The following is a 115,343-nucleotide window of genomic DNA, read 5'->3' as shown; positions in this document are numbered from 1 at the left end:
ATCTGGCCGTGGCCGATGCCACCAACAACCCGCGTTTTCGCGAGTTTCTCACGTTGATGGGCGAGCATCTCATTCCGCGCTCGGCCTTGCCGGAAAGCGTCGAAAACACCGCACCGGAAAACTACATGGCGCAGATCCAGTCCGAGCACCGCGCCATCATCCAGGCTATATCGGAACGCGATATCGCCGGCGCGCGCGAGGCGATGCGGGCTCATCTCAAGGGCAGTCAGGATCGTTACCGGCGATTGATTCGCGGAACTTAGACGATGTGATAATACGTCTTCATGTTAGAGATAAGACGAGTTAGGATCGAGGCGTCGACTACGCAACTGGAGCGGTACCGCCGAATCTTATGGAGCCCAATGAACTGAAATCCGCGCTGGCCTCGGGCCTGCTGTCCTTTCCGGTCACGCCCTTCGATGCCGAAGGCGAGTTCGCGCCCAAGCCCTACGCCGAGCATATCGGCTGGTTGTCGGGCTTCGATGCGGCCACCCTGTTCGCGGCCGGGGGTACCGGCGAGTTCTTCTCGCTCGCGCCGGAGGAGATTCCGGCGATCGTGCGCGAGGCCAAGGCCGCAGCAGGGAATACCCCGATCGTCTCCGGTTGCGGCTACGGCACGCGCATGGCCGTAGCCATCGCCCGCGAAGCCGAGGCCGCCGGCGCCGACGGTATTCTTTTGTTGCCGCATTACCTGATCGGCGCCAGCCAGGCTGGGCTGATGGCGCATATCGAGGCGGTCTGCAACGCGGTCGATTTTGGCGTGATCGTCTACAACCGGGGCAACTCGATCCTGCAGGCCGATACGCTCGAAGCCCTGTGCGAGCGCTGCCCGAACCTGATTGGCTTCAAGGACGGCTCCGGCCAGATCGGGCTCGTTCGAGAGGTCACCGCACGCCTGGGCGACCGTCTGACCTATCTCGGCGGCATGCCGACCGCGGAATTGTTCGCCGACGCCTATCTCGGCGCGGGGGTGACGACTTATTCCTCGGCCGTGTTCAACTTCGTGCCGGAACTGGCCCAGCGTTTCTATCAGGCGCTGCGTGCCGGCGATCGGGCCCAGACCACGGCGATCCTCAACGATTTCTTCTATCCGTTCGCGGCGATCCGCGATCGCAACGTCGGCTATGCGGTGTCCGCGATCAAGGACGGCGTGCGTCGCGCCGGCTTCGACACCGGCCCGGTACGTCCACCGCTGACCGACCTCACCGCTGAAGAAAGCGACATGCTCGCAGCGCTGGTCCGGAGCCAGGGCTGATGCGCATCGCCGAAGTTCGTACCCACTGTCTGGATCATGAGCTCGCCGAACCGTTCGAGAGTGCCTCCGGCCGCTTCGAGCGGCGCCAGCACTGTTTGGTCGAAGTGGTCTGCGAGGACGGCACCACTGGCTGGGGCGAATGCCTCGGCCCGCCGCGCATCAACGCCGCGGCGGTCGCGACCTACGGCCGACTGCTGGTCGGCCGCGATCCGCTGGCCACCGATGTGCGTTGGCTGGAGCTGTATCACGCGCTGCGCGATCAGGGGCAGCGCGGCGTGACGATGACTGCGTTGTCCGGTATCGATATCGCGCTCTGGGATATCAAGGGCAAGCATTTTGGCGCGCCGGTCTCCACCTTGATGGGCGGGCGATTCCGCGACGCGATCCAGGCCTATGCCACCGGGGGCTTTCGACCGGACGGCCCGGATCGTACCGCGGCTACCGCCAGCGAAATGGCCGGCTATGTCGTGGAAGGCTTCGCGGCGGTCAAGATCAAGATCGGTTTCGGCCACGCCGAGGACCTGGCCACCATCGAGGCCGTGCGCGAGGCGATCGGGCCCGATGTGCGATTGATGATCGACGCCAACCACGGTTACGACGCGCTCGAGGCGATCGAGCTCGGGCGCGCCGCGGCGCGCTTTGATATCGACTGGTTCGAAGAGCCGGTGATCCCCGAGGAGCCGGCCGTCTATGCCCGGGTCCGGGCCGGCCAGCCGTTGGCCCTGGCCGGGGGCGAGACCTGGCACGGCCGCCACGGCATGCGCCAGGCTCTGGAGGCCGGGGCGGTGGATATCCTGCAGCCGGACGTCTGTGGCACCGGCGGCTTCAGCGAAATGCGGCGCATCGTCGACATGGCCGGACTCTACGGCGTGCGTGTCGTGCCCCACGTCTGGGGCAGTGGCATCGCGCTGGCTGCCAGCTTGCATTGTCTGGCGAGCATTCCGTTCGCGCCGCCGCGCCCGACGCCGCGGGCCCCGATGCTGGAATTCGACCGTACGGTGAACCCGATCCGCCAGGCCATACTCGGCACGCCGATCGAGCACGACGGCGGCTGGGTCGACGTGCCGGAGGCGCCCGGGCTCGGCATCAAGGTCGATCGCGAGGCGCTGACCCGCTACGCGCTGGCGGAGCACGGCTGATGGGCGATATTCCGGCCAATACCCGTCAGCTGGACGGCCCGGCGCCGAAGCTCGCCATGCCGAAAGGCGCAACCGACTGTCATATCCATGTGTATCTCGACGGCCATGCGCCGCAGCCGGGCGGACCGCCGATCGCGGAGCTGGCGACGCCGGCGGACTATGCGGTGGTGCAGCGCCGGCTCGGCCTTGAACGGGTGGTGATCACCCAGTCGAACGCCTACCAGTTCGACAATGGCGCGACCATCGCCGGGCTGAAGGCGATGGGCTCGGAGACCGCGCGCGGCGTGGTCGTCGTCGGCCCGGACACCACCGAAGCCGAGCTGGCCGACTACCACGCCCTTGGCGTACGTGGTGCGCGCATCATGAATCTGCCTGGCGGAGCGGTCGGGGTCGACGGCATTCCGAACGTCGAGGCGCGTATCCGGCCCTTCGGCTGGCATCTCATGGTCCAGTTCGACGGCCGCGAGATCGAACGCCATCGGGTGGCGCTGGAGGCCATCGAAACCGACTACATCATCGACCATACCGGCAAGTTCCTGGAACCGGTGGCGGCCGACGATGCCCGCGTGGATACGCTGCTGCGCCTGATCGACCGGGGCAATGCCTGGTTCAAGGTCGCCGGGCTGTACGAGACCAGCCGGGCCGGCGCGCCGGATTTCGCCGATGTGGCGGGCATCGCGCGTCGCGTGATCGCGCACGCGCCCGAACGCGTGATCTGGGGCTCCAACTGGCCGCACGTGGGTGTGGCCCGTGAACACTATCCGGACGACGCGGTCCTGCTCGGCAATCTCGCCGATCTGGCAGACGAGGCGACGTGCCGGCGGATCCTGGTCGATAATCCGGCCGCGCTCTATGGTTTTCCCGAACCGGCTTAAAGCCTATGCCAGCAGGGCGGTACAGGCCGAGCGAATGATGCCGGGCTAACCGCGCTCGGCCACTGCCGCAGCGATCTCGTCCTGAATGGCCGTCGCAGCGGCCGCCGGGTCCGCAGCCTGGCGGATCGGTCGGCCGATCACCAGATAGTCGGCGCCAGCGGCGATTGCCCGGGCGGGCGTCATCACGCGTTTCTGATCGTCGGGCGGGGCGTCGTTGTCGACCGGACGGATGCCGGGGGTGACGGTGATCAGCGTCTCGGGCGCTTCTGCGCGCAGGCGTTCCAGTTCCAGGCCCGAGGATACGATGCCGTCGCAGCCGGCTTCCAGCGCGCGGCGGGCGCGCGACAATACCAGCTCGTCGATGTCGCAGTCGAAGCCCAGATCGGTCATGTCGCCGCGATCCAGGCTGGTCAGGGCGGTCACTGCTAGGATTTTCGCCTTGCCCTTACGGGCAGCGCCGGCGGCTTCCATGATCCCTTGATTGCCGTGGATGGTGATGAAATCCACGTCGCGCGCATCCAGCCGTGCAACCGCGGCGGCGACCGTGGCCGGCACGTCGAACAGTTTCACGTCGACGAACACCTTCTTGCCGCGGGCCTTGAGCCAGTCCACCAGCTCGAAGTAGCCGGGGGACATGGCCAGTTCCAGACCGACCTTGTAGAAGGTGACGGTGTCGCCGAGGGTTTCGACCAGCGTGCGGGCAGCGTCGGTATCCGGGACGTCCAGGGCGAAGATGAGACGGTCGCGACAGTCGGGAATCTCGGTCATGCGGGCGATCCGTTTTGAATGGGGCGACGGAATGGTCGGCGATCAGGCCGGTGGTGGGCGGCCATTATAAGACTTCGATTGATGCCAGCCACGATAGCGGCTCCCGTCACCGGGGTAGGCAGGCGCGCAGGCCAAGCCCTCGTTCGCTCGTCGCACGAGCGGAGCAACAGTCCGGTCGAGATATCTGTCCGCTCATGACCGCAAACGACGCCAATGGCGGACTGGTTTTGTTTCGGGGCGCCGCGTGACCTGTGGCTTCGTTCCTCAAGACATTGATCCGCAGGTTTCGCGGATTACACAGATGGCGGTTAATCGTTGGTGGCGTTGGTTCGCTCCTGGCGCGGCCGGCCCTATGTGCTTCGTTTCCTAACAAATCATTCGCGTCACAAGCTGCGTTCAACCGGAAGCGGGTGGGCACCTCGAATTCACAATGCCGCAAAAGGAGGACCGCCATCTGTGTAATCTGCGAAATCTGCGGATTGCCTTTCTTCGACGAACGAAGCCCGACAAGCACAACGGCGCTACGACGACGAGGCTGGAAGCACGACCCGGTGGCGCGGCAGGCGCCGCCGCTGCGACCAGCCTTGCCACAGGCCGGCGGGCAGGGCGCTGGATAACGAGGAGCCGGCCAGGCGGCGCAGGCCGTGTGTTCTGGATTGGGCGTGGACGCAGGCGCTGGCCCAGAACAGTGACAGCAGGCGGGAGAATTCGGGCTCCGGGTAGCAGTTAGCGCGCTGATTGGCGGCGCGCAACCGTTGCAGCCAGTCTTCGGCCCAGTCGAGATATTCAGCATCGGGGGCATCGCCGGCCTTGTTGAAACGGCGCAAGCGATAATGCCGGATGCGATCGTCCTCGCTGTGCTCGATACACAGCTCATCCAGCTGCCAGGCGAAGATGCGGCAACGGAACCGCCGGTCGCGCGAGACGTTCTCGGCCGTCGCCTGGGCGTCGTGTTGTCGCCGGTCGACCAGCAGATGCGGCAGATTGGCGACGTCGTGATCGCGCGCAACACGGGCCCACAGATCGTAGTCCGAGCCCACGACCAGCGATTCGTCGTGAGGGTATGCGGCGAGGATGTCGCGCCGCGCCATGGCCGTCGAATTCTCGATGCCGGAGCGGAACAGACGCTCGGCGGCGATCAGGCGCGCACGGCGCGGTTTGCGCTTGATACGCGACAGGCGATGGCCGCGATCATCGATCCAGCCGATCCAGGCGCCGACCGCGGCGTGCGATGGATTGCGTTCGAGAAACGCGAATTGACGCGCCAGTCGGTCGGGCCGTGCGATGTCGTCGCTATCCAGAAAGGCCGCATAGCGACCGCGGGCGGCGGCGATGCCCCGGTTGCGCGCATGCGCAATGCCGCCGTTCTCGGATGCTCGAAGCAGGCGGACTCGCGGGTCTTGTATCGCCTCGACGCGGGCGACACTGTCATCGGTGGAGCCGTCGTCCACCACCAGAAGCTCCAGCGACGGCACGCCGGTCTGGGCCAGAATACTGGCCACCGCGGTTTCGATATAGCGTTCGCGGTTGTACACCGGGATGATGACGGAAATTTCGGGCATGACGTTTATGATTCAGCCAGTACACAAGGGCGGGCGAACGCGTCCGATACGCGGATCGGGGACACTGGCGCGCCCGCGGTCTGCCCAGCCGGCCATGATAAGGGCTTCCGATCACGACTTCGAGGACAACGCATGAGTTTTGCCGGTACAGACCCACACATCGTCCTGGTGGCCGGGCCGGTACGCGCGGCTGGACGCGCCGGGCACCACGATTACGTGGCGGGATGCCGGCTGTTCGCAGAGCTGCTTTCACGGGTCCCGGGCGTGACCAGCGAGGTCGTGGAAAACGGCTGGCCAACCGACGAGCAAAGCCTCGAGCAGGCCGCTTCGATCGTGTTTTACGACAACGGCGGCGGCAAGCAGGGTTTTCTTGCAAACGCCGAGCGGCGCGCGCTGATCGAACGACAAGCCGAGCGAGGCTGTGGTCTGGTATTGCTGCATCAGGCGGCCGGTTTCCCGACAGAACTGTGTGCCTGGGGCCAGCGTCATTTCGGCGCGGTCTATGAGGCCGGGGTATCGCGGCGCGGTCATCGGCGCGTACGCCTGCAGGGCGCTGACCATCCGATCGCGCGCGCCTGGCAGTCGCATGCCATCCGCGACGGCTGGCTGGATCACGCAGCGCTGCCGGCCGATCGTGCCGATGATGTCACGCCTTTGTTGTGGCCGGACGACGTACCGACCTCGGATCGCGAGCGGCGCCATGCGCGCATGGTGGCCTGGGCCTATGAGCCGCCGGCCGGCGGGCGTGGTTTCGTGTTCACGGGCGCCGATAATCATCGGCTCTGGCGTGATGACGAGGCCCGCCGTTTCGTGGCCTCGGGCGTGCTGTGGAGCGCCGGCATCGCGGCCCCCGCATCGCGCGAGTGGCACGCGATGTCGGACGCCGACGTGGATGGCCGGCGCAGCCCGCGTCAGTCGCCATTGCCGCGCCTGGCGGGCAAGCTCGGGCGCCGTGTGAGGCGCAGCCTGCGCGGTCAGCGCAAGTGGTGAGGCGCGCCCGGCGGGGCCGCTGGTGCGTTCAGGCCGCCAGCAAAGGCCGGCCGGCCAGACGCTCAAGTATGCGCAGCGATGAACGCTCCGGATCGGCCATGATCTCGTCGGGGACGAAAAACGTCTGATCGAGCGAGTGCTGTCCGGTCATCGCGCCATGCAGCACCAGGTCGGTCAGCGCGATCCAGGCCGATCCGGCGGGGAAATCCACCACCTGCTGCGGCCCGTTGGCCTGATAGTCGCGGTCGCGCTTGACCTGGCCGCGGATATCTTCCATCAGCAGGTCGTAAGCGGTGCGCTGGCCTTTGGTGATGCCCAACCGCGCCATGAGCCGGTCGAGCGTGCCGGCACTGCGCGGGCGGGCGTTGTCGATATAGCGGCGCGCGAACGGTTCGAAGGTTTCGCCGACCCGCCAGACCCGCGGCTGTCGGTCCGGATTGATGTTGCAGAACACCCGCAGCATGCTCTGTCCGCCCGTCGGCCGCCCGTAGCTGGCATCCACGTGCAGGCCTTGGGTGGCGTTGCGCGGGCAGGGGCGGTACGTGGTGCGATCGCGCACGATGCCGTCGCGATAGCCCGGAAACAGCGTGTTGATGAGATCGGTCGACCATTGCGCATAGCGATCGAGCAGGGCGATCAGCTGCGTACGCTGGGGCGCGCGCACCCGGCTGCGTTCCAGCCGGCCGCTGTTCGGGTTGTAGATGATCGTCGGGCGCCCGTTCTGGCTTTTCTTCTCGGCTTTGGTCGGCAGCGTGGCGCTGGCATCCGAGACGAAGGCCAGCTCGTCGGGCGTCAAATCGAAACCGGCCTGCGGCAGATAGACGATGCCGCCGGTTTCGAGCGTGGATAGCGCCCGGTCGCGGAGGGCGGCATCGTCGAGCTTCTGCATGTCGTCGAGCGTCAGCATGTCGGCGATGGCTGCGGAATGGGATGCGGTCGTCATGGGCGTTCTCGGGTTGCGAACCGGCGCGCTATGCGGCGGCCGGGCTGAACAGTTGAGATGTTAGGACGCATTGAAGCATCAGCAGGTTCTAGTATGCCGTGACTTGACGGTCGCTGAAGGCCTGTTTCATGTGATGCGCCAGCAGCGTGCCGAGGCGACTGTCGCCGGCCGGGCTGCGCGTCGTCCGCTGCAGGATGTCGAGATCCGGCGACTTGTTGCCTTCGACCAGGCACGGGCCGTCTTCGAGAATCGCGATATCCCAGCCGATGGCGACCTGGTCGGGAAACAGACGATGGGCCGCCGCGCCGAGCGCGACGACGGCCGGCCAGTGCGGCAGTGTACGGCCGACGACCTGCGCGCCGGTCGTCGGATGCTGTTCAAACCAGCGGCTTTCGGCGGTGAGTCCCATATCCGTGGCCGTGCCCAGCTCGCCGCTGACCAGATCCACCGCCGAGGCGATCCCGCCGGCATGGAAGTTGTCGACCACCACGTCCGGGCTGCGTGGCATGCGGAATACGGCATGCGTGGCTTCCGGGTCTTCGTCCTGATTCAGGCAGGTGACCAGCCGTACCGTGGGCAGGGCGCCGGCGGTCAGGTCCCGGATGTCGGAATGCGGCGCCAGATGGAGCCGTACGACGTATGCCTCGTCCTGCGACAGCGTTCGCAGATGTTCGGTCAGCGCGGCGCGGGTTACGCGGGTCCCGTCACTGGCGAGATAATGATCGGGCCCGTCGCTGAACCAGCGCGAAGCCCCGCGGCCGCCCGCGCCCTTGATGGGCTTGAAGAAGAGGTCGGCCGCAGGCAATTCGATGTCGCCATCGATTTGTCCGTTGCGGGCCACGGCCAGCGTACGCACCACCGACAGGCCATTGGCATGGCAATGAGCGGCAAACGCGGCCTTGTCGCGCAGGCGTTCCGTACTGTCGGTGCAGCCGCGTTGTCGGCGCAGCATGTCGTAGATACCGCTTTTGGTTTCACTGCGGTAAAGATAGTCGCGGGCGCGCTCCCGGATCTCGGGCCGGTAGAATTCGAACATGTAATACCAAGGCGGCGATACGCCGACCCGGCAACCGACTGCCAGTTGCTCCAGCCATTGCCGGACGATCGACTTGCCGGTCTCGCGTCGCACGCGAGAGCCGCAACGCCAACTGTATACCGTGGCGGCGATCAACAGGGCCGGGAGCATGGCGCCGGCGCCGGCGACGAGTACGGCGCATTCGCTGCCGTCACCGTCCTGCCAGCACTGGCGAGCGAACAGTCGATGCACGGTCATGCCGGCGCTGTCGTCCTCCGGCAGCAGAAGCCAAAGCACCGGGGCCCCGCTCAATGCCTTGACGAGCAGGTTGGGCTTGAGGGCCTTCGCAAGCCGGAGTAGCCGGCCCTGATGATCGGTCGAGCGCATGCAAGCCTGTACTTCTGGGGGCAGATGTACGACGCATGCCGAATTCGCCGCGTCGTTTTCCCAGCAGTCTATGCTTCGACTTGTTGCTAAAACGTTCGGTTCCAACGGACGTTTACGACTATAGGATGGTGTATTGCCTCGATTGCAAGTGTCTGTTTGAAGGATAAAAAAGGCCCGCACTCGGCGGGCCTTGGAACAGCGTAACGGACAGTACGGGCTCAGACGTCGAGATAGTCCAGAATGCCCTTGGCGGCTTCGCGCCCTTCGAAGACGGCAGTCACCACGAGATCCGAGCCGCGCACCATGTCGCCGCCGGCGAAGATCTTCGGGTTGCTGGTCTGGTGCTTGAAACGCCCGCGCTCGGGCGCGATCACGCGGCCGCCGTCGTCGCATTCGATTTCGTGCGTGTCGAACCAGTCCTGCGGGTTGGGCCGGAAACCGAAGGCGATGATGACGCGGTCGGCTTCGATCACTTCCTCGGTTCCGGGTACCGGCTCCGGGCGCCGGCGGCCGCGCTCGTCGGGCTCGCCGAGCTGGGTGGTGACCACCTTGATGCCCTCGACGTGGGTGTCGCCCACGATCTCGACCGGCTGGCGGTTGAACAGGAACTGCACGCCTTCTTCCTTGGCGTTTTCGACCTCGCGCGCCGAGCCGGGCATGTTGTCCTCGTCGCGTCGATAGGCACAGATGACTTCCTTGGCGCCCTGGCGGATCGAAGTACGGTTGCAGTCCATCGCGGTATCGCCGCCGCCGAGCACGACCACACGCTGGCCTTTCATGTCGACGAACGGATGTTCGCCCTTCACGCCGATTTCGCGATTGATGTTGCCGACCAGGAACGGCAGGGCCTCGTATACGCCTTTCAGGTCCTCGCCCGGGAAGCCGCCTTTCATGTAGGTATAGGTGCCCATACCCATGAACACGGCATCGTATTCCTCCATCAGTTGTTCGATGGTGACGTCCTTGCCGACCTCGACGCCGAGCCGGAATTCCACGCCCATGCCTTCCATGACTTCGCGGCGGGTCTCGATGACCTCTTTTTCCAGCTTGAAGGGCGGGATGCCGAACGTGAGCAGACCGCCGATGCGCGGATACTTGTCGAACACCACGGCCTTGACGCCGCCGCGCACGAGAATATCGGCCGCGCCCAGACCGGCCGGGCCGGCGCCGATCACGGCGACTTTCTTGTCGGTCCAGACCACGTCCGAGACGTCCGGGCGCCAGCCCTGACGGAAGGCTTCGTCGGTGATGTATTTCTCGACCGAGCCGATGGTGATCGCGCCCAGGCCGTCGTTCATCGTGCAGGCGCCTTCGCACAGCCGATCCTGCGGGCAGATGCGGCCGCAGATTTCGGGCAGCGTGTTCGTGGCGTGCGACAGTTCCGCTGCCTCGAACAGGTTGCCCTCGTTGACCATTTTGAGCCAGTTCGGAATGTAGTTGTGCACCGGGCACTTCCACTCGCAGTACGGGTTGCCGCAGGAGATGCAGCGCCCGGCCTGCTGGGCCGCGGTTTCCTTGTCGAACTGGCCGTAGATCTCGGCGAACTCGTGAATACGCACCGGCACGGCCACCTTGGCCGGATCCTGACGCGGCACGTCGAGAAACTGAAGATTGTTTTTTGCCATCGATGTCCCTTGTCGCGTTGTCGGCAACGGGCCGCAGCAAACCGCCGCGGCCCGGCTTCGCGATATGTCCCCTCTAAGCTGCCCGGGTCAGCGTGTCGAGAATGGTCTCCACGCTCTCGGCCTTGGGCTTGACCAGCCAGAACTGGCCGACGTAGTCGCGGAAATCGTCGAGAATCTCCGTGCCCCAGGCGCTGCCGGTGGCCTCAACATAGGCCTCGATGAGCTGGTACAGATAATGCCGGTGGGCCTCCATGTTCTCCGAGACCACGCGATGAATGTCGATCAGCTCATGGTTGTAGCGATCGACGAATTCGCGTTTCTCGTCCAGCACATAGGCCGCGCCGCCGGTCATGCCGGCGCCGAAGTTCACGCCGGTGCCGCCGAGCACGACCACGCAGCCGCCGGTCATGTATTCGCAGCCGTGATCGCCCACGCCCTCGACCACCGCGGTGGCGCCGGAATTACGCACGCCGAAGCGTTCGCCGGCTTCGCCGGCCGCATATAGCGTGCCGCCGGTGGCCCCGTACAGGCAGGTGTTGCCAATGATCGCGGCGTCGCGGGCCACGAAATCGGAGTTCTCCGGCGGGCGGATGATGATGCGGCCGCCGGCCATGCCCTTGGCGACATAGTCGTTGGCGTCGCCGGTCAGGTGCAGGTGCAGGCCGCCGGCGTTCCAGACGCCGAAGCTCTGGCCGGCCGTGCCGGTGAGCTCCAGCGTAATCGGCGCGTCTTCCATGCCGAGGTTGCCGTGGCGCGCCGCGATCTCGCCCGACACGCGGGCGCCGATGGAGCGATCGCTGTTGCGTACGTCGTATTTGAACGTGCCGCCGGACTTGTTCTCGATGGCGGACAGCGTGTCGGCGACCATGCGCTCGGCCAACTCGCCCTTGTCGAAGGGTTCGTTGTGCGGCGAGACGCAGAACATCGGGTTGGTATCGGCCAGCCCGCCCTTGGACAACAGCGGCTTGAGATCGAGCCCGGACTGCTTGGCGGTCTCGCCGGGCAGAATCTCGAGCAGATCGGTGCGCCCGATTAGATCCTCGAGCTTGCGAACCCCGATCGAGGCCATGATCTCGCGCGTGTCCTGGGCGATGAACCGGAAGAAGTTCTGCACCATTTCCGGAATGCCGATGTAGTAGCGTTCGCGCAGCGTCTGGTTCTGCGTGGCCACGCCCGTCGCGCAGTTGTTGAGATGACACACGCGCAGGTACTTGCAGCCGAGCGCGACCATCGGACCGGTACCGAAACCGAAGGATTCCGCGCCCAGAATCGCGGCCTTGATCACGTCCAGGCCGGTCTTCAGACCGCCGTCGGTCTGCACCCGCACTTTTTCGCGCAGATCGTTGGCGCGCAGGGTCTGATGTGTTTCGGACAGCCCCAGCTCCCACGGCGTGCCGGCATAGCGCACCGAGGTCAGCGGCGAGGCGCCGGTGCCGCCGTCATAGCCGGAGATGGTGATCAGATCGGCATAGGCCTTGGCCACGCCGGCCGCGATCGTGCCCACGCCGGGGCCGGCCACCAGCTTCACCGAAACGAGCGCCTTCGGATTGACCTGTTTCAGATCGAAGATCAGCTGGGCCAGGTCCTCGATCGAATAGATGTCGTGGTGCGGCGGCGGGCTGATCAAGGCCACGCCCGGGCGCGAGTAACGCAGCCGCGCGATCATCTCGTTGACCTTGTGACCCGGCAGCTGGCCGCCTTCGCCGGGCTTGGCGCCCTGGGCGATCTTGATCTGCAGCACTTCGGCGTTGACCAGATAGTGCGGGGTCACGCCGAAGCGGCCGGAGGCCACCTGCTTGATCTTGGACATCTTGTCCGTGCCGAAGCGCGCCGAGTCCTCGCCGCCTTCGCCGGAGTTCGAACGCCCGCCCATGCGGTTCATGCCCTGGGCCAGCGACTCGTGAGCCTCGGGCGACAGGGCACCCAGACTCATACCGGCCGAGTCGAAACGCGGCGTGATGTCCTCGATCGATTCGACCTCGTCGAGATCGATCGGCTCCAGATCCTCACGCAGACCCAGCAGGTCGCGCAGCACGGCGACCGGGCGGCCTTGTACGACGCGGGCATATTCCTGGTACTTGGCGTACTCGCCGGAGGACACCGCCTCGTGCAGCGTGGCGATCACGTCCGGGTTGTAGCAGTGGTATTCCTGCCCGTAGACAAATTTCAGGATGCCGCCCTGGTCGATGGCGATGCGCGGATTCCAGGCATGCCGCGCCAGGTTGGCGGCATCGGCCTGCAGATGGGCGAAGCTCGCCCCGCCGATACGCGACACGGTGCCGGCAAAGCACAGATCCACGACCTCGTCGGCCAGACCGACGATCTCGAACAGCTGGGCCCCACGGTAGCTCGTAACCGTGGAGATGCCCATCTTGGACATGATCTTGTACAGGCCCTTGTTGATGCCCTTGCGATAAGCCGCGCACAGCTCGTCCGCGTCGCGGTCCTTGATCTGGCCGACCTGGAGCAGGTCGTTGAGGCATTCATAGGCCAGATACGGATGAATCGCCGTGGCGCCATAGCCAATCAGACAGGCGAAGTGGTGGGCATCGCGCGCCGAGGCAGTATCGACGACGAGATTGGCGTCGCAGCGCAGATTTTCGCGCGTCAGGCGATGGTGCACCGCGCCGGTGGCCAGCAACGCCTGGATCGGCAGTTGGCCCTGCTCGACGTTACGGTCGGTGAGCACGATGATGGTCTTGCCCGCGCGCACTTCGTTGACCACGCGCTCGCTCAGGGCTTCGATCGCCTCGCGCAGATCGCCGTTGGCCGGGTAGGTCAGATCCAGCATGACGTGGGCATAGTCGTCATCGTCGACCGACAGCAGGCGCCGGAACTTGCCGGTGGACAGCACCGGCGAATCCACCACCAGACGCTTCGCGCGATCCTCGGATTCGTCGAAGACGTTGAGTTCGCGCCCGAAGCAGGTTTCCAGCGACATCACGATGCGTTCGCGCAGCGGATCGATCGGCGGGTTCGTGACCTGGGCGAACTGCTGACGGAAGTAGTCGTAGAGCACGCGATCGACGCGCGACAGTACGGGGAACGGCGTGTCGTCGCCCATGGAGCCGGTGGCTTCCTGGCCGGCCTCGGCCAGCGGGCGCAGCACCTGGTCGCGTTCCTCAAACGTGACATGGAACAGCTTTTCCAGCGACTTCAGACGCGTGCGCTCCATCCACGCTTCTTCACGCGTGTCTGTGAGGCGCGATTCGAGGATGCGCGCGTGCTTCTTGAGCCACTTCTTGTACGGCGCGCGGTTGGCCAGGCGAGCATCGACGTCGCGCGGATGCAGTAACTCGCCGTTTTCGGTATCGATGGCCAGCATGTCGCCGGGCTTCAGCCGGCCCTTGGTGACCACATCCTCGGGGTTGTAGTCCCACACGCCGATTTCGGACGCCAGCGTAATGTGCCGGTCCTTGGTGATCACGTAGCGCGCCGGTCGCAGGCCGTTGCGATCCATGCAGCAGGCGGCATAGCGGCCGTCGGTGAGCACGATGCCGGCCGGGCCGTCCCAGGGCTCCATGTGCATGGAGTTGTATTCATAGAACGCACGCATGTCGGCGGACATGTAATCCACGTTCTGCCAGGCCGGCGGCATCAGCAGCCGCATGGCATAGAAGATATCCATGCCGCCGGCCAGCAGGATCTCGAGCATGTTGTCGAGGCTGCAGGAATCCGAGCCATTCATGGACACCAACGGCAGGATCGATTCCAGATCCGGCAGATCCTTGGACGCGAACTTGGAGGCACGCGCGGTCGACCAGTTGCGGTTGCCAGTGATGGTGTTGATCTCGCCGTTGTGGGCGAGATAGCGGAACGGCTGCGCCAGACGCCACTGCGGCAGTGTGTTGGTCGAGAAGCGCTGATGGAACACGCACAGCGAGGTTTCCAGACGTTCGTCCGCCAGATCCTTGTAGAACACGGTGAGATAGCTCGGCATCACCATGCCCTTGAACGAGAACACGCGGGCCGACAGCGACGGCACGTAGAACGTGTCGTCGTCGCTGAGGGCGTTTTCGGTCCGGCGGCGGGCGATGATCAGCTTGGTCTCGAACACGTCGCGATCCATGTCCGCCGGCGCGTTGACGAAGATCTGCTCGAAGCGCGGCAGCGTTTCGAGCGCCTCGGCGCCGCAGGCGGATTCGGCATCGACGGGCACGTCGCGCCAGCCGGCCACGATCAGACCCGCCGCCTCGAGCTGTTTCTCAAGCTCGGTACGCGCCGCTTTGGCCGTGTCGTCATCAAGGCTGAGGAATACGATGCCGCTGGCGTAGAGCTCGGCCAGTTCGATACCGGCTTCGTCGGCGATTGTCCGCAGAAACGAATCGGGTTTCTTGATCAGCAGGCCGCAGCCATCGCCGGTCTTGCCGTCGGCCGCCACTGCACCGCGATGGGTCAGGCGCTCCAAAGCACCGATCGCCGTGTCGACGAGCCAATGGCTCGGCTTGTCGTCCATATGGGCGATCAGGCCGAAGCCGCAGGCATCCTTCTCGAACTCTGGTGAATAGAGTCCGCCTTCGAATTTGTGCATAGTCCATTCCCTTGGATGGGCTACGGCCCGGTTAGGCCATGCGCACCGTGCGCAGGACCGGCCGGACCCTGAAGTCGTCGCAGCGCACGCCGCAGCCCGTCAGGCAGATTACGCAACTGGGGAAACGCGGTTTCGGCGGCGACGGGCAGCGCCACTCAGTGACGTGCGAGCGGTGGAACCGCTGAATTCAATATAAAAGGCCAGCGAGCGACAATCAATCGCCGGCCGCCTGTCAACCCGTCAGGCTGCCAGATAATGGTGCAGCGTATCGTCAAGCGCGACGCCATAGTCTTCGTAAATCACCGCGTTCCCGATATCCTTGAGCAGCACGAGACGCAGCGCGCCGGCGCTGACTTTCTTGTCACGCCGCATCAGGTCGAAAATGCGCGCGGCGGAGGTCCCGCTCGGCGGGGCGATCGGTAGGCCGGCGGCCGCGAGCACGGCCTCGATGCGCGTAACCTGATCCTCGCTTAGCCATCCGAGTCGCCGCGAGGTATCGGCGGCCATGCACATGCCGGCCGCGACGGCTTCCCCGTGCAGCCACGCGCCATAGCCGAGTTCGGCCTCCAGCGCATGACCGAAGGTATGGCCCAGGTTGAGCAGCGCCCGCTCGCCGGCTTCGCGTTCATCGGCGACCACGACTTCGGCCTTGTTCGCGCAAGAGCGGCGGATGATTTCGATGATCAGGGCCGGATCGCGCGCGTTGATGCCGGCCATATTCGCTTCCAGCCAGTCGAAGAAGCCGGCGTCCCGAATCAGGCCGTACTTGATCACTTCGGCCATGCCGGCCGCGAACTCGCGTGCGGGCAGGGTGGTCAGCACGTCGACGTCGGCCAGCACGCGTTTCGGCTGGTGGAACGCGCCGATCATGTTCTTGCCGAGACGATGGTTCACGCCGGTCTTGCCGCCGACCGAGGAATCGACCTGGGCCAGCAAAGTGGTCGGCACCTGCACGAAATCGATCCCGCGTTGATAGATCGCGGCCGCGAAGCCGGCGAGATCGCCGATCACGCCGCCGCCGAGGGCGACGATCGTGGTGTCGCGGCCGTAGGCGTTGTCCAGCAGATGCTCGGCGATGGTATCGAGTGTGGTCAGGTTCTTGTGCGATTCGCCGTCGGGCAGGATTAGCGTGTCGACGTCGTGGCCGGCATCGCGCAAGGCGGCTTCCACCGGCTCGCGGTAGTGCAGGCCGACCGTGTCGTTGGTGACGATGAGAACCTGCCGGCCGCGGATCGCTCCGTCGTAAGAGGCGGCCTGGCCGATCAGCCCGGGGCCGATGAGAATATCGTAGGCCCGGCTGTCGAGTTCGACGCGCAGGCGACTTTCGGCGGGTAGATCACTCATTGTTCCATCCGGTGTGGGCGCCGGACGATTCGTCGGCGGCTTCAAAGTGTACCGGTTCGACCGTGCGCCGTCGGCGGATCACGACCGTGTTGGCCAGTTTGTCGTGCCAGCCTTGCTTGCGCGAATCGATACCGACCCAGATCAGCCCGAGTCCGAGCGGTAGTGTCGAGACGTAATAACCGAGATAACGCAGCAACGATTGCCCTGGGCGCAGGCGCTCACCGCTTTGTGCGTCGACTACGCGCGCGCCGATAGCCATCTTGCCCGGCGTGGCAGCGCGCGTTAGCCAGAAGATCATGACGACCGCGGCTGGCAATATCCAGTACAGCAGGATATGCAGCGGACCCGGTGGCGCCGGGGTCAAGGCATCGAAGTTGATGCGCCCCGACGGGCTGAACAGCCGCGAGGCCGCCGCGCTGTCGCGCGCGGCCCCGGGGATCAGCGAGAGAAGCGGAAAGATCAGGAACAACAACAGCACGCTGTCGATGACCGAGGCCCAGACCCGAATCCAGAATCCGGCGTAGACCCACGCGCTGCCGTTGTCCGGCCTCGTCATCAGGCCGTGCCAATGGCTTCCAGTTGCTCGACGATCTCACGCGCCAGCTTGCGCGCCTGCTGATCGCCGGTGGTGACCACGATATCGGCTATCGAGCGATACAACGGGTCGCGGATCTCCATGAGCTCGGTGAGCGTGGCCTCAAGGTCGTCGCTGCCGGCCAGAAGAGGGCGGCTGTTGGACTTTCGCGTGCGCGCGAGCTGTTGCTCCAACGACGTCTCCAGGTAGACGACCACGCCACGCGCGGATAGCAGGTCGCGCGTACTCGGATCGAGCACGGCGCCGCCGCCGGTGGCCATGACGGTGTTGGGCTGTTCCGACAACTCGGCGATCATGTCGCGCTCGCGCTTGCGGAAACCTTCTTCACCTTCCATGTCGAAGATGAATGAGATATCCACGCCCGTGCGTTTTTCGACTTCCTGATCGGAGTCGACGAAGGTCATGCCCTTGAGCTCGGCGATACGCCGGCCCACCGTGGTTTTGCCGGCCCCCATGGGGCCGATCAGATAGATGTTCGGGTTTGCTGCCATGTACTCGCTACAAATAGTTTGAATACGAAGCCACGATCACTTCTCTTCATTGGAGTCTGGATCGCAGGTTGTCGCGCATACGCCATCCGTACCGAACGGGCTCCTGACGCCCGGAGGATTGCCATCGTTGCTGGGGCTGACATCGTTTGCGGCAGCGGGCAGAACTGGAAAACACGTTCTGCGCAGTTTCGCTGCCGTGTACGGTCGCAGTGGCGCGAACCCGTACTTTAACCCAACCCCGGAAGTTTTTTGGATAGCTTATATTAAATCCGCTGTCCCATTGCGCCCGGACTGGGTATGCACGGCAAGCGGTCGATCTGGCTTGGAGCAGGCGTTGCGTGAGTGCCGGTGTCCTCGCCTTACGTCAGTATGCCATCCTGATCAAGGGGTTCGCCGGCGTCGTGGGTGCTCGTGGCTGGCGCCATGCCACGCCATCGTTCAGGCCGACGATCGGCTCAAGCCGACCCTAGGGCGTGTTGAGGTTTCGTGCGAGCGCCGCGTTGGCGTCCGCAAATCGTGTCCGGCAAGGCGCGAGTCGCCGCGTCGTGGCGTGCCACGACCCAGACTCGCAACGCCGCAGGGCGCGATTTGCGGCCCAACCCGAAGGGACAAGCGCTGTTTTGCGGCAATCCAGCGTTGTAGCACGCTTATGCAGAGTGACTGCACGGCGCGCACTACGCCTCGTCTTGCCGCAAAACAGCGCTTGGCGCGGACTCGCACGAAACCTCAACACGCCCTAGGTCTTTGTTTGCGAGCGCGAGAAGACCGGCCCGGCTGCGCACGGCGCGCTGCCGATCAATCCACACCCGGCCGGCCGCAACGATCAGCGGCTGCCAACCGCCATATGGTTATCGAGGATCTTGGGGGTGACGAAGATGAGCAACTCCTGCTTGTCGCGTTGCCGCGAGTGTCCTTTGAACAGCGAACCGAGCAGCAGGATCTTGCTGACAAACGGCACGCCGTTGGTCGTATCGCGGTTGGTCTGTTCGAAGATGCCGCCGAGCACCACGGTGTCGCCGTTGTCGACCAGCACCTGGGTGGTCAGGCTGCGGGTATCGATGGAAGGCACCGAGCCGCCTTCGGCTGTGGGGACGTATTTGCCCACGGAATCCTGGGTGACCTTCAGATTCATGATCACTTTCTTGTTCGGCGTGATCTTGGGCGTGACGTTGAGGCTGAGCACGGCCTTCTTGAATTGAACGCTGGTGCCCTGGTTGCTGCCCGTCGTGCCCGACTGATACGGGATTTCCTGGCCCTGTTCGATATTGGCTTCCTGACCGTCAGCCGTAATCACGCGCGGCGAGGAAATGATCTCGCCGTTGTTCTCCGATTCCATCGCCGACAATTCCAGGTTCAGGCTGAACGTATCGGTGATGATGCTGGTGGCCAGCAGGCTTGTGGCATTGGTGGCCGGGAGGCTCACCGAATAGCCGCTATTGTTGGCGTTGTAGGCGCTGCCCAGAGAACCCGAACTCTGGGCGTTGAGCGCATTGTTCAGATGGGAGTTGTCGACGCCCGTCTGCGACACCCCAAGGTTGCGCGTGAAGTCGCGGTTGGCGATCACGATGCGGGATTCGATCAGGACCTGGCGCACGGGAATATCGAGGCGATCGATCAGGCTGCGGATCTGGTCGAGCTTTTCGCGCGTGTCGGTGACCAGCAGACTGTTGGTGCGATCGTCGACCGTGACATGGCCTCGTGGCGAGAGCAGGGATTGGTCATTGCCCGCTCCGCCGGCCGCGACCGGTGTGGCGGCTGCGCCGGATGCGCCACCCGACCCGCCGGGCGTGGCCCGTGACGCGGTATCCGATTGCAGGATATTGGCAATGTCGGAGGCCCGGGCATAGTTGATCTGGATGATCTCGGAATGCAGCGGCGCGAGGTCATTGGTTGCCTCACGCGCGGCGGCCTTGGCCTTTTCGCGATTGGCGATTTCGGTCAGCGGCGCCACCGTGATCACGTTATTGGTACGCGTCATCCCCAGGCCCTTGGCGTTGAGGATGATATCCAGCGCCTGATCCCAGGGCACATCCTGCAGCTGCAGGGCGATCGTGCCGGAAACGCTATCCGATACCACCATGTTTACATTGGCGACATCGGCGATGATCTGGAGCACCGAGCGAATGTCGATGTTCTGGAACGACAACGAGATTTTCTTGCCGTTGTATTGCGGATGCGCTTGATCGCGTTGTTTCTTCTGGGCGTCGGTCAGCGGCTGCAGCTCGATATAGAGGTGGTTGCCGGTCTGATAGGCCAGACGCTGGAACTGGGCGTTCGCGCGCGGGGTGATGACGATCCGGGTGTTGCCGCCGCGCGACATGGCGTCGATCGTGCGCACCGGTGTCGCGAAGTCGGTCACGTCCAGGCGCCGGGCCAGGCGATCCGGCAATGAAATACCGGATAAACGCGCCACGATCTTGTTGTCGTCGCGGCTGACGTCGACCGGCGCATTGCTGCCGTTGAGCGTGATCTCGATACGGCCGGCACCGTCATCGCCGCGACGGAAGTCGATATTGCGGATGGCCGATGCCGGCCCCGAGCTCGACGAAGTGCTGCTCGTACTGCCCGCATTGCTGTAAGTTGCGGCGGGGCGCTCGCTGTCGGTCGACGTATGCCGCGCCCCGCCCAGGCTGACGATCAGTTCGTCGCCGCGCCGCTGGATGTTGTAGTTCACCATCTGGGTGAGTTCGACCACGACCCGAGTCTTGTGATCGGCCGACGCCGCGGTCACCGCCTGCACCGGACCCTCGGCGATCCGCTGGTAGCGTTTATCCAGCGCGAGTGAGGTATTCGGCAGATCAATCGATAGGCGGGCGGGGTTCTCTACGGTGAAAACCGACGGCGAGGGGGCTGGCCCCGAGAGCTTGAAGCGCAGGCTCACGCGATCGCCGCTGCCGGCCGCAGTACTGATGGATTCGAGCGCGAGCCCGTTGGCCGTCTGGGCCAACGCCGCGGCCGGGATCAGCAGGCTCGTGCCGGCGGCCAGCAGGCATAGGGTTGCGGCGAGGGCGCGAATTCGGTCGGTCATTGGCTTCATGGCAGGTCGAAATACCCTGGGTTCATTGCGGCGGCGCCAAAGCGGCGCCTTGCTTGACGTAACCGCCGTTGCCGTCTGGCACGATCTCGGTCAGCGTGACGCCGGCCGGGCTGATGGTGTCGACACGGCCATAATGTCGACCCATGTGGTCGCCGGGTGCGACGCGGTGCACGACCTGATCCGGCGCGGCGATCAAGGCGTAGGTCACGCCGTCGCTGGTGATCGTGCCGACCATCCGCAGGGCGTCCAGCGGATATTGTTCGAGCGGGTCGAGCGGCCGATCGAGATTGGGGCGAACCCCGTTGTCATGGGCCGGACCACTATTGTCCGGCGCCGCGAACGGCGAGCGGCGGCCGTCGGGTTTGTAGGTATAGGGTTCGTACGTGGCGATCTTGGGCATGGGCTCGACCGGCGGTGCCGGTCGAGCCTTGGTGCGGGCCACGAAGGCCTGGAGGTCGTCGGTGTTCGAGCCGCATGCGGCCAGCACGGCGCACAGCCCGATCAGGGGGACCCATCGGGTGCCGCGCCGTATGCGTTGCCGGCCGCTCACGATTTGCCCTTACCCTTGCTTGAGGTTTTGTGATCGCTGCCGCTGTCCTCGCCGAGATAGCGATAGGTGCTCGCCGTGAGACTCATGCGCAGAGGCCCCTTCGCTTGACCGGATGACGAGCCGCTACCGCGTGACTTGTTCACCGGTTCGATATGCACGTTACTGATGGTCACGATCCGGGGCAGCGCGGCCACATCGGATACAAACGTCGCGAAGTGGTGAAAGTCGCCCGTGACGATCAGATCGTTGGGCAGTACCGCATAGAAATCCTTGGTCTGTTCGGGCGCGGGCTTGAACAGCTCCTCGTCGAGCCCGTTGGCCGAGCGCGTCTGCGAAATGTCGCGCAACAGGCTCGGCACTTCCGTTTTACTGGGCAGCTGCGCCAGCAGAGTGCCGAATTCGGCCTGCATGCTGGCCAGCTGGTCGCGATAGGCGCCGAGATTGGAGACCATCGCTTCCTTTATCCGGAACGACTCCTTGAGCTGTTGCTCCTGATGCCGGGCGTCGGCCAGCGCCTCGCGTTTGGGCAGCACGAAATACCAGGCGGCGATCAGCATGATCACGAGGGAGACCACTGAAATGGCGAGCCCGTACGCCCAGGTCGGCCAGCTGCCGATATTGTTCTGGTCGAGGCTGCGCAGTTCGTCGATGTATTCGCGAAGCGGCCTCACGACGCTTGTCCTTTGTCGGCGGCGTCACCGGGCGCGGCGCGCTTTGTCTGTTCGGGCGAGGTGCTATCCACCTTGAGCGTGAAATCCGCCCGGCGCTGGCCGTTGCTGTCGTCGCGCTTGATCACGATCAGGCGCGGGTTGGTGAACCAGGCCGAGTTGTCCAGATTGGTCATGTACTGCGATACGCGCGCGTTGGATTCGGCCACGCCGTTGAGCGTGGTCGTATCGCCGCTTTCGTCCAGCGCGGTGAGATAGACCCCGTCGGGGATGGTGGCGGTGAGCTGGTCGAAGTAATGCACGATGGCCGAGCGCGACTTTTGCAGGGCCCCGATGACCTGCATGCGATTGACCAGGTTTTCGCGAGTCTTTTTCAGTTCGCGGATTTCGCCAAGCTGCTTGTCGGCCGTGGCGATCTGTTGCTGCAGATAGTTATTGCGTGCTTGCTGTGCGCTGATCAGGTGATCGTAGTAGATCACTGGCAGTACGCCGACTACGACGACGGTGGCGACCGCAGCGCCGACCAGTTGGCCGATGAACCGTTTGCGCTTGTACTCGCGTTGCTCGGCTCGCCAGTCGAGCAGATTGATGCGTACGGCCAGGCTTTGCGGCGCGCTCATACCACGCCCCGCAGGGCCAGACCGGCCGCCACCATCAGACTGGGGGCATCGGTATCCACATGATTGCGGCGGGCGGCCGCGCTCGCGAGCATGCCGTCCAGCGGATTACCGAGGCTCACCGGCCAGGGCAGAAGCTGGCGCAACGCTTCGCCGAGACCGGGATACAGGGTCGGGCCGCCCACCAGTACGACGTGGTCGATCGGCTCGTCGCCGCCGGCCGAAGCCGATTGATAGAACGTCAACGCGCGATCGATATGGACCGCCAGGCGATCGGCGAACTCCCGGACGTCGTTCGCAGTCTCCGGGGCGGCGATTTCGCCGGCACGCAAGCGCGCGCGCAGGGTATCGAAGTCCTGTATGTCGTAACGCTCCAGCAGAGCGGCATCGAGCGTCGCGCCACCGAACCGGATTTCGCGGGTGTACAGGCTGCGGCCGTCGCGCTGAATGGTCAGGCGCGTGTTGTCGGCGCCGATATCGAAGACAGCGATACTGTGGCGTTGCGACATGCCTTCGACCTGGTCCGATAGCAGTGCGCAGGCGTTTTGTAGCGCATATTCCTCGACGTCGACGAGTTGGACGCGCATGTGAGCCATTTCGAGCGCGGCCGTACGCATCTCGATGTTGTCGCGTCGACAGGCGACCAGCAGCACACGATTGAACTGGTCATTGTCCGGATCCGGTTCGAGCACCTGGAAGTCTAGATTCACTTCCTCGATCGGATGCGGAATGTGGTGCTCGGCATCGAAATGGATCTGTTGCTCCATCTCGGCATCGTCGAGGCTTGCCGGCATAAGAATGGTCTTGCTGATCACCGACGGTCCCGAAACCGCGATCGCGGCATCCCGGGTGCGGCTACCGCTGCGCTCCAGCGCGCGCAGAATGGCGCGGGCCACCGCCTCGGCATCCAGAATCTGGAAATTTCGGATGGCGCCTTCGGGCATCGCCTCGCTGGCATAGGCCAGCACGCGCAGCTCGTCGCCAGTGCGATCGAGCTCGAGCAGCTTGACCCGCGTGGCGCTGATATCTACCCCTATCAGTCCGCGACGGCGCCGCATTGGATTCGTCAATCTCCCCATGTGCCGCTTTAATTTTGTCGGCCGCGCTGCCGTGGCGTGCGAACCAGGAATACCCCCGCGGCCACTATACCCGAGCCGTCTCGCCTGGCAACGCCATAAACACGATAAAGTCTTGAATCGGCGAAAAATACCGACGAATGGCGTATATTGAGGTGTCGGATTATTTTACGGATTTGGCGTAACGACGGGCCGCTTCGGCTCGCGGCTTCGATAGGTCCGGGGCGGATTCTCGCCGGGAGTGCGAACGACGGGCGGGACGTCAGGCGATGTCCGTGCTCGCACTGGATGCACGCAGGTGCGGGTCACGTCGTGTCCGTTCGTGTGGATCGCCGCGCACGGTTTGGCCTAGATTCCGGCCTCGGTGGTGTGCGGGCAGTCCGCCGTCATCTGCCCCATTGGCGCCGGGGTGCGACAGCCGCCGGCCCCGGCCGGTATGATGCGCAATCCGTTTTGATGAACGACCCTCTTGGGTTGGCGACTCGATGAAGAAAAGATCACGCGGCGTCCGCGTCGTCATAGTTCTGCTGGCCGGGTTGTTGTCGGCCATTACGTTGGCGGTGTGCGTGGTCGCCGGGGTCTATCTGTATTTTGGGCCGCAGTTGCCCGATGCCGGCGATATCGGTCAGACCCAGTTCAACGAGCCGCTACGGGTCTATACCGCCGATCACAAGTTGATCGGCGAGTATGGCACCGAGCGTCGCAAGCCGGTGACCTACGACGAAATCCCGAAGCAGCAGGTCGATGCCTTCGTGGCGGCAGAAGACGATCGGTTCTGGGAACATCCGGGGGTGGATTATCAAGGCCTGATGCGTGCGGTGATTCATCTGGTGACCACCGGGCGCAAGACCCAGGGCGGGTCCACCATCACCATGCAGCTCGCGCGTAATCTGTATCTGTCCGATGCCAAGACGTATACCCGCAAGATCAAGGAGATGATCCTTGCCTTGCGGCTGGAGTCGAAGCTGACCAAGAAACAGATCATGGAGCTGTATCTCAACAAGATCTATCTCGGTGAGCGGGCCTACGGCATCGGCGCGGCGGCGCAAGTGTATTACAACAAGCCGCTCGACAAGCTCGATCTCGCGCAACGGGCGATGCTGGCCGGGCTGCCGAAGGCGCCGTCGGCTTTCAATCCGATTGTCAACCCGACGCGCGCCAAGCAGCGTCGCGATTATGTCCTGCGCCGCATGCATGCGCTGGGCTTCATTGATGACGCCGCCTGGAAGCAGGCTCGAAACGCGCCCATTACCGCGGGCGAAGGCAGCGACCAGAAAAATCCGGCGCGCTACGAGGCGCGCTATATCGCCGAGATGGTGCGTCAGGACATGGTCGCGCGCTATGGCGACAAGGCCTATACCGGCGGCTACAGCGTGGTCACTACGATCCGCAGCAAGCGCCAGCGCGAAGCGGATCACGCCTTGCGCAAGGATCTGCTGGCCTACGACGCACGTCATGGCTGGCACGGCCCGGAGAAGACGCTCGATTCGTCGACCATGAAAGATTCGAAGGCGGTGCAGGACGCGCTGGACGATATGACCACCCGCGGCGGGCTGGTGCCGGCCGTGGTGTTGTCGACCGACGGCCAGACGGTTCATTTGCAGACCGGCCAGTACGGCAAGGTTTCGATTGGCGCCAGTCAGATCCCTTGGCTGCATGGCAACAAGGCCGCCAGCTCATTGGTGAGCAGGGGCGACGTCGTGCGTCTGGCCTATACCGGCGCCAAGGATAAGGACAAGCAGTGGACGCTGGCCGAGATCCCGAAGGTTCAGGGGGCGCTGGTGGCGATGGACCCGCATACCGGCGGCATCGAGGCGCTGGTGGGTGGTTTCGATTTCGGCTTGTCGAAGTTCAATCGCGCGGTACAGGCCCGCCGTCAGCCCGGCTCGTCGTTCAAACCGTTTCTCTATTCCGCGGCGCTGGCCAACGGGTTTACCGCGGCGACGATCGTCAACGACGCGCCGGTCGTGTATCAGGGCTCGGGCCTGGATGATTCATGGCGCCCCCAGAATTATTCGGGGACGATTCACGGTCCGACGCGGCTGCGCGAGGGGCTGGTGCATTCCCTCAACCTCGTGTCGATTCGCGTACTGCGCCGCGTGGGGATCGGAACGGCGATCGATTACATCAGCAAGTTCGGCCTGCCGGCCAACCAGATGCCGCACAACCTGTCGCTGGCCCTGGGTAGTGCGACCTTCTCGCCGTTGCAGATGGCCACGGCCTATTCCGTGTTGGCCAATGAGGGCTACCAGGTCAAGCCGTATTACATCAGCAAGATCACGAACGGGCGCGGGAAGGTCGTGTTCCAGGCCAAGCCCAAAGTGGCCTGTGATGAGGTCAGCAACTGTCCTGCGCTCACCGATACGTCCGGCGCCGACGATACCTCTCGGCTGGCGCCGCACGTGATCAAGTCGGACAACGCGTATATCGTGGGTGACATGATGCGGGACGTGATCAAGCACGGCACCGGCCGCGGCGCGCTCAAGCTCGGCCGCAACGATCTGTCCGGCAAGACCGGGACCACCAATCATCAGATCGATGCCTGGTTCTCGGGCTTCAACGCCAATCTGGTGACCGTGACCTGGGTCGGCTTCGACAAGCTCAAGCCGATGGGCCACGCCGAGACCGGCGCGCATGCCGCGTTGCCGATGTGGACCGACTTCATGGGCGCGGCGTTGTCTGGCCAGCCGGAAGCGATTCCGCCCAAGCCCGATGATATCGAGACGGTGCAGATCAATCCCCAGACCGGTCAGCGCGCCCTCAATGGTGGCGGCATCCCCGAGATCTTCCGCAAAGGTCACGCGCCGACCGTGGAGCAAGCCCGCCATTCGGGTAAACACGACTCGAGCAACGAAGTTCAGCAGTTGTTCTGATGAAGGGCGGCAGCGTTATGTTGCCGCTCGCAAGCCAATCGGAGCCGATCATGGCCAGCGCCCGCAAGCAAGTCGCACAGCGTCAGCAACTGGCACAGGTCGCTGCACGCCTGATGGCCGAGCAGGGCATCCGGGATTTTCGGGTAGCCAAGCAAAAGGCGGCGCATCAGATGGGTATCGATGTGCGCCAGTCGATTCTGCCGAAGAACAGCGAGATCGAGGCCGCGCTGGCCGAGCACCAACGCCTGTTCTCGGCCGAGGATCAGCCGGCCGAACTGGCCGATATGCGCCAAGCCGCGCTGTCGGCCATGCGCCTGCTCGCCGATTTCAAGCCACGTCTGGTGGGCGATGTGTTGTCCGGTCTGGCCAACGCGCATTCCGATATTCAGCTGCATGTGTTCGCAGAACAATCGGAGAGCTTCGATCTGTTCCTGGAAGGACGCGGCATCCCGTTCGAGATCGTCGAACGACGCTATCGATTTCCCACCGGCTATCGCTTCTATCCGGCTTTTCGATTCGTGGCCGGCGAACATCGCTTCGAGGCGACACTGTTTTCCGATACCGAAATCCGCGAGGCCCCGCGTAGCCTGGTCGACGGTGCGCCCATGGAACGAGCCAATCTCAATCGCGTGGTCGAGTTGATCGAGCAGGCCGAGTTCGAGGATCGGCTGGCCAGTCTCTGATCGCCTGAGACCGGCCCGGAACGAGATCCAACGTCGCCTCGCCCAGGTGACGCCGAGTCACGCTGAGCGTATGGGCCGCCGGCTGGGCGCTGCTATCCCGCTTGCCATGGTGACGGCCTCCGGGCGCGCCCGATGTTGGCCGCCTGCCCGGCCTGAGATTGCCGCGATGCTGAGTCATTTCAGCCGGATGGGCCGATCCGATACACGCTGATCGATCGTTCGAATCGACCACACGCAGGCGCTTTGCCGTTTCTGTGTTCGGGCGCGGTGCTCTGAGTACGGTGCTAAGAGCCTATCCCAATAGGACAGCGGGGTCTGCGCTGGTCTGAGAGTGTGCCCGGCTAGGCGCGGCCGACGCCGCGTGGTCATGCCACGTCAGGAGGCCGCAACACCGCCGGGTGCGCGCTCAGCCCATCCCTTCGGGGCGCCCGCTCGGGCCCCAGGGCGGTGTCAGGGACTCCTTGTGTAGCGCCACCACACCGCGTCGCCCCTTCCTCCCCCTGCGGCCCGAGCGGGCGCCGCAGCCTACGCCGTCCTATTGGAATAGGCTCTAAGTCGATTCCAAGGTGCTGGGCTTTGACCTCGTGCAAGCCGGCTGCGCCGGCTCTTTCATACGGGATCCGCATGCGGGCTCCCCGTGCTTCGCAAAAGTGCATGCAATTTAACGGCGCCCCAATTCGGCGCGAGATGCGCATTATTCGCGGTTTTTAAGGCGTCATCACGGCCATCCGGCGTGTGGCACGCGATGTGCATGCAATCCAGCACGATTGAATTTGCGCTGCTTGCTCATGTCGTCATCGCATTCGGAAGAAGATCCGTTGCCGACTCGGTCCCTGCGAACCGGGCAGGCCGTCGAGCATATGGTGGCGGTATTGTCCGAGGAGATCGTATCCGGGCAATGGCCGCCGGGCAGTCGATTGCCAGCGCAGCAAATTGCGCAGCGGTTTTCCGTGTCGCGAACCCCGGTTCGGGAAGCGTTGAGTCAGCTCTGTGCCATGGGTCTGGCCGAAAGCCGGCCGCATCGCGGCGTGATTACCGCGCAGGTGTCGCAGGCCGATCTGCTCGCCATGTTCGAGGCGATGGCGGAACTGGAAGCCGCCTGCGCGCGGCTGAGCGCCCAGCGCATGACGCTCGCCGAACGGCATCAGCTGAGTGCCATGCATGAAGGCTCGCGCGATCTGCGGGCTTCGACCCGATCGAGCGAATACGCCGTCTTCAACGATGCCTTTCACTCGCTCATCTATCAGGGCTCGAAAAGCGATTATCTGATCGAGTTGACGCTATCGACCCGCGCCCGGCTGGCGCCTTTTCGTCATACCCAGTTCCGGGTGGCGCGCCGGCCGGAGCACTCCTTTGCCGAGCACAGCGAGATCGTCGCGGCGATCTCGGCGGGCGACGCCGAGCGCGCCGCGCAGGCGGTGCGCCAGCACGTTCTGTCGGTTGCCCATGTGTCGAGCGATTACGTGGCCGCCCGCTCCCGCACCGGAGAGTCGCCGTGCCCCGAATGAGTCGCCACCGATCCGTTGTCCGATCCCGCATTCCTTTTTCGAAGCGGCCCCGACTGACTTTCTTTGTTAGGAGCACATCATGAGAAAACTGTTCAGACACATGCTGATCGTCCTGACCCTCGGTGTCGGTCTGCAGGTCGCGGCGCCGGCGATGGCCAAGGGCCCGATCACCATCGGGATCAGCGACTGGCCGGGCTGGGTGGCTTGGTACATCGCTGAGGAAAAAGGCTATTTCAAGAAGTACGGCGCCAACGTAAAGCTGGTCTGGTTCCCGTCGTATATCGATTCGGTCCAGGCGCTGGCCGCCGATAAGCTGGATGCCAACAGCCAGGCGTTGATCGACACGCTCGCGCCGATCGAGAAGGGCGCCCCGCTCAAGGTCGTATTGGTGACCGACAACTCGGCCGGCAATGACGCGTTCATGGCCCAGCCAGGCATCAAAAGCCTCAAGCAACTCAAAGGCAAGACCATCGCCTTCGAGCGTTACTCGATCGAGAACTATCTGGCCTATACCGCGTTCAAGCGGCAAGGGCTCGATATCGACGACAGCAACATCGTGAGCATGACCACCGGCAGCGCGGCCTCGGCGCTGATGGCCGGGCGGGTCGCGGCCGCTGGGGTCTGGAACCCGTGGATCAACCGCATCGAGCAGCGCGGCAAGGGCCATGCGTTGTTCACCAGTGCGTCGGCGCCCGGTCTTATTCCGGACCTGCTAGTGGCACAGCAGAAATCGCTCGAAGCCAATCCCGAGCAATACAAGGCTATCGCCAAGGCCTGGTTTGCGGTGGTCCGGTTCATCAAGGCCCATCCGCAAGAAGCGGCCGCGATCATGGCGCCGCATGTGGATCTGAAGCCCAAGGAATACGAGTTGTCGCTCAAGGGCACGCGTTTCTTTGGCGAAAAACTCAATCAGAAAGCCATGCATGAAAGCGACGCCCCGGAGTCGCTCTATACCAGCACGCGGGATACCGCGGCCTTTTTGAAAAAGTCCGGCAAGCTGGCCAAAGAGCCTGATCCGGCATCGTTCATCAACGCGAGCGTGGTCAATCAGGCCATCGCCTCGCAGGACTGAATGTCATGAAGAGCCAGGCGATCGCACAGGGGCCGGCCGCGCACGCGGGCCCCGATACACCTCGCGCACGGGATCGGGCCGTGAAATCGGCCACGGCGCGGCCGGCGGTTCGTCGTCGCCCGCTGTTGCGGCTGCAGCAGTCGATCCCGCGCAAGGTCTACGTCACGCTGTCGATACTCGGTTTCGTACTGCCGCTGGTGGCATGGGAACTGCTGTCACGCAGCGGCCTGATCGACACCATGTTCCTGCCGACGCCGGGCGACGTCATCGAGCAGGGCTGGACCTGGGCCCACAGTTCGCTCGCGCAGGATACTTGGGCCAGCATCGTGCGCGTGGTGAGCGGCTTCGTCCTGGCGGCCTGTCTTGGCGTGCCGCTGGGCGTGTTCATCGGCTCGTTCAAGGCCGTGGAAGGGTTCTTCCAGCCGATCAACGATTTCGTGCGTTACATGCCGGCGGCCGCGTTTATCCCGCTGATGATTCTGTGGGTCGGCATCGGCGAAGGCTCAAAGATCGCCATCATCTTCATCGGTGTCTTCTTCCAGATCATCGTCATGGTGGCGGACGTGGTCCGGCAGGTGCCCGGCAGCTGGCTGGAAGCCTCCTACACGCTGGGCGCGACCCGGGGCGAAGCCCTGCGACTGGTGATCTGGCGCGGCAGTCTGCCGCCGCTGATCAACATCCTGCGCGTGAACATGGGCTGGGCCTGGACCTATCTGGTGGTCGCCGAGATGGTGGCCGCGAACAAGGGGCTCGGCTACGCGATCCTGCAGGCCCAGCGCTTTATGAACACCTCCACGATCTTTGCCGGGATTCTGATCATCGGCGTGATCGGGTTGCTGTTCGATCTGTTCTTCCGCCAGCTGCATCGGCGGCTGTTCCCCTGGCTGCACTGAACGCGCCCTGTCCGAAGGAAGCCGAGATGAGCGATCAAATCCTGCATATCGAGTCTGTGGAAAAACGTTATCCCGACGGTCGCGGCGGACAGCAGACCGTGCTCGACAATGTCTCGCTGCGCGTCGAGCCGGGCGAATTCGTTACCGTGATCGGGGCGTCCGGCTGCGGCAAATCGACCCTGCTGCGCCTGGTCGCCGGCCTCGAGCATGCCCAGGGCGGCGTCATCCGTCTCGGCGATCGAGTGGTCGATCAGCCGGGGGCCGATCGCGGCATGGTGTTTCAGCACTACACGCTGTTTCCCTGGCTCACGGTCAAGCAGAACGTGATGTTCTCGCTGGAACTCGGCGCCAACATGCGGGCGATCGAAACCGAAAGCGAGCTTTCGGGGTTGGTGGATCGCGCTTATGCGCTGATCGAGATGATGGGCCTGGAAGATCGCCGCGATCATTACCCCAACCAACTCTCCGGCGGCATGCAGCAACGCGTGGCGATCGCGCGTGCGCTGTTGTCGCGCCCGCGGGTGCTGCTCATGGACGAGCCGTTCGGCGCCCTCGATGCCCAGACACGCGAAGTCATGCACGACCTGATCCTGCAGCTGTTCGCCGTGGAGCCGACCACCGTGATGTTCGTTACCCACGACGTAGAGGAGGCCGCCTATCTCGGCGATCGGGTGGTGGTACTGGCGCCGCATCCGGGACGGATCGACGGCATCCATCACATGGCCTGGGGCCGCGAGCGCGAGCCGGCGCTCAAGCTCGACCCCGAGTTCACGAAGGTCAAGGGGCAGCTGACCGAGCGGATTCGCGAGACCTCGGGCATGGAAGCCGATCACAAGTTGATCGAACGCATGACCGCGCTCGGGCGCCGTATGCAAGGCAACGCCGCCCGCTGATTCGTGGTGCGTACCTGTTTCGCCTGTCCTGTTGTGTCTATCCGGTCGTTCAGAGCGGCCCTGTCTTGAGAACCTGGAGATTGACCATGAAAGAGAACTCATCGCGCCGTGTTCGTCGTGGCCTCACCGCCATGCTCATGCTGGCCGCCGTGTCACTGGCCGGCCCGGCGCTGGCCGCCAAACCGCTCAAGCTCGCCGTGGTGAACTGGATCGGCTATGGGCCGCTCTATGTCGCCGACGCGAAAGGCTATTTCAAGGCCGAGGGCGTGCCGGTGCATATGGTGACCTTCAGCGATAATGCGACCATGCCCTCGGCGCTGGCGGGCGGGGCCATTGACGGCGCGGCGTTGACCTACGACCAGGTGATCAATGCCGACGCGAAAGGCCGCAAGCTGCAGGTCGTGATGCCGATCGACTACTCGGACGGCGCCGATGCCATCGTCGCGACCCAGTCGATCACCCAGGTCAAACAGATCAAGGGCCAGAAGGTCGCCTTCAATCCGCTGTCGCCGTCGGCTTTTCTGCTCGACTACGCGCTCGAACAGAACGGTTTGAAGCCGAGCGATATCCAGCCGGTGTCGATGACGCCCGACGATGTGCCCAGCGCCATGCTCGGCGGCTCGATCAAGGTCGGTGTCACCTACGAGCCCAGCGTGTCGCGTATCGTCGACCACGGGAAGGGCTTCCACGTGCTGTATTCCTCGCATCAAGCCCCGGGCCTGATCACCGACGTGCTGGTGTTCAAGAAAAGCTACATCGCGGCGCATCGCGACCAGGTCAAGGCCGTGATCCAGGCTTACCTGAAGGGCCTGGATTTCATGCAGTCGCATCCGCAGGAAGCGGCCGCCATCATCGGCAAGCAGCTGCGGATCGATACCGATCAGGTCGCCGTCCAGCTCAAGGGCGTGAAGAACCTGCCGCTGGATCAGATGTCGACGACCTTCGCCCCGGGATCCAGCAGCCAGTCGTTCTATGTCAGCGGCAAGGTCATCAGCCAGGTGCTGGTGCGCAAGAAGCAGATCGAGTCGGCGCCCAAGATCGCCGACACGATCGATCCGAGCATCGTGCAATCGCTGGCCCACTGATCGGTCGGTCGCCGAATCGCCATGAGTCGAGCACTACTCGTTATCGATATGCAGCGCGATTTCTGCGAGGCCGGCGGCTATGCGGCCGCCTGCGGGCTGGATATCGCGCTGCTGAGACAACCGATCGAGCCGATCGCCCGATTGATCGCGGCAGCGCGTGAGCGCGGGATCGCCGTGATCTATACCCGGGAAGGCCACCGCCCGGATCTGGCGGACTGTCATCCGGCCAAGCGGGCGCGCAGCGCGGCGTGTGGCGCCGGTATCGGCGCGCGCGGCGCTCTCGGTCGTTTTCTCGTGCGCGGCGAACCGGGGCATGAGGTCGTGCCCGAACTGGCCCCGGCCGCGGGCGATCGGGTCGTCGATAAACCCGGCTACGGCGCGTTCTATCAGACCGATCTTGAACTGCTCCTGCGGGTCCGGGCCACGACGCATCTTTATGTGACCGGCGTGACCACGGATATCTGCGTGCACTCGACGCTGCGCGAGGCGGTCGATCGCGGTTACGAGTGCGTGACCGTCGCCAATGCCTGTGCCGCGGCCGATGCGTCTATTCATGCCGCCGCACTCGGCCTGATCGAGGGCCCGGAGGGGCCGATTCTCGGCCGGGTACGCGATACCGCGACGGTACTGGCCGAGTGGGGCGATAGCCAGCCATCCGCCGCTTTGAACAACGCCAATCAAGGAGCCCTGAGCTGATGACAATCCACGCCATCGACTACGAGACCCACCTGCCGGGTGGCCAGCACTGGTCGCTGCGACTGCGCCGCGGGGCCACGATGCGGCTGACCGCCGCCGAGGCCGGCGCCAACGTCGGGCTGCTGATGTACAACCCGGAAAACCTGCTCGAGCGGCTGAACCTGCCGGATACGCTCAAGTGCCAGCACACCTTCAAGCTGACCCGAGGTCACTGCCTGTATTCCGATATGGGCCGGATCTTTGCCTCGATCATCGAAGACGATCTGGGCTGGCACGACAGCGTCGGCGGTAATCTGAATGCCGGACATATGATCGCCAAGGGCTGGCAGCCGGTCAGCTTTCAGCAGGCGCTCAACGACCGCACCCAGACCGGCCACGACAGTTTCCTGATCGAGCTGGCCAAATATGGCCTTGGCGCCCGCGATCTGGCGGCCAATCTGAACCTGTTTTCCAAGGTCGTGGCCGACGACGCCGGACGGCTGAGTTATGTGCCCGATCATTGTCCGGCCGGGGCCTCGGTCACCCTGCGTTTCGAGATGGATACGCTGGTGGCCCTGCATACCTGCCCGCATCCGCTCGACCCCAGCGCCGACTATCCCAAGCGCGGCGTGGATATCGCGCTGGGCACCGCGCCCCCGCCGGACGAAAACGATGTCTGTTGGGCGCACTGCGCTGAGAACGCGCGCGGCTTTGCCAACAATCGCCTGTATCACCTCGGCGCGCCGCGCTAGACACGAATCCAGGAGTTCATCATGACCATCGCGAGTGCCCGGCGTGTCGAAAACGCCGTTACCCGCCATCTGATCGATGCCGGGGACCACTACATCGGCCCGGTCAAAGCCGGCCAGACAATTCGTATCGTCGATGTCGACGGCAACGAAGCCGCCGATACGCTGTTCTTCAATGCCCACGATCCGGCCGAGCGCTATAGCTGCATGGACACGCTTCGTGAGCAGGGCCAAGTCTATCTGACCACCGGCAGCGAGCTGCGCTCGAATCTCAATAACGTGATGCTGACCATCACCGCCGATACGGTCGGCCGCCACGACACCCTCGGCGGGGCCTGTGCCAGCGAGTCCAATACGGTGCGCTACGACCTGGAAAAGCGGCACATGCACTCCTGCCGTGACAACTGGATGCTGGCGATCGCCAACCATCCGGAATACGGCATCGACAAACGGGATATCGCGCACAACATCAACTTCTTCATGAACGTGCCGGTCACCGCCGACGGCGAGCTTTACTTCGACGACGGTATTTCCGGGTCCGGCAAGTATGTGGAAATGGTCGCCGCCATGGATGTGGTCGTGCTGATTTCGAACTGCCCGCAGCTCAATAACCCCTGTAGTGGTTTCAATCCGACGCCGCTGGAAGTGCTGGTCTGGGATTGATCTGAATATCGATCGATTAGTCCGCCAATGAACGCGAGTTAAACGCAAATAGGGACCCTGGTTTATCCGCCGATTTCGCAGAACCTAAATCTGCGTCATCTGCGAAATCCGCGGAGGACTGTCTTGTGCTTGTTCGCGTTTATTGGCGGGCCATTAAAAACAGCCATGGGACGACTCATGGCGTTGCGAGTTCCCGCGGGACGACCCGCGCCTAGCGAAATCGAGCCATGTTCAACAAAGTTCTCATCGCCAACCGCGGCGCGATTGCCACGCGTATCCAGCGCAGCCTGCACGCGGCCGGTATCGGATCGATCGCGGTCTATGCCGAGGCGGATCGCGATGCGCCGTTCGTGCAAACGGCCGACGAGGCCTACCCGCTCGGCGAGGGCAGCGCCGCTGACACCTATCTCGATCGCGACAAACTGCTCGATATTGCGGCCTCGGCTGGCGCCGGGGCGATTCATCCGGGGTATGGATTTCTCTCGGAAAACGAAGAATTCATCACCGCCTGTGAAGATGCCGGCCTGGTCTTTCTCGGCCCCACTGCCAAGCAGGTGCGTGCCTTCGGGCTGAAGCACGAGGCGCGTCGTCTAGCCGAGGCCGCCGGCGTGCCGCTGGTGCCGGGCTCGGGGCTGCTCGACGATGTCGAAACCGCCAAGCACGAAGCCGCGCGGATCGGTTACCCGGTGATGCTCAAATCCACCGCGGGTGGGGGTGGTATCGGCATGCAGGTCTGCGAGAACGAGGCGGAGCTCGGACGGGCTTTTGATTCGGTACGCGGACTCGGCCAACGTAACTTTGGCGATGCCGGGGTGTTTCTGGAAGCGTATATCGCCCGGGCGCGGCATCTGGAAGTCCAGATCTTCGGCGACGGGGCCGGCACGGTCGTTGCCCTCGGTGAGCGCGACTGCTCCACCCAGCGTCGTAATCAGAAGGTGATCGAGGAGTGCCCGGCGCCGGCGCTTGCCGAGCCGGTACGCCGCGATCTGCTGGCCACGGCCGTCGCCCTTGGCGAGTCCGTGCAATATCGCAGTGCCGGCACGGTCGAGTTCATCTACGACGCCGCCCGCGAAGCCTTCTATTTCCTCGAGGTGAATACTCGGCTGCAGGTCGAGCACGGCGTGACCGAGGCGGTCTGGGGCGTCGATATCGTCGACTGGATGCTGCGGCTCGGTGCCGGCGAGGCGCTCGATCTGGCCGAGATGACGCGGGATCTGGCGCCGACCGGACATGCGATCCAGGCCCGGCTCTATGCCGAGGATCCGCACCACGATTTCCGCCCCAGCGCCGGTCTGCTGACCCAAGTGGCGTTCCCCGAGGCGCGGGATCTGCGTATCGATCATTCGATCGAGGCCGGTCTCGAAGTCTCGCCGCTGTTCGACCCGATGCTGGCCAAGGTGATCGTACATAGCGCCGATCGCGAGAGCGCGCGGGCGCGGCTGGCCGAGGTGTTGAACGCCAGCCGGGTCTACGGCATCGAAACCAATCTGAGCTGGCTGGCCCATGTGCTGCGCGATACGCGCTTTGCCGCAGCGGATATCCATACCCGCTGGCTGGGCGCTCTCGACTGGGCGCCGCCGACTTTTGAAGTGCTCGACGCCGGCCCGTTGACCACGATTCAGGACCTGCCGGGCCGGCTCGGCCATTGGGATGTGGGCGTGCCGCCCTCCGGCCCGTTCGACGATTTCTCGTTTGCGCTCGGCAACCGACTGCTGGGCAACGCGCCCGATGCCGCCGGTCTGGAAATCACGCTGGCCGGTCCGACCCTCCGCTTCAACCGAGCGACCCAGATCGTGCTCGCGGGCGCGCCGATCGAGGCGCGCCTGGACGATGCCGGGATCGAGCCCTGGCAGGTGATCGACGTGCCGGCCGGCGGCACGCTTGTGCTCGGGCGCGTTCAGGGCGGGGCGCGCTGCAACCTGCTCGTCGCCGGTGGCATTGACTGCCCGCGCTATCTCGGCTCCCGGTCCACCTTCACCCTCGGTCAGTTCGGCGGCCATGCCGGGCGTGCTCTGCGCACTGGCGATACCTTGCCGTTGGCGGCGGTCGAGCCGGTGCCGGTCCGCAGCCTGGCCCCCGAACTGCGCCCGACTTTCGGCGAGACCCGCGAAGGCAAGCGGCACTGGGAGATCGCCGTGCTGTACGGCCCGCACGGCGCGCCGGATTTCTTCACCGAAGCCGATATCGACACCGTCTTCAGCCACGACTGGGAAGTGCACTTCAATTCCAGCCGCACCGGTATCCGCCTGATCGGTCCGCGCCCCGAGTGGGCCCGCGAGACCGGCGGCGAGGCCGGCCTGCATCCGTCGAATATCCACGACAATGCCTATGCCTTCGGCACCATCGATTTCACCGGCGACATGCCGGTCATCCTGGGGCCGGACGGGCCCTCGCTCGGTGGGTTTGTCTGTCCGGCCACGACCGTGCGCGCCGAGCGCTGGAAGCTCGGTCAGCTGGCTGCGGGCGATACGGTACGGTTCGTGCCGGTTTCCCAGGCGACCGCGCGAGCGCTAGAGGCCCGCCAACGAAGTCTGATCGAAACGCTCGCCGTGGTGCCCGAGCCCGAACGGCCGATCGAGCGCGGGGCGCCGATATTGCGCGAACTCGACGCCGAGACTGCCGGCGAAAAACTGGTCTATCGGCAGGCGGGCGACGATTTCCTGTTGATCGAATTCGGCGAGATGACGCTGGATATCGCGCTGCGCTTTCGGGCCCATGCCTGGATGCTCTGGCTGCGCGAGCATCCGATCGACGGCATGGCTGAACTCACCCCGGGCATTCGCTCGCTGCAGATCCACTACGATCCGAACCGGTTGACGCTGGCGGCGTTGCTCGCCCATCTTGAGGCCGCCGAGCGCGAGTTGCGCGAGGTCGAGGATCTGGAAGTCGAATCACGGCTGGTGCATCTGCCGTTGTCCTGGGACGATCCGGCCTGCCACGAAGCGATCGAGAAATACCAGCGCAGCGTGCGCCCGGATGCACCCTGGTGCCCCAGCAATCTGGATTTCATTCGGCGTATCAACGGCCTGGACAGCGAAGCCGAGATCCGCGAGATCCTGTTCAATGCCCGCTATCTGGTCATGGGGCTGGGCGATGTCTATCTGGGCGCGCCGGTCGCGACCCCGCTGGATCCGCGCCAGCGCCTGGTGACCACAAAATACAATCCGGCCCGCACCTGGACCGCCGAGAATTCGGTGGGTATCGGCGGCGCCTATCTCTGTGTGTACGGTATGGAAGGCCCGGGCGGCTATCAGTTCGTCGGCCGGACGCTGCAGATGTGGAACCGCTATCGCGAGACCCGGCATTTCACCCAGCCCTGGCTGCTGCGGTTTTTTGATCAGCTGTCTTTCTACGAGGTCACGCACGACGAGCTGATGGCGATCCGGGCCGAATTCCTGCATGGCCGCTTCGATCTGCAAACCGAAACCGTGCGCTTCTCGCTGGCCGAGTACGAGCGCAATCTGGCCGGCAGCGAAGACGCGATCGCGGCCTTTCAGGAAAAACGCGAGGCCGCGTTTGCCGAGGAGATGGCACGTTGGCGCGCCAACGGGCAGTTCACTTTCGAAGACCACGTGCCCGAAACCAGCGAAACCGCCGAGCTGGGAGCCGATGAAGCCGCCATCGATAGCCCGGTGGCCGGCAGTCTGTGGAAACTCAAGGTCGCGGTCGGCGACGAGGTCGCCGAGGGCCAGGTCGTGGCCCTGGTCGAGTCCATGAAAATGGAAGTCGAGATCGTGGCTCGCGGGCCCGGCCGCATCGCGCGCCTGCCCATCGCGGAAGGCGGGGCGGTCACCGCCGGCCAGCCCGTCGTGATTGTCGACGCCAACACGGAGGCCTCGGTATGAGCGGCCGCGATCTGACCCGATTTACGCTGCACGCTGCCTATCGCAGCGGCGAGCTGACGCCTCGCGCCCTGGTGGCCAAGCTGCTGGCCGAGGCCGCCGCACGCGGCTCCGATCCGACCTGGATTCGGCGCCTGACCGTCGACGAGCTCGAACCCTATCTGGCCGCGCTCGACGGCGAATCGCCGGAGACCTTGCCGCTCTATGGTTTGCCGTTCGCGATCAAGGACAACATCGACCTGGCCGGTATTCCGACCACGGCGGGCTGCCCGGCATTCGCCTATGTGCCCACGCAGCATGCCTTCGTCGTCGAACAGCTGATCGCGGCCGGGGCGATTCCGCTCGGCAAGACCAACCTGGATCAGTTCGCCACCGGCCTGGTTGGCGAACGCGCGCCGGCCGAGTACGGCGTGCCGGGCAATGCCTTCGATCCCGATTACATCCCCGGCGGCTCCAGCAGCGGCTCTGCGGTGGCCACGGCGGCCGGCCAGGTCAGCTTCGCGCTCGGCACCGACACGGCGGGCTCCGGTCGCGTGCCGGCTTGTTTCAACAATCTGTTCGGTCTCAAGCCGACCGTCGGCTTGTTGAGCAATCGCGGCGTGGTCCCGGCCTGTCGCAGCATCGATACGATCAGCCTGTTTGCGCTGACGGCCGACGATGCCCAAGCGATTCTCGATGTCGCGGCGGTCTTCGACGGGGACTGTGCCGAGGCACGCGCGCATGATTTCGCGATCGCAGGCCAGCGCTATGGCCGGCCGCCGGCGCATTTTCGTTTCGGGGTGCCGCCGCGCAATCAATGGCAGACCGATGCCGCCTACAGCCGTTGCATGGAGACCGCGATCGGCGAGCTGCGCGCGCTCGGCGGCGAACCGGTCGAGATCGATTGCACGCCGATGCTGGAGGCGGCCCGGCTGCTTTACGGCGGTCCGTGGGTCGCCGAGCGCTATCACGCCGTGCGATCGCTGATCGAGCGCTCGCCGGACGCGCTGCATCCGGTTACCCGCCAGGTGATCGAAGCGGGGCGGGCGCCGAGCGCGCTGGATGCCTTCGATGCCGGTTATCGCCTGTCCGAGCACAAGCGCGCGGCCGATCGTCTGCTGGCCGAGGTCGACGTAATGCTGGCGCCGACGACGGTCGCGCATCCGAGCAAGGCGGCGGTGGCGGCCGAGCCGGTCGCGGTCAATACGCGGCTCGGCACCTGGACTAATTTCATGAATCTGCTCGACTACAGTGCGCTGGCCGTGCCGATCGCGATCGGCGAAAACGGGCGCCCGGGCGGGGTAACGCTGTTCGGCCCGGCGTTTGCCGATCTGTCGTTGCTGAGCCTGGCGCGCGCGCTCGAGGCACGGCTGGATCTGCCGCTCGGGGCAACCGGGCGACCGCGCCCGGCGTTGCCGGCGCTGCCGCCGGCCGGCGACGGGACCCTGGAGATCGCCGTCTGCGGTGCGCATCTAGACGGTCTGGCCTTGAACCATCAGCTGGTCGAACGCGGCGGCCGGCGCACGGCGGTGACCGAAACGGCGCCTCGATATCGATTGTTCGCGCTTACCGCCGATCAACCACCGCGCCCGGCGCTGATCGAGGACGCCGAGGCAGGGCAGGCGATCGCGGTCGAATTGTGGCGGCTGCCCATGGCGAGCATCGGCAGTTTCCTCGCGGGTATTCCAGCGCCCCTCGGTCTGGGCCGGGTCACGCTGGCCGACGATCGCTCGGTGACCGGTTTCATCTGTGCCGCCGGGGCCCTGGATTCCCAGGCCGAGGTCATCGAAATCAGCGCCTTTGGCGGCTGGCGGGCCTGGCTGGCATCGACCACCGAACAGGAGATCTGTTGATGAATCCCGGACAACCGGCCGACTTCGCAAGTGTGCCGACCATCGATATGGCCGGCCTGTTCAGCGGCGACCCGGCGGCTCGCGCCGAGGTCGCGGACGCACTGGCACGTGCGGCCCGCGAGGTCGGTTTTTTCCAGATTGTCGGGCATGGCATCGGCGAGGCGCGCCGCGCGGCTTTGCTGAGCCAGGCCCAGCGGTTCTTTGCCCTCGATCACGACCGCAAGATGGATTACTACATCGGCCGCTCGACCCATCATCGTGGCTATGTACCCCCGGGCGAAGAATCGCCGGATCCGAATAAACCGGATCGCAAGGAAGCCTTTGATCTTGCCTTCGAAATGTCCTGGGCCGAGGCCGCAGGCACGCCCATGCTCGGTCCTAATGTTTGGCCGGATCTGGAGGGCTTCCGCGAGGCAGTCTATGGCTATTACGAAGACGCGTTCGCGGTCGGCCGCGCGCTCATGGAAGCGTTCGCGGTCGCGCTCGATCTGCCGGCCGATCAATTTTCCAGGCATGTGACCCAACCGCCGAGCCAGCTCCGGCTGATCCATTACCCCTACGATGCCGAGGCCGAAGACGCTCAGGGCATTGGCGCGCATACCGACTATGAGTGCTTCACCCTGCTGCTGCCGACCGCGGCCGGGCTGGAGGTGATGAACGGCGCTGGCGAATGGATCAGCGTGCCGTATCGCGAGGGGGCGCTCGTGGTGAATATTGGCGACATGCTCCAGATCTGGACCAACGGCGAGTTCGTGGCCACGTCGCACCGGGTACGCAAGGTGCCGGAAGAGCGCTATAGCTTTCCGTTGTTCTTTGCTTGCGACTATCACACCGAGGTCGCGCCGCTACCGCATCTGGTCGCGCGGGATGGTGCAGCGAACTATGAGCCGCTGCAGGCCGGCGAACATCTCTACGCCCAGACCATCCAGACCTTCAATTATCTGCAGGCGCGCCTGGCGCGTGGCGAGATCGCCCTGCCGGCCGGGGCCCGCGGTACGGCGACCTTCGGCCAGCACGCCCGTCACGGCGACGCCTCGTGAGCGAGGTACCGGCGCGCTATCGCGGCTTGTGGCGGCGCCGACTGTATGTCGAGCCGGCGGCCGGTCCGTCCGTGGTCGAAGATACGACCACCGAAGTGTACTGGCTACAGACGGGCCTCTGGCATGCCGACTTGCGCATTCCGGTCGATATGCCCGATTTCACTGGTGTGGGGAGCCTCGCCGACTGCGATCGTATGCAGTTGATCTGGATCGCCGGGCTGACGGCTTTCGCCGGGCGTACGATCGTCGAGGGCCGCTTCTGTACCTGGCATCGATTGGTGGATATGGCGCCGGGACTGGATAAGGACATCGGCGCGATGCGGTTTCTCTCCGACCGTCTGCTCGAAGAACAGCATCCGGACGGCCGTTATCTCGAGCGCTGGGAGAAGGTCGCGTCCGGTGATGCGACCGGTGAGGTGGCGCGGATCGACGAGGTCGGTCTGCCGGTCTGGTTGCAGCAGGGCACGCATGCGTTTCGTATCGTCCCCCGGCCGTCGCTGGAGGCCGACCACGAGTTGCTGGAAGCGCCCGAAACATTGGCCGGCGCCGCGCTCGCCCGGCGTGCGGCGACCGAGGTCAGCTATCTGTGCCGCGACGCCGACGGATGGCGCGTCGCGCGTTCGACCCATCCTTGGCGAATCGGCGACCTCTGCGAAGTACCGGACGCCCGGTAAGAAAAGCTCCCAGCGGCCGTGGAGCCTTTGAAAATACAAGACTGGCGGATCGGGTTTTTCCCGAATCAATAACCTGGAGGGCCAACGGATGAGCGGCGCATTACGCATCAGGCCATTGCTGACGGCTACGCATCGTTATGAAAAGACCGTGTCCACGCGCGGCCGTGGTCACGGGGTCTATATCGAGGCGCCGATCCTGGCGTATCTGATCGAAACGCGCAATGGCCGCATCCTGTTCGATGTCGGCTGCGACTACCACAAGATCGCCACGCCGGAACTGCGTGCCCGTTATTTGGAACCGATGCGCCCGACCTTCGACGTGCCGGAGATGTCCCAGACGCAGCGCATCCCCGAATATCTGCAACGGCTCGGCCTGACCGTGGACGATATCGATCTGGTATTTCTCAGTCATCTGCACTTCGACCATGCCGGCGGGCTATGCGATGTTCCCGGCTGCGAGGTACATATTCATCGCGACGAGGTCGAAGCGGCCGATACCGGCGAGGTCAGCGGCATCTTTGACGATGAAATCGCCGAGCGCGACAACTGGCGTATCCAGCCGGCGGCATACTCGCCGGCCCCCGGCATCCAGGCGATCGAGACGCCGGGCCATACCGCCGGTCATATGTCGTTGTTCATCGAGCTGCCCAAGGGGCCGCCGGTGATTCTATGCGGAGATGCCGCGGATCTGATGGAAAATCTGGACGACGAGATCGCCCCGGGTTACTGCTGGCAGGATCGCGAAACCCAAGCGGTGGACAGCATTCGACGGCTCAAGCAATTGGCAGCGCAAGAAGGCGCCGAGCTCTGGCCTAATCACGACTTCGATTTCTATCGCACGCTGCCGGCCTTTCCGGGTTTTCGGGAATGAGCCGATGGCGATGTTCGGCCAGCGCTAAGCGCTGATGTTTTAAGCCTATATGCTAGATGACGAATACCGGCGGGCCGTGGTATCAAGAAATTGCAGACTTGATGGTTCGCCGAGGGATCCGATGCAGAACTTCGACACCATTCTTCTGGCCTATGACGGCAGCGAACAGGGGCGTATCGCCTTGCGACGCTCGTTGCCACTTCTGGGGGCAGGCGAGGTGCGCACACATTTGCTGGCGGTGGTGCCGCTGACCGGTGCAGTAGCCGCCGCGGAAGGCTTTTATACCGAGAGCATGTACGAGTCGGAGCGTGAGCGGGTGGAGAAGATCCTCGCCGAGGGCGTGGACATGCTCAAGGCCAAGGGGATCGATGCCCAGGGCTATGTCCGCGTCGGCGAGCCGGCGCACCAGATCGCCAAGCTCGCCGGCGAGCTGGAGGTGGATCTAGTGATCGTCGGCCACCAGCGCCGCGGTGTTCTGGCGCGTTGGTGGCAGGGCTCGGTGGGCGCTTCGTTGCTTGATCGTCTGGATTGCAGTTTGCTGATCGCCCAGGACCCGTCGATCGAGACGTAAAACGGCCCGCGGCGGTCTTGTCCGCCGCGGCGATCGAGTGCGGCCTGCGCTTGCGCTACTTGGGGACGTACGATAGCCAGTCGTAACCGTCGTCGCCATAGGCGATGAACCAGTCGTTGAGCAGGCTGTCGGTTTCGTTGTAGCGCAGCGGGCGGCCTCGGGCATCGGTGACGTAACCGCCCGCGGCCTTGAGCACGGCGTGGCCGGCTGCGGTGTCCCATTCGCTGGTCGGGCCGAGCCGCGGATAGAAGTCGGCTTCGCCCTCGGCGATGATGCAGAACTTCAGCGACGAGCCCATGCTGACGGGTTCGTAGTCGTCCATCTTCGACAGCAGCTGTTCGATGGCATCCGAACGATGGGAGCGCGATACCAGCACACGGGGCTTCTCGGTTCGAGCCGGGCTGACCTGTATGGCTTCGATCTCGCCGTCGCCCTCGCGCCGGAAAGCGCCGACTCCATGCGCGCCGAACCAGAGCCGGTCGAGCGCCGGGGCATAGACCACGCCGAGCACAGGCCGGCCATCCTCGATCAGTGCGATGTTGATCGTGAACTGATCGTTACGGTTGACGAATTCCTTGGTGCCGTCCAACGGGTCGATCAACCAGTATTCGCGCCATTCCGAGCGCGTGTCGTAGTCGATGTCGGCGCCTTCCTCGGATAGCTGCGGCGTATCCGGTGTGAGCGCCGACAGCCCGGCGGCAATCGAGCGATGCGCCGCGAGATCGGCCTGGGTCAGCGGGCTATCGTCGTCCTTGGTCGCGACGTCGAAATCGCTGCGGTAGATCGGCAGCGTCTTCGCGCCGGCCTCGACGGCGATGCGGCAGACAGCATCGAGCAGTTCGCGGTTGATCTCCATGATCCTAGGCCGTGGCGTTCGCAGTAAAACATCGCATCATACCGGCCTTGCGGGTGCGCACAAGCCGGGCGCAATCGATCATCGGTTGCCCGATGACCGGCGATTGCCGCCACCGCTGCGCCGACGCCGGTTCGGGCCGCCACGCGGCTTGCGCTTGCGGGGCGCGGCCGGGGTGAAGTCGTGTACGAATTCATCCTCGGTCGGCATCTCGGCATCGATCTTGTGCTCGATGTAGTCCTCGATATCGGGCAGCGAGTACACGTATTCCTCGCAGGCGAACGAAATCGCCTGGCCGGTGTTGCCGGCCCGGGCCGTGCGGCCGATACGGTGCACGTAGTCCTGAGCGTCCTGCGGCAGATCGAAGTTGATCACGTGCGACACGTCCGGAATATGCAGCCCGCGCGCGGCGACGTCGGTGGCCACCATGATCGGCAGCTCGCCGCTCTTGAATTCCTCCAGCAGACGCAGTCGTTTCTTCTGGGCCACGTCGCCGGACAGGGTGGCGGCGTTGAAGCCGTTGGCGACCAGCGTGTCCTGAATGCGTTCGGCCATGCGTTTGGTGTTGATGAAGATCAGCGTCCGGCCGTCGCCGATTCGGCGCAGGGTCCCGATCAACAGGGCGAGCTTGTCGTCCTTGGACACGTGGTAGAGCTTCTGCTCGATGGCATCGATGTTGACCGTCTCGGTATCGGTGCGCACGAGTTTCGGATCGTTCATGTGCTCGTAGGCGAGCTCGAGCACGCGGTGCGACAGGGTCGCCGAGAACAACAGGTTCTGGCGGTTGCCGGGCGGCGGCATCTTGCGGAACATGTAACGGATGTCGTCGATGAAGCCGAGATCGAACATGCGATCGGCTTCGTCCAGCACGGCGACTTCGATCGCCTTAAGCGTGTAGACCTTCTGTTTGTAATAGTCGATCAGGCGGCCCGGGGTGCCGATCAGAATATCGACGCCGTCCGCGATGGACTGGCGCTGGGTATCGTAGCCGGTGCCGCCGTAGCACACCACGCACTTGAGTCCGGTATCGGCGGCCAGCGGCAGCGCATCCTGGTAGATTTGGTCGGCCAGTTCACGCGTCGGCGCCAGAATCAGCGCGCGCGGCTGCGACGCGCCGGAGGGCGCCTGATCGCTGGGCTCGGGCGGCTGTCGAAGCAGGCGATCCAGTGTCGCCAGAAGAAACGCGGCCGTCTTGCCGGTGCCGGTATGGGCCTGGCCGGCGATGTCGCCGCCGGCCAGCGCCAGCGGCAGCGTCTCGGCCTGGATCGGCGTGGCATGGGTGAAGCCGCGCTTGTTCAGGCCGGATACGATGGTCTCGTGCAGGCCGAGCGTGTCCAGCCGGGTCTCGGTGACCAGCTTGCGCGGATTGGCGTCTGCGATGGTGTCACTCTCGCTCATTGAATTCTCTTCGCGCCGGGTCGGCGATTAGGGCCCGTCATCGTTTTTTGTCCGAAAGCATCAACGGGCCCTTGGAAAAGGGTTGAAAAAATGCTTGAGATTAGCTCCAATACAAGCGAAGATTATGCATGCAGCGAACCGTTGTATGCTCGAGTTGCATCAACTCGCTTTCTGGCGCTTGTTTCGTGCAACCCGCACTATAACAGCTTGTGATCTTGGCGACCGGGTCGCTGGTCATTGGCAAGCTTGCAAACATTTCCCGCGCCCCTAATTAGGTGTCTGAGGCTTTGATCTTCTACGGATCGAAAGCCAATCAACCCGCTTCTATCATTTGTCCTGCTCCAGACGTGAGGACGCTCATGAGTGAAAACATCGTCAAAGTCAGTGACGACAGCTTCGAAAACGACGTGCTGTCGGCCTCCGGTCCTGTCCTTGTGGACTATTGGGCCGAATGGTGCGGCCCCTGCAAGCAGATTGCCCCGGTGCTCGACGAGCTCGCCGACGAATACGAAGGCAAGCTGACCATCGCCAAGCTCAACGTCGATGAAAACCCGAATACGCCGCCGCGCTACGGTATACGCGGCATTCCGACCCTGATGCTGTTCAAGGACGGCGAAGTGGCCGGGACCAAGGTCGGCGCTGTCTCCAAGAGCCAGCTCGCCGAATTTGTCGATCAGCACATCTAGTCTGATTCGACCCGCGTGCCGCCGAGGGCGATTGGCGGCACGCGCCGAACCTTCATCCTCGACTCGTGGCCTGACCGGGCGACGACATATCCCGAACGAGCGTATATAACCGTGTCCGAAGAAACTGTTGAAGAACGCCAGCCCAAGGATTCCACCTCGTCATCCAATAACAACAACGGTGGCAATGGTGGCAACGGCGGTAGCAACAACAACCGTCGCGGCCGGCGTCGCAAGAACAACAACGGCGGCTCCTCCAATAACAGCAACAATAATAAGAAGAGCGGCGGTAATCGTGGCCGGTCCGGTGGCAACAAGGGGCCGAACAATCCGCCGAACGAGGATATCGACGAGGCGGAATTCGAGGCTTATGCCGGCGTCGCCGGCGATGGCCCGATCCTCAATCTGACCGAACTCAAGCGCAAGACCGCCGCCGAGCTGATGGAGATGGCCCAGGACATGAACCTGGAAAACATCTCCCGCCTGCGCAAGCAGGACCTGATTTTCGCCATGCTCAAGGCGCACGCCAAGTCGGGCGAGCGCATCTATGGCGACGGCGTGCTGGAGATCCTGTCCGACGGCTTCGGGTTCCTGCGCTCGAACGAATCTTCCTACATGGCCGGGCCCGACGACATTTATGTCTCGCCCAGCCAGATCCGGCGCTTCGCGCTACGCACCGGCGACAACATTCGCGGCCGCATCCGGCCGCCGAAGGAATCCGAGCGCTATTTCGCGCTGCTCAAGGTCGACGACATCAACGAGGACCCGCCCGAGAAGTCCAAGGGCAAGGTCCTGTTCGAGAACCTCACGCCGCTGTTCCCGACCGAACGGCTGCACATGGAACTCGGCAACGGTTCCACCGAGGACATCACGGCGCGCACCATCGATCTGGTGGCCCCGTTCGGCAAGGGCCAGCGTGGCCTGATCGTCTCGCCGCCCAAGGCCGGTAAGACGATGATGATGCAGAACATCGCCCAGTCGATCGCGCATAATCATCCCGACTGTCATCTGATCGTGCTGCTTATCGACGAGCGCCCGGAAGAGGTGACGGAGATGGAGCGCTCGGTGCGCGGTGAAGTCGTGTCCTCGACTTTCGACGAGCCGGCCGCCCGCCATGTGCAGGTCGCCGACATGGTGATCGAGAAGGCCAAGCGCCTGGTCGAGCACAAGAAGGATGTGGTGATCCTGCTGGATTCCATCACCCGTCTGGCGCGCGCCTATAACACCGTGGCGCCGTCGTCCGGCAAGGTACTCACCGGTGGTGTGGATGCCAACGCTCTGCAGAAGCCCAAGCGTTTCTTCGGTGCCGCGCGTAACGTGGAAGAGGGCGGCAGCCTGACCATCATGGCCACGGCGCTGATCGAAACCGGCTCCAAGATGGACGAAGTCATCTACGAGGAGTTCAAGGGCACCGGCAACATGGAGATCCACCTGGATCGCCGTATCGCCGAGAAGCGGGTCTACCCGGCCATCCACGTCAATCGCTCCGGCACGCGCCGCGAGGAGAAGATGGTGCCGCAGGACGAGCTGCAGCGCATGTGGGTGCTGCGCAAGCTGCTGCACGGCATGGACGATCTCGCGGCGATGGAACTGCTCATCGATCGCATGAAGCAGACCAAGACCAACGCCGAATTCTTCGAATCGATGAAGCGTTAGTCAAAGCCGTCGATCACGGCCAAAAAAAGAGCGGGCTCCGGCCCGCTTTTTTTGGTTCATCGCGGATAGCGGGGCCACGATCCCGGCGAGTTCCGGGGATTCAGGCATGGGTAGATACGACTAAGCCATGCACTGGGTCAGCACCGCCGACCTCGCACTCGAACAGTCTAGTTCGCGGGTCTTCGCCGGCCTTTGGTTTCGCGCTGCAGCGCGAGTCACTTCTCTTGCTTGCTCGGCAGATGTAACCAAGAGAAAAGCACCCGGCACGGCGCCGGCTTCGCCGGTTCACGTCGAGACGTAGCGCCGGCGGGATGCGCCCACCTAGTCGATGACAATGGCGCATCGCTTTGGCGATGCTCAGACAGGCTGGGCGCACCGGCGCCGTGCGCCGGACACCCGCCAGCACCACGCCTCGCCGTCGCCGCACAACGGGACGGGAATACAGCCACGGCGCATCAGAGCTCGGCGTCTTCCATAAACCGTGGCATCGCGGCCCACCTAACCATCCAGCTGAGGCCATGATCCGGTTTTGCATCGGCCCCGCTAATATGCGACGAGCTTTTTTTGATCGCGCGGCGCGAACGCCGTTGCTCAGGATCCCGATCCCCGGGATTTGATGGTCTGCGCCAGGGCCGGCGCCATATCACGCCCGATCGCGTGCCAGCCGCTGGACAGACTGCTGACCAGGGCGGGGTACCCGTCGGTCTTGAGCGGGACGCGGCGAGTAAACGCCCGAGCGGCCAGCGTATCGCCATTCGGACCGATCAGCGTCCAGCGCCCCGCGATATGGGCGTTGCCGTCATAATGCCCGAGGAACTGATCGACGTGGGTTTGAAGTTGATACACGTCGTGCTGATGGCTGTTCGCACGGACCACGTTGATGCCGCCCAAGCGCTGATCGAGCGTCGCATACAGATCGTCGGTCAGCTGGCCCGAGAGTGACGACGCCCAGCGATTGTCGTTGGCGATCACTACCTTGTGCGGGCCGGTCTGGTAGACGAGACCGCCCTGGTCAAGATACGACGCCGTGCTCACGGGCGCGACCATCAGTGTGGGCGCTCCCGGTTGCGGCGCGGCGTCGGCGGTGCCGGGGCTGGAGTCCAGTACGAAAAGCGACGGCGAGTTCGCTGTGGTTGCGCAGCCGGCGACGAGTGCGAGACTTAGCAGCAGCCCGGCGGCCCAGGCCCGGCGAATGAACGAGTGACGAAGGGTGGTCATGGGTGGGCCCTCGGTACCGGATCCTTGCCCTGGGGGCGGCCGAAGATCAGTGAATTCGGATGATCGCGCAGCGTACGTGTCAACGGCGCGGCATTGTCGAGCACCTGATTCAAGCGCTCGATGGTCTGATTGAGCTGCTGATACGCTGGCGCCCCCTGCTGAAAATTATCCAGCGTATTTTGCAGCTGCTGCAGGGTATCGCTGAGTTCGCCAGGCAGGCGCTGCGTGCCCGGCTGGGCGAGCAACTTGTTGATCTGATGCGTGGCCTGTTGCAGCTGTTCCAGCGTATCGTTGGTCGTGCTCGCCGCGTGTTTGAGCTGGTCGACGATCGGGCCGATATCGAGATTGTTGAGCTTGTCCATCAGGTTCGATAGCTGCTGCTGAATGCTCGTAATCTGGCTTGGTTCGCTCGGGAACACGCGGTAGGGGCCGACTTTCTGTGCGTGATAAGTCTTGGCGTGGTGGTCGAAGGTCAGGTCAATGAACATCGCGCCGGTGAGCAGATTCGAGGATTTGATGGTGGCGCGCAGGCCATGTTTGAAGAACTGTTCATTGCGCTGGTGCCACTCGTCGTTGGACATATGGGCCCAGGACAGGCTCGGGCGCTGTGGCTCGATCGAGATCAGCACCGGGATCTTGAAGCCGGAAAAGCTCGATGGTTTGAAGTCCTTCGGGTAGAACGGCACTTTTTCCACCGTGCCCACGCGCAGTCCGCGGTATTCCACCGCAGCGCCCGCGGACAACCCGCGCACCGAATCATCGAGCAGCACGACATATTTGAGCTTGCGGGTATAGCGATCCTGGGTCGCCGCATTGTGCGTTTCATAGAGCTTGAAACGCGCGCCGTCCTTGGCCGGTTTCCCGGTATCCACGTCTTCCGGCTGGCCGAAGGTAATACCGCCGGCCAGCACGCTCTGCAGCGACCCGAGTTGTACATCCACGCCATCCGAGCCCAGATGCAGGTCGACTCCCGAGCGCAGCCAGAACTGGGTGACGTTGGTGATCAGCTGTGAATACGGTTTGCCGATGAACACCGTATAAACCGTCTGCCGCTTGGCCACCGAGAACTGACTGTCCTCGATCTGCCCGACGTTCTGGCCCTGATAGACGATCGGGTCGCCCACCGAGAGTGTGTTGTCGCCGGAATTGACGAGTTTGACCGTCAGCCCGGGTTTGTTGCTCGGGGTCGGCGGTGGATTGTCCTGAACCTTGAAGTGCCGCTTGTCGCTGCGCTTGTCGGCCGGGCGCATCTGTAGATAGGCGCCGGAAATGATGGTGTTGAGGCCCGAAATACCCTGCGGGCCAACCCGCGGTTTAACGACCCAGAATTGTGCGTCATCGCCCAGCAGCTTGCCGGTATCCGGATTCATCTGCACCGTGACGACGGCGCCCTTGTAGTTGTCGGCCAGCGAGACGTCGGTGACGTGGCCTACCGGCACACTGCGTACCTTAAGCTGGGTATTGCCCGCATCGATGCCTTCGGCGGTATCCATGTCGAGCTGGATCACTGGGCCGCGCGAGGTGAAATTGTCGTAGACCAGCCAGCCGCCGATCAGCGCGGCGGCCAATGGAATCAGCCAGACCGGCGAGATGCGCCAGCGGCGCGGTTCGGACAGCTCGGCGGTATCGTCGGGCGGGGTATCGCTCATGCGCTGGATTCGGTATCGGGGTCGGGGTAAGCGGAATCGGGCCAGAGTAACCGAGTATCGAAGGTCAGTGCGGCGATCATGGTCAGGATCACCACGCCGGCAAACGCGACCGCCCCGCGCCCGGGCTCGATCGACATGAGCGCGCCGGCCTGGACCAGCGTGGCGAGTACCGCCACCACGAATACGTCGATCATCGACCAGCGGCCGATTTTCTCGGTCAGACGATACGCGCGTGTTCGCGACAGCGATGCGCCCGGACGGCCTTGCGCGGCAATGCATAGCCAGCCGAGCGCCACGATCTTGGAGATCGGCACCACGATACTGGCCACGAAGATCACGGCGGCGATCGGCCAGTCCCCGGCCTCGGCCAGATGCAACACGCCGCCGGCGATGGTCTGCGGCTGCGCGTTGCCGAGCGTGATGGTCGAGAGTACCGGGTAGATATTGGCCGGAATATAAAGCAGAGCCGACGTCACGAGCAGGGCCCAGGTGAGCTGGATACGATCGACGCGAAAGACATGGTGCCGCTTGCCGCAGCGCGGGCAGCGATGATGGCGGTTGGCCACGAACGGCGTATCGCAGGCCGCGCAGGCGACCAGCGACTGGCTACGCCCGGTAGCGCCGGAGCGGATATCGCGCCCGGGCGCCGGCACCGGCGCGACCGCATCCCAGAGTGCTGTCCAGTCGATGAGCGTCAGCGTGCGCAGCAGCAACAACGAATACACGCAGAACGCTACGAAGGAGGCACGGATGTGGATGTCGGCGAGCGAGACGATCTTGATCAGGCTGACCAGCACGCCGACGATGAATACATCGGACATCATCCACGGCTCGAGCGGGCGCAACAGCCGGGCCAGCGGCACCACGCCGGGTAGCGGTCGGCGATTGCGCCCGGCGGCGATGCACAAATAGATCAGTGCGGCGAGATACACGCCTGGAAAGCCCACGGTGGTCGCCAGCAGCACGGCGGCCAGCGCACCGTAGTCGTCGCCAATGAGCGCGCTGACGGTGTCGCCGAAATTCATGACATGGCCGACGCCATGAGTCGAAAACCCGAGAAACGGAAAGACGAATACCAGCCCCAGCGCGATCAGGGCCGCGATGGCCCATGCCATCGGGGCCTGGGCGTCACGCTGGGCGACGCCGGTCAGGTGATGCCCGCAGCGCGGGCAGTGGGCCTGCTGGCCCGGACGGCGCGGCGGTAGACGGGAGACCCAGTCGCATTCGCGACAAAGCGCGAGCCGCGACACCGCTGGGTGCCGCGGGCTCGGATCGGGGGCTGGGCGGCCGGTCGCGTCGTTGACCGCCGGCGCGGGATCAGCGTTTGTCGATGTCGACGTAGTCACGCAGGTCGTAGCCGGTGTAGACCTGGCGCGGACGCGCGATACGACGCTTCGGATCGGCCATCATCTCCGACCAATGCGCGGCCCAGCCGACCGTGCGGGCGATGGCGAACATCGGCGTGAACATGTTGATCGGAATACCCAGCGCCTGATAGATGATGCCGGAGTAGAAGTCGACGTTCGGGTACAGCTTGCGCTCGACGAAGTAGTCGTCTTCCAGCGCGACGCGCTCGAGTTCCAGGGCCAGCTCGAACAGCTTGTTGTTCTGCATGTTGTAGTGCTCGAGCACTTCATGGCAGTAGCTGCGAATGACCTTGGCGCGCGGGTCGAAGTTCTTGTAGACGCGATGGCCGAAGCCCATCAGCTTGAACGGATCGTCCTTGTCCTTGGCCTTGTCGATATATTTCGACACCTGCGACGCATCGCCGATCTCGGCCAGCATGTTCAGTACGGCCTCGTTGGCGCCGCCGTGCGCCGGACCCCAGAGCGCGGCAATGCCGGTCGAGATCGCGGCATAGGGGTTGGCGCCGGTGGAGCCGGCCATGCGCACGGTGGAGGTCGAGGCGTTCTGCTCGTGATCGGCATGCAGGATGAACAGGATGTCCAGCGCCTTGGCCGCCACCGGATCGACTTCGTATTCCTCGGCCGGTACCGCGAACATCATGCGCAGCAGGTTCGAGGTGTAGTCGAGATGGTTCTTCGGCCCGATCTTGGGCTGGCCGATCGAGTGCTTATAGGCGGCGGCCGCGATCGTCGGCATTTTCGCGATCATGCGATGCGCGAAGACCTCGCGATGCTCGGGATCGGTGATGTCGGTGGTGTCGTGGTAGAACGCCGACAGCGAACCGGTGATGCCGGTGAGTATCGCCATCGGGTGGGCGTCGTAGTGGAAGCCGTCGTAGAACTTGACCAGCGACTCGTTGAGCATCGTGTGATGCGTGATCGAATCGCGGAAGGCGTCCATCTGCTGCTTGTTCGGCAGTTCGCCGTTGAGCAGCAAGTAGCAGACTTCCAGATAGCTGGATTTGTCGGCCAGATCCTCGACCGAATAGCCGCGATACATCAGGCGGCCGTTCTCGCCGTCGATGAAGGTAATGTCCGAATCACAGGAACAGGTGGCCGTGAAGCCCGGGTCGTAGGTGAATACGCCCTGTTCCTGATTGAGACCGCGTACATCGACGGCCGGCAATCCCAGAGTTCCTTCGACCAGGGGCAACTCGGTCGTCTGGCTCTCGTCGCCGTTAGTCAGTTTGTACGTGTTGGCCATATGGAGTCTCCCGAAAGTTGCCGCAGGACCTCCTACTGATCGGAAACGTCGATCGCAGGCTGCGGGTAATGCGAAGGGTATTCGATGCGCGCCACACCGGTTTCGATCGCGGCGGCGGCGACCGCCGGCGGCACGAAATCGATCAGGCGCGGGTCGAACGGACTCGGGACGATATAGTCCGGTCCGAACGACATTTTGTCCTTGCTGTGGGCTTCCAGCACGGTGTTGGGCACCGGCCGGCGGGCGAGTTCGCCCATGGCGCGGGCGGCGGCGACGCACATCTGCCGATTGATGCGCCGCGCACGCACGTCCAGCGCGCCGCGGAAAATATAAGGGAAGCCCAGCACGTTGTTGATCTGATTCGGATAATCCGAGCGGCCGGTGGCCATGATCAGGTCGTCGCGCACCGATTTGGCGTCCTCGGGCGTGATCTCCGGATTCGGGTTGGACAGCGCGAATACCACCGGTTTGGCCGGCATGGCCGCGATCTGTTCCTTGGACACCGTGTCCGGGCCCGACAGGCCGATAAAGACATCGGCGATCGCCATCACGTCGTCCAGCGTGCGCTTGTCCGTCTTGGTGGCGAACTTGGCCTTGTACTTCGACAGGTCGTCGCGCTGATCGTGGATAACGCCCTTGCTGTCGCACATGAAGATATTGTCGCGCGTCGCACCCATCTCGATGAGCAGATCCATCGAGGCGATGGCGGCGGCGCCGGCGCCCATGCACACGATCTTCGCGTCGGCAAGGTTCTTGCCCTGCAGCTCCAGCGCGTTGATCAGGCCGGCGCCTACGATGATGGCCGTGCCGTGCTGGTCGTCGTGGAAGACCGGAATATCCAGGCGCTCGATCAGCGCGTTCTCGATCTCGAAGCAGTGCGGCGCGGCGATGTCTTCCAGATTGATGCCGCCGAAGGTCGGTGCAATCCGGGCCACGGTCTCGATCATGGCTTCCGGCGTGTCGGCGTCGACTTCGATGTCGAAGACGTCGACATCGGCGAATTTCTTGAACAGAACCGCCTTGCCTTCCATCACCGGTTTGCTCGCCAGAGCGCCGGTATTGCCGAGGCCGAGTACCGCGGTGCCGTTGGAAATCACGGCGACCAGGTTGCCCTTGGACGTATAGCGGTAGGCGTCTTCCGGATTATCCCGGATCGCCTTGACCGGCTCGGCCACACCCGGCGTGTAGGCCAGCGACAATTCACCGTACGTGGTGAACGGCTTGGTGACCGATATGCCCAGCTTCCCCGGTTTCGGGCGGGCGTGATAGTCGAGAGCTTCCTGTTTACGCGAATATTCGGCCATACAGCCCAATCGGTTGTTCTGTGCTTGTGAACGCGCCGGACCGCGCGTGCGCACAGCAAATGACGGTCGAGTATAGACGGCCGTTGTCGATGCGACCAGCCGGGACGCTCATGCGTCGCACCCGAAACTATACATTTTCCGGCTCGGCGTCGACGTGCTCGAGTTCGCCCGCGTCGTCGGTGACGATCGTCAGCACGATCGGCTGACAGCAGACGAAGCAATCTTCCACGTAACGCTGATTGCCGGCGGTGGTGTCTACCACGACGGTAATCGTCTCGCCGCAATACGGGCAGGCCACGCTCGGCTCTTCGATCATCACAGGGTCTCCGCCAGGATGGTATCGAGAAAATACCAGCCCTGGTCGCTGGCGTGCAGTGATTCGATGTCGGCAACCAATAGCCCACGATCTATCGGGGCCGCCAGTGTAGCGAGTAGATCCGGCCAGGGGAGCCCGGTACGGGGTTCGTAGTCTTGTCGCAAAATGCCGCCACGGCGTCGCAGGCCGTTGAGCAGGGCTTCGAAACGCGCGTCGTCGGCCGTGAGCTGTCGGGTTTCGGTCACTGCTGCCGGCGTGCCGGCGGATTTCATGTAGCCGGCGGGCCAGCGCTGACGGGCAGTGCGTACGATCGTGCCGTCGGCGCGGGTCTGCTTGCCGTGCGCGCCGGCGCCGATGCCGAGGTAATCGCCGAAGCGCCAGTAGTTGTCGTTGTGACGACAGCGATGATCGCCGGCCCACGCCGAGACCTCATACTGCGTGTAGCCGGCGGCGCGCAGGCGCTCGGCGGCCGCTTCGAACAGATCGACGATCGCGTCGTCGTCCGGGCGCGGCGGCGGGCGTCGATGGAACGGCGTGCCCGGTTCGAGCGTGAGTTGGTAGTAGGAAATATGCCCGGGATCGCGCGCCAACAGCGTCTCGACATCGGCCAGCCCCGAGGCCAGCGTCTGGCCCGGTAGGCCGAACATGAGATCGCAGTTCAGCCGTGCGATGCCCGCCGCGCGAACATCGTCGATGGCGGCCAGCGCTTCGTCCGGGCCGTGGATGCGCCCTAGGGCGGTCAGGCAATCGGCGTCCAGGCTCTGGATGCCGAGCGAAACCCGATTGACGCCGGCCGCGGCCATATCAGCGAAACGGCTGCGCTCGGTGGTGCCGGGATTGGCCTCGAGCGTGATTTCGCAGTCGGTGTCCAGCCCCAGTCGACGGTCGAGCGCGTCGAGCACGCGCCCGATGGCGGCGCCGGAGAACAGGCTGGGCGTGCCGCCGCCTATGAATACACTCGATATCGAGCGGGTCTCGTCGGCGGCGGCGATCTGCCAGTCCGCCAGCAATGCGTCGATATAGGCTGTTTCCGGCAACTCGGCCGGCGCCCGGTGCGAGTTGAAGTCGCAGTACGGGCATTTGGCCACGCACCACGGCAGATGCACATAGACCGCCAGCGGCGTCGACGCGACATCGCCGTGCGCGCGCGGCTCGTCGATGGTGGCGTCAGCGACGCTCACGCAACTGTTCGATGAGTTTGGCCATGGCCCGGCCGCGATGGCTGATCGCGTTCTTGCGATGCGCGGTCAGTTCGGCCGCGCTCGCGTTCTCGGCGGCCACCCAGAACAAGGGGTCGTAGCCGAAGCCACCGTCGCCGCGTGGCGCCTCGAGAATACGCCCACGCCACACGCCGTGGGCGATCACCGGTACCGGGTCGTCGACGGCGCGGGTGGCGGCCAGGCAACAATGAAAGGCCGCGCCGCGCGCCGGCACGGAGACGTCGGCGAGTGCGGCCAGCAGTTTCGCGTTGTTGGCCGCGTCGTCGCCGTGGGTGCCGGCGTAGCGCGCCGAATGCACGCCCGGCGCGCCGCCGAGATAATCCACGGCCAACCCGGAATCGTCCGCAATCGCCGGCAGGCCGGTCGCGGCCGCGGCGTGCCGGGCCTTGATCAGCGCGTTGTCGACGAAGGCTACGCCGTCCTCGATCGCATCCGGTACATCGAACTCGGATTGCGAGACCACCTCGATATCGAGGTCGGCCAGCAGGGCCGCGAGTTCGGCCAGCTTGCCGGCGTTGGACGACGCAAGTACCCAGCGCTCGGCCATGGGTCAGTCTCCGGCCAGCGCGCTGCGCTGGATGTCGATCAGCTCGGCGACGCCCTTTTCGGCATGGCCGAGCAGGGCGTCGAGTTCGCCGCGCGCAAAGGCATGGCCTTCGGCGGTGCCCTGGATCTCGATGAAGCCGCGGGCCTCGTTCATGACGACATTCATGTCGGTCTCGGCCTGGCTGTCTTCGGCATAGTCCAGATCCAGCACCGGCGCACCGTCGTAGATGCCAACCGATACGGCGGCCAGCTGGCCGTGCAGCGGGCTGGATTTGAGCTTGCCGTCGGCGACCAGGCGATTCATGGCATCCACCAGCGCCACGTATCCGCCGGTGATCGCGGCGGTCCGGGTGCCGCCGTCGGCCTGAATGACGTCGCAGTCGATGGTGATCGAGCGTTGGCCGAGCGCTTTCAGATCCATTACGGCACGCAGCGAGCGGCCGATCAGGCGTTGGATTTCGACCGTGCGGCCGCCTTGCTTGCCGCGCGCGGCCTCGCGACCGCTGCGGGTGCCGGTCGCGCCGGGGAGCATGCCGTATTCCGCCGTCAGCCAGCCGGAATCGGAGCCGCGCAGCCACGGCGGCACGCGATCCTCGACGCTCGCCGTGCAGATCACGCGAGTATCGCCGAACGACACCAGGACCGATCCGGCTGCGTGCTTGGTGAAATGGCGCTGGATGGTCACGTCACGGAGCTGGTCGGCGGCGCGGCCGCTGGGTCGGTTGATCAAGTTCGCCTCGCGAAATGCTGTTGAATAGCCGGCTAGTGTATCAGCGCGGGCGTGGCGTTCGCGGCTCGTCGAACCACTCGCCGCGCCCAGCATCCCGGCCGGCTATGCGATACTGCGCGCCATTCCGCGACCATGACAGACATCGATTCAAGGCATCGTTATGACCCGAAGCATGACCGGATTCGCGCGTCGCGAGGCCCAGGGCGAGTGGGGCGAACTCGTCTGGGAGCTCCGCAGCGTCAACCATCGCTATCTCGATGTGTCGCCGCGCCTGCCCGAGACATTGCGCGCGCTCGAGCCCACGATTCGGGAAAAAGTCGCGAAGTACGTCGGCCGCGGCAAGGTCGAGGTGACCGGCCGGCTGGCCACCACGCGCTCGGATCGCTCGATCGAGGTCGACACCCAGCGGCTGGCGGCCCTGTCGGCGGCGGTCGATACCGTGCGTACGAACGTGATCGATTGTCGCGCCCCGGATGCACTCCGTCTGCTGACTTTTCCCGGCGTGCAAAAAGACATCGAGCCCGATACCGAAACCCTGCAGGCGGCGGCGCTGGAATCGCTCGATGCGGCGCTGGCCGATCTGTGTGATATGCGCGCATCGGAAGGCGCGCGTCTGGCCGAGATGCTCACGACGCGCGCCGAGGCCATTCGCGAGCACGCCGCGGCCGTGCGTCAGCGCGTGCCCGAGGTGCGGGCCGAACAGGCCGAAAAACTGCGTGCTCGCTTGGCCGAGATGGACGTCGAGGCCGATCCGGCCCGGGTCGAGACTGAACTGGTCATGGCCGCCCAGCGCATGGATGTGGCCGAGGAACTGGACCGGCTCGATGCCCATATCGAGGCATTGAAGCAGGCGCTCAGCCGGTCCGAGCCGGTTGGACGACGCCTCGACTTTCTGATGCAGGAATTCAACCGCGAAGCCAACACGCTCGGCTCGAAATCCTCGGATGCCGAGGTGACCGGGCATGCGGTGGAAATGAAGGTGCTCATCGAGCAGATGCGCGAACAGGTTCAGAACATCGAATGACCGTGGAAACCCAGTCCGAAAATCGAGCCGGCCGGCTGTATGTGATCTCCGCGCCCTCGGGTGGCGGCAAAACGAGTCTTACCCGCGCGGTGATCGAGCGTCTCGGCGCCAATGGCCGTGTGGCGCGATTCTCCGTGTCCTATACAACGCGGAATGCGCGCGCCGGCGAGGTCGATGGCGTGGATTATCACTTCGTTTCACGAGACGAGTTCGAGGCCATGGCCGAGCGCGGCGAATTCCTTGAATACGCCCGCGTGTTCGATCGCTATTACGGCACCTCGGCGGCCGAGACCGCGCGCTGGCTGGATGCCGGGCAGGATGTGGTGCTGGATATCGACTGGCAGGGCGCGGCCCAGGTGCGCGAACGCGCGCCGCAAGCGATCACCATCTTTATCCGGCCGCCGTCGCGCGAAGAGCTGGAGCGGCGCCTGCGCGCCCGCGGGTCGGAAGACGAGGTGGCGATCCAGCGGCGTCTGGCCGAGGCCGACGACGAGCTCGCGCATGCCGACGATTACGATTACCAGATCGTCAATGATCGCTTCGAGCACGCGCTCGACGAGTTGACCGATATCTTCGAACGCACGGTCTAGTCCGATCCGGCATCTGGCTGTGGCGGAGCCGAGGCGTTATAATGTTTGATTGCGCTCGATTTGAGAGGTACCCATGGCGCGCGTAACCGTTGAAGATTGTCTCGAACATGTCGACAACAAGTTCGAGTTGGCGACCATCGCGTCCAAGCGGGCTCGTCAGCTCGCGCGCGGCGCACATTCCCAGCTCGACTGGGAAGACGATAAGCCCTCTGTGCTGGCTCTGCGTGAAATCGCCGAAGGCCTGGTGAGCCGGGATATTCTGGAAGAGCCGGACCTGCCGCCCATGTCCTCGAGCATGGAAGCCCCGCGCCCGGCCGAGCCGAGCGAAGACGACTTTCAGGCCGACGAAAAGCGCGGCGCCAAGCGCGCCGACAGCGGCGAATAACTGCGGCCGCATTCGGGCGCGCTCGCCGCGCGCCCGGATCGTTAGCGGCGACGTCCGGACTCTCGCCAGCTCCGGGCAATCAAAGTAATCTAAGGCCATGGAACTGAATGGCCTGACCCGTATCCAGAGCAAGATCCGGACCTCGCGTATTTCTCGCGAGTACGGGATCGATGCGCTCGCCGAGCATCTGGAAACCTATATGCCGGCGGACCAGATCGCCCAGGTGCGATCGGCCTACGAGTACGGCGCCCGCCAGCATCGCGGCCAGTTCCGCAAGACCGGCGAGCCCTATATCTATCATCCGCTGGCGGTTGCCCGGATTCTCGCCAACATGCAGCTGGATGCGACCACGCTGATGGCCGCCATCCTGCACGACGTGATCGAGGATACCGATGCCGCGCGCGACGAGGTGGCCCAGCGGTTCGGCAGCGAAGTCGCCGCGCTCGTGGATGGGGTCTCCAAGCTCGACAAGGCCCAGTTTCGCAGCCGCGAACAAGCCACGGCGGAGAGTTTCCGCAAGCTGATGTTGGCGATGACGCACGATATTCGCGTCATTCTGGTCAAACTCGCCGATCGCCTGCACAACATGCGTACGCTCGGCGGCATGAGCCCGAAAAAACGGGCCCAGATCGCGCGCGAGACGCTGGATATCTATGCCCCGATCGCCCGTCGGCTCGGCATCAACACCATGCGCGAGGAACTCGAGGAGAAAGGCTTTGCCAATCTCTATCCGCGCCGCTACGAGGTGCTGCTACGCGCCTCGCGCTCGATTACCGGCGATCGGCGGACGCTGCTGCGCGAGATCGAGGAGAACCTGTCGCGAGCGGTGGCGGCCGAAGGCCTGACCGCGACCGTGCGCGGCCGGCGCAAGAATCTGTACAGCATCTATCGCAAGATGCGCGAAAAGCATCGGCGTTTTCTCGATGTGTTCGATCTGTACGGCGTGCGCGTGATCGTGAACACGGTCGACGAATGCTATCGGGTGCTTGGCATCGTGCACCATCGCTACCGGCCGATCTCCGAGCAGTTCAACGACTACATCGCCAACCCCAAGCTCAACGGCTACCAGTCGTTGCACACTACGGTGCTCGCACGGGGCGGTATCAAGTTCGAGGTCCAGATTCGGACCCGCGAGATGGACCAGATCGCCGAATCGGGCATCGCCGCGCACTGGCAGTACAAGCTCGGTGAATCGGTGGGCAAGCTCGGTAATCTGGATGCCAATGCCTGGCTGGGCCATCTCGCCGAAATGACGGAAGGCGAGCGCGACTCGCTGGCTTTCGTCGACAACCTGCGTATGGACCTGTTTCCCGACGAGGTCTATGTGTTCACGCCCAAGGGCCAGATCATCCAGTTGGCCAAGGGCTCGACCTGTGTCGACTTCGCCTATGCCGTACATACCGAGCTCGGCAACCGCTGTGTCGCGGCCCGGGTGGACGGGCATCTGGCGCCGCTCAACAATCAGCTGCAGTCCGGCCAGACGGTGGAGATCATCACCGCCAAGCATGCGCGGCCCAACGCCGCCTGGCTGCATTTTCTGCGCACCGGAAAGGCGCGCTCCGGCGTACGCAATTATCTGAAGAACCAGCGCGAGGACAAGGCGCGTGAACTCGGCGAACGCCTGCTCGAGAAGGCGCTCTCGGATCTCGGCCTGTCGCTGCGGCGCCTGTCGCGCACCGATATCGACCGCGGACTGGCCGAAATGGGTGAGGCTAGCCTGCCGGCGCTATATGCCGCGATCGGGCTCGGACGCCGGCTTGCACCCCTGGTCGCCCGTCATTTCCTGGCCAGCGACGCCCCGGTAGCGGCCGGCCGTCGAGCCAAGCCGCTGGCGGTGCAGGGCACCGAGGGCCTGGTGGTGGAATTCGCCAAGTGCTGCCACCCGGTGCCGGGCGATGCCATCCACGGTCAGGCGAGCATTGGGCGCGGGCTGGTCGTGCATCGCACCGGGTGTGCGTATTCGTCGCGCAAGGGCGCGTCCAACGATCGGGTGGAGCTGACCTGGGCCGACAATGTCTCCGGCGAATACGACGTCGACTTGCGCGTGACCGCCGCCAACGAGCGCGGGCTGCTGGCGAACATCTCGTCACGCATCGCCGACGGCGGCTGCAGCATTGAGAACGTGAATTTCCCCGAGCGCGGCGGCGCGCTGGTGACCATCCGGTTTTTGATCAGCGTGCGCGATCGTCAGCATCTGGCCAGCGTCATCCGCCGCATTCGCCGGATCCCGCAGGTCGAGAAGGTGGAGCGCAGCTGATCGGCTGTCCTGATGTCTGGGCCGCAGACAGACGCTGTGTAAAAATACAGCGTCTGTTTTCATTCCCGGAGCGTCTCATGCAGCCCATCAACCAGCAGATCATCCATACCCACGACGCCCCCGCGGCGATCGGCCCGTACTCGCAGGCGGTCAGCGTCAACGGCATGATTTTCGTGTCGGGCCAGATCCCGCTCGATCCGAAGAGCGGCGAGCTAATCGAGGGCGATTTCAAGGCCCAGGTCGAGCAGGTCTTCGACAACCTCACCGCGATTGCCGAAGCGGCAGGGCTGACCCTCGACAACGCGGTGCGCATCGGCCTCTATCTGACCGATATGAGCCAGTTCGCCGTGGTCAACGAAGTCATGGAAGCGCGCTTCAATTCGCCGTACCCGGCGCGGGCCGCGATCGGCGTGGCCTCCCTGCCCAAGAACGCGGCCGTCGAGGCGGATGCCATCTTCGCCGCCGGCTAGCTCGAGCGCGGCGACGGATGCCACGGTCGGCGCCACCGCCAGCGTACGCCGGCTGGCGGGCGTCGGCCCGAAGCTGGCCGAGCGGCTGTCCGGCCTCGGCATCGTCGCTATCGGCGATGTCCTGTTGCATCGACCGACCCGCTACGAGGACCGCAGCCGCATCACACCGGTGCTGGAACTGGCGCCGGGCCGGCCCGCGCTTGCCGTCGTGCGGGTGGAATCCGCCGAAGTCCGTATGGGGCGTCGGCGCAGCCTGTTGGTGACGACATCCGACGGTGCCGGTCGCTTGTGGCTGCGTTTTTTTCACTTCGGGCCCGCCCAGCAGGCGCGGCTCGCCCCGGGTACGTGGCTGCGCGTCTACGGCGAGCCGCGCGGCGGGGCCTACGGCGCGGAGATGGTGCACCCCGAGACCGAGGTCGTGGCCGATGCCGCGGCCGGGCACGACTTCGTGCCGTCGTTTACCCCAGTGTATCCGGCGGTGTCGGGGGTGACTCAGAATCGGCTGCGCGACCTGGTCGGCCAGGCACTGTCGCTGCTGGATCGCTCGGATTTCTGGCCGGAGGGGCTGCCGGCGGATCTGACCGGGCCGGCGGTGGCGATGAGTGCGGCCGAGGCGCTGCGTCATATCCATAATCCGCCGCCGGGTGCCGATCTGGCCGCGCTCGCCGACGGTCGCGATCCGGCCTGCCGCCGGCTGGCGTTCGAGGAATTGCTAGGCCATCAGCTGGCCCTGCGCTCGCGTCGCAAGCAGATTCGCAGTGATCGCGCGCCGGCCATGCGCGAGCCCGGTCGTGGGCTGGCGCCGTTGTTCGAGGGACTGGGTTTCGCGCCCACGAACGCCCAGCGGCGCGTGATCGGCGAGATTCTGGCCGACATGGCCGCGGCTGCGCCGATGCTGCGGCTGGTGCAGGGCGATGTCGGCTCGGGCAAGACCGTGGTGGCCGCCGCGGCGCTGCTGACCGCGGTCGACAACGGCTGGCAGGGCGCGTTCATGGCGCCGACGGAGTTGCTGGCCGAGCAGCATCATGCCTCGCTGTCGCGCTGGCTGGAGCCCCTCGGCGTGCCGGTCTGGCTGATCACCGGCAAGCGAAAGAAGGACGACGAAATCATCGCCGCGATCGGCTCGGGCCAGCCCGGCGTGGCCGTCGGTACGCATGCGTTGTTTCAGAACGCGGTCGAGTTCGGCCGGCTCGGGCTGGCGGTGATCGACGAACAGCATCGATTCGGCGTCGATCAGCGGCTGGCCCTGCGCAACAAGGCCGGCTCGGGGCGCATGACGGCGCATCAGCTGATCATGACCGCGACCCCGATCCCGCGCACGCTCGCCATGAGCGCCTATGCCGATCTGGATACTTCGGTAATCGACGAGCTGCCGCCCGGACGCACGCCGATCACCACCGTGGCCATTCCCAACACACGGCGCGACGAAGTGATCGCACGTATTGGCGATGCCGTGGCCGAAGGCCGGCAGGTGTACTGGGTGTGCACGCTCATCGAGGCTTCGCACAAGCTCGAGGCGCAGGCGGCCGAGGCGGCGGCCGAGTCGTTGTCGGAAGCGCTGGACGGTGTCCGCGTGTCCCTGGTCCACGGTCGCATGAAGGCCGCCGAGAAGGCGCGCGCGATGACGGCATTCAAGGAAGGGCGCATCGACGTGCTGGTGGCGACCACCGTGATCGAAGTCGGCGTCGATGTGCCCAATGCGTCGTTGATGATCATCGAGAACGCGGAACGACTCGGCCTGGCCCAGCTGCACCAGCTGCGCGGCCGGGTGGGGCGCGGGTCCGTGGCGAGCCACTGCGTGTTGCTCTATCAGGGCCCGTTGTCGGATACCGCTCGGGCGCGCCTGAGCGCGCTGCGCCGCACGTCGGACGGCTTTGCCATCGCCCGCGCCGATCTGGAGCTGCGTGGACCGGGCGAAGTGCTCGGCACGCGCCAGACCGGGGCGCAGGAATTCCGCATCGCCGATCTGGTGCGCGATGCCGATCTGGCGGAATCGGCCCTGAGCATGGCCGACGATGTGCTCGCGTACCACCCGCGGGAGGCCGAGCTCCTGATCGAGCGCTGGACCCAGGCCGGAGCGGCCTACGCGCGGGTCTGATCCGCTGGATCGATCATCCGGGCGGCACGCTGCGCCGCACGGACGATGTTCAGAGCCAGCGCTTGCGTCTGAAGTAGATCACCATGCCGAGCACCAGCAAGAGCATCACGCCCAGCAACACCGGGTAGCCATAGCGGAACGATAGTTCCGGCATGTTCCATGGATACTTGGTGTCGAAGTTCATGCCATAGACGCCGACCAGAAACGACAGCGGCATGAACACGGTGGCGATGAGCGTGAGCACGCGCATGACGTCGTTGAGGCGGGCCGAGGCGAGCGACAGATGCGTGTCCAGCAGCGAGCGAGCGGTATCGTAATAGCCGTCGGCCAGATCGACCACACGCTTGGCGTGATCCTGTACGTCGCGAAAATACGGCCGGTTGTCGTCGTGAATCAAAGGATGTTCGAGGCCAACCCAGCGCACCAGGAGTTCGTTCTGCGAGACCAGCACCTTGCGCATGCCGATCAGGCGGCGGCGCAGATCGTGGATCACGCTGATCAGGTCGTCCGTCTTGTCCTCGAAGATGCGGTCTTCCAGCTCTTCGAGCTGGTCGTGATAGTCGGCCAGCACCGCGAAGCCCGAGTCGACCACGACGTCGGCGAGGCAATAACCCAGATAATCGGATTCGGCGTGCGCGATACGCCCGTGAGCGGCATGGATGCGTTCGCGTACCGGGGCGAATACGTCGTGGTCGCCGGCATGGAAGCTCAGCACGAAATCCTTGCCGATGAACAGGCTCACCTGCTGGAAGAGCAGTTCGTCTTCGCGCATGTAGGGCAGGGCGAGGGTGATGAACAGCGTGTTGCGATAGGCGTCCAGCTTCGGACGCTGGCCATTGTTCAGTACGTCTTCGAGCGCCAGGGGATGCAGCGAGAAATCGCCGCCCAGGCGCGCCAGTTGTACGGCCGTGACGTCGCCCTCGAAGTGCAGCCAGGTGAGCTTGTGATCGCTCTGATCGATCGGCGCCAAGGCTTTTTCGAGTTGATCCTCGCAGCGCTCCAGCGCGCCCCCGCTGCCGCCGAAATCCATGCGATAGATCAGCAGTTTGCCGATCCGATGTTCCGGTGCCGGATCCACCAGGGCGCCGGGACGACGGCCAGGCGGCGGGCGGCGGGACAGGGGGTAACCAAGCATGCGATATGACGATTCGGGCGTTGGCCGCTCAGTTAAGCGCAGGCTTGGTTTGTGGGCAAGTCGGTCGTCTTGGCGCGTGTTGCAGGCCCCCGAGTTTCAGCCGGCGCCCCGGCATGTAAGCCCTCCACTTTGCCGGGTAACGTGTTACTTATCCGAGCTACACCGCTTGTGCGCTGATTAGGCCCGGGCCACACAATAGACATCGACGCGGGCCGCGCCAGCCGTTCGCGCGGTGCGAGCGAGCGCGCTCGCGGTACGGGCGGTGGTCATGACGTCATCCACGATGGCGACGTGGCGACCCGCGAGATCGCGGCGTGCGGCAAACGCGTCACGAACGTTGGCCGCGCGCTGGGCGGCGTCCAACGCGCTTTGATGCGGTGTATCGCGCACTCGGGCGAAGACGTCCCGCTCAACGCGCCAGCCGAGCCGGTCGGCGAGGCGGATCGCGATACGCTCGGCCTGATTGAACCCGCGCCGTCGAAACGCCGCCGGGTGCAGCGGCACCGCCGCGAGCAGATCCGGCGGCTCCGGGGCCTGCAGCGCGATGCGCTCTGCCAGCAGATCGCCCAGCAGGCGGGCATGCGCCAGGTGGCGATGGTATTTGAGACCGCCGATCATCCACGCGATCGGCTGGCGATAGTGGAAACCCGCGAGCGCATGGTCGAAGCGCGGTCGTCGGGCACAGTCGGCGCAGACCCGGGTGGCGGCCGACTCGGACAGCGCGATCGCGCAGTGCCGGCATTGCGTCTCAAGCACCGGCAGATCGGCGTGGCAGCCGGCACACAAGGGCGCCGCCGCATCGATGGCGGCGGCACAGACCGGGCAGCGCGGAGCAAGCCACGCGTTCTGTATATTTTTTGCCCAGTCGTAAAGAAATAATGTCATTTCAGGTTGACGGTCGGCGCCGGCTGCATAAAGCTGTTAACGCTGCATCCTCGACGTTATCCTGCCATGACCGACATCTCCGGAGCCGGCGCACTGCGCCATGACTGGACCCGCGACGAAGTCGACGCCTTGTTCGCGTTGTCTTTTCCAGAGCTGATTCATCGCGCCCAGAGCGCCCACCGGGTGCACTTCGACGCCCGCGATGTCCAGCTGTCCACGCTGCTGTCGATCAAGACCGGGGCCTGTCCCGAGGATTGCGCGTACTGTCCGCAGAGCATCCGCTTCCAGACCGGACTGGATCGGGAGGAACTGCTGCCCAAGGAACACGTCGTGGACGCGGCAAAGCGTGCCAAGGCGGCGGGGGCCACGCGGTTCTGCATGGGCGCGGCCTGGCGCAGCCCGAAGGACAAGGATCTGGCGAAGGTCATCGACATGGTCGAGGCGGTCAAGGCCGAAGGCCTGGAGACCTGTGTGACGCTCGGCATGCTCAAGGCGCGCCAGGCGGAAGCGCTCGCCGCCGCCGGGCTTGATTACTACAACCACAACCTCGACACCTCGCCCGAGTACTACGAGGACATCATCTCCACGCGCACCTATCAGGACCGGCTCGATACGCTGGGCCACGTCCGCGATGCCGGGCTCAAGGTCTGCTGCGGCGGCATCGTCGGCATGGGCGAAGCGCCCACCGATCGCGCCGAGATGCTGCGTCAGCTGGCCAATCTGCCCGAGCATCCGCAGAGCGTGCCGATCAACAATCTGGTCCAGGTGGAAGGCACGCCGTTGCACGGCACCGATCCGATCGACGAGCTGGATTTCGTGCGTACGATCGCGGTCGCCAAGATCATGATGCCGGCCTCTTATGTTCGTCTGGCCGCCGGTCGCGAGACCATGTCGGAAGCCGTGCAGACGCTGTGCTTTCTGGCCGGTGCCAATTCGATTTTCTACGGCGATGAGCTGCTGACCACGGCGAACCCGGCCCACAAGGCCGATCTCGCGCTGCTGGACAAGCTGGGTATGCGACCGGAAGCCACGCCGAAATATACCGATCTCGAGCCGGGCGAAGCCCCGCACGCCGATCACGCGCCCCAGGCCGCGCGCGCCTGACAGCTCGGCGTCGGGATGGAATCGCTGCGAATTTTCTGTCGTCAGCGTCTGGCGGCCATCGACGCCGATGACCGCCGCCGCCGACGACGCGTGGTCGATGGTGGCCACGGCGTGCACGTCACGGTCGACGGCCGTCATGCCCTGAATTTCTGCAGCAACGATTATCTGGGCCTGGCGACCGATCCACGATTGATCGACGCCATGGCCACGGCCGCGAGCCGCACCGGCGCGGGCGCGGGCGCCTCACAGCTGGTCACCGGGCATAACGCCGAACATGCCGCGCTGGAGGCCGACCTGGCCGACTGGCTGGGGCGCGAGCGCGCGCTGGTGTTTTCCACGGGCTACGCGGCGAACGTCGGTACGACCGCCGCGCTGGTCAGCAAGCGCGATCATATCGTGGCCGATGCGCTCAACCATGCCTCGCTCATCGACGGTGCGCGTCTGTCGGGCGCGGCCAAGCATATCTATGCCCATGGCGATGCCATGGCGGCGGATCGGGCGCTCTCCAACGAGGCCGTCCGAAGCGGGCATCGGCTGGTGGTGACCGACGCGGTGTTCTCCATGGACGGCGATACCGCGCCGCTCGCGCGGCTGGCCGATATTGCTGCGGCGCGCGATGCCTGGCTGATGGTCGACGACGCCCACGGGCTCGGCGTGTTTGGCCCGGACGGCGCCGGGCGTGTGGCCGAAGCCGGGCTCGGCAGCGACCGGGTGCCGATTCTTACCGGCACGCTCGGCAAATCGGTCGGCGCGGCGGGCGCCTTCGTCGCCGGTGATGCCGATGTGATCGAGACGATTCTCCAGACCGCGCGCTCGCTGATCTTCTCGACCGCCATGCCGGCGCCGGTAGCCGCGGCCGCGCGGCGTGGCATCGCGATCATTCGTGACGAACCGGCACGGCGCGCGCATCTGCGGGCACTGGTGGCGCGCTTCAAGGCCCAGGCCGAGACGGCCGGGCTTGCGGTCGCAGAATCGGACAGCCCGATCCAGCCGGTCATCGTCGGCGACGAGGCCGCGGCGTTGCGGCTGTCGAACGCGCTGCTGGAGCGGGGCTATCTGGTCGGCGCCATTCGCCCGCCGACGGTGGCCCCCGGCACGTCGCGCCTGCGCGTCACGCTGAGTGCCGCGCATACCGACGACGAGGTCGACGGGCTGGTCGCCGCACTCGCCGAATCCTGGTCGGCGGTGGGCCTGTCAGCCCACGCCGCACCTGCATGCGTGTCGAGCGCTTGAACGCATAGCACCGGCGTTGACGGCGGCGATCGCCACCGGTGCCGCCAGGCCACCGATGCTTACCCTGAAGGAGATTGCATGACCGCGCATACGCTGTTCGTTACCGGCACGGATACCGAAATCGGCAAGACGCGCATTGCCACGGCGTTGTTGCGCGGGCTGGTTGCGGTCGGGCATGTCGCGGTCGGCTACAAGCCCGTGGCCAGCGGCTGTGAGACGACGCCCGACGGGCTGCGTAATGAGGATGCGCTGGCTCTGGCCGCCGCGGGCTCGCCGGGCTTCGCCTACGACGAGATCAATCCCTATGCGTTCGAGCCGCCGATCGCGCCGCATATCGCGGCGGCTGACGCCGGGGTCACGATTGAGCGCGACGTGCTCGATGCCGGCCACGCGCGGCTGGCCGAGCGCGCGGACTGGGTCGTGGTGGAGGGTGCGGGCGGTTGGCATGTGCCGCTTGGCACGGACTGGGATTTTGCCGACTGGGCGAGCGGTCACGGCTGGCCAGTGCTGCTGGTGGTCGGCATGCGCCTGGGCTGCGTGAATCACGCCATGCTCAGCGCGCGGGCGATCGCGGCGACGACACGGTTTGCCGGCTGGGTGGCCAACACGCTGCCGCCGCGCCAGCCGCGGCTGGAGGAGAATCTGGGCTGGCTCGACCACGCTATGCCCGGGCCGTGCGTCGCGCGTGTGCCGATCGACCCGCCGGCCGATCTCGCGATCCGGCCGCAAGCCTGGCGTGATCGGGCGGTCGGCGGTTAGCGCGATTCCGGTTCCCCCGCCGCCGGCTTGAGGCACAATAGCGCGTCATGCAGATCGGTCCTTATCGTTTCGCGCCGCCCTGGTGGGGTGTGGTGCTGGCCCTGGTCGGGGTGTTGATCCTGTCGAGCCTCGGCATGTGGCAGATCGAGCGCGCGCATTACAAGCAGCGGTTGGTAGCGGCTCATGCAAAAGCCCAGGCCGCCGGGCCGCAGCAGCTTCGGATCACGCCGTCCGATCTGTCGGCCGGCCACGGCCCGCGGCGTGGTTATCGCTATGTGGCGACCGGCCACTACGACGCCGCCCATCAGTTGCTGCTCGCCGATCAGGTCCAAGGCACGCAGACCGGTTATCGCGTCTGGACGCCGCTGGTGCTGCCTTCCGGTGTGCGCGTGATGGTCGATCGCGGCTGGGTTGCGGCGCCTTCCAACCGGCACGAGTTGCCGAACCCGCCGGCGCCGAACGACCAGGTGCGCGTGCGGGGTTATTGGCAGGGTTTTCCGCAGCCGGGGCTACGTTTCGGCGCCGATCGTCAATGCGATCACAGGGGCTGGCCGCGCGCGTTGAATTACCCGAGTACGGCCTCGGTGCGCTGCCAGTACGAAACGCCGGTGGCCGACGGGTTGCTGCTGCTCGATCCCAAAGCGCCGGGCGGGTTCGTGCGCGACTGGGATGAAGACCCGATCGGGCTGCGCCCGTGGGCGCATTATGTGTATGCGTCGCAGTGGTTTCTGATGGCGCTGATCGCTCTGATCATTCTGGTGGTCGTGAATACCCGGCGCCGCGCATGATTTCGGATGTCGGCGATCGCAGCCGGCGTGTGCACGCGTGTGTCCGCGCCACGGCGTACGGGCCCTACCGGATGCAGGGCCGCACGATTTCAGGCGATAATAGCGTTTCATCGTGGCTGCGGTTGCAACTGCAGCCGGCGCTTGGCCGTATTGCAGAGTCATGAATAACGGGCGATCTGAAACACTTGCCCGTATGACACGAGCGGCTCAAGCGATGTCTGGCCTTGTCGACACTCCCGGTACTTGCTGGCGCGTACCGCATTGCATGCGTCGCTTTCGCCGCCATGGCTGCAACGGGTTAGTGCGGCATCAGGCGAGCCGGTTGTTATCATGGCCGCCGGCCGCCATCCCCTCAGGACCCCGGAGTGCGTGCGATCATGTCTAGCTCTTCCTCGGCTACCTACCAGCCGACGCTGTCGCAGCGGATCACCGACTACTACGAGCTGTGCAAACCGCGCGTGGTGCTGTTGATCGTGTTCACGGCCATGGTCGGCATGTTCCTGGCCACGCCGGGCATGGTGCCGATCGGCGCGCTGGTGTTCGGTACGCTCGGTATCGGGCTGATGGCGGCCTCGGCGGCTGCGGTCAATCAGATGATCGACGTGCAGGCGGATTCGCGCATGAAGCGCACCCGAAAACGTCCGCTGGTGACCGGCCATCTGGATACGCGCCGCTCGGCGATCTTCGCGTTCGCCATCGGCGTGGCCGGCATGGTGATTCTGCTGACGCTGGTCAACGCGCTGACGGCGTGGCTGACGTTGTTCGCGCTGGTCGGCTATGCCGGCATCTATACGATGTATCTCAAGCGCGCGACGCCGCAGAACATCGTGATCGGCGGGGCGGCCGGCGCGGCGCCGCCGATTCTCGGCTGGGCGGCGGTCACCAACTCGGTGACGCTCAACTCGCTGATTCTGTTCCTGATCATCTTCATCTGGACGCCGCCGCATTTCTGGGCGCTCGCGATCGATCGCGCCAAGGAATATGCCGAGGTGGATATTCCGATGCTGCCGGTCACCCACGGCATCGAGCACACGCGCACCCAGATCCTGATCTATACGGTGATTCTGTTCGCCGTGTCGCTGCTGCCCTTTTTCTCGGGCATGAGCGGTTGGCTGTATCTGGCGTCCGCCGTGGTGCTGTCCGGCTGGTTCCTGGTCTATGCCGCGCGCCTGAAATGGCGGCCCTATCCGGGGCTGGGCATGAAGACGTTCGGTTATTCCATCGTCTATCTGATGGCGCTGTTCACCGCGCTGCTGGTCGACCACTACATGCCGGTGATTACCGGCTAACCGGCCTCGCGTTCGACCAGCCGATCGAAGGCGGCCAGTACTTCGATCACGAGGTTTTCGGCACTGCTGTTGCCGGTCAGTTTGGCCTCGGCCATCACCGCGATGCCGCTGGCCGACGGCAGCGGCCCGCCGGTTTCGATGAGTTCACGCATCCGCGGAACGAAAATGAACTGCAGCCATTCGGTGAATGCCAGCGTGTCGGCGCAGAAGGGCGTCCGGCTGGCCATGGCGGCCGGCGTCGGCACGTCGGTATGCCAGAGGCCGCCGTCACGCATGGCCTGTTCGACCGCGAGCACGCAATCGGCGGCCTGCGCTAGCGCTTGCGAATTCTGGGGCGATGTCATCGTGGGCACCGGTTGGGAAATCAGAACGGCCACCACCAGTGGCCGGGGTGTTCGAGTTCGGAGCGGCAGCCCGCCAGTTGCTGACCATAGCGATTGGCGCGGCCCTGCACGCGGCGCGCGGTGCGCATCAGCCAGGGCTTGCTGCGATAAGCACCCTGGCGATAACCGCCCGCGCCGACGTAATACGCCAGGTACTGGCGATACGCATCAGCCTTGGATATTCCCAGGATGCGATGACTCTGGTCGATATACCAGCCCACGAAATCCGTCGCGTCGCCGAAATCGTCACGATCGGCGAACGGATGACCGGTCTGTGATTTGTAATGGTCCCAGGTTGAATCCAGGGCCTGGGTATAGCCGTAAGCAGAACTGATATGGGTCCACGGAATGATCCATAACAGATGCTTGCGCGGCGGTCGTGCATCGCCGACGTACTGCGACTCCTGATAAATGATCGACATCTGGACCGGGATCGGCGCGCCCCAACGCTTGAAGGCATCGTCGGCGTCCTGATACCAGCCGTGCTTCTCCTTGAACACGCTGCACAGGTTCGACGGATTGCTCGGCGGCGCGGTGACGCAGCCCGTGAGCAATAACAGGGGTAGGCAGGCAAGCAGGAGAGTACGCATGGCGACAGGTTAGGGTCTGTTGAGGTTTCGTGCGAGTCCGCGCGAAGCGCTCCCTGAAAATTGACTAGGGGCGGCAAGACGAGGCGTAGCGAGCGTGGCGTAGTCATCCTACGCGAGAGCGCTACAACGCTGTATTGCCGTAAATCGCGCCCGGCGCTGTCGTGAGTCTGGGCGTGGCGGGCGCAGAGCCGGCGACTCGCGCCTTGCCGGACACGATTTGCGGACACCAACGCGGCGCTCGCACGAACCTCAACAGACCCTGGCAGAGCCGCTACGGCAAGGGTACGACGCGATGCGTATAATCACGCCTTCGCAAAATCGCCGGATCCGGCTCTTTCATAGCTTTTGGTTCTATAAAAATACGGAAACGAAAGTTTTAATTTTTAGGCGGTCGCGATAGCCTTTGCCTCCGCCCCCGGCTACGCATGATTCATCATGGCAATGAATGCAGTGACCATTGACGAACACAGCAGCCCGCTCAACGCCGAGCAGGCCGCCCAGCTGACGTCGCTCATCCAGAGTTTGAGCCCTGCTCAGGCGACCTGGATCAGCGGCTATCTGGCCGGGCTCAACGCGCACGCCGCCATCGGCGAGGTCGCGGCGCCGCAGGCCGCGAGCGCGCCGGCCGCGGGTGCGTCCGAGCCGCTGACCGTGTTGTACGGCTCACAGACCGGCAATGCGGAGGATATCGCCGAGCAGCTTGTGGCAGCCGCCGAGGCTGCGGGTTTGAGCGCGAAAGCGATCGATATGCTCGATTACAAGCCGCGCGATCTAAAGAAAGAGCAGAACCTCATTATTTGCGTCTCCACGCACGGCGAGGGCGATCCGCCCGACAATGCCGAAGAGCTGCATGAATTCATCTACGGCAAGAAGGCGCCGAAGCTGGAGGGCGTGAAGTTCTCCGTGCTGGCTTTCGGGGATTCCAGCTACGAGCACTTCTGCCAGACCGGGCGCGATTTCGACACTCAGCTGGAGAAGCTGGGTGCGACGCGCGTGGTCGACCGCGTCGATCTGGATGTGGATTTCGATGAGGCCGCCGAGGCCTGGATCGACAACGTCGTATCGCGTTTCAAGGACGAGCTGGGCGGCGGCGAGCCCGCGCCGGCGCACGGCAACGTCACGGTGATGCCCGGCACCGCCGCGCAGCCGGCGGCCAGTCAGTGGAGCCGCAAGAATCCGTTCCAGGCGGAGTTGCTGACCAACGTCGTACTCAATGGCCGCGGCTCGGACAAGGAAGTGCACCATATCGAGCTCGACACCGAGGATTCGGGCCTGAGCTGGGAGCCCGGCGACTCGTTGGGCATCATCCCCTCGAACGATCCGCAGGTGGTGGCCGAGCTGATTGCCGCGCTGGGCGCGTCCGCCGACGAGGAAGTCACCGGCCTGGACGGCGAGGTGAGCCTCGAGCATGCCCTGACGCACCAGTACGAAATCACGACGCTGACCCGGCCGTTCATCGAGAAGTATGCCGAGCGCGCGGCCAACGACGAGCTCAACGCGCTGCTGGTCGAAGAGGCCCGAGAGCAGCTCGCCGCTTATATGGATGGGCGCTTCATCATCGATCTGGTCGAGGATTATCCGGTCGCCGACATGACCGGTGCGGACTTCGTGCGCCTGCTGCGCAAACTGCCGCCGCGTCTGTACTCGATCGCCTCCAGCCATGCCGCGAATCCGGACGAGATTCATCTCACCGTTGCCGCGGTGCGCTATCAGGCGCACGGGCGCGACCGTCACGGCGTGGCGTCGATCCAGCTGGCCGATCGCAGCGAAGATACCAAGCTGCCGATCTACATCGACCACAACAAGAACTTCAAGCTGCCGTCGGACGACGACGCGCCGATCATCATGATCGGGCCGGGAACCGGCATCGCGCCGTTCCGTGCGTTCATGGAAGAGCGCGAGGAGCGCGGCGCCGGCGGCCGCAACTGGGTGTTCTTCGGCGCGCAGCATTTCCGCACCGATTTCTACTATCAGACCGACTGGTTGCGCTGGCGCGACGACGGCCTGCTGACGCGCATGGACGTGGCGTTCTCGCGCGATCAGGCCGACAAGGTCTATGTTCAGCACAAGCTGCGCGAGGCTAGCGCCGACGTCTTCGACTGGATCGAATCCGGTGCCACGATCTATGTCTGCGGCGATGCCAACGCCATGGCGGCGGACGTGCACGATGCGCTGTTGGACATCATTGCCGAGCATGCCAATCTGGATGCCGAAGGTGCGGCCGGCTACCTGAAGAACCTGCAAAAGGAAAAGCGCTACCAGCGCGACGTCTACTAAGCGATTGCCGCCGAACCGGCGATCGCTGCGCCCCGACGCCGCGACCCGCGCCCTTTCCACGACCGAGTGACCGCCATGAGCGACACCAAGAATCTTTCGCCCGTCGAGCACATCAAGCTGGCCAGTAACTATCTGCGCGGCACGATTGCCGACGGCCTGGCCGACGAACTGACCGCCTCGATCGCCGAGGACGATACCCAGCTGACGAAGTTCTATGGCTTCTATCAGCAGGACGATCGCGATATTCGCGCCGAGCGCAAGGCCTCCAAGCTGGAGCCGCACTATCAGTTCATGCTGCGCCTGCGGCTGCCGGCCGGTGTGGTTACCGGCGAGCAGTACCTGGAGATCGACCGGCTGGCGCATGAATATGCCAACGGCACGCTACGACTGACCACGCGCCAAACGTTCCAGTACCACCACGTGGCCAAGAAGCATTTGCGCCCGTTGCTGCAGGACGCCTACCGGATTGGCGTGGATGCGCGCGGTGCCTGCGGCGACGTGAACCGCAACGTTATGGCTTCGGCGTTTCCGGAAAAATCTGCCGTGCATACGGCGATCCACGAGTGGTCGACCAAGATCTCCGAGCATCTGGCCTGGAAATCGCGCGCCTACGAAGAGATCTTTCTCGAGCAGAAGCCGAGCGGCGAAGAAGACCACGAGCCGCTGTACGGCAAGTCCTATCTGCCGCGCAAGTTCAAGATCGCCATCGCCGTGCCGCCGGAAAACGATGTCGACGTGTTCGCCAACGATATCGGCCTGATCGCGATCGTCGATGATGGCGAGCTGATCGGCTTCAACGTCGCCATCGGCGGCGGCATGGGCACGACCCACGGCGAGCCGGCGACCTATCCGCGCCTGGGCACGGTGATCGGTTTCGCGCCGCTGGACCAGACGCTGGAAACGGTCGAGACGCTGGTGACCATCCAGCGCGACTACGGCGATCGCGAGAACCGCAAGCACGCGCGTTTCAAGTACACGATCGATGATCACGGCCTGGATTTCATCCACGAGCAGCTGGCCGAGCGCGCCGATATCAAGCTCGAGACCGCGCGCGACTATCACTTCGATCGCAACGGCGATCCGCTGGGCTGGCAGCAGTCGGACAATGGGGCTTGGCACCTGACCCTGTTTATCGAAAACGGCCGTATCGCCGACTTCGACGACAAGGGCCTGGCCCACCACGGCCAATACCACGGTCGGCCGGGCTACAAGCTGATGACGGCACTGCGCGAGCTGGCCAAGGTGCACAAGGGCACGATCCGGCTCACCGGCAACCACAACATCGTGTTCGCCGACGTGGCCGAGGCCGACAAGAGCGCGATCGAGGATATCGTCGAACACTACGGTCTCGACGACGGCCGCGAGACGTCGCCTCTGCGGCATGCGTCCATGTCCTGCGTGGCGTTCCCGACCTGCGGCTTGGCCATGGCCGAATCCGAACGTTATCTGCCGGAGCTGGTCGACAAGCTGCAGGGCGTGGCGACCGATGCCGGCGTGGGCGATGTGCCCATCGTGATCCGCATGACCGGCTGCCCGAACGGCTGCGCGCGTCCGTTCCTCGGCGAGATCGGGTTCGTCGGCAAGGCGCCCGGCAAGTACAACCTGTATCTCGGCGCGGCGTTCGACGGTTCACGTTTGAATAAGCTTTATCGCGAGAATATTGGCGAGGACGAGATCCTCGCCGAACTGACCCCGCTGATCGAGCGCTTTGCCGCCGAACGCGAGGACGGTGAGCATTTCGGTGATTTCGTGATTCGTACCGGCGTCATCGCCGCGACCACCGAAGGGCGCAACTTCCATGACAACGTGGGTCCTGCACAAGCGGCATAACCGCCGCGATAATCGATCCCGGGCCGGCGCGCGTGCGCTGGCCCGGGTTGTGCTTCTGGCGGTGTTCGCCATGCCGGTCGCGGCCTGGGCGGCCGACAGCGGAGCTCAGGGCAACGCGCCCAACGCTTCGACAACGCCGAGCGCGGCGGCTACCGATCAGAGCAAGGAACAGCTCATTCGCACGTTGGTCAACCTGACCGATACGCCGGAAGTGCAGGCGCTGTTCTCGCAGGAGCTCATCAATCGGGTCTCGAGCGCGATCTCGATGTTCGGGCCCACGCTCAACCCGCAGACGATGAACGTCATCAGCCAGCAGACGCGGGCGGTGGTGTCGGAGCACATCAACGACGGCGATGCGCTGTATTCGGTACTGGCGCCGGTTTACGAAAAGCACTTCAACCTGATCGAGCTTAATCAGCTGGTGCAGTTCTACAAGTCGCCGTTGGGTCAGAAACTGGTCAATACCTCGCCCGAACTGATGTCCGAGACGATGGATCTGGGTTCGCAGTGGGGATTGTCGCTGGTGCCTGAAATCGTGCAGCGGGTGCGAGCTCAGTTGAACGCACAGAACGCTGACAGCAGCGACACCACGGCACGGTAGGACCGGTCGGATCGTGCCAGTCGGGCGCGCCGGCCGCTCGGCTAGTCTGAATCAGAGTCTGTTGTCGTCCGCTTGTCGTGTTGCCCGGCTATCCCAGCGGCCGACGCCGAGAAAGATCAGGCGGAGCTGTTTTTCGGCGCGTCGCATCAGCGCTTCGTCCTCGGCGGCATCCGGCGCTACGTCCAGAATGCGTTCCGATACGGCAATGATGGCGTTGACCACGAGTTCGGCGATCATGCGTAGATCGTCCAGGTCGATATGCCGGAACTCGTCGAACTGGGCGAGATCGCCGGCCAGTTCATCGATCAGCGCGCTGATGTGGCCTTGAATCGCCGCGCGCATGCCCGAGCTGCCGGCATAGCGTTCCTTGATGAGAAACTGGAACAGAAGCCGATGATCGCGGACGTGCAGGGCGAACAGCTCGACCGAGTAGCGCGTCAGGCCTTCGATTGGCATGGCCGGCAGGTTGGCCGCGCCGAGCATGCGTCGCAGCTCGGTGAACGTATCCTCGACCAGCGCCATGCCGAGCGCGTCCATATCCTGGAAATGACGATAAAATGCCGTGGGCACCACGCCGGCATGACGGGCAATACGGCGCAGCGACAGCGCCGAGAAATTGCTTTCGCTGGCCACGAGCTCGAGTGCGGCCTCCATCAGCGCGGCACGCGCCTCACCGCGGCGAGGCGGGGTGCGTCCGGGAGCGGGAGAACGTGAGTCGGAGCGAGCCATGCGCGTGGTTGTAACAGATTCGATCGTAAAACCCCATGTTGCAGTCCGTGTGCGGCGCGAACTGCGACAGCATGGCATTGTGCGATGCAGCAATCCGTGCGGACAAGTCGAGCCGGTGTGACCGCGTTGTTTCGCGTCGGTAAACGATCTAAGCTCTTGTAGGTGCTTGCCAGGCGTCCATGACCATGCTCAAGCTGCTCGAAACGCTAAAAGACTCGGCCGAATCGGCTTTCGATTCCGCAGTGGTCCGCCTCGAAAACTGCCACCATCTGGTGGGCGGCTACCTCTCGACTCGCCGCCGTAGTCGATCGCAGCTGCCAGTCGTCGTTGGACGCCGTGACGAATACGGCGCGGGGTCGATCTACGACTTGTTACGAGGTCTGAATCGGGAGATCGGCGAATTCGGTACCGATGTGTTTCAGATCATCGACGATGCCCGCGCCCGTCGTCAGGCGGAGAAGACGCGCTGAGGCGCGGCCTGATCGACGATGGCACCACGTCGTTCATTTTTGTGTCGCCCGCGGCCGGGTCAGGCCGTAAACTAGCCGACTTCGAATTGGACTGAGCGAGTCGATCGGCCGTGCTTCCTTGCCGTCGTTTTGTGCCCGCCTCTCGTGGCGGGGTCGTGCTGCTGCTGTGTTGGCTGGTACTGGCCTGCAGCGTCATCGCGTCGACATCGGCGTTTGCTGCGGAGCCCGATAACAAGTCAACCGACTACGCGGGCGAGATTCAGCATCTCAAGGAGCAGATCGACGCGCTCAAATCGCGCAAGGATCTGGCGGACGGCGTGCGCGAGCACGCGATCAATACCTATCAGCACGCTATATCTGCCTTGCAGTCGGCCCAGGCTGACCACAAGCAGGCGGCGAAGCTGCACAAGGAGGCCGCTGACGCGCCGGAACAGATCGCACAAGCCCAGCGCAAGCTTGCCGATCTGGAGAAGAAGCCGACGTCGCTGGACAAGCTGACCGAGCTGTCGCTCAACGAACTGTCGTCGCGCGCCGATGATCTGCGCACTGAGTTGTCCGATGCCCAGGCGGATCTATCCGACCTGCGCGACAAGCTCACGCGGGCCGCGCAACGGCCGGAAGCCGTGCGCCAGTCGCTGGCCGATGCGCGCAACAAGTTGCAGTCGCTGGCGACCGAGAATACCACCGAACTGGGTCAGGAAAGCAGCGTGCGCAGCCAGGCGCAGAACGCTCTGACAACGGCTCGCCGCGATGCGCTCAATGCCCGGATCGACCGGTTGCAGCAGGAGTTGACGGGCTTGGATAGCCACGAGCAGTTGCTCGAGGCACAGCGGTCTTTGGCCGAGGCCCGGGTGGCGCGGCTCAATGAGTCGCTCGCACGTATCCAGACGGCACTCAGTCGCGAGCAGAAGGCGTCGGCGGAATCGTTGCAGACGGCCAGCGAAGACAAGCTCAGCGAGCTGCGTTCGTCGCTGGCGCCGATCACCAAGGCCGCGCAACAAAACGTCGAGCTCACGCACGAGCTGGCGAAGATCACCCAGAGCACGCAGGCACTCAGTCAGCGTCAGAGCCAGCAGCGGGCGCGAGTAGAGGATCTGGAACGGCGACTGAACCTGGTTCAACGCCAGCTGGAAATCGGTGGCGGCTCGGTTGCATTGGGTGACGTGTTACGCAATCAGCGACGACGTCTGGCGAACCCTGGGCTGCCTTTTCTTCCGGGTTCCGGTTCGTCCGCCAATCAGCCGGATATTTCATCGGCGGAGCTACAGCGGTTCCAGCTGCAGCAGGATCGCAGCGAGTTGGACAACCCCGAAGCCATGGCCGATCGGCTGGCAGAAAAGGCCGGGGTGAAATTAAGCCCGGATCAGCGCGACTCGCTGGTCAACCTGCTCAAGGAGCGCCGCTCGATCGTCGATCTGCTGATCGACGCCCAGACCCGTTATGTCGATATCGGGCGCGACCTGAAGAGCTTGTCGCAGCAGTATCAGGATACGTTGACCTCGTTCAATCGCTTGCTCGACGAGCGCCTGTTCTGGCTACCGTCGTTCCGGGCCGTGGGGCTGGATTGGCCCAGCCGAACCGCGGCCGATGTCCCCTGGCTGATCGACCCGCGCAGCTGGAAGCAGGCACTCCATGCGCTCGCCGCGGGTGTCCTTGCCCGGCCTATCTGGGCGGGCCTCGGCGCGCTCTTCATTGCGGTACTGATCGCCCTGCGCCGGCCGGCCCGTCGCCGACTACGCACGCTCGGTGAGCCGGTCGGCAACGTCAGCCACGATACGATCTGGCTGACGCTGCGGGCGACGGTTATCACGGCTGTGCTTTCGCTGCCCAGCATTCTGATTTTCTTTCTGATTGCGTTTCTGTTGCGCCACGCGCCGGATGCCTCCAAGTTCAGTCATGCAGCGGCGGCCGCGATATTCCAGCTCGGGTTTTTGCTGGTTTTTATCGAGCCGTTCGCGAATGTCTGTCGTGTGAACGGGCTCGCGGACCGTCATTTTCATTGGCCCAGCAGCGCGCGTGTGGGGATTCACCGTAATCTGCGCTGGGTGATGATCGCGCTTATCGTTCCGGTGATCATCATCGGGATGACCGAAGCATTCGACGATGACGCCAAGCGCGAAACGCTGGGCCGCGCGGCGTTCATGTTCGGTGAATTGTCGATCGCCGTGTTCGCCTGGCGCGTATTGCACCCGATCCGCGGGGCGCTGGCCGACGTCATGACGCCTGAAAGTGGCGAGCATTGGCGCCTCGGCTATCTCTGGCTGCCGTTGGCCACCGGCGCGCCGCTCGCGCTGTGCGGGCTGGCCGGACTGGGTTATTACTACACGGCGCTGCAGCTGCAGACGCGGTTTTTCTACTCGATCGCGTTATTGGGCGCGTCCGTGCTGGTCTACAGTCTCATCGTACGCTGGCTGACCGTGGTCGAGCGCCGATTGGCGCTGGCCCGGGCATTACGCAAGCGCGAAGAGGCCCGGGAAGCGCGTGCAACGCGCGAGGCTGCCGCGGTGTCCGGCGAAAGCGCGCCGGACACGCTCGATGGGCTCGAGATCGACCTGGTACAGATCAGCGAACAGACCCGCGGGCTGATCAAGGTCGTGATTACGCTGATTATCGGCGCGGGTTTCTGGCTGATCTGGTCGGGGACGCTGCCGGCGCTGCAGCTGCTGAATAACATCAATCTGTGGCAATACGCCTCGCGGGTCGATGGCAAGACCGAGGTCACCAACGTGACGCTGGGGGCGCTGCTGCTGGCCATGGCCGTGACGCTGGTCACCGCGCTGGCCGGCCGTAACCTGCCGGGCTTTCTCGAGATCACCATACTGCGCCGTTTTTCGCTGGATGCCGGCAGCCGCTATGCCATGGCGACGCTGTTCCAGTACGCCATCGTGATCGCCGGCCTGCTGGTGGGCGTGAATCTCATCGGTCTGCACTGGTCGTCGATCCAGTGGTTGATCGCGGCGGTCGGCGTCGGCCTTGGCTTCGGCCTGCAGGAGATTTTCGCCAATTTCGTGTCCGGCTTGGTGATTCTGTTCGAGCGCCCGGTACGCGTGGGCGACACGGTGACGGTGGGGACCTACACCGGCACGGTTTCCCGTATCCGGATCCGAGCGACCACGGTGACCGACTGGGATAACAAGGAAGTCGTCATTCCCAACAAGACGTTCATCACCGAGACGGTGATCAACTGGACGCTGACCGATGACATCACGCGTCTGATCATCAAAGTCGGCGTGTCTTACGATGCCGACGGCGACCTGGTGGAAAAACTCATTTACGACGCGATTCGAGCCGAACCGGTGGCGCTGGATACGCCGGCACCCTCCGTGTTCATGGTTGGCTATGGCGACAGCGCCGTGTTGTACGAGGCGCGAGTGTTCTACCACGATCTCTACAACCTGCTGCCGCTGCAGCACGCGTTGTATCGGCGCATCCACGAATCGTTCGATGCCAATGGGATCGAGATCGTTTACCCGCAGCAGGATCTGCATATCCGCTCGATCGACGACAGCGTGCGACGCCGCTTCGGCGACGCTCGCTCGATCGGCCAGGATACGGGGGCGAGCAAGAAAACACGGGACGCGGGTGATGCCGATGCGCCGGAAGGCGGGCTGCCCGAGACATAAAGCCGGCGTGCCCATCGCCAAAGCGAGCACGACGTCTCCTGGCCGCCGATGCGTGCCTGGGCGGGCGGGCCAGGCGATTATTAGCGTGGTCAGGCCGGGCGCAACGTGTCGTTGTCGAGACTCGGGTCGGCGTCAGCCGGGTAGCGGCTTGGGGTAGTAGGAATACACCCAGGTTTCGGTGAGTGGTTCCTTGCCGCGCATCAGGCGGCAATGCAGCACCACCGACTGCTGATCGGGCGGCGTGTCGCCGCGCCAGTCGATGAATACGCGCCAGCCTGGGTGCCCCGAGCCGATGGCGATGACATAAGGATTGTCGATCTCGCCGAAGCTGGCCGAGGCGTCGATATGTATATCCGCCCCGGGCTCATTCTGGCCAATCGGGCCACCGTCAAAGTCGATCACGAATTTGCGATCGGTGGGGCGCCGGTCCTTATAGGTACTCGGATCGCCGGCATGACCGGTTCGTGTGGCGGTGACGTGCGCCAGGTTGCCCGGAAAGGGCGCGTGATCGGTCCACAAAAGCTTGTAATCGAAGGCCCAGCGAGAACCCGCCGTCGCCGGCTGGGCAGGGATCCAGAACGCATTGATATTGTCGTAGATCTCGTCGTTCGTCGGCAGTTCGAACAGCGCGACCTGACCGTGGCCCCAGTCGCCGACGGGTTCGACCCATGTGCTCGGGCGTCGCTCGAAGGATACGCCCGAGTCTTGATAATGATCGAAATTGCGATCGCGTTGCAGCAGGCCGAAACCGTGCGGGTTGTCGTCGGCGAACAGCGAGATGTCGGGACGAGGCGGATTGCTGAGCGCGCGCCAGATTCGTTCGCCGGTCCCGGTCTGAATAGCCAGACCGTCGCTGTCGTGGACCTCGGGGCGCCAATCGGCACCGCGACGCGCATTGGTTTCGGAAAACCAGAACATGCTGGTCAGGGGCGCGATACCGAGTCTCTCGATAGCCTCGCGTTGGAACAATCGGCAACGGATATCCATGATCACGTCGCCTGGGCGGCTGCAGCGCATCTGGTATGCGCCGGTGAGATGTTCACCTTCGAGCAATGCCCATAGGGTGATCGCGTCGTCGCCCGGATGGGGGCGCTGGATCCAGTACCGCGTGAAATCGGGAAACGATTCCGGTCCGGGCTCGCCGCTGTTGACCGAGACGCCGCGCGCCGACATGCCATACTGGTTTTCGGTACCGGGGCTACGGAAATAGCTCGCCCCCTTGAACGCCAGCCATTCGCGGTGGTCGGTCCGGGCATCGTGCAGCCGGAATCCGGCATAGCCGAGATCGTCCGGCATGCGGTGTGCCAGTGTCGGGTCCGGATAGACGAACATCTTCGGGTCGTAATCCAGATGCCGCGCGTGACCGTTGCTGACGATGTTGATATCGACCGGCACCCGAATCCCGTTGTCGAGATGAAAGAACTCGACCGAGAACGGAAGATCGGTGTTTTCCCAGAGCTGGTGACCCTTGCGGGTCTTGATGCCCATGAAGGTCTTGTAGCCGAGCTGGGACAATAGCTGACCGTAGCGCGGCTTCGGCGGCACGTAAGGAAGGGTCGCCAAGTCACGGGCCAGCGCGATAAGCCGGTCGAACGAAAACGGCGCGCCGCCGGAGAGCGGCGCGTTCATTGCAGCCCAGCTCGCCGGCACGCCGCCGATCGAACTGACGCCTGCCCAGGCCGCGGCGGACTGCAGCAGGCGCCGTCTACGTCGATCCATCGAAAGACAGGGCGTAACGCCCCTGCGGGGCGTTACGCGTCAGCCATTGCGTTGCGCAGCTTCTTGATCGCGGCGACCTCGAGCTGACGGATACGTTCGGCCGAAACCTGATACTTGTCGCCAAGTTCCTGTAGGCCGATCTTGCCTTCCTCACGCAGCCAGCGCGATTCGAGAATATCGCGGCTGCGCTCGTCGAGTCGGGTCATGGCTCGCTCGAGGTTGGCATGCTGGTACGTTTGCCAGTTGTCGTTCTCGATATCCGACGCCGGATCGTCGCCGTCGTCCGAAGACAGATAATCCTCGGGCGCATAGCTGGATTCGTCGTCTGACGAGGGCAGAGCGTTGAACGACTGGTCGCCACCGGACAGGCGGCGCTCCATCTGAAGCACGGTCTCCGGCTTCACGCCCAGATCGCCGGCCACGGCCTCGACCTCGGAATTGTTCATCCAGCCGAGCCGCTTCTTGGAGCTGCGCAGGTTGAAGAACAACTTGCGTTGGGCCTTGGTCGTCGCCACCTTCACGATGCGCCAGTTGCGCAGAATGTACTCGTGAATCTCGGCACGAATCCAGTGCACGGCAAACGAAATCAAGCGCACGCCCACATCCGGGTCGAAGCGCTTGACTGCCTTCATCAGGCCGATGTTGCCTTCCTGTACCAGGTCGGCCAGCGGCAGGCCGTAGCCGGAGTAGCCACGCGCAACGTGCACGACGAAGCGCAGGTTGGACAGAATCAGTTTCTGGGCGGCCTGGATGTCGCCTTCATCGCGCAGGCGACGCGCCAGCTGCTGCTCATCTTCCTGATCGAGAACGGGAATGTTGGAAACCGCCTGAAGATAGGCTTCGATGCTGGCCGACGATAGCGTCGGCAGGTTCATCTTCGCAGGCGAAAGAGATACATCGTTGGCCATGAATCAGCCTCCTTGGGCCAATGGCAGATGACCCCATTTTAGCAAATTTGGGGTCACATCGTGCGGGCGCATGAGTTATGTGGTAAGACCGCGGCCCGGCCGGCGGGTTCCCGGCGATCGATCACGATTAACGGGGTTCGATCGCGGCGAGTTGGCGATTGACGGTGATGGCGCAGCCCGCCCAGCCGAGGGCGATGCCGATCGCCAGCAAACCGGCGCTCTCCCGCAGGCTGAGGCCCGTGAGACTCAAACCGCCCTGATACGACGCCGTCAGCGTCGAGAGCGGCCCGCCCAGCGCCATATAGCAGGCGACCAGAACCATGATGGCCACGATCGCGCCGAGCAAGCCATACCATACGCCGCTGTAGAGAAACGGACGGCGTATGAAGGCGTCGCCGGCGCCCAGTAGTTTCATCACCTCGATTTCCTGGCGACGATTTTCGATATCGAGACGAATCGTGTTGCCGACGATGAACAACACGGCGGCCGACAACAGGGCCCCGATGACCCACGACGCACGCGAGATCAGCGCCAGAATCGCGGTCAGGCGTCGTAACCAGGCCTGATCGAGGGCGGCATGATCGACCTGCCGGCGTTTGGACAACTGATCGACCAGTTGTCCGACCGCGGCCGGTGGTAGCGACGCTTTGGGCGTTACCTCGATCACGCCCGGCAGCGGGTTGGAGCCCAGCGCATCGAGCGCCGCGCCGAAGCTGCTGGCCTGCTTGAACTGGCGCAGTCCTTCATCCGCTGAAATGAACTGTGTCGATGAAATACCGTTCTCGCCCGCGAGATCGTCGGCCAGGCGTTGACCGCTGTCGGCCGAAACATCCTGTTTCAAGTAGAGCGAAATACGCACGGACTGATGCCAGCTGGAGGCCAGCGTATCCAGATTCTTGACCAGAACGTAGAGCCCGGCCGGTAACGCCAGTGCGATGCCGATGACCAGCACCGTCAGCAGACTGGCGACCCAGCGACGATGCAGCCGGCCGAGGCTTTCCAAGAGACAGCGGGCATGCGAGGCGGCCCAGGCCGCGAGGCGACCGCGACCGCTGCCACGTGACGCCGGACCCGCGCTTCGCGAGCTGCCGCTCGATTGGGGCTCGGGCATATTCAGCCAGCCTCCAGATGGCCGTGGTCCAGCGCGATGCGTCGATAGCCCATATGTTCGACCAGGTCGATGGCATGGGTCGCGATCATGATGCTGGTGCCGGTCTCGTTGAGTCGCGTGAACAAACGCATGATGTCGGCCGACAGGTCGGGGTCGAGATTGCCTGTGGGCTCGTCTGCCAGTAACAGATGCGGCCGGTTGACCACGGCGCGCGCGATGCCCACCCGCTGCTGTTCGCCGCCCGACAGCGTAATGGGGAATTTCTTCTCGTGCGAGAGCAGCCCGACCGTATCGAGCGCCGCTCGGACGCGGCGTGCGATCTCGGTATGGCCGATGCCGCGAATGACCAGCGGCAGCGCCACGTTGTCGAACACGGTGCGGTCATACAGCAGGTTGTAGTTCTGGAATATCAGGCCAACCCGCTGGCGGTAGCGGGGAATATGAGCGCGGCGCACCTTCGCCAGATCGGTGCCATTAATGACCACGCGGCCCCTTGTCGGCCGCTCGATCAGGCCGATCAATTTCATCAGCGTGGATTTGCCGGCGCCGGAGTGGCCGGTCAGGAACGCCATCTCGCCGCGCGCAAGACGCAAAGACACCCGATCCAGGGCCAGTTTTCCGCCCGGATAGCGCTTGACCACGTTGTCGAAGGCGACGATGTCAGTCATCGGAAAGAGCCTGTCGGTCGTGCCGCAATCCTCGGGCAGGACCGCTGGTTTGGCAAGGCTGGGCCGATACGGCGCCTAGGCGCGATCGAACAGAGCGTCCATGAAATGCTCCGATTCGAATACGCCGAGGTCGTCGACCGTTTCGCCGACGCCGATGAAGCGCAGTGGCAGGCCGAGCTTCTGGCAGATAGCAAACACCACACCGCCAGACGCCGAGCCGTCGAGCTTGGTGACGGTGATACCGGTCAGGCCCACGGCGTCGTTGAAGGCCACGGCTTGTTGCAAGGCGTTGCCGCCGGTGGTCGCGTCGACAACGAGCATGATCTCGTGCGGCGCGTCGGCGTTTTGCTTGGCCAATACCCGCTTGATCTTCTTGAGCTCCTCCATGAGGTGGCCCTGGGTATGCAGGCGGCCGGCGGTGTCGGCGATCAGCACGTCGATGCCGCGCGCCTTGGCGCGCGAATAGGCGTCGTAAACCACCGAGGCCGAGTCGGCGCCGCTGCCCTGCGAGACCACCGGCACCTTGTTGCGTTCGCCCCACTCGATGAGCTGTTCGACCGCGGCGGCACGGAAGGTATCACCCGCCGCCAGCATCACCGACTTGTTGGCGTCCTGCAGCTTCTTGGCGAGCTTGCCGATGGTCGTGGTCTTGCCGACCCCGTTCACGCCGACCATCAGGATCACGTAGGGCTGCACATCGTCCGGAATTTCGAGCGGTGCCTCGCAGGGCGCAAGGATGTTGCCGAGATGCTCGCGCAGCGATTTGCCCAGATCCTTGGAGGTGCGCAGCCGACCGCCGTCGTAGAGCGTCTGCAGCCGGTGCATGACCTGGCCGGTGGCATCCACACCGACGTCGGACAGCAGCAATTGGGTCTCCAGTTCGTCCAGCGCGTCCTGATCCACGGTTTCGCCCGGCAGCAGATTGCGCAGGTCATAGGTGAGCCAGGAGTTGCCCTTGTTGAGGCTGGCGCGCATCCGGGTGAAGAACCCGGGTTGCTTGAGCTTGGTGGTTTTTTTGTCGGGCTTGGCCATGGCGATTGGCTTCTCGGCTCGAGTCGATGACGACGGAAAGAAACAGCGATGCGTGTCGCGTCGGGGCCGTTGAGGTCCGGTACGAGTGCAACGTTGCCGGCTCGTGCCGGGCGAAGCGGCCCGAGGCACAAGTGCTCGACCGGCGCCAAGATCCAGCTTATGTCAGTGGCGGTGCGGCCGGCGGCCGCCGTGCGCCGTCTTGCCGGGTCGAGTGCATGGCGCGGACTCGTACATCAATTCAACAGGCCCTGAGGCGGCCATACTTTAGCATCGCCATCCAGGGCTCGGGGCCACAACAGGATGCGGGTGAAGCCGTCGCGGCTGACGCTGCGGTGGTCAATGCCATGCGAAGCCAGGTTGGCGGCGAGAAAGGCACTGGCCGCGCGGTAATCCATTTCGTCGCGCGCGGTGGTCAGCATCTGCAGTTCGTGACCGACGTGCTGTCCATCGATCATGCCGACCCAGATCGGCCGGTGGCCATGGCCGGTGACGCGTGCCGTGGCCCACAGACGCAGTACCCAACGGCGCCCCGGACTACCGTCGATCGGATGCGTGAGGACGAGGGCGGGCCGCCGGCCTTGATGGACGCGTGGCAACACCGGCAGGGCATCGATCGGGGTATCCGGTGCGAGGCTGCGTAGCGCGGAACCGGCGCCCAGCTGAGTGGGCGGGCGCCATCCGGCGTCGAACAACGCGGCGTGCACCGCGGCGAGATCGCCGGCCGCCTGCACGTTGAGCGGCGCCCCGTTGCGCCCCCGCAGTGTCTGGATATGGGCCGGCAGTTCGGCGTATCCGCCGCCAGCCCAGTCGTCGACGACCTGAGCCGGACCGGCGATCGGCGCGCCCAGCCGGCCGGGCAAATCGTGCAGGGCGCCGCCGGGCAACAGCACCAACAGGCCGGCGAACACCACGCAGACGCCCAGCGCGGTGAGTACCGGGCGGCCCCGAATACGCCGCGGGCGCTGACGCCGGAAGCCGATCATCAACAGATTGATCCAGACGAAGGCGACACCGAGCCCGATCAGGCTGTCGCTGGCCCAATCAAGCCCGAGATAGAGCCGCGCCAGGGCGATGAGGACGACGCCGGCCACCGTGGCCGAGTAGTAGTAGGGGCGTAGATCCAGTGGTTGGCGGGCGCCGACGATCATGCCGGCGAGGCCATAAACCGTGGCACAGAGGATGAGATCCTGCCCGCCGCCCGCCAGATACATGGGGTCCACCGCAGCAAGCTGGAAATAGACGGCCGGCGGCGGGATGGCCAGCAGCCAACGCAGCAGCAGTGTCACGGCCGCCGAGAAGCCGACCGCGACGATCCAGTGCGCGGCGGCCCGCCAGTTCCCCATCAGCGACAGGGTCAAGCCGATGGCGGCCGCGAAGGGCAGATAAACCAGCGGTGAGCCAAGTTCGGCCACGAGCCGCGCGACCATGTCGGTCGGCGCGTTGTGCAGACTCGCAATGAGGTAGAAGGCCAACGCATCGAAGGTGGTCGGATAGCGCGGCCCGGCCCAACCCCAGAGCCCGAGATAGAGGATCGCGACGGCGGCCATGAGGACCGCGGCGGCGACCGCGAGGGCCGGAATTTCCGGCTGGCGTGGATCGGCCAGGGCGGGCCCCAGCAGACCGAGCCGTCGATGTCGCCGACTCCAGCTCATCAGCCGTTCGGCATAACGGCGTCCGGCGCTGCGCCCGGCCACCACGAGCAGCCGCGCGAGACTGGTCAGCGCCCAGACGATCGCCGACGCACCGATGAGGAGAATCGCGAGCCGGGTCGCGACCTGGGCGGCCAGGTCCAGCGACGCGCCGAACACGACGCCGGGGCCGATATAGATCGGCGCCCACAGAGCGCTGGCGATCACTTCCATGACCGCGAAACGCGTAATCGAGAGTCCAGCCGCGCCGGCCACGGTGGGCATGACGGGCCGCAGCGCGCCGATCAGTCGCCCGAGCACGATCCCTTTACCGCCGTGACGCGCGAAGAAGGCCTCGCCGCGTGCGACCCCGCCCGGAATACGGGAGAGCCCCGGCAGGGCGTGCAGCCGGCCACGATAACGCCGGCCGAGGGCATAGCTGGCCGAATCGCCGAGAATCGTGCCGATGACGGCCGCGGCGAAGGTCGGTACCGCGGCCAGCGCATCGCTGCCGATCAGCGCGCCGAAAGCGAACATGAAGATCGCCCCCGGAATCAGCAGACCGAACAGAAACAGCGACTCGGCCACGGCCACCGCGAACACCACGGCCAGGGCCAGCGTTGGATGCGCCGAGACCCAGGCCAGGATCCCGGCGATGATCTCATGCGCCATCGACGGTACGGGTCAGGTCAGCCTGCGGCAACCGCCGCGAATGCCTTATCGGCGGCGGCGAGCGTCGCTTCGATGGCCTCCTCGTCGTGAGCACGCGAGACGAAAGCCGCCTCGAAGGCAGCCGGCGCGAGATACACGCCGTTGTCGAGCATGCCGTGGAAGAAGCGGGTGAACGCATCGAGATCGCAGGCGGCGACCTCGTCGAAGCGCGTGACCCGTTCGGCTTCGGTGAAGAACATGCCGAACATCGCGCCCGCGCCCTGGGTCATGAACGGTACGCCGTGCTGGCGGGCACGTGCGGCGAGGCCGTCGCGCAGCGCGGTCATCTTCGGCTCGATCGCGGCATGCACCGAGCCGTCGCGAATCTGCTCGAGCGTGGCGATGCCCGCAGCCATGCCCAGCGGATGGCCGGATAGCGTGCCCGCCTGATAGACCGGACCGCTCGGCGCCAGGGTTTCCATGACCGAGGCGGGACCGCCGACGGCGCCCACCGGCATGCCGCCGCCGACGATCTTGCCGAGGGCGGTCACGTCCGGGGTGACGCCGAAATACGCTTGTGCACAGTTCGGGTGCACGCGGAAGCCGGTCATGACTTCGTCGAAGATCAACAGCGTGCCGTGGGCATCGCAGATCTCGCGCAGCCCTTCGAGAAAACCGTCCACCGGCGGCACGCAGTTCATGTTGCCGGCCACCGGCTCGACCATGATCGCGGCGATTTCGTCGCCATGTTCGGCAAACGCGGTCTTGACCGACTCCAGATCGTTGTAGGTGGCCACCAGCGTGTCTTCGACCACCGAGGCCGGTACACCGGGCGAACCGGGAATGCCCAGCGTAAGCGGGCCGGAACCCGCGTTGACCAGCAGGGCGTCCACGTGGCCGTGATAGTTGCCGGCGAACTTCACGATCTTGTTGCGCCCGGTGTGCCCGCGCGCCAGGCGAATCGCGGTCATCGCGGCCTCGGTGCCGGAGTTGACCATGCGCACCGACTCGATCGAGTCGACCATGGTGCTGATTAGCTCGGCGAGCTCCACTTCGAGCCCGGTCGGCGCGCCGAAAGACAGCCCCTTGGCTGCTTGTTTCTGCACGGCCTCGACCACGGCCGGGTCGGCGTGGCCAAGAATCATCGGCCCGAACGATCCGACGTAATCGACGTATTCATTGCCGTCGACATCGGTGATCCAGGCGCCCCGGGCCCGATCGATGAACACCGGCGCGCCGCCGCCCACGCCGTTGAAGGCGCGGGCCGGCGAATTGACGCCGCCGGGGGTGAAGCGACGGGCGCGATCGAACAGTTCGATCGAGCGCGGACCGGGACGGGCGTGCTGCGAGCTCATCGAAAACTCCAAACAATTGGTGTGACGGTCATTCTAGGGGCTGTTGCGGTGTCGTACGAGCGCCGCGTTGTAAACCGACGATCCAGCGCGACAGGCGGGCCGCCGAGCGTTGCTTCGCCGGCGAGCGGGGCGCTCGCGTGGTGGCCAGGCGCGGGATTTCGCAGTCGTGTTCCGGGGCGACGGCCAAGGGCGGGATTCGGATCGCATCGAAGCGTGCGACGCGGCGTTCCGGCGTCAGTTCTGGGCGCGGTCTGCGAACAGACGATCGAGCTCGGCGGTCGCGGCGCCGGGATCAGCGGCGGCGAACAGACCGGCCGAGACTGCTACCAGATCGGCGCCGGCGTCGATCAGCGTGGCGGCGTTGCCGGCGTTGATGCCACCGATGGCAACCACCGGGACGCCGAGTTCGCGGGCGGCGGTCAGCACGCCGGGTGCGGCCGGGGGCGCATCCGGTTTGGTGGTGGAGGTGAAAAATCGTCCGAAGCTGACATAGCTGGCGCCGGCGGCGATGCCGGCACGGGCGCGCTCGATCCGGTCCTGGCAGCTGATGCCGATGATCGCGTTCGGGCCGAAGGCGCTGCGGGCCTGGGTCACGCTGCCGTCGCTCTGACCGAGGTGCACGCCATCGGCACCGATCTCTACGGCCAATCGCCAATCGTCGTTGACGATCAGCTTTGCGCCATGGCTTTGGGTCAGTGCGGCGAGTTCGGCGAGCAGGCCGCGATCCGGCGCGGACTCGCGCTTGTCGCGATATTGCAGCCACACCGCGCCGGCGCTGAGGACGGCCTCGACCGCATCGAGCCGATCGCTCGCGAGGCTGGCCCGGTCGTAGATCGCGTATACGCCACGGGGCGCATTCATGCGGCACCTCCGCGCCAGCGCGCCGGAATCGACTGGCCGCTGCCGGCCGCGAATCCGTCGGCCAGGGTCTGCCACGTGTAGCGTTGGGCCGCGGCGACGGCGTCGATCAGCGACTCGCCCAGCGCAAGGCGTGCTGCGAGACTGGCAGCCAGAGTACAGCCCGAGCCATGAAAACGGCCCGACAAGCGCGGCCAGCTGTAACGCTCGATCGTGCCGTCAGGCGCATAGAGGCGATTGATGACGTCGCCCTCGTTTTCATCGCCGCCGGTAATCAGGGCGTGGCAGCCCGCTTCGACCAGCATGGCGCCGCAGCGATCGACATCGGGTTCGCCGGAACACAGTCGCCGCGCCTCGTCGGCATTGGGGGTGATGACGGTGGCCTGGGCAAACAGCGCGTCGCACATGGCGCGGCCGACCGGATCGCCCGCCAGCTCGCCGCCGCCTGCCGCGACCAGCACTGGGTCGACCACCAGCGGCACGTCGGGCAGGCGCTGCGCCAGTGCGGCCACAAACCGAACCTGGTCGACATTCGCGAGTACGCCGGTCTTGATGGCCGCGAACGGCATGTCATCGACCAGAGTATCGACACAGGCGGCAAAGAAATCCGTAGCGGTCGGCTGTACGCCGTAGACGTTGCGCGTGTCCTGGTGGGTGAGGGCGGTGACCACCGAGGCCGCATGCGCGCCCTGAGCCGCGACGGCTTCGATATCGGCCTGCAGGCCGGCGCCGCCACTGGGATCGTGGCCGGACAGAACGAGGACATTGGGGCGCGTCATGCCGCGCAGTTTAGGGCCTGTTCCGGTTTCGTGCGAGCCCTTGAACGGACCGACCGCCTGGAGGAGAGGTGCGGGTGAGTGCCGTTGCAGAGGTTAAGAGCCTATTGGAATAGGTTCTAAAAACATCGTCCGCGGTGTAGCGACGCACGGTGACGGTTCATGACGGACGAGCAGCGGTGATCAAGCGTGCGCAATCGCGCCTGTTATGCACAATCGTTGGGCAAATATTCGACGTCGGTCGTATATTTTTCAGAAACGTCACGATGGCCTGTTGAATAAATTGCAACGCATTGTTTTTATTGATTTGTGTCGTACTGGTTACAAATTCGCCGGTTTGCCTCAATCACCGCATTCACGCCCTCGGCGGCGGCTACACCGAGGTCTTTCCACAGAGTTATCCACAGGATTTGTGAATGCATACGCTTTCGCGTTGCCACTCAAGCGTTTAGACCGGTGGCGCCAGCGACGGCGCCGCTCCGGCACAACTCGTCACCCACTGTCAAGATGTTGTCGGTCATCCAAAGGTCTGATAACGCAGTCGAATTCGAGGTGATTGAGGCAAGCGCTTATTCTTTCGGCAGTTTCGCCGGCGTCGACACGTCGTCGGCCTGCGGCCGGGGCACGCGATGCACTCGCGTGGCGATCGTGCCATCGGCACGGCAACGGAGGCAGCGATACCCGGGCGAGTGTTCGTCGTCTTCTGCGAATTCCGGACTCCGCGGGCGGAACTGGCGCATGGTCGAGGGCGTGGTCCAGATCTCGTAGCTGTCGTGCCGGGATTCGAAGCGCTGGTGCACATGCCCGCACAACAGGCCACGCACCTGCGTGTGCCGGCTCAGCGTCGTGCATAAGGCGTCCCGATCGATCAAGCCGATGGCGTCGATCCATGCGCTGCCGACATCGACCGGTGGATGATGCAGACAGACGAGCGTCGGCAGGCTGCGGGCCGCAAGCGCGGCGTCGAGTCCGGCCAGCTGATCGGTACCGAGGCGTCCGCTTTCCGAGCCGGGGCAATGTGTCGACAACCCGATCAGTTGCCAGCCGCCGACGGTGAGCACGTCGTGCACGACGGCGTGCGACAGATACGCGGCCATGGCTTGGGGGTCGTCGTGGTTGCCGGCGATCGCGAGCACCGGCCGATTGAGTGCGGCGAGCCGGGCGTCGAGCCAGCGGTAGCCGGTCGAGCTTTCGTCATCCACCAGGTCGCCGCCGAGCACGATGGCGTCGGGGGCCGGATAAGTCGAGAGCGCATGCTCCAGCACGTGCTCGAAGGCGGCGGCGACATCCCAGCCATGTAAGCGGTCGCCCGGCCGTGCCAGCAGGTGTGGATCGGTGATGTGCAGCACAGTGATATCGCGTGGCATACGGTTCTCGCGGGCTCGACGGGTGGCGTATCCTGAACAGCATGGCAGAGGAAGCAGAACCCGCCGCACTTGATGCTCGATTACGGGCTTATATCGACGAGATCGGCGATCGCGAGCCGGCGCATCTGGCGGCCAACCGCGGCGTAACCGAAGCCTCCGGGGCCGGACACTTGCAGGTCAGTCCGCGCCAGGGGCAGCTCATGGCACTGCTGGTCGCGTTGGCCGAAGCTCGCCGCGGCATCGAGATTGGAGTCTACGCTGGTTATTCCACGCATTGGCTGGCCGAGGCGATCGGTCCGAGCGGGCGTATTCTGGCCTGCGACCACGACCCCGAAATTACCGCGCGAGCGCGTGCCGACTGGGCCGCCGCCGGGCTGGCCGATCGGATCGATCTGCGGCTGGGCGATGCACTGGATACGCTCAATCGAGAAGTCGCGGCCGGTATGGCGGGCGCCTACGATTTCGCGCTCATCGACGCCGACAAGGCGCGCTTGATCGATTATTACGAGCGCTGCATGGCGCTGGTGCGCGCCGGAGGATTGATCATGATCGACAATACGCTTTGGTATGCCCGAGTCGCCGACCCGGCTTGCCATGATGATGAGACCGAAGCCGTGCGCGCGTTCAATCGCCATGTCGCCGCCGACGAGCGCGTGGATATCTCGGTCCTGCCGATCGGCGACGGCCTCACGCTGGCACGCAAACGATGAGTACCCAACCGCGCATCGGCGATCTGTCGGCGGCCGAACGCAATAAACGCCCCATCTTCGATGCGCTCGCCGACTGGCTGGTCGATGCCCGCGACATACTCGAGATCGGCAGTGGCGACGGAACCCATGCCCGCTATGCCCGGGAACGCCTGCCGCATGCGCGCTGGCAGACCAGCGAGGCACCGGGTCATATCCGCGGTCTGACCGCAGCGCTGGTGGATGCTCATGACGAGGCGCGGCTGCCGTCGCCGCTGGCGCTGGATGTGCGCAGCGCCTGGCCGGCCCAGCGCTACGACGCGATCTTTGCCGCCAACGTTGCCCACATCATGCATGAGGACGCCGTCGCGGCGATGTTCGCCGGCGTGGCGTCGCATCTGGTCGCGGGCGGGTTGTTCTGTCTCTATGGACCGTTCTTCGACGATGACGAGACGCCGGGCGAGGGCAATCTCGCTTTCGATCGTGCGCTGCGCTCACGCGATCCCGGCATGGGCCTCCGCCGGCGCGAGGCGCTGGATGCGCTGGCCGGGCAGCACGGCCTCGTACGGGTCGCCCGGCTGGTCATGCCGAGCGACAATCGCCTGCTGATCTGGCGTCGAGACGCCGATTAGGGCTAGTTCACGCGCGCTGAATCGTCACCGGCCCGAAAGGCGGCGATGTTGGCGGCCACGCCGTCGATCGAGCGCTGGCGCGCGGCGCGGCTGGCCCAGGCCGTGTGCGGCGTGATGATGAGATTCGCTGGCTTGTGTTCGAGCAGCGGATGTCCGTCGCGCGGCGGCTCATGATCCAGCACATCCACGGCGGCGCCGGCAATGACGCCATTTTCGAGCGCGTCTATAAGGTCGCGTGACTCGATCACGCCACCGCGGGCGGTGTTGATCAGTACCGCCGTGTCTTTCATCCGAGCCAGTGCCGCGGCGTCGATCAGCCCGCGCGTATGCTCGGTCAGCGGGCAGTGCAGCGTCAGAAAATCGCTGGCGGCCAGAACGTCCTCGAAGGGCATCCGGCCTTCGCGGACCCGCTCGGCGCCTGGACGCTCGGCCACAATCACCCGCATGCCGAAAGCTTCGGCCAGCCGCGCTACCGCGGCGCCGAGTTCGCCGTAGCCGACGATGCCGAGCGTTGCGCCGTCGAGTTCCTCGATCGGATAGTCGTGCATGCAGAAGAACTCGGCGCGTTGCCATTCGCCACGCGCTACCGCGGCGTCGTAATCGTGCCAGCGGGTGGCGAAGGCGAGCATCAACGCCAGCACATGCTGCGACACGGCAGCGGTGGCATAGCCCGTGACGTTGATCACCGGGATGTCGCGCTCTGCCGCCGCCTCGATGTCGATGTTGTTATAGCCGGTGGCCGTCAGGCAGATCAGCTTCAGATCGGGGGCCGCCTCGATCGCCTTTCGGTCGATGACGACTTTGTTGACCACGATCACATCGACGTCGGCAATGCGCTCGTACAGTTCCTCCGGACGGGTGGTGTGATACCAGCGCCATTCGTCGGCCGCCGCTTCCAGCCGAGACCAATCCAGACGGTCGCCGACCGAGCCGGCATCGAGAAAACAGGCACGCATGAGAGCTCCCTTGCCGGAAAGCCTCGAATGGCCCGATCCGACAGCAGAAAAATGGGCACGATAATCTACGACTATAGTTTTTCAATATAATCGGACACGTTAAGTTACCCTAAAGTCTCAAATTCTTATTGTCTTCATTCAGAGGTGCACGGGGACCTTCATTCGATGAAACGTCGTTCCGAACAGAAAGACCCTTCACTGGGCAATCACCTGCCGGCCACATGCCCGTCGGCAGAAGCGCTCGAATATGAACTGGCCTTTCTTGTGCGCCGGATGGAGGCATTGCGCCGGCGTTTCCACTACGGCCTTGAGCGAGCGCACTATCTGCTGTTGATTTTGCTGGAACGCAACGATCGTCAGTCGGTGGGCGCGTTGGCCGATCAAGTAAATCTCGATGCCTCGACGGTGACACGTCAAGTTGCAGCGATGAAAAACGCGGGATTGGTCGAAAAGCACGATAATCCCGACGATCGTCGCGGCGGCTTCGTGACCATCACCGAGGCCGGACGCGATGCGGCGGCCGAAGTGCGCGAGCGCCGTCTTGAGCGGGTGGAAGAGGGCTTCAAGAACTGGTCGGAAGAAGACCGTCGTGAATTCGCGCGCCTGACCGCGCGCTACAACGATCAGTTGCGGGACATGCTCAACGAAGAGGACTAGCCGGCCTGCGTGGCAAACCAGTGACGCGCGCGCCACGTGGCTCGGTTCAAAAAAAACCCGGCAGCTCGCCGGGTTTTTTGGGGCGTGTTGAGGTTTCGTTCGAGTCCGCGCCAAGCGCTGTTTTGCGGCAAGACGAGGCGTAGCGAACGTGGCGTAGTTGTTCTACGCGAGAGAGCGACAACGCTGTATTGCCGCAAAACAGCGCTTGTCCCGAAGGGTTGGGCCGCAAATCGCGCCCGGCGGCGTTGCGAGTCTGGGGCGTGGCACACCACGACGCGGCGACTCGCGCCTTGCCGGACACGATTTGCGGACGCCAACGCGGCGCTCGCACGAAACCTCAACACGCCCTGGAGCGTCTCTCGTGACGACACGCCCGAGGTAAGATCCCCGCCCGTCGCTCAGGCGGCGCTGTGGCGTGCCGGCCCGGGCAGCTTGAGATCGTGCCAGAGCGTAGCCGTGGGTTCGGCCTTGTTGAGTGCATAGAAATGCAGGCCAGGCGCACCACCGGCGAGCAGGCGCTCGCACAGCCGGCCGATCAGGTCACGGCTGAAGGCCTGGACCGAAGCCGTGTCATCGCCGTAGGACTCCATCTTCTGGCGTACCCAGCGCGGGATATCGGCGCCGCACATGGCTGAGAAGCGCGAGATCTGGCCGAAATCGGTGATCGGCATGATGCCGGGCACGATCGGGATATCGACGCCCCGTGCCGCCACTTCGTCGCAGAAATTGAAGTAGGCATCGGCGTTGTAGAAATACTGGGTGATCGCCGAGTCGGCGCCGGCCTTGACCTTGCGCACAAAGTTGTCGACGTCCTCGGCCGGCGAGGCCGCGGCCGGATGATATTCGGGGTAGGCGCCGACCTCCAGATGAAAATCGTTGCCGTGGCGCTCCTTGATGAAGGCGACCAGCTCGTTGGCGTAGTTGAACACGCCCGGCTTGTCCATGCCGTCCGGCAGGTCGCCACGCAAGGCCACGATACGCTTCACGCCGGCGGCCTTGTAGCTGTCGAGCAGTTCGCCGATCGACTCCCGCGTGCCCTCGATACAGGACAAATGCGGCGCGGCCGGTCGGCCGGTGATTTTCATCGCCTTTCTCACCGTGTCGAGCGTGCCGGAACGCGTGGTGCCGCCGGCGCCGAAGGTCACGGAGAAGAACGCCGGGTGCAGCTCGGCCAGCGATTCCAGCGCTTCCGTGAGCCGGGCGTCCCCCTTCGGGCCTTTGGGCGGGAACAGCTCGATGGAGAAGTCGTTGTGCGAGACATCATGGCTCATGGCGTCTCCCCTTGGTTGTCCGGCGTCGTGACGCGATAACGCCGGTCGTGGTGCGCATAAAAAACCCGGCCCACGCGGGCCGCGGGCCGGGCCTTGAACTAGGCCTTGTCGAAGCCGGTGTTCACGCGCTTAGTAGCGGTAGTGATCCGGCTTGTACGGGCCGTCGACCGGTACGCCGAGATAGTCGGCCTGTTCGGGCGTGAGTTTGGTCAGCTTGGCGTTGACCCGCTCCAGATGCAGGGCGGCGACTTTCTCGTCCAGATGCTTGGGCAGTACGTACACATCGTTGTTGTAACGATCGCGATGGTTCCAGAGTTCGATCTGGGCCAGCACCTGGTTGGTGAACGAGTTGGACATCACGTAGCTCGGATGGCCCGTGGCACAACCCAGGTTCACCAAACGGCCTTCGGCCAGGAGGATGATCTTCTTGCCGTCCGGGAAGGTGATGTGGTCCACCTGCGGCTTGATCTCTTCCCACTCGTACTGGCGCAGGGCCGCCACGTCGATCTCGTTGTCGAAGTGACCGATGTTGCACACGATCGCTTCGTTCTTCATGCGCTTCAGGTGATCGTGGTTGATCACGTGATAGTTGCCGGTGGCGGTCACGAAGATATCGGCCTGTTCGACTACGCCCGGGTCTTCCAGATCCACTACGCGCAGGCCTTCCATGGCGGCCTGCAGGGCGTTGATCGGATCGATTTCGGTGACGCACACGGTGGCACCCAGGCCGCGCAGCGACTGAACCGAGCCCTTGCCGACGTCGCCATAGCCGCACACGATGGCGACCTTGCCGGCCACCATCACGTCGGTAGCGCGCTTGATGCCGTCGACCAGCGATTCACGACAGCCGTAGAGGTTGTCGAACTTCGACTTGGTGACCGAGTCGTTGACGTTGATCGCCGGGAAGGTCAGGCCGCCTTCTTTGGCCAGGTGATACAGACGATGCACGCCGGTGGTGGTCTCTTCGGACACGCCGGTGATGGCCTTGCCGAGCTTCTTGTAGAAGTCCGGCTGCTCGGCCAGGCGCTTCTTCATGACCTTGAACAGCGCTTTTTCCTCGTCCGAGCCCGGGTTGTCGAGCAGCGAGGGGTCGTCGGTCGCCTTGACGCCGAAGGTGGCCAGCGTGGTGGCATCGCCGCCGTCGTCCAGGATCAGGTTCGGCAGGCCGCCGTCGTGCCAGTCCATGATGGCGTGGCAGTATTCCCAGTATTCTTCGGCCGTTTCGCCCTTGTAGGCATAGACCGGGATGCCCTGTTCGGCGATCGCGGCGGCGGCGTGGTCCTGGGTCGAGAACACGTTGCACGAGGCCCAGCGCACTTCGGCGCCGAGCGCGACCAGCGTCTCGATCAGCACGGCCGTCTGGATGGTCATGTGCAGCGAGCCGGCGATGCGCGCGCCCTTGAGCGGCTGCTGCGGGCCGTATTCCTCGCGCAGGGCGACCAGGCCCGGCATTTCGGTCTCGGCGATCTCGATCTCGCGCCGGCCCCAGGGAGCCAGGCTGATATCGGCGATCTTGAAATCTTCGTTGAGCTTTTCGGCAGGGCTACTCATCAATTCGTTCCTGTCGTTGAAATCGGTTCGTAAAGTCGGCCGACATCTAGGTCGGCCAACGGGCGCGGTGTCGCGCGGGGTTCAGGCGGCCTGGATGCCGGCGTCGTTGGCCAGCGCGTCGGCCTTATCGGTGCGCTCCCAGGGCAGGTCGACGTCCTCGCGGCCGAAGTGGCCGTAGGCGGCGGTCGGCGCATAGATCGGACGCTGCAGGTCCAGCATCTTGAGAATGCCGTAGGGGCGCAGATCGAAGTGATCCCGGATCAGACGGGTCATCTTTTCATCGTCGACCTTGCCGGTGCCGAAGGTCTCGACCCAGATCGAGGTCGGCTCAGCCACGCCGATGGCATACGACAGCTGGACTTCGCACTTCGCGGCCAGCCCGGCCGCGACCACATTCTTGGCCACATAACGCGCGGCGTAAGCGGCACTGCGGTCGACCTTGGACGGATCCTTGCCGGAGAAAGCGCCGCCGCCATGACGCGCCATGCCGCCATAGGTATCGACGATGATCTTGCGCCCGGTTAGCCCGGCGTCGCCTAGCGGCCCGCCGGTAACGAACTTGCCGGTCGGGTTGATATGGATCGTCGGGTTGTCGGTGAGCAGATTACCGATCACCGGCTTGATGATCTCTTCGTGCACGGCCTCGCGCAGGTCGGCCTGCGAGATGTCGGGATTGTGCTGAGTGGACAGCACCACAGCGTTGATCGCGCTCGGCTTGCCGTTCTCGTACTCGAAGGTCACCTGCGACTTCGCGTCCGGACGCAGCCAACCCAAGGTGCCGTCGGCCATGAGTTCGGCCTGACGCTTGACCAGGCGGTGCGCATAGGTGATCGGTGCCGGCATGAGCACATCCGTCTCGTTGCAGGCATAGCCGAACATCAGGCCCTGGTCGCCGGCGCCCTGTTCCTCCGGGGCGGCGCGTTCCACACCCTGGTTGATGTCCATCGACTGTTCGCCCAGCACGTTCATCACCGCACAGGTATCGGCGTCAAAGCCCATGTCGGAGCTGGTATAGCCGATCTTGCGCACGGTATCGCGCACGATCTTCTCGACCGGCACGTTCACGTTCTTGTTCGGGTCGGTTTTGATCTCGCCGAAGACGATGACCATGCCGGTCTTGGTGGCGGTTTCGCAGGCGACCTTGGCGGTCGGATCCTGCTCGAGATAGGCGTCGAGAATGGCGTCGGAAACCTGATCCGACAGTTTGTCGGGATGGCCGCCGGTGACCGATTCGGAAGTAAACAGGGTGCGACTCATAAGGCTATATCTCTCCATCCGGATATCCGGATGGACTATACGTTATCTATTTCGTGGATGCTACTTGTGAATTCGTGTTGCGCCACCGCCGTGTGCGACGGCGATAGCCGACGCGCCGGTACTGTCGCGATGCCCGTGCGCAAAGCCGCGCGATCGCCCGTGCCGTCGGCTCGGACGAGGCGAGCTCGTATGGTTGTCGGCGGCGTTCTTCCGCCGGCGCGGGCGGCGTTGGGACGAGACGGGCGATGCGCGAATCGCCGACTCGAAGGCATTCAACGGCTCAATCGAACCCGCGTGCCAGGGGCGGCGTCCGCAGCCTGCTGTCCCGGGCGCTCGAACGAAACCGCAACAGGCCCTAGACTGATGTTCATCATTCGTCATTCGAAAGGCCGACCATGGCACTGACCGACTCCACCATGATGCCGCTGGGCACCTCGGCGCCCGACTTCTCCTTGCCCGATGCCGTGTCCGGCAAGACTAAGACGTTCGCCGATGTGGCCGGCGAGCGCGGCACGCTGGTGATGTTCATCTGTAATCACTGCCCCTACGTGATTCATATCGCGCGCGAGCTGGCCGCGGTTGCCGCGGAGTACGACCCGCGTGGCATCGGTTTTGTTGCCATCTCTTCCAATGATGTGAATGAGCGCCCGGAAGATGGCCCGGAATACATGCGCGAGTTTGCCGAAAAGTACAACTTCATCTTTCCGTATCTCTATGATGAGACCCAGGAGGTCGCCAAGGCTTACGACGCGGTATGTACGCCGGACTTCTTCCTGTTCGGTGCCGACGGCAAGTGCGCCTATCGCGGCCAGTTCGATGCTTCGCGTCCGAAATCGGCAGAGCCGGTGACGGGGGCCGATCTGCGGGCCTCGCTGGATGCCGTACTCGAAGGCGATCCGATTCCGGAAGAGGCCCAGGTGCCGAGTCAGGGTTGCTCTATTAAGTGGAAGAGCGGGTAGGCCCTTTCCGTCGGCTTGAGCGCATCAGCGATCGTGTCAGGATGACGCCATGAGTACGCCCGAAGTTGCCAAGCCGAATCGCGGCCGCTCCTACGCCGGGCGCAGCTCGGCCGAGCGTCGCGAAGCACGGCGTGCCGCGCTGATCGATGCCGGCATTTCGGTTTTCGGGCGCGATGGGTTTCGTAGCGCGACGGTGAAGTCGATCTGTCGCGAGGCGGGGCTCACCGAGCGTTATTTCTATGAGTCGTTCGCCAACAGCGAGGCGTTATTCGCCGCGGTCTACAAGTCGCTGATTGCGGCGATCGAGGCCGAAATGCTGGCGGCGATCGAGGCCGAACCGGCCGATGCGGAAGCGACCGCCCGCGCCGGACTGCGCGTTTATTTCGGGCGTATGGCCGATCCGTTGATCGCCCGAATCGTGCTGATCGAGATCTTCGGCATCAGTGCGGATATCGACCGCACCTATCGTGCGGTGACGCTGAACTTCGCGCGTCTGACCGAGGAACTCACGGCTCGTTTGTTCGATGTCGAGGCCATCACGGCCGGGGCCGACAGCCGCCTGTTGTCGATGGGGCTGGTCGGTTCGACCATCCATATCGCCATGTACTGGCATCTGAACGGCTATCGCGAATCGCTCGACACGGTGGTCGAGTCGGCGCTGCGGCTGTACCTCGCCATGGCGGGCAACTCCGCCCATTGAACGGCCGCCGGACGATACGCCGTCCGGCGGCCGCCATCGCGTCAATGGTGGGTGGCGTAGGCCGCTTCGGCGTCGTCCACCAGTTCGTCCAGTTCGGCCAGCAGATGGGCATTGTTCTGCTGCCACGGGTGGAAGCTGTATTTGAAGTAGCTCAGGAACTCGGGGATCAGCCGGCGTAGATAACCGGGTTTGCCGAAGGTGAAGTTCAGCATCTTCAGGTGCCCGCGCCATCCCTCGGCCCGGCATTGCGGATCGGCCCGGCTCATTTGCCAGTAGAACGAGAACACGATCGGCCAGAACAGTCCAGTCGCCACGATCATGGCGCCGGAGCGTTCGAGCCAGTTGCGCGGGCCGTGCCCAATGCATTTTTCGTACACATCGTAGGCCACGGCCTTGTGCTCGACTTCCTCGAGCGCATGCCAGCGCCAGATGCGCTCGTAGTCTTCCTGCGAGCCGGCGAGCTGCTCAGGATGGCGCAACAGCATATCGCCCATGAGCGCGGTGTAGTGTTCCAGAGCGATGGTGGCCGCCAGCGGCACGGATTTCGGCGTGTTGTTCTTGAGTACCTCGAGTAGATCCCAGGTGAACTGGTCGAGTTTTTTCGCCGGCAGGCCGGCGTCTTCCATCAGCTGGTTGTATTCGATGTGCTCGCGCGAGTGCATGGCCTCCTGGCCGATGAAGGCCGTGGCGGCTTTTTTCAGGTCGGGATCGGGGATATCGTCGCGATAGCTTCGTACGGCATCGATGAACATGCGCTCGCCGGCAGGAAACAGCAGCGACAGCGCGTTCATGAACTGGGTGACGTTCGGCCCGGCGACATGCCAGTCGCAGATGCGGTCGCCCGGCGGGAGAAAATGCAGATCGCGCCGCTCGGGCATGACGGCTACGTTGTCGCCATGCGATGTGGTGCCGGTACGGGCATTTTGCGACAGGGTTTCGGCAGGCGTACTCATGTCGACTCTCCTCCGGCGGAACCGGTTGGGTGTGGCAATCAGGCGGGTCGGGCGCCGTGGGCGGCATAGGCCGCTTCGGCGTCATCGACCAACTCATCGAGCTCGTTGAGCAGATGGGCGTTGTTCTGCTGCCACGGGTGGAAGCTGTACTTGAAGTAGGCGAGGTACTCGGGCAGCAGGCGCCGCAGATAGCCCGGGTAACCGAGCATGAAATTGGCGAGTTTGACGTGGCCGCGCCAGCCGGCGGCGCGACAGGCCGGGTCGGCGGCGGCAAGCCGGCGATAAAACAGAATCACGTGGGGCCAGAAGGTGACCGTGGTCGACAGCATCACGGCGCTGCGCATGGCGTACGCCTTGGGCCCGCGACCGACGCATTTTTCGTAGACATCCCAGGCCACCGCTTTGTGCTCGATTTCCTCCAGGGCATGCCAGCGCCACATGCGGGCATAGTCCTCTTGGGAGCCGGCGATCTGCTCGGGATAACGCAGCAGGGCGTCGCCCATCAGCGCGGTGTAGTGCTCGAGCGCAATCGTCATCAACAACGGCGTGACTCGGGCGGAGTTTTCCTGGATATAAGCGGTGTATCTCGCAACGCCGTCAGCCAGCTCGGTGCCGGGCAGGCCGGCCGCATCCAGCAGCTGGTTGTATTCGGAGTGCTCGCGCGAGTGCATCGCTTCCTGGCCGATGAAGGCCGTGGCCGCCTTCTTGAGATCCGGGTCGGGAATGTCGTCGCGATAGCTGCGTACGGCGTCGATGAACATACGTTCGCCGGCCGGGAAGAACAGCGACAGGGCGTTCATGAACTGGGTCACGTTCGGACCAGCCTTGTGCCAGTCGCAGATGCGATCGCCCGGCGGCAGGAAGTGCAGGTCGCGCCGCTCGGGCATGACCGGGCCGCTGTAGCCGGGCTGCTCACGGTTGAAGCGATAGTCGATAGCCGCTGTGCTCATGGGATCCTCCGGATCAGCTCGCGGTTTCGGGCGCCGCTGGTTTGTTTTTTCTCACGGCGATGTAATCGTCGATCAGCGCGGCTACTTCGGGCGCCCGCGAGGCAATCGCCCAGTGGCCCGCGTCAATGTCGTCGATCTGCAGGTCGGCAACCCAGGCTTTCATGCCGTCGACCAGCCCGCGCCCGATAAAGGGATCGCGGCGTGCGACGATTGCATGGACGGGCGTGATCGCCGGGCGCTGCCGGGGGCGGGCCAGGCGGGGGGCGATGTTGGCGCGGTACAGTTTGATGCCGTGGCGGCCGTCCTCGCGCCAGGTCGCCGCAACCGGCAGGGGCTCGCCTTCGAGGCGTGCCAGTGTTGCCGGCCAGCGTTCGGCCAGCACGTGACGCCAGCCCAGCGGCGCCAACCACGGCAGCTGGAACAGGCCGATATACCAGGATCGTTTCATCTGGCGCACCAGCGCGGCGCGGTTGCGCCGCCATTGCAAGCGCAGGCCATGGCCGACGTGATCGAGGCAGGGGCCGGAGATGGTGGTGAAGCTGGCCAATCGGTCGGCCATCGCTGGATCGGTCGCAGCCTCCCAGCTCTGGATCGAGCCCCAATCGTGGCCGATCAAGTGAACGGGCGCATTGGGCGAGGCCCAGTCGAGGACAGCCTTCAGATCCCGTTCCAGATGCGCCAGCTTATAGGCCGAAACCGAGGCGGGACGTTCCGATCGCCCGGCGCCGCGCACGTCGTAGCGCACGCAGTGATAGCGATGCGCCAGATGGCTGACCAGCCGGTCCCAGACGCGGGCCGTATCGGGATAGCCGTGCACGAACACCAGCGTCGGCTGTGCCGGATCGCCGTCGGTATAGCACGCTAGATGAACGCCATCGCCCTCGATGACGGCGTCCGGGGTGCGTTCGACGCGCTCGTTTGCGGTGGATCGGCTCGGCATGACTCTGTTCGATGTAATCGTTACATCGAACGATGTCACAAAAAAGATACGGGGCGCAACTGCCCTATGGCCGGTGGCACACCGCGCCGGCCTTCAGTTATGGAGCGTCATGCCGGCCCGGCTTTGCCGGGCGTCGTGCGGGTTACTTGGGGTCGTGGAGGTGGTCGAGCACCTGGGCGAGCCGATCGCCGAGATGCTGGTCAGCAGCCTTGGACATGGCGCGGGCGACCTCGGGCAGGACCGCCATCTCGACCAGCGGGCGCAGCCGCCAGATCAGGTCGGCGAGCTCGGGCATTTCGTCGCCGGGTGGCAATTGGCCCTCGCCGTAGCGATCGAATACATGATGGGCAACCAGTCGGACCATGGCGTCGCTGGCCTGTTCGACATTGGCCCGCAGCTGGGCCACGACGTCGAGCATGTCCTCAAGCGGGATGCCGGCCGCAACCAGTTCCGCGCCGGCATGCAGCATGCGTGGGCTGGGCACGCGATAGCGCATGCCTTCCGGCCGGATGACGTCCAGCTCGACGGCCTTGTCCAGGGCGCGCTTAGAGAACTGCCCGCCGAACTTGCGCAGCAGTTGCGGCATGGTCAGGTAGCTCGGCAGTTCGTCCGACCAGGGGCTGGCGACCGCGGTTTCCAGTCCCAGCAACTGGCCGATGTCGTTGCCCGACTCCCAGCTTTCGATCAGCTCGCCAATGTTGGACAGCGTATAGCCGCGTTCCAGCAGCCGATTGATGATGCGCAGACGCGACAGATGCGCGTCGTTGTAAATCCCGCGTCGGCCGCGTCGTTCGGGCGGCGGCAACAAGCCGCGATCCTGATAGGCGCGGATGTTACGGACGGTCGAGCCGGTTTCGCGGGCCAGCTCATCGATGGAGAATTCCGTCGATTCGCGATCGGAGCCGTCGTTGTCGGGGGCGCTCGAAAGACTGTTCATCTTTCAAAGGATAGCCCCCAGCCCCGATCACGTCACCCGCGGCCGGCCGATCGCCGGCCGCGGATGTGCAATACGGGCATCGATCGGTGGCCGATCAGGCGCACTCGGTGGCGTGGGCCAGCCGGGATTCGCGATAGCGCGCGATCTCGTCGATGGTCAGCACCGGCATGTCGTGGCGAGCGGCATAGGCCTCGATCTCGGCATTGCCAGCCATGGTGCCATCGTCGTTCATCAGCTCGCAGAGCACGGCGGCGGGGCGCATGCCGGCGAGGATGGCCAGATCCAGCGAGCCTTCGGTATGCCCGCGACGCGCCAGTACGCCGTCGTCGACCGCGCGCAGGGGGAAAACATGGCCGGGGCTGACGATGGCATCGTGATCGCCGTCGAGCGCTTCGAGCGAGGCCGCGATCGTACGCACGCGGTCGGCCGCCGATACGCCGGTCGTCACACCGGTCGCGGCTTCGATGCTCACGGTGAAGCCGGTGCGATTCTTCGACTGGTTGTTATTGACCATCTGTGGCAGGCCAAGCTTATCGATCTCGGCGCCGCGAAAGCACAGGCAGACGATACCGGAGCCGTCGCGGATCATCTTGACCATGGTATCGACCGATAGATTTTCCGCCGCGGCGACGATATCGGCCTCGTTTTCGCGATCGCTGTCGTCCAGCAACAGCACGGGCCGGCCGGCGCGATAGGCCTGAATGGCGGCAGCGAGCCGCGGGAAACCCTGGAATTCGGTGGATGCTGACATGAAACGTCCTCTTGTCATGGAGTCAACGTTTCAGGGCTAGGCGAGAAGGCTCGCACCAACGCACGGATTGCGCCGGGTCTTGCCGCCACGCGTCTTCTTTCATCCGGACTATCACCGTCGGCTCTGGACTCTGACCAGATCTGCTGACCTTCCGACGGGGATCGGAAGCGCTCGTGGGCTCGGCCGAATCTCGGCCCTACCACCGGTGGGGAATTGCACCCCGCCCTGAAGACAACTGCAGCATAGCCGATCGTGGCGCGGGCGAACAGGTCGGAGCGCCGGTAACCGCTCATTAATTCTGCTTGCAAGCGCCGCGTCGCGTATAAAAAGGCCCCGGCCGGTGGCCAGGGCTCGGATGGGTGGCGGTGTGCCACGCCATACTGTAGCGGGATCAGCCGCTGTTGTTGGCACTCACGGACAATTCGCTATGCCCCGGGATATTGGTGCCGTTCGGGAAGAACCCGCCTTTCGAGACCTGGGCGGCCGTGGCATAGGCGATGTTGTGTACCTGGGCGATCGTGCGGTCATAGGCAAGACCGTTAGCGTCTGTCGGCACGATGTTGCTCGCGGCATACATATTGCCGTTGAGCGTGACCATGCCATTGCTATCACCCACAGCCTGGCCCTTGCCAATGCCCTGGTCGTCGTCTGCGGCTACCGGCGGTTGGCCGTTGGCATAGTCGGCGCTGACATCCTTGTTGCCGTCCACACTGTCGCGCACGCCGGAGATCTTGTCCGTCAGATCGCTGAATGTTGTGTCGCCGTTGTTGTAATCCGCTGCGGTGAGGAAAGTGCGAACCAGGCCGGCGTGGTAGACCTCTACGGCCATAATGCCCGCAGCGGCATCGAGATAGGTGCGGTTCTTAATGAACGGTGCCCCGCCGTGGTACGCCGTGACGCCGACGTCTTCGAAAATGAACGCACCGAGCAGGAAATTCTCCGGGCTCGAGAACGGGTCGAAGTTAGATACGCCGATCAGGTTGCCGAGTGCCGCGAACGAGTTCTTCAGATCGATGGCCGGCGCCGAGGCCGCATGCTGGCCCAGAGCCGCACGCAGGAACTGCACGTGATGCAGCTCATCCTGGGCGATTTCGGCTGCGTACTGGCCGATGAGCTTGTTGCTGCTGAAATCCACCTGCGGCGAGCCCTTGATGGTCACCATGCCCGGGTTGTCGCCGCGGTCGCTGTCGGCCAGCCCGTTGCCGGTGACCGCCTGCAGATAATACTCGGCTTCGAGGTATTCCAGATTCAGGGCGAAGTTGAGAATCGCTTCGTCGGGCGGGCCGCTCACATAGACGTTGTTGTCATTGGTGCCGGCGATGGCGTTGTTGTTGTGATTGTTGCAGGCGCCAAGCAGCGCACTGCCGACCAGCCCGGCGGTGTACATGCCGCCATTGGCGAGAAATCGGCGGCGACTTCGGCTGGTCGACGGCTGTTGCGTGCGGTCCTCGTTCGTGCCGGTCGTGGCCTGATCGGTTTGGGGCCGTTCTGTTCTTTTCATGATGTTTCTCCCTGCTTTGAACTGACGTGTGCGGTTATCAGTGAGCGGAATAAAAGTCCGTCCATACTGGTTCAGTAGCTGCCCGCGAATGCCTAATGAATCGCCGGGTCATAGAGCAAGTACGGGCGCGGGGAGAAAAGGATTCTCAGCAAAAGGTCGTATAAAAAATAATTTTTCTTATGAACTATAAGGTGCGAAATTGAATTTATATTTTTTGTTATAAATTAAAACAATTATCGTCGTCCGTCGGGTGTCATATGTTCCGAGGGGTGGCGTTTCCCGGCCGGCGAACCGGGCCGCATACGCTTGAACCCGCTTGTCTCGATCAGCGCTCGCCGGTGACTCGAGGCGTACAGCGGATCGAACGGCGGCGGTAGAGGAGCGCGCTCTGCGATCGGCGTCCGCGCGTCTTTGGGCGGCATACGCATAGAGCGACGGCCCGCCGGCTCGGGGACTGGGACGATGTTGCTGATCCGGTCGTCTTTAATAGACAATGGCGAACCTTTGTCAAGCCGTACCCGGGGATTGTTGTAATGCCCTCACGACGAGATCTCGCCAACGCGATTCGTATTCTGGCCATCGACGCCGTTCAGAAAGCCAACATTGGCCATCCCGGCATGCCGATGGGCATGGCCGACATCGCGGAAGTGCTGTTCAACGATCATCTGAAGTTCAATCCGGCCAATCCGGAGTGGGCCGATCGTGATCGTTTCCTGCTGTCCAACGGGCATGGCTCGATGCTGCAGTACGCCGCTCTGCATTTGACCGGCTACGACATGACGCTGGAGGACATCAAGAACTTCCGCCAGCTGCATTCGCGCACGCCGGGCCATCCGGAAAACACCGAGACGCCGGGCGTGGAAACGACCACCGGCCCGCTGGGCCAAGGGCTGGCCAACGCCGTCGGCATGGCGCTCGGTGAAGCGGTGCTCGCATCGCAGTTCAATACGCCCGATCACAAGGTGATCGATCACCGCACTTATTGTTTTGCGGGTGATGGCTGCCTGATGGAAGGCATTTCCCACGAAGCCTGCTCGCTCGCCGGTACGCTGGGCCTGGGCAAGCTGATCGTGTTCTACGACGACAACGGCATCTCCATCGACGGCGAGGTCAAAGGCTGGTTCACCGACGACACGCCGGCCCGCTTCGAAGCCTATGGCTGGCAGGTCGTGCGTAATGTCGACGGCCACGATGCCGGTGAAATCAATACCGCAATCGAGACGGCCAAGAAGGAAACCCATAAGCCGACGCTGATCTGCTGCAAGACTGTGATCGGTTATGGCTCGCCCCACATGAAGGGCACGGCCAAGGTTCATGGTGCGCCGCTGGGCGACGACGAGGTCGCCGCGACCCGCAAGGAGCTCGGCTGGACCGACGAAACGCCGTTCAATATCCCGGACGACATCTATGCCGCCTGGGATCATCGCGAAGCCGGCGCTGCGGTCGAGAAATCCTGGAAGGATGTGCACGACGCGTACGTCAAGGCGAACCCGGAGCTGGCCGCCGAACTGGACCGTCGTCTGTCCGGCAAGATGCCGGCGGATTGGGACGCGGGCATCGCCCAGCTGATCGAGTCGACCCAGGCCGACGGCAAGCGCACCGCGACCCGCAAGTCCTCGAAGGCGGTTCTGGGCGCGGTCTGGAACCTGCTGCCGGATCTGTTCGGCGGTTCGGCCGATCTGTCGGGCTCCAACGGCACCGACTTCGACGGCCACAAGCCGGTCACCGCAAAAGACTACAACGGCAACTATGTTTATTACGGCGTGCGTGAATTCGGCATGTCGGCGATCACCAACGGCCTCTCGCTGCATGGCGGTTTCGTGCCGTTCGGCGCGACGTTCCTGACGTTCTCCGACTATGCCCGCAACGCGGTGCGCATGGCGGCGCTGATGAAGTCGCGCAACGTGTTCGTCTACACCCACGATTCCATCGGTCTGGGTGAAGACGGTCCGACCCATCAGCCGGTCGAGCATCTGGCCTCGCTGCGCCTGATCCCGAACCTGCATGTCTGGCGCCCGGGCGACGATGTCGAGGTCGCTGTGGCCTGGAAGACCGCTATCGAGCGCGAGAATGGGCCCTGTGCGATCGCGCTGTCGCGTCAGGACGTCGATCATCAGGATCGCGATGCCGACACGGTCGCTGCGATTGCCAAGGGCGGTTACGTGCTGCGCGATACCGACGGCAAGCCGGATGCCATCGTCATGGCCACCGGTTCCGAGCTGGAACTTGCAGTGGCTGCCGCCGACCAGCTGGCCGGCGAAATGGCGGTCCGCGTGGTCTCCATGCCTTGCGTGGATCTCTTCCGCGAACAGTCGGCGTCGTATCGTGATAGCGTTCTGGACCCGTCGGTCACAGCGCGCGTGGCGGTCGAGGCCGGTGTTTCCGACGGCTGGATCGGCTACGTCGGGCCGACGGGGCAGGTGGTCGGCGTCGATCAGTTCGGGCTGTCGGCGCCGGGCCCCGAGGTCTACAAGGAACTCGGCGTGACCGTCGAAGGCGTCGTCGACGCGCTTCGGAATCAGGCCAAGGGCTGATCAGGAACAAACTCAAGTCAAATTCCAAGTTCGAGGAGCGAACATGGCAGTCAAGATTGGTATCAACGGCTACGGTCGTATCGGCCGCAACGTGCTGCGCGCCCTGTATGAGAGCAAGCGCACCGGCGAGATCGAGATCGTGGCGATCAACGACCTCGGCGACGCCAAGATGAACGCCCACCTGACCCAGTACGACACCGCCCACGGTACGTTCCCCGGTGAGGTCAAGGCCGAGGGCGAGGATCTCGTCGTCAACGGTGACAAGATCAAGGTGCTGTCCGAGCGCGATCCGGCCAGCCTGCCCTGGGGCGACCTGGGCGTGGACGTCGTGCTGGAATGCACCGGGCTGTTCGCCAGCAAGGACAAGGCCAGCGCGCATCTGAAGGGCGGCGCCAAGAAGGTGCTGATCTCCGCGCCCGCGGGCAGCGATCTGAAGACGATCGTCTACGGCGTCAACCACGACACGCTGACCCCGGACGACAAGGTCGTGTCCAACGCCTCCTGCACCACCAACTGCCTGGCGCCGCTGGTCAAGCCGCTGCATGAAGCGTTCGGCATCGAGTACGGGCTGATGAACACCATCCACTCGTACACGAACGACCAGGTGCTGTCGGACGTCTATCACAAGGACATCCGTCGCGCGCGCAGCGCCACCCAGAACATGATCCCGACCAAGACCGGCGCGGCCGCTGCGGTCGGCCTGGTGCTGCCGGATCTCAACGGCAAGCTGGACGGTTTCGCCGTGCGCGTGCCGACCATCAACGTATCGTTCGTCGATCTGTCGGCCAACGTCGGCAAGGACGTCACGGTCGAGCAGGTCAACGAGGTGCTCAAGAACGCCGCCAACGGCGAGCTCAAGGGCGTGCTGGCCTATACCGAGGAAGAGTTGGTCTCGCAGGACTACAACCACAGCTCGGTGTCGTCCACGGTCGATTCCAAGCTGACCAAGGTCGCGGGTTCGCGTCTGATCAAGGTCTGCTCCTGGTACGACAACGAATGGGGCTTCTCCAATCGCATGCTGGATACCGCGTTGGCCATGGCCAACGTCGGCTGATCCGACGCGATAACGAGCCCTGCAAAGACCGGACGCTGTCCGGTCTTTGTTTTTCTGCTCGGCGCGTGCACGGGGCGCTTATTTGGCTCGTCCGCGAATGAACGCGAAAAACAACGCAAACGCAATCGGGCCGGTTTTTAAAGCCTGCGGGCGCGGTGCAACAAAACAATCTCGCGGCGCACCTCGGGGGCAAGACCAACCGGCCGGTATAGCGCTGTTTATTTGCGCGCTTTAGCGTGCATTGGCGGACTGTTTCCCGCCGCGATTTCGACGCCGAACAAAACGGCTTTGTCTTCAAGCCGAACGACCATTAAATTCCTGTCGTAACACGGCCGCCTTGCTGCGGCGCACAGCCTCATATTCCGAACAAGGAACCGATATGACCATGCTCTCGATGGACGACGTCGATCTCGCCGGCAAACGCGTACTGATCCGCGAGGATCTGAACGTGCCGGTGAAAAACGGCGAAGTGACTTCTGCCGCGCGTCTGCGCGCGTCGCTGCCCACCATGAAAAAGGCCATGGCGGCCGGGGCGAAGGTTATGGTCATGGCGCATCTCGGCCGGCCGACCGAGGGTGAGCCGTCCGAGGAAGACAGCCTCGCACCGGTGGCGAAATGGCTCTCCGACGAACTCGGCCGTGACGTGCCGCTGGTCACCGACTGGCTCGACGGTCACGTCGAAGTCGCCGACGGCGAGATGGTGGTCTGCGAGAACGTGCGCTTCAACGTCGGCGAAAAAGCCAACGACGAAGCGCTGTCGAAAAAGATGGCCGCGCTGTGCGATGTTTACGTGATGGATGCCTTCGGCACCGCGCATCGGGCCCAGGCATCGACCGAAGGCGTGGCGCGTTACGCGCCGGTTGCCTGTGCCGGCCCGTTGCTGACCGCCGAAGTTGATGCGCTGCGCGCGGCGATGAACGAGCCGAAGCGCCCGTTGGTCGTGATCGTGGGCGGCTCCAAGGTTTCGTCCAAGCTCGAGCTGCTGAAATCGCTGGCCACGCTGGCCGATCAGCTCATCGTCGGTGGCGGTATTGCCAATACGTTCCTGGCGGCGGCCGGGCACGATGTCGGCGGATCGCTCTATGAAGCGGACCTGGTCGATTCCGCGCAATCGATTCTGGAGGACATCCGCTCGCGCGGTGGCGATATCCCGTTGCCCGAGGATGTCGTCGTGGCCACCGAATTCTCGGAATCGGCCGAGGCGGTGACGCGCAACATCGCCGACGTCGCCGACAACGAGATGATTCTCGATATCGGCCCGAAGGCGCGCGAGCAGATGGCCGCGATTCTCAAGAATGCCGGCACCATCGTCTGGAACGGCCCGGTGGGCGTGTTCGAGATCGACCAGTTCGGTGGCGGCACCGAAGCGCTGGCCCGCGCGATCGCCGAGAGCGACGCGTTCTCCATTGCCGGGGGCGGTGACACGCTGGCGGCGATCGAGAAATACGGCATCGGTGACCAGGTGTCCTATATCTCGACCGGCGGCGGAGCATTCCTGGAATTCCTGGAAGGCAAGACCTTGCCGGCGATCGCTGCGCTCGAAGCCCGTAGCAAGTAAGGGGACGAGTATGAGCCGCCAGTTCGAGGGCACCGAGCGCTACGTTGCGACCGACGATCTCAAGCTGGCCGTCAATGCGGCCGTGACCTTGGCACGGCCGCTGCTCATCAAGGGCGAGCCCGGCACCGGCAAGACGATGCTCGCCGAAGAGATCGCGGCCGGGCTGGGCAAGCCCCTGTTCCAGTGGCATATCAAGTCCACGACCAAGGCGGCCCAGGGGCTGTACGAGTACGATGCGGTGTCGCGCCTGCGGGACTCGCAGCTCGGCGATGCGCAAGTGCACGACATTTCCAACTACATCGTGCCCGGACCGTTGTGGGATTGCTTCACCGCCGACGAGCAGCCGGTGCTGCTGATCGACGAAATCGACAAGGCCGATATCGAATTCCCCAACGATCTGTTGCGCGAACTCGATCGCATGGCGTTCGACGTGTACGAGACACGCCAGACGATCGCCGCGCGCCACCGGCCGATCATCATCATCACGTCGAACAACGAGAAAGAGCTGCCGGACGCGTTTTTGCGCCGCTGCTTTTTCCACTTCATCGCGTTCCCCGACAAGGACACGATGAAGGAGATTGTCGACGTGCATTTCCCGGGCATCAAGGCGCGCCTGCTGTCCGATGCGCTCGATCTGTTCTTCGATATCCGCGATGTACCCGGCATCAAGAAAAAGCCGTCGACCTCGGAACTGCTCGACTGGTTGAAATTGCTGCTGGCCGAGGACATCCCGGCCGAGGCGCTACACGGCGACGCGGCCGATGCGTTGCCGCCCATGCACGGGGCCTTGCTCAAGAACGAACAGGACGTGCATCTGTTCGAGCGGCTCGCCTTCATGAGCCGGCGCGGCCGCCGTTAGAGCCTGAGCCGGCCATGCTGGTCGAATTCTTCTACGAACTACGCGATGCCGGGCTGAAACCCTCGGTGACCGAGTTCCTGACACTGCTCGAGGCGCTGGATGCCCATGTCGCGGGCATGAGTGTCACGCAGTTCTATCATCTGGCGCGAGCCTCGCTGATCAAGGATGAAGCGCTGTTCGATCGCTTCGATCAGGTTTTTGCGCATTACTTCGAGGGCATTGCGGCGTTGCCGCTCGATCCCGAAACCGTCATCCCGCAGGAATGGCTGGACAAGCGTGGTGAGCTGGAACTCAGCGAGGAACAGAAGGCCGAGATCGAGGCACTCGGTGGCTGGGACAAGCTCATGGAAACGCTCAAACAGCGCCTGGAGGAGCAGGGCGAGCGGCACCAGGGCGGCAACAAATGGATCGGCACGGCCGGACGCTCGCCGTTCGGTGCGTTCGGCTTCAACCCCGAAGGTATTCGTAT

The 115,343-nt window shown here is 64.3% G+C and carries 99 protein-coding genes and 1 riboswitch (2 of these 100 cut by a window edge); of the genes, 49 read left to right on the top strand and 50 right to left on the bottom strand.

Annotated elements, in window-relative coordinates:
* The 4 genes from C41B8_RS00955 to C41B8_RS00940 all read left to right on the top strand — a co-directional run.
* Positions 1-263, top strand: partial view of a FadR/GntR family transcriptional regulator gene (locus tag C41B8_RS00955; RefSeq protein ID WP_198024985.1) — the end only. It extends 478 nt beyond the left edge of the window; the window shows 263 of its 741 coding nt (coding positions 479-741); its start codon lies beyond the left edge, outside the window; it ends in the stop codon at positions 261-263.
* Between the two features lie 89 nt (positions 264-352).
* Entirely contained in the window at positions 353-1,255 is a 903-nt protein-coding gene (gene kdgD / locus C41B8_RS00950) for a 5-dehydro-4-deoxyglucarate dehydratase (RefSeq protein ID WP_037332844.1), read from the top strand.
* On the top strand, positions 1,255-2,394 hold the full coding sequence (locus C41B8_RS00945; protein WP_037332842.1) for a mandelate racemase/muconate lactonizing enzyme family protein: 1,140 nt from the start codon (positions 1,255-1,257) through the stop codon (positions 2,392-2,394). The genes kdgD and C41B8_RS00945 overlap by 1 nt, the downstream gene beginning before the upstream one ends.
* Positions 2,394-3,269, top strand: a complete 876-nt coding sequence (locus C41B8_RS00940) for an amidohydrolase family protein (protein ID WP_037332841.1) — start codon at positions 2,394-2,396, stop codon at positions 3,267-3,269. Before C41B8_RS00945 ends, C41B8_RS00940 begins: the two co-directional genes overlap by 1 nt.
* A 45-nt stretch (positions 3,270-3,314) precedes the next feature.
* Here C41B8_RS00940 and pyrF read toward each other — a convergent pair whose 3' ends face one another.
* Both pyrF and C41B8_RS00930 read right to left on the bottom strand, forming a co-directional pair.
* On the bottom strand, positions 3,315-4,037 hold the full coding sequence (gene pyrF, locus C41B8_RS00935) for an orotidine-5'-phosphate decarboxylase (protein ID WP_037332839.1): 723 nt from the start codon (positions 4,035-4,037) through the stop codon (positions 3,315-3,317).
* Positions 4,038-4,558: 521 nt separating this feature from the next.
* Complete coding sequence (locus C41B8_RS00930) at positions 4,559-5,599, bottom strand: glycosyltransferase family 2 protein (protein ID WP_051882632.1); 1,041 nt, start codon at positions 5,597-5,599, stop codon at positions 4,559-4,561.
* Between the two features lie 132 nt (positions 5,600-5,731).
* Between C41B8_RS00930 and C41B8_RS00925 the strand changes: the two genes are divergently transcribed.
* Positions 5,732-6,589 (top strand): ThuA domain-containing protein, encoded by an 858-nt coding sequence (locus tag C41B8_RS00925; protein WP_037332838.1) that lies wholly within the window; start codon positions 5,732-5,734, stop codon positions 6,587-6,589.
* A 28-nt stretch (positions 6,590-6,617) separates the two neighbouring features.
* Here the strand turns inward: C41B8_RS00925 and C41B8_RS00920 are convergent, their stop codons facing one another.
* From C41B8_RS00920 to pilM, 12 genes are all read right to left on the bottom strand, one after another.
* Complete coding sequence (locus tag C41B8_RS00920) at positions 6,618-7,532, bottom strand: Kdo hydroxylase family protein (protein WP_051882630.1); 915 nt, start codon at positions 7,530-7,532, stop codon at positions 6,618-6,620.
* A gap of 88 nt (positions 7,533-7,620) precedes the next feature.
* On the bottom strand, positions 7,621-8,934 hold the full coding sequence (locus C41B8_RS00915) for a sugar-transfer associated ATP-grasp domain-containing protein (RefSeq protein ID WP_051882628.1): 1,314 nt from the start codon (positions 8,932-8,934) through the stop codon (positions 7,621-7,623).
* A 218-nt stretch (positions 8,935-9,152) separates the two neighbouring features.
* Positions 9,153-10,559, bottom strand: coding sequence for an FAD-dependent oxidoreductase (locus C41B8_RS00910; protein ID WP_037332835.1), 1,407 nt, complete (start codon positions 10,557-10,559; stop codon positions 9,153-9,155).
* A gap of 73 nt (positions 10,560-10,632) precedes the next feature.
* Positions 10,633-15,090, bottom strand: a complete 4,458-nt coding sequence (gene gltB, locus C41B8_RS00905) for a glutamate synthase large subunit (RefSeq protein WP_037332833.1) — start codon at positions 15,088-15,090, stop codon at positions 10,633-10,635.
* A gap of 240 nt (positions 15,091-15,330) precedes the next feature.
* Entirely contained in the window at positions 15,331-16,434 is a 1,104-nt protein-coding gene (gene aroB, locus C41B8_RS00900) for a 3-dehydroquinate synthase (RefSeq protein WP_037332831.1), read from the bottom strand.
* Positions 16,427-16,990, bottom strand: a complete 564-nt coding sequence (locus C41B8_RS00895) for an RDD family protein (protein WP_051882626.1) — start codon at positions 16,988-16,990, stop codon at positions 16,427-16,429. The genes aroB and C41B8_RS00895 overlap by 8 nt, the downstream gene beginning before the upstream one ends.
* On the bottom strand, positions 16,990-17,520 hold the full coding sequence (gene aroK, locus C41B8_RS00890) for a shikimate kinase AroK (protein WP_037332828.1): 531 nt from the start codon (positions 17,518-17,520) through the stop codon (positions 16,990-16,992). Before aroK ends, C41B8_RS00895 begins: the two co-directional genes overlap by 1 nt.
* An 823-nt stretch (positions 17,521-18,343) precedes the next feature.
* The gene (pilQ, locus tag C41B8_RS00885) at positions 18,344-20,557 is read right to left on the bottom strand and encodes a type IV pilus secretin family protein (RefSeq protein WP_037332826.1); all 2,214 of its coding nucleotides are present in this window, start codon (positions 20,555-20,557) and stop codon (positions 18,344-18,346) included.
* A gap of 22 nt (positions 20,558-20,579) precedes the next feature.
* The gene (locus C41B8_RS00880) at positions 20,580-21,107 is read right to left on the bottom strand and encodes a pilus assembly protein PilP (protein ID WP_051882623.1); all 528 of its coding nucleotides are present in this window, start codon (positions 21,105-21,107) and stop codon (positions 20,580-20,582) included.
* Positions 21,104-21,778 (bottom strand): type IV pilus inner membrane component PilO, encoded by a 675-nt coding sequence (locus C41B8_RS00875; protein ID WP_051882621.1) that lies wholly within the window; start codon positions 21,776-21,778, stop codon positions 21,104-21,106. The genes C41B8_RS00880 and C41B8_RS00875 overlap by 4 nt, the downstream gene beginning before the upstream one ends.
* The gene (locus tag C41B8_RS00870) at positions 21,775-22,395 is read right to left on the bottom strand and encodes a PilN domain-containing protein (RefSeq protein ID WP_037332823.1); all 621 of its coding nucleotides are present in this window, start codon (positions 22,393-22,395) and stop codon (positions 21,775-21,777) included. The genes C41B8_RS00875 and C41B8_RS00870 overlap by 4 nt, the downstream gene beginning before the upstream one ends.
* Positions 22,392-23,450: a type IV pilus assembly protein PilM gene (pilM, locus tag C41B8_RS00865; RefSeq protein ID WP_051882619.1), complete on the bottom strand. Its 1,059-nt coding sequence runs from the start codon at positions 23,448-23,450 to the stop codon at positions 22,392-22,394. Before pilM ends, C41B8_RS00870 begins: the two co-directional genes overlap by 4 nt.
* A 503-nt stretch (positions 23,451-23,953) precedes the next feature.
* Here pilM and C41B8_RS00860 point away from each other — a divergent pair.
* The 16 genes from C41B8_RS00860 to C41B8_RS00785 all read left to right on the top strand — a co-directional run bounded on the left by C41B8_RS00860 (position 23,954) and on the right by C41B8_RS00785 (position 43,392).
* Positions 23,954-26,341: a penicillin-binding protein 1A gene (locus C41B8_RS00860; RefSeq protein ID WP_037332819.1), complete on the top strand. Its 2,388-nt coding sequence runs from the start codon at positions 23,954-23,956 to the stop codon at positions 26,339-26,341.
* A gap of 50 nt (positions 26,342-26,391) precedes the next feature.
* Positions 26,392-27,024 (top strand): hypothetical protein, encoded by a 633-nt coding sequence (locus C41B8_RS00855; RefSeq protein ID WP_037333116.1) that lies wholly within the window; start codon positions 26,392-26,394, stop codon positions 27,022-27,024.
* A 788-nt stretch (positions 27,025-27,812) separates the two neighbouring features.
* Positions 27,813-28,532, top strand: a complete 720-nt coding sequence (locus tag C41B8_RS00850; RefSeq protein WP_051882617.1) for a GntR family transcriptional regulator — start codon at positions 27,813-27,815, stop codon at positions 28,530-28,532.
* Between the two features lie 79 nt (positions 28,533-28,611).
* Complete coding sequence (locus tag C41B8_RS00845; RefSeq protein ID WP_037332817.1) at positions 28,612-29,604, top strand: ABC transporter substrate-binding protein; 993 nt, start codon at positions 28,612-28,614, stop codon at positions 29,602-29,604.
* A 5-nt stretch (positions 29,605-29,609) separates the two neighbouring features.
* Complete coding sequence (locus C41B8_RS00840) at positions 29,610-30,497, top strand: ABC transporter permease (protein ID WP_051882613.1); 888 nt, start codon at positions 29,610-29,612, stop codon at positions 30,495-30,497.
* A gap of 26 nt (positions 30,498-30,523) precedes the next feature.
* Positions 30,524-31,390: an ABC transporter ATP-binding protein gene (locus tag C41B8_RS00835; protein WP_037332816.1), complete on the top strand. Its 867-nt coding sequence runs from the start codon at positions 30,524-30,526 to the stop codon at positions 31,388-31,390.
* Between the two features lie 86 nt (positions 31,391-31,476).
* Positions 31,477-32,475, top strand: coding sequence for an ABC transporter substrate-binding protein (locus C41B8_RS00830; RefSeq protein WP_051882610.1), 999 nt, complete (start codon positions 31,477-31,479; stop codon positions 32,473-32,475).
* Positions 32,476-32,496: 21 nt separating this feature from the next.
* Positions 32,497-33,171 (top strand): cysteine hydrolase family protein, encoded by a 675-nt coding sequence (locus C41B8_RS00825; protein ID WP_051882608.1) that lies wholly within the window; start codon positions 32,497-32,499, stop codon positions 33,169-33,171.
* Positions 33,171-33,902 carry an urea amidolyase associated protein UAAP1 gene (locus C41B8_RS00820; RefSeq protein WP_037332812.1) on the top strand — a complete coding sequence of 244 codons (732 nt, stop codon included), beginning with the start codon at positions 33,171-33,173 and terminating at the stop codon, positions 33,900-33,902. The genes C41B8_RS00825 and C41B8_RS00820 overlap by 1 nt, the downstream gene beginning before the upstream one ends.
* 21 nt (positions 33,903-33,923) lie before the next feature.
* A complete protein-coding gene (locus C41B8_RS00815; protein WP_037332810.1) occupies positions 33,924-34,562 on the top strand; it encodes an urea amidolyase associated protein UAAP2 in 639 nt (212 codons plus the stop codon).
* A gap of 227 nt (positions 34,563-34,789) precedes the next feature.
* Positions 34,790-38,407, top strand: coding sequence for an urea carboxylase (uca, locus tag C41B8_RS00810; RefSeq protein ID WP_037332808.1), 3,618 nt, complete (start codon positions 34,790-34,792; stop codon positions 38,405-38,407).
* Positions 38,404-40,236 carry an allophanate hydrolase gene (gene atzF, locus C41B8_RS00805; RefSeq protein WP_037332806.1) on the top strand — a complete coding sequence of 611 codons (1,833 nt, stop codon included), beginning with the start codon at positions 38,404-38,406 and terminating at the stop codon, positions 40,234-40,236. Before uca ends, atzF begins: the two co-directional genes overlap by 4 nt.
* Entirely contained in the window at positions 40,236-41,276 is a 1,041-nt protein-coding gene (locus C41B8_RS00800; protein WP_037332803.1) for an isopenicillin N synthase family dioxygenase, read from the top strand. Before atzF ends, C41B8_RS00800 begins: the two co-directional genes overlap by 1 nt.
* Entirely contained in the window at positions 41,273-41,950 is a 678-nt protein-coding gene (locus C41B8_RS00795; RefSeq protein ID WP_037332801.1) for a hypothetical protein, read from the top strand. Before C41B8_RS00800 ends, C41B8_RS00795 begins: the two co-directional genes overlap by 4 nt.
* Positions 41,951-42,038: 88 nt before the next feature.
* Positions 42,039-42,821 (top strand): N-acyl homoserine lactonase family protein, encoded by a 783-nt coding sequence (locus tag C41B8_RS00790; protein ID WP_037332798.1) that lies wholly within the window; start codon positions 42,039-42,041, stop codon positions 42,819-42,821.
* A 121-nt stretch (positions 42,822-42,942) separates the two neighbouring features.
* Positions 42,943-43,392, top strand: a complete 450-nt coding sequence (locus tag C41B8_RS00785; RefSeq protein WP_037332796.1) for a universal stress protein — start codon at positions 42,943-42,945, stop codon at positions 43,390-43,392.
* Positions 43,393-43,447: 55 nt separating this feature from the next.
* Here C41B8_RS00785 and cysQ read toward each other — a convergent pair whose 3' ends face one another.
* Entirely contained in the window at positions 43,448-44,248 is an 801-nt protein-coding gene (cysQ, locus tag C41B8_RS00780; RefSeq protein ID WP_037332795.1) for a 3'(2'),5'-bisphosphate nucleotidase CysQ, read from the bottom strand.
* A 78-nt stretch (positions 44,249-44,326) separates the two neighbouring features.
* Positions 44,327-45,643, bottom strand: coding sequence for a DEAD/DEAH box helicase (locus C41B8_RS00775; RefSeq protein WP_051882605.1), 1,317 nt, complete (start codon positions 45,641-45,643; stop codon positions 44,327-44,329).
* A gap of 359 nt (positions 45,644-46,002) precedes the next feature.
* Between C41B8_RS00775 and trxA the strand changes: the two genes are divergently transcribed.
* On the top strand, positions 46,003-46,329 hold the full coding sequence (gene trxA / locus C41B8_RS00770; RefSeq protein ID WP_037332793.1) for a thioredoxin TrxA: 327 nt from the start codon (positions 46,003-46,005) through the stop codon (positions 46,327-46,329).
* Positions 46,330-46,722: 393 nt separating this feature from the next.
* Positions 46,723-47,982, top strand: coding sequence for a transcription termination factor Rho (gene rho / locus C41B8_RS00765; RefSeq protein WP_037333106.1), 1,260 nt, complete (start codon positions 46,723-46,725; stop codon positions 47,980-47,982).
* 591 nt (positions 47,983-48,573) lie between these two features.
* On the opposite strand, the gene C41B8_RS00760 is transcribed toward rho, so the two are convergent.
* From C41B8_RS00760 to rph, 9 genes are all read right to left on the bottom strand, one after another.
* Positions 48,574-49,200: a PqiC family protein gene (locus C41B8_RS00760; RefSeq protein ID WP_037332792.1), complete on the bottom strand. Its 627-nt coding sequence runs from the start codon at positions 49,198-49,200 to the stop codon at positions 48,574-48,576.
* Entirely contained in the window at positions 49,197-50,849 is a 1,653-nt protein-coding gene (gene pqiB / locus C41B8_RS00755; RefSeq protein WP_037332790.1) for an intermembrane transport protein PqiB, read from the bottom strand. The genes C41B8_RS00760 and pqiB overlap by 4 nt, the downstream gene beginning before the upstream one ends.
* Complete coding sequence (locus C41B8_RS00750) at positions 50,846-52,099, bottom strand: paraquat-inducible protein A (RefSeq protein ID WP_051882603.1); 1,254 nt, start codon at positions 52,097-52,099, stop codon at positions 50,846-50,848. Before C41B8_RS00750 ends, pqiB begins: the two co-directional genes overlap by 4 nt.
* A gap of 67 nt (positions 52,100-52,166) precedes the next feature.
* Positions 52,167-53,459, bottom strand: coding sequence for a citrate synthase (locus tag C41B8_RS00745; RefSeq protein WP_037332787.1), 1,293 nt, complete (start codon positions 53,457-53,459; stop codon positions 52,167-52,169).
* 32 nt (positions 53,460-53,491) lie between these two features.
* Complete coding sequence (locus C41B8_RS00740) at positions 53,492-54,763, bottom strand: malic enzyme-like NAD(P)-binding protein (protein WP_037332785.1); 1,272 nt, start codon at positions 54,761-54,763, stop codon at positions 53,492-53,494.
* Between the two features lie 127 nt (positions 54,764-54,890).
* On the bottom strand, positions 54,891-55,079 hold the full coding sequence (locus C41B8_RS00735) for a CPXCG motif-containing cysteine-rich protein (protein ID WP_037332782.1): 189 nt from the start codon (positions 55,077-55,079) through the stop codon (positions 54,891-54,893).
* Entirely contained in the window at positions 55,079-56,260 is a 1,182-nt protein-coding gene (gene hemW, locus C41B8_RS00730; RefSeq protein WP_232225957.1) for a radical SAM family heme chaperone HemW, read from the bottom strand. Before hemW ends, C41B8_RS00735 begins: the two co-directional genes overlap by 1 nt.
* Positions 56,247-56,846 (bottom strand): RdgB/HAM1 family non-canonical purine NTP pyrophosphatase, encoded by a 600-nt coding sequence (gene rdgB / locus C41B8_RS00725; protein WP_037332780.1) that lies wholly within the window; start codon positions 56,844-56,846, stop codon positions 56,247-56,249. The genes hemW and rdgB overlap by 14 nt, the downstream gene beginning before the upstream one ends.
* A 3-nt stretch (positions 56,847-56,849) precedes the next feature.
* Positions 56,850-57,575 carry a ribonuclease PH gene (gene rph / locus C41B8_RS00720; RefSeq protein WP_232225956.1) on the bottom strand — a complete coding sequence of 242 codons (726 nt, stop codon included), beginning with the start codon at positions 57,573-57,575 and terminating at the stop codon, positions 56,850-56,852.
* 160 nt (positions 57,576-57,735) lie between these two features.
* On the opposite strand from rph, the gene C41B8_RS00715 reads away from it, so the two are divergent.
* From C41B8_RS00715 to recG, 6 genes are all read left to right on the top strand, one after another.
* Positions 57,736-58,599: a YicC/YloC family endoribonuclease gene (locus C41B8_RS00715; protein ID WP_037332778.1), complete on the top strand. Its 864-nt coding sequence runs from the start codon at positions 57,736-57,738 to the stop codon at positions 58,597-58,599.
* A complete protein-coding gene (gene gmk / locus C41B8_RS00710) occupies positions 58,596-59,189 on the top strand; it encodes a guanylate kinase (protein ID WP_037332777.1) in 594 nt (197 codons plus the stop codon). The genes C41B8_RS00715 and gmk overlap by 4 nt, the downstream gene beginning before the upstream one ends.
* Before the next feature lie 73 nt (positions 59,190-59,262).
* Positions 59,263-59,574, top strand: a complete 312-nt coding sequence (gene rpoZ / locus C41B8_RS00705) for a DNA-directed RNA polymerase subunit omega (protein WP_051882599.1) — start codon at positions 59,263-59,265, stop codon at positions 59,572-59,574.
* Positions 59,575-59,671: 97 nt separating this feature from the next.
* Positions 59,672-61,831, top strand: coding sequence for a RelA/SpoT family protein (locus tag C41B8_RS00700; RefSeq protein ID WP_084188350.1), 2,160 nt, complete (start codon positions 59,672-59,674; stop codon positions 61,829-61,831).
* Between the two features lie 77 nt (positions 61,832-61,908).
* On the top strand, positions 61,909-62,301 hold the full coding sequence (locus tag C41B8_RS00695; protein ID WP_037332774.1) for a RidA family protein: 393 nt from the start codon (positions 61,909-61,911) through the stop codon (positions 62,299-62,301).
* Entirely contained in the window at positions 62,279-64,399 is a 2,121-nt protein-coding gene (gene recG, locus C41B8_RS00690; RefSeq protein ID WP_084188349.1) for an ATP-dependent DNA helicase RecG, read from the top strand. The genes C41B8_RS00695 and recG overlap by 23 nt, the downstream gene beginning before the upstream one ends.
* A gap of 49 nt (positions 64,400-64,448) precedes the next feature.
* On the opposite strand, the gene corA is transcribed toward recG, so the two are convergent.
* Together corA and C41B8_RS00680 are read right to left on the bottom strand one after the other, a co-directional pair.
* A complete protein-coding gene (gene corA / locus C41B8_RS00685; protein ID WP_051882595.1) occupies positions 64,449-65,534 on the bottom strand; it encodes a magnesium/cobalt transporter CorA in 1,086 nt (361 codons plus the stop codon).
* A gap of 177 nt (positions 65,535-65,711) precedes the next feature.
* Positions 65,712-66,419, bottom strand: a complete 708-nt coding sequence (locus C41B8_RS00680; protein WP_051882593.1) for a ComF family protein — start codon at positions 66,417-66,419, stop codon at positions 65,712-65,714.
* A 66-nt stretch (positions 66,420-66,485) separates the two neighbouring features.
* On the opposite strand from C41B8_RS00680, the gene bioB reads away from it, so the two are divergent.
* The 5 genes from bioB to cyoE all read left to right on the top strand — a co-directional run bounded on the left by bioB (position 66,486) and on the right by cyoE (position 71,592).
* Entirely contained in the window at positions 66,486-67,523 is a 1,038-nt protein-coding gene (gene bioB, locus C41B8_RS00675) for a biotin synthase BioB (RefSeq protein ID WP_037332771.1), read from the top strand.
* A gap of 15 nt (positions 67,524-67,538) precedes the next feature.
* A complete protein-coding gene (gene bioF / locus C41B8_RS00670) occupies positions 67,539-68,756 on the top strand; it encodes an 8-amino-7-oxononanoate synthase (protein ID WP_051882591.1) in 1,218 nt (405 codons plus the stop codon).
* A gap of 78 nt (positions 68,757-68,834) precedes the next feature.
* Positions 68,835-69,515 (top strand): dethiobiotin synthase, encoded by a 681-nt coding sequence (gene bioD / locus C41B8_RS00665; protein ID WP_037332768.1) that lies wholly within the window; start codon positions 68,835-68,837, stop codon positions 69,513-69,515.
* Positions 69,516-69,562: 47 nt separating this feature from the next.
* Positions 69,563-70,303 (top strand): SURF1 family protein, encoded by a 741-nt coding sequence (locus tag C41B8_RS00660; RefSeq protein ID WP_037332767.1) that lies wholly within the window; start codon positions 69,563-69,565, stop codon positions 70,301-70,303.
* Positions 70,304-70,680: 377 nt separating this feature from the next.
* Positions 70,681-71,592 (top strand): heme o synthase, encoded by a 912-nt coding sequence (cyoE, locus tag C41B8_RS00655; protein ID WP_037333087.1) that lies wholly within the window; start codon positions 70,681-70,683, stop codon positions 71,590-71,592.
* Here the strand turns inward: cyoE and C41B8_RS00650 are convergent.
* Complete coding sequence (locus C41B8_RS00650) at positions 71,589-71,936, bottom strand: YqcC family protein (protein ID WP_037333085.1); 348 nt, start codon at positions 71,934-71,936, stop codon at positions 71,589-71,591. The two genes, cyoE and C41B8_RS00650, sit on opposite strands and share 4 nt — an antisense overlap.
* Positions 71,937-71,956: 20 nt before the next feature.
* Positions 71,957-72,565 carry a transglycosylase SLT domain-containing protein gene (locus C41B8_RS00645; protein ID WP_037332765.1) on the bottom strand — a complete coding sequence of 203 codons (609 nt, stop codon included), beginning with the start codon at positions 72,563-72,565 and terminating at the stop codon, positions 71,957-71,959.
* Positions 72,566-73,006: 441 nt separating this feature from the next.
* Between C41B8_RS00645 and C41B8_RS00640 the strand changes: the two genes are divergently transcribed.
* From C41B8_RS00640 to C41B8_RS00630, 3 genes are all read left to right on the top strand, one after another.
* Positions 73,007-74,842: an assimilatory sulfite reductase (NADPH) flavoprotein subunit gene (locus C41B8_RS00640; protein ID WP_051882589.1), complete on the top strand. Its 1,836-nt coding sequence runs from the start codon at positions 73,007-73,009 to the stop codon at positions 74,840-74,842.
* Positions 74,843-74,917: 75 nt separating this feature from the next.
* Entirely contained in the window at positions 74,918-76,672 is a 1,755-nt protein-coding gene (locus C41B8_RS00635) for an NADPH-dependent assimilatory sulfite reductase hemoprotein subunit (RefSeq protein WP_037332762.1), read from the top strand.
* Positions 76,641-77,273 carry a DUF2059 domain-containing protein gene (locus C41B8_RS00630; RefSeq protein ID WP_084188348.1) on the top strand — a complete coding sequence of 211 codons (633 nt, stop codon included), beginning with the start codon at positions 76,641-76,643 and terminating at the stop codon, positions 77,271-77,273. Before C41B8_RS00635 ends, C41B8_RS00630 begins: the two co-directional genes overlap by 32 nt.
* A 51-nt stretch (positions 77,274-77,324) precedes the next feature.
* Here C41B8_RS00630 and C41B8_RS00625 read toward each other — a convergent pair whose 3' ends face one another.
* The gene (locus C41B8_RS00625; RefSeq protein WP_037332759.1) at positions 77,325-77,927 is read right to left on the bottom strand and encodes a TetR family transcriptional regulator; all 603 of its coding nucleotides are present in this window, start codon (positions 77,925-77,927) and stop codon (positions 77,325-77,327) included.
* 260 nt (positions 77,928-78,187) lie between these two features.
* Between C41B8_RS00625 and C41B8_RS00620 the strand changes: the two genes are divergently transcribed.
* Positions 78,188-78,472, top strand: coding sequence for a hypothetical protein (locus C41B8_RS00620; RefSeq protein WP_156962360.1), 285 nt, complete (start codon positions 78,188-78,190; stop codon positions 78,470-78,472).
* A 131-nt stretch (positions 78,473-78,603) separates the two neighbouring features.
* Positions 78,604-82,095: a mechanosensitive ion channel domain-containing protein gene (locus tag C41B8_RS00615; RefSeq protein WP_198024983.1), complete on the top strand. Its 3,492-nt coding sequence runs from the start codon at positions 78,604-78,606 to the stop codon at positions 82,093-82,095.
* 132 nt (positions 82,096-82,227) lie between these two features.
* Here the strand turns inward: C41B8_RS00615 and C41B8_RS00610 are convergent, their stop codons facing one another.
* The 10 genes from C41B8_RS00610 to C41B8_RS00565 form a co-directional block, all read right to left on the bottom strand.
* Positions 82,228-83,814, bottom strand: a complete 1,587-nt coding sequence (locus C41B8_RS00610) for an OpgD/OpgG family glucan biosynthesis protein (RefSeq protein WP_037332752.1) — start codon at positions 83,812-83,814, stop codon at positions 82,228-82,230.
* A 32-nt stretch (positions 83,815-83,846) separates the two neighbouring features.
* On the bottom strand, positions 83,847-84,722 hold the full coding sequence (gene rpoH, locus C41B8_RS00605) for an RNA polymerase sigma factor RpoH (protein ID WP_051882588.1): 876 nt from the start codon (positions 84,720-84,722) through the stop codon (positions 83,847-83,849).
* A 127-nt stretch (positions 84,723-84,849) separates the two neighbouring features.
* On the bottom strand, positions 84,850-85,833 hold the full coding sequence (gene ftsX, locus C41B8_RS00600) for a permease-like cell division protein FtsX (protein ID WP_037332744.1): 984 nt from the start codon (positions 85,831-85,833) through the stop codon (positions 84,850-84,852).
* A 2-nt stretch (positions 85,834-85,835) separates the two neighbouring features.
* Positions 85,836-86,501, bottom strand: coding sequence for a cell division ATP-binding protein FtsE (gene ftsE / locus C41B8_RS00595; protein WP_037332743.1), 666 nt, complete (start codon positions 86,499-86,501; stop codon positions 85,836-85,838).
* 75 nt (positions 86,502-86,576) lie between these two features.
* Complete coding sequence (gene ftsY / locus C41B8_RS00590) at positions 86,577-87,533, bottom strand: signal recognition particle-docking protein FtsY (RefSeq protein WP_037332741.1); 957 nt, start codon at positions 87,531-87,533, stop codon at positions 86,577-86,579.
* Positions 87,534-87,766: 233 nt separating this feature from the next.
* Positions 87,767-89,833 (bottom strand): LssY C-terminal domain-containing protein, encoded by a 2,067-nt coding sequence (locus C41B8_RS00585; RefSeq protein WP_037332738.1) that lies wholly within the window; start codon positions 89,831-89,833, stop codon positions 87,767-87,769.
* Between the two features lie 17 nt (positions 89,834-89,850).
* On the bottom strand, positions 89,851-91,167 hold the full coding sequence (gene hemL, locus C41B8_RS00580; RefSeq protein ID WP_037332736.1) for a glutamate-1-semialdehyde 2,1-aminomutase: 1,317 nt from the start codon (positions 91,165-91,167) through the stop codon (positions 89,851-89,853).
* 234 nt (positions 91,168-91,401) lie between these two features.
* Complete coding sequence (gene thiE / locus C41B8_RS00575) at positions 91,402-92,028, bottom strand: thiamine phosphate synthase (protein ID WP_037332734.1); 627 nt, start codon at positions 92,026-92,028, stop codon at positions 91,402-91,404.
* Positions 92,025-92,804 (bottom strand): bifunctional hydroxymethylpyrimidine kinase/phosphomethylpyrimidine kinase, encoded by a 780-nt coding sequence (gene thiD / locus C41B8_RS00570; RefSeq protein ID WP_198024982.1) that lies wholly within the window; start codon positions 92,802-92,804, stop codon positions 92,025-92,027. Before thiD ends, thiE begins: the two co-directional genes overlap by 4 nt.
* A 566-nt stretch (positions 92,805-93,370) precedes the next feature.
* Positions 93,371-94,168, bottom strand: coding sequence for a metallophosphoesterase (locus C41B8_RS00565; protein WP_051882586.1), 798 nt, complete (start codon positions 94,166-94,168; stop codon positions 93,371-93,373).
* A 41-nt stretch (positions 94,169-94,209) separates the two neighbouring features.
* Between C41B8_RS00565 and C41B8_RS00560 the strand changes: the two genes are divergently transcribed.
* On the top strand, positions 94,210-94,878 hold the full coding sequence (locus C41B8_RS00560) for an O-methyltransferase (protein ID WP_037332729.1): 669 nt from the start codon (positions 94,210-94,212) through the stop codon (positions 94,876-94,878).
* Entirely contained in the window at positions 94,875-95,486 is a 612-nt protein-coding gene (locus C41B8_RS00555; RefSeq protein WP_037332726.1) for a DUF938 domain-containing protein, read from the top strand. Before C41B8_RS00560 ends, C41B8_RS00555 begins: the two co-directional genes overlap by 4 nt.
* A 2-nt stretch (positions 95,487-95,488) precedes the next feature.
* On the opposite strand, the gene C41B8_RS00550 is transcribed toward C41B8_RS00555, so the two are convergent.
* Positions 95,489-96,442 (bottom strand): D-2-hydroxyacid dehydrogenase, encoded by a 954-nt coding sequence (locus C41B8_RS00550; RefSeq protein WP_037332724.1) that lies wholly within the window; start codon positions 96,440-96,442, stop codon positions 95,489-95,491.
* Between the two features lie 165 nt (positions 96,443-96,607).
* Between C41B8_RS00550 and C41B8_RS00545 the strand changes: the two genes are divergently transcribed.
* A complete protein-coding gene (locus tag C41B8_RS00545; RefSeq protein ID WP_051882584.1) occupies positions 96,608-97,099 on the top strand; it encodes a MarR family winged helix-turn-helix transcriptional regulator in 492 nt (163 codons plus the stop codon).
* A gap of 398 nt (positions 97,100-97,497) precedes the next feature.
* Here the strand turns inward: C41B8_RS00545 and metF are convergent, their stop codons facing one another.
* From metF to metK, 3 genes are all read right to left on the bottom strand, one after another.
* On the bottom strand, positions 97,498-98,370 hold the full coding sequence (metF, locus tag C41B8_RS00540) for a methylenetetrahydrofolate reductase [NAD(P)H] (RefSeq protein WP_037332723.1): 873 nt from the start codon (positions 98,368-98,370) through the stop codon (positions 97,498-97,500).
* 129 nt (positions 98,371-98,499) lie between these two features.
* Complete coding sequence (gene ahcY, locus C41B8_RS00535) at positions 98,500-99,921, bottom strand: adenosylhomocysteinase (protein WP_037332720.1); 1,422 nt, start codon at positions 99,919-99,921, stop codon at positions 98,500-98,502.
* A gap of 81 nt (positions 99,922-100,002) precedes the next feature.
* On the bottom strand, positions 100,003-101,178 hold the full coding sequence (gene metK / locus C41B8_RS00530) for a methionine adenosyltransferase (RefSeq protein ID WP_037332718.1): 1,176 nt from the start codon (positions 101,176-101,178) through the stop codon (positions 100,003-100,005).
* A 395-nt stretch (positions 101,179-101,573) separates the two neighbouring features.
* Here metK and C41B8_RS00525 point away from each other — a divergent pair, with 395 nt between their 5' ends.
* Both C41B8_RS00525 and C41B8_RS00520 read left to right on the top strand, forming a co-directional pair.
* Positions 101,574-102,137: a thioredoxin family protein gene (locus tag C41B8_RS00525; protein WP_037332716.1), complete on the top strand. Its 564-nt coding sequence runs from the start codon at positions 101,574-101,576 to the stop codon at positions 102,135-102,137.
* A 49-nt stretch (positions 102,138-102,186) separates the two neighbouring features.
* On the top strand, positions 102,187-102,837 hold the full coding sequence (locus tag C41B8_RS00520) for a TetR/AcrR family transcriptional regulator (protein ID WP_037332714.1): 651 nt from the start codon (positions 102,187-102,189) through the stop codon (positions 102,835-102,837).
* 41 nt (positions 102,838-102,878) lie between these two features.
* Here the strand turns inward: C41B8_RS00520 and C41B8_RS00515 are convergent, their stop codons facing one another.
* From C41B8_RS00515 to C41B8_RS00490, 6 genes are all read right to left on the bottom strand, one after another.
* Positions 102,879-103,790: a metal-dependent hydrolase gene (locus C41B8_RS00515; protein WP_084188345.1), complete on the bottom strand. Its 912-nt coding sequence runs from the start codon at positions 103,788-103,790 to the stop codon at positions 102,879-102,881.
* Between the two features lie 38 nt (positions 103,791-103,828).
* Positions 103,829-104,740: a metal-dependent hydrolase gene (locus C41B8_RS00510; RefSeq protein ID WP_051882582.1), complete on the bottom strand. Its 912-nt coding sequence runs from the start codon at positions 104,738-104,740 to the stop codon at positions 103,829-103,831.
* Positions 104,741-104,753: 13 nt separating this feature from the next.
* Entirely contained in the window at positions 104,754-105,680 is a 927-nt protein-coding gene (locus C41B8_RS00505; protein WP_051882581.1) for an alpha/beta fold hydrolase, read from the bottom strand.
* A 142-nt stretch (positions 105,681-105,822) separates the two neighbouring features.
* A complete protein-coding gene (locus C41B8_RS00500) occupies positions 105,823-106,617 on the bottom strand; it encodes a MerR family transcriptional regulator (RefSeq protein ID WP_037332713.1) in 795 nt (264 codons plus the stop codon).
* A 94-nt stretch (positions 106,618-106,711) separates the two neighbouring features.
* On the bottom strand, positions 106,712-107,368 hold the full coding sequence (gene ribB / locus C41B8_RS00495) for a 3,4-dihydroxy-2-butanone-4-phosphate synthase (protein WP_037332712.1): 657 nt from the start codon (positions 107,366-107,368) through the stop codon (positions 106,712-106,714).
* Positions 107,369-107,455: 87 nt separating this feature from the next.
* Positions 107,456-107,605, bottom strand: a riboswitch (FMN riboswitch).
* Positions 107,606-107,759: 154 nt separating this feature from the next.
* Complete coding sequence (locus C41B8_RS00490) at positions 107,760-108,869, bottom strand: ferritin-like domain-containing protein (protein WP_051882578.1); 1,110 nt, start codon at positions 108,867-108,869, stop codon at positions 107,760-107,762.
* A gap of 533 nt (positions 108,870-109,402) precedes the next feature.
* Here C41B8_RS00490 and tkt point away from each other — a divergent pair.
* From tkt to C41B8_RS00465, 5 genes are all read left to right on the top strand, one after another.
* A complete protein-coding gene (tkt, locus tag C41B8_RS00485) occupies positions 109,403-111,403 on the top strand; it encodes a transketolase (protein ID WP_037332709.1) in 2,001 nt (666 codons plus the stop codon).
* Between the two features lie 43 nt (positions 111,404-111,446).
* The gene (gap, locus tag C41B8_RS00480; protein WP_037332708.1) at positions 111,447-112,457 is read left to right on the top strand and encodes a type I glyceraldehyde-3-phosphate dehydrogenase; all 1,011 of its coding nucleotides are present in this window, start codon (positions 111,447-111,449) and stop codon (positions 112,455-112,457) included.
* Between the two features lie 379 nt (positions 112,458-112,836).
* Positions 112,837-114,015, top strand: a complete 1,179-nt coding sequence (locus tag C41B8_RS00475) for a phosphoglycerate kinase (protein ID WP_037332705.1) — start codon at positions 112,837-112,839, stop codon at positions 114,013-114,015.
* A 10-nt stretch (positions 114,016-114,025) separates the two neighbouring features.
* Complete coding sequence (locus C41B8_RS00470; RefSeq protein WP_037332703.1) at positions 114,026-114,874, top strand: AAA family ATPase; 849 nt, start codon at positions 114,026-114,028, stop codon at positions 114,872-114,874.
* A gap of 14 nt (positions 114,875-114,888) precedes the next feature.
* Positions 114,889-115,343: the beginning of a vWA domain-containing protein gene (locus C41B8_RS00465; protein ID WP_037332702.1), read on the top strand. 724 nt of this gene lie beyond the right edge of the window; 455 of the gene's 1,179 nt are visible here — the first part of the coding sequence; the start codon lies at positions 114,889-114,891; its stop codon lies beyond the right edge, outside the window.

Source organism: Salinisphaera hydrothermalis C41B8, assembly GCF_000732535.1.
Lineage (GTDB): Bacteria > Pseudomonadota > Gammaproteobacteria > Nevskiales > Salinisphaeraceae > Salinisphaera > Salinisphaera hydrothermalis.
Note: the sequence above shows the minus strand (reverse complement) of the source record. Positions and strands in the feature narration are given on the sequence as shown.

Bases quoted from the DNA above. Each gene is read 5' to 3' on its own strand.
- kdgD (WP_037332844.1), top strand. From the start codon at position 353: ATGGAGCCCAATGAACTGAAATCCGCGCTGGCCTCGGGCCTGCTGTCC.
- C41B8_RS00945 (WP_037332842.1), top strand. From the start codon at position 1,255: ATGCGCATCGCCGAAGTTCGTACCCACTGTCTGGATCATGAGCTCGCC.
- C41B8_RS00940 (WP_037332841.1), top strand. From the start codon at position 2,394: ATGGGCGATATTCCGGCCAATACCCGTCAGCTGGACGGCCCGGCGCCG.
- pyrF (WP_037332839.1), bottom strand. From the start codon at position 4,037: ATGACCGAGATTCCCGACTGTCGCGACCGTCTCATCTTCGCCCTGGAC.
- C41B8_RS00930 (WP_051882632.1), bottom strand. From the start codon at position 5,599: ATGCCCGAAATTTCCGTCATCATCCCGGTGTACAACCGCGAACGCTAT.
- C41B8_RS00925 (WP_037332838.1), top strand. From the start codon at position 5,732: ATGAGTTTTGCCGGTACAGACCCACACATCGTCCTGGTGGCCGGGCCG.
- C41B8_RS00920 (WP_051882630.1), bottom strand. From the start codon at position 7,532: ATGACGACCGCATCCCATTCCGCAGCCATCGCCGACATGCTGACGCTC.
- C41B8_RS00915 (WP_051882628.1), bottom strand. From the start codon at position 8,934: ATGCGCTCGACCGATCATCAGGGCCGGCTACTCCGGCTTGCGAAGGCC.
- C41B8_RS00910 (WP_037332835.1), bottom strand. From the start codon at position 10,559: ATGGCAAAAAACAATCTTCAGTTTCTCGACGTGCCGCGTCAGGATCCG.
- gltB (WP_037332833.1), bottom strand. From the start codon at position 15,090: ATGCACAAATTCGAAGGCGGACTCTATTCACCAGAGTTCGAGAAGGAT.
- aroB (WP_037332831.1), bottom strand. From the start codon at position 16,434: ATGAGTGATCTACCCGCCGAAAGTCGCCTGCGCGTCGAACTCGACAGC.
- C41B8_RS00895 (WP_051882626.1), bottom strand. From the start codon at position 16,990: ATGACGAGGCCGGACAACGGCAGCGCGTGGGTCTACGCCGGATTCTGG.
- aroK (WP_037332828.1), bottom strand. From the start codon at position 17,520: ATGGCAGCAAACCCGAACATCTATCTGATCGGCCCCATGGGGGCCGGC.
- pilQ (WP_037332826.1), bottom strand. From the start codon at position 20,557: ATGAAGCCAATGACCGACCGAATTCGCGCCCTCGCCGCAACCCTATGC.
- C41B8_RS00870 (WP_037332823.1), bottom strand. From the start codon at position 22,395: ATGAGCGCGCCGCAAAGCCTGGCCGTACGCATCAATCTGCTCGACTGG.
- pilM (WP_051882619.1), bottom strand. From the start codon at position 23,450: ATGCGGCGCCGTCGCGGACTGATAGGGGTAGATATCAGCGCCACGCGG.
- C41B8_RS00860 (WP_037332819.1), top strand. From the start codon at position 23,954: ATGAAGAAAAGATCACGCGGCGTCCGCGTCGTCATAGTTCTGCTGGCC.
- C41B8_RS00855 (WP_037333116.1), top strand. From the start codon at position 26,392: ATGGCCAGCGCCCGCAAGCAAGTCGCACAGCGTCAGCAACTGGCACAG.
- C41B8_RS00850 (WP_051882617.1), top strand. From the start codon at position 27,813: ATGTCGTCATCGCATTCGGAAGAAGATCCGTTGCCGACTCGGTCCCTG.
- C41B8_RS00845 (WP_037332817.1), top strand. From the start codon at position 28,612: ATGAGAAAACTGTTCAGACACATGCTGATCGTCCTGACCCTCGGTGTC.
- C41B8_RS00840 (WP_051882613.1), top strand. From the start codon at position 29,610: ATGAAGAGCCAGGCGATCGCACAGGGGCCGGCCGCGCACGCGGGCCCC.
- C41B8_RS00835 (WP_037332816.1), top strand. From the start codon at position 30,524: ATGAGCGATCAAATCCTGCATATCGAGTCTGTGGAAAAACGTTATCCC.
- C41B8_RS00830 (WP_051882610.1), top strand. From the start codon at position 31,477: ATGAAAGAGAACTCATCGCGCCGTGTTCGTCGTGGCCTCACCGCCATG.
- C41B8_RS00825 (WP_051882608.1), top strand. From the start codon at position 32,497: ATGAGTCGAGCACTACTCGTTATCGATATGCAGCGCGATTTCTGCGAG.
- C41B8_RS00820 (WP_037332812.1), top strand. From the start codon at position 33,171: ATGACAATCCACGCCATCGACTACGAGACCCACCTGCCGGGTGGCCAG.
- C41B8_RS00815 (WP_037332810.1), top strand. From the start codon at position 33,924: ATGACCATCGCGAGTGCCCGGCGTGTCGAAAACGCCGTTACCCGCCAT.
- uca (WP_037332808.1), top strand. From the start codon at position 34,790: ATGTTCAACAAAGTTCTCATCGCCAACCGCGGCGCGATTGCCACGCGT.
- atzF (WP_037332806.1), top strand. From the start codon at position 38,404: ATGAGCGGCCGCGATCTGACCCGATTTACGCTGCACGCTGCCTATCGC.
- C41B8_RS00800 (WP_037332803.1), top strand. From the start codon at position 40,236: ATGAATCCCGGACAACCGGCCGACTTCGCAAGTGTGCCGACCATCGAT.
- C41B8_RS00790 (WP_037332798.1), top strand. From the start codon at position 42,039: ATGAGCGGCGCATTACGCATCAGGCCATTGCTGACGGCTACGCATCGT.
- C41B8_RS00785 (WP_037332796.1), top strand. From the start codon at position 42,943: ATGCAGAACTTCGACACCATTCTTCTGGCCTATGACGGCAGCGAACAG.
- cysQ (WP_037332795.1), bottom strand. From the start codon at position 44,248: ATGGAGATCAACCGCGAACTGCTCGATGCTGTCTGCCGCATCGCCGTC.
- C41B8_RS00775 (WP_051882605.1), bottom strand. From the start codon at position 45,643: ATGAGCGAGAGTGACACCATCGCAGACGCCAATCCGCGCAAGCTGGTC.
- trxA (WP_037332793.1), top strand. From the start codon at position 46,003: ATGAGTGAAAACATCGTCAAAGTCAGTGACGACAGCTTCGAAAACGAC.
- C41B8_RS00760 (WP_037332792.1), bottom strand. From the start codon at position 49,200: ATGACCACCCTTCGTCACTCGTTCATTCGCCGGGCCTGGGCCGCCGGG.
- pqiB (WP_037332790.1), bottom strand. From the start codon at position 50,849: ATGAGCGATACCCCGCCCGACGATACCGCCGAGCTGTCCGAACCGCGC.
- C41B8_RS00745 (WP_037332787.1), bottom strand. From the start codon at position 53,459: ATGGCCAACACGTACAAACTGACTAACGGCGACGAGAGCCAGACGACC.
- C41B8_RS00740 (WP_037332785.1), bottom strand. From the start codon at position 54,763: ATGGCCGAATATTCGCGTAAACAGGAAGCTCTCGACTATCACGCCCGC.
- C41B8_RS00735 (WP_037332782.1), bottom strand. From the start codon at position 55,079: ATGATCGAAGAGCCGAGCGTGGCCTGCCCGTATTGCGGCGAGACGATT.
- rdgB (WP_037332780.1), bottom strand. From the start codon at position 56,846: ATGGCCGAGCGCTGGGTACTTGCGTCGTCCAACGCCGGCAAGCTGGCC.
- C41B8_RS00715 (WP_037332778.1), top strand. From the start codon at position 57,736: ATGACCCGAAGCATGACCGGATTCGCGCGTCGCGAGGCCCAGGGCGAG.
- gmk (WP_037332777.1), top strand. From the start codon at position 58,596: ATGACCGTGGAAACCCAGTCCGAAAATCGAGCCGGCCGGCTGTATGTG.
- rpoZ (WP_051882599.1), top strand. From the start codon at position 59,263: ATGGCGCGCGTAACCGTTGAAGATTGTCTCGAACATGTCGACAACAAG.
- C41B8_RS00700 (WP_084188350.1), top strand. From the start codon at position 59,672: ATGGAACTGAATGGCCTGACCCGTATCCAGAGCAAGATCCGGACCTCG.
- C41B8_RS00695 (WP_037332774.1), top strand. From the start codon at position 61,909: ATGCAGCCCATCAACCAGCAGATCATCCATACCCACGACGCCCCCGCG.
- recG (WP_084188349.1), top strand. From the start codon at position 62,279: ATGCCATCTTCGCCGCCGGCTAGCTCGAGCGCGGCGACGGATGCCACG.
- corA (WP_051882595.1), bottom strand. From the start codon at position 65,534: ATGCTTGGTTACCCCCTGTCCCGCCGCCCGCCGCCTGGCCGTCGTCCC.
- C41B8_RS00680 (WP_051882593.1), bottom strand. From the start codon at position 66,419: ATGACATTATTTCTTTACGACTGGGCAAAAAATATACAGAACGCGTGG.
- bioB (WP_037332771.1), top strand. From the start codon at position 66,486: ATGACCGACATCTCCGGAGCCGGCGCACTGCGCCATGACTGGACCCGC.
- bioF (WP_051882591.1), top strand. From the start codon at position 67,539: ATGGAATCGCTGCGAATTTTCTGTCGTCAGCGTCTGGCGGCCATCGAC.
- bioD (WP_037332768.1), top strand. From the start codon at position 68,835: ATGACCGCGCATACGCTGTTCGTTACCGGCACGGATACCGAAATCGGC.
- C41B8_RS00660 (WP_037332767.1), top strand. From the start codon at position 69,563: ATGCAGATCGGTCCTTATCGTTTCGCGCCGCCCTGGTGGGGTGTGGTG.
- cyoE (WP_037333087.1), top strand. From the start codon at position 70,681: ATGTCTAGCTCTTCCTCGGCTACCTACCAGCCGACGCTGTCGCAGCGG.
- C41B8_RS00650 (WP_037333085.1), bottom strand. From the start codon at position 71,936: ATGACATCGCCCCAGAATTCGCAAGCGCTAGCGCAGGCCGCCGATTGC.
- C41B8_RS00645 (WP_037332765.1), bottom strand. From the start codon at position 72,565: ATGCGTACTCTCCTGCTTGCCTGCCTACCCCTGTTATTGCTCACGGGC.
- C41B8_RS00640 (WP_051882589.1), top strand. From the start codon at position 73,007: ATGAATGCAGTGACCATTGACGAACACAGCAGCCCGCTCAACGCCGAG.
- C41B8_RS00635 (WP_037332762.1), top strand. From the start codon at position 74,918: ATGAGCGACACCAAGAATCTTTCGCCCGTCGAGCACATCAAGCTGGCC.
- C41B8_RS00630 (WP_084188348.1), top strand. From the start codon at position 76,641: ATGACAACGTGGGTCCTGCACAAGCGGCATAACCGCCGCGATAATCGA.
- C41B8_RS00625 (WP_037332759.1), bottom strand. From the start codon at position 77,927: ATGGAGGCCGCACTCGAGCTCGTGGCCAGCGAAAGCAATTTCTCGGCG.
- C41B8_RS00620 (WP_156962360.1), top strand. From the start codon at position 78,188: ATGCTCAAGCTGCTCGAAACGCTAAAAGACTCGGCCGAATCGGCTTTC.
- C41B8_RS00610 (WP_037332752.1), bottom strand. From the start codon at position 83,814: ATGGATCGACGTAGACGGCGCCTGCTGCAGTCCGCCGCGGCCTGGGCA.
- rpoH (WP_051882588.1), bottom strand. From the start codon at position 84,722: ATGGCCAACGATGTATCTCTTTCGCCTGCGAAGATGAACCTGCCGACG.
- ftsX (WP_037332744.1), bottom strand. From the start codon at position 85,833: ATGCCCGAGCCCCAATCGAGCGGCAGCTCGCGAAGCGCGGGTCCGGCG.
- ftsE (WP_037332743.1), bottom strand. From the start codon at position 86,501: ATGACTGACATCGTCGCCTTCGACAACGTGGTCAAGCGCTATCCGGGC.
- ftsY (WP_037332741.1), bottom strand. From the start codon at position 87,533: ATGGCCAAGCCCGACAAAAAAACCACCAAGCTCAAGCAACCCGGGTTC.
- C41B8_RS00585 (WP_037332738.1), bottom strand. From the start codon at position 89,833: ATGGCGCATGAGATCATCGCCGGGATCCTGGCCTGGGTCTCGGCGCAT.
- hemL (WP_037332736.1), bottom strand. From the start codon at position 91,167: ATGAGCTCGCAGCACGCCCGTCCCGGTCCGCGCTCGATCGAACTGTTC.
- thiE (WP_037332734.1), bottom strand. From the start codon at position 92,028: ATGAATGCGCCCCGTGGCGTATACGCGATCTACGACCGGGCCAGCCTC.
- thiD (WP_198024982.1), bottom strand. From the start codon at position 92,804: ATGACGCGCCCCAATGTCCTCGTTCTGTCCGGCCACGATCCCAGTGGC.
- C41B8_RS00565 (WP_051882586.1), bottom strand. From the start codon at position 94,168: ATGCCACGCGATATCACTGTGCTGCACATCACCGATCCACACCTGCTG.
- C41B8_RS00560 (WP_037332729.1), top strand. From the start codon at position 94,210: ATGGCAGAGGAAGCAGAACCCGCCGCACTTGATGCTCGATTACGGGCT.
- C41B8_RS00555 (WP_037332726.1), top strand. From the start codon at position 94,875: ATGAGTACCCAACCGCGCATCGGCGATCTGTCGGCGGCCGAACGCAAT.
- C41B8_RS00550 (WP_037332724.1), bottom strand. From the start codon at position 96,442: ATGCGTGCCTGTTTTCTCGATGCCGGCTCGGTCGGCGACCGTCTGGAT.
- C41B8_RS00545 (WP_051882584.1), top strand. From the start codon at position 96,608: ATGAAACGTCGTTCCGAACAGAAAGACCCTTCACTGGGCAATCACCTG.
- metF (WP_037332723.1), bottom strand. From the start codon at position 98,370: ATGAGCCATGATGTCTCGCACAACGACTTCTCCATCGAGCTGTTCCCG.
- ahcY (WP_037332720.1), bottom strand. From the start codon at position 99,921: ATGAGTAGCCCTGCCGAAAAGCTCAACGAAGATTTCAAGATCGCCGAT.
- metK (WP_037332718.1), bottom strand. From the start codon at position 101,178: ATGAGTCGCACCCTGTTTACTTCCGAATCGGTCACCGGCGGCCATCCC.
- C41B8_RS00525 (WP_037332716.1), top strand. From the start codon at position 101,574: ATGGCACTGACCGACTCCACCATGATGCCGCTGGGCACCTCGGCGCCC.
- C41B8_RS00520 (WP_037332714.1), top strand. From the start codon at position 102,187: ATGAGTACGCCCGAAGTTGCCAAGCCGAATCGCGGCCGCTCCTACGCC.
- C41B8_RS00515 (WP_084188345.1), bottom strand. From the start codon at position 103,790: ATGAGTACGCCTGCCGAAACCCTGTCGCAAAATGCCCGTACCGGCACC.
- C41B8_RS00510 (WP_051882582.1), bottom strand. From the start codon at position 104,740: ATGAGCACAGCGGCTATCGACTATCGCTTCAACCGTGAGCAGCCCGGC.
- C41B8_RS00505 (WP_051882581.1), bottom strand. From the start codon at position 105,680: ATGCCGAGCCGATCCACCGCAAACGAGCGCGTCGAACGCACCCCGGAC.
- C41B8_RS00500 (WP_037332713.1), bottom strand. From the start codon at position 106,617: ATGAACAGTCTTTCGAGCGCCCCCGACAACGACGGCTCCGATCGCGAA.
- ribB (WP_037332712.1), bottom strand. From the start codon at position 107,368: ATGTCAGCATCCACCGAATTCCAGGGTTTCCCGCGGCTCGCTGCCGCC.
- C41B8_RS00490 (WP_051882578.1), bottom strand. From the start codon at position 108,869: ATGAAAAGAACAGAACGGCCCCAAACCGATCAGGCCACGACCGGCACG.
- tkt (WP_037332709.1), top strand. From the start codon at position 109,403: ATGCCCTCACGACGAGATCTCGCCAACGCGATTCGTATTCTGGCCATC.
- gap (WP_037332708.1), top strand. From the start codon at position 111,447: ATGGCAGTCAAGATTGGTATCAACGGCTACGGTCGTATCGGCCGCAAC.
- C41B8_RS00475 (WP_037332705.1), top strand. From the start codon at position 112,837: ATGACCATGCTCTCGATGGACGACGTCGATCTCGCCGGCAAACGCGTA.
- C41B8_RS00470 (WP_037332703.1), top strand. From the start codon at position 114,026: ATGAGCCGCCAGTTCGAGGGCACCGAGCGCTACGTTGCGACCGACGAT.